The following is a 115,343-nucleotide window of genomic DNA, read 5'->3' on the forward strand; positions in this document are numbered from 1 at the left end:
AGTTATCTCAGCCGGGTGTATTGTGTGGGCAGATGGGGGAGTGTATCCGTTCCGGCCGCTGTTGAAACCAGGAAACTGGGATGAGATGAAAAGGTGGTTTCCCGGTTTCAAAGGCGAACGCCAGGTCTCCTCCACGGCTACACTCCCCTGGTGCAGGGAAGTCCTTGAATTAATCGCCGGCACAGGGATGGTGACACCCGACAGAAAACCTCTGACAGCTGTTTAGAGAGTGTGAGGGCGGGGATGGGGGAGTAAACTCGTTCCGGTCGCTGTTGAAACCAGGATAATCATAAAATTTTACAAATTCTATTGACACTGTTTATATACACACTATATACTGTGTATAAAGATATACACAGTGAGCACAGTAATCACACTAAGCACAGTGAGATCAGACTGCGATAATAAAACGAAATGAATACATGAAGGAATGAAAGGGTGAGACGCATTGCAACAGGTTATCCATAATGCGATGAAGATCGTAAAGAAAGACTTCGCAAGCGATAAGCTCCAAATCATATGGAACATACTGTTCATGCTGTACATGGGGTTCGCCACGAGCGTCGTCATAAACGTTCAGTTCGAGCATCTAGACGAATACAATAACCCGTTTGTCGATTTTATCATGGTGCTTTTTGCTCCTTTTGTAGGATTTTTATTTAACCGGAAGTCCTTCAAATATTTGAACGAGGATTCATACACCCGAATGCTGTACTTCTACCGGAGCATACCGGTGCCGGCTTCCGCGATTTTTGTTAGTCGGATCATTAATTCCCTGATCGCTTTTGCCATCAACAGCATCGTGTTTTACGGAATCATCTATGCTATCGGGAATCACCTTAGAGGCGTGATGGATATTCCAAGCTATATCGCCTTTATGCTGACATGGGTCGGGGTTGGATTTTTATTAACGGGACCTTATATCTACTGGGAAAATATGTGCAGCGGCAAGGTGTATCTAAGGAATACCGTTCTTATGAGTCTGCTCCTTTCGGGATTGATCGCTGTACTGAGCCTGCTGGGTTACAGCATATTCGAATTCGCAGCGAACGCCGCCATGAAATGGAGCCTGTTATCTCCGGTGATGTGGGGTTCGCTGATTGCGGGATTGGCGTCCATGCTGCTTATGAGCAAGTTAACCTACACGCGGCAGCAGACCAGGGATTTATCATGAAGGACCTAAAGATGAATCCGTACGGTATGCATTGGCACGGGCTTATGCACAAAAGAAAAGCGAGGTGGTAAAAGGTGCGACTTCTGATACAGATCAATGAAAATAGCGCAGAGCCTTTATATCACCAGATTGAAACACAGCTGCGCTCGCTCATTATTAGCGGTCAAATCGAGGAGGGAACGTTATTGCCATCCATTAGGGAATTTGCCGGAGATCTGAAGTGTAGCGTCATTACGGTGCGCAGGGTGTATCAGGATCTTGAGAATGAAGGATTGCTGCGAACGAGGCAAGGCACGGGAACCTTTGTTGCCGGCGTCGGCGACCAAGCCCGAGAACAATATAAACGCGATGCGGTCATTGAGGCATTAAGGGATGCCGTAGATAAAGGGCTTGCCGTTCAATTCAATGAAGATGAGATGAAAGAGATGTTCATGGAAGTTGTCCGGGAAAAATATGACGCCAAAGGAGGTCGCTAACATTCCATGGAACCGCATGTTATTGAGTTTCGTAATGTCATTAAACGGCGAAGAACGAAAACCATCGGCCCGATCCAATTATCGATTCCCCAAGGATATATCGTTGCCCTGGTGGGACCTAACGGCTCGGGAAAAAGCACGCTGCTGAACATGATGATGCAGACCGTGTTTCCGGACGAAGGCGAAATCACCTGGTTCGGCGAGTCTTACCGGGGAGAGCTTCCGGTCTCGATCCGTAAACAGATGGGCTTCGTTCCTGAACAGCTAAGCATAGAAGAACAGCATATGACGGTGGATGAAGCGGCCAGCTTCCGCGCATCCTGGTATGACGATTGGGACGGTTATTTTTTTGATGAGCTTTTATCCCGGTTCGATGTCCCGCGGGGCGTCAAACTGCGCAAGATGTCCAAGGGGGAACGCCGCAAGTTCGAGATCGCCGCTGCGCTGGCGCCAAGGCCCAAGTTCCTGCTGCTGGATGAACCTTCCTCGGGCCTGGATCCATTCGCTTGGAAGCTGATGATCGATCAGCTGCACAAAGTGATGAAGTCCATGGATACGACCATCGTGCTCTCCACCCATGTGGTGGATGAAATCCGGCGTCTGGCGGACTATGTCATTCTCATCCATCACGGGAAGATGCTCGGCATGGTGGAGAAGGATTCACTGCTGGACAACTGGAGGGAATGCTGGATTCAGGGAGATGCCTCCATTGTAAAGGAGCTGCCGGGTATTCTGAGCTTCAAGCAAGAGACAGCGAGCACGATATCTTTTATAACGACGGAATGCTTGGAAGTGGAGAAGATCCTGCAGTCTGCAGGCATCCCATTTATTCAGACCCGTTCCTTGGAGCTGGATGAAGTGCTTCGATTATGGATTGACGGAAACATGCCTGCCAATGTGCAGAACTAGGATAGAGAGGGGTTTTTAGGAGATGCAACGATTGCAATTAGACAATGTAGTTAAGATTTATGCAGACAAAACGGCAGTAAACCGGATTTCGCTTCAGGTTGAGGAAGGTGAAATCTACGGGCTGCTCGGGGCGAACGGCGCCGGCAAAACAACCACCATGCGGATGGTGCTTGGACTGATCTACCCGGATGACGGAACGATCCTGTACAACGGAAAGCCGTACAACAAGGAACTGCGTCACATTATGGGTTACTTGCCGGAAGAGCGCGGGTTATACCCGAAAGTGAAGGTCAGCGAGCAAATTTCCTACTTGGCTCAGCTGCGGGGCATGTCCGCGAAAGACGCGGATAAGAGTTTGAAATACTGGCTGGAACGGTTTGAAGTTCCCGACTATTACGACAAGAAGATCGAAGAGCTGTCCAAGGGCAATCAGCAAAAAATGGGCTTTATCGCAGCGGTTGTCCATGACCCGCAGATTCTCATTCTCGACGAAGCCTTCAGCGGACTGGATCCGGTTAACGTCGAACTTCTGAAATCAACGGTAAAAGAACTCCGAGACAAAGGAACGAGCATTCTGTTCTCCACTCACCGGATGGAACACGTTGAGGAACTGTGCAAAAACATTACGATTCTCCATCGCTCCAATACGGTGGTAAAAGGGAATTTGAAGGATATCAAATCCAAGTATCCTCGTGAAGAGGTGGTGCTCGGTACGTCCGGTGAAGTTCGGGGTCTTGAAGCCCTGCCTGGCGTAACGGCGGTGGAGCGGACAGAGGACGGTTACTCCATCCGAATCAGTCAGGTTGATGCAGCGCAGAACATTTTGAATACGGCCATGTCGCAAAGCACGATCCATCGGTTTGAAGTGAAGGAACCGACACTCAATCAAATCTTCATAAAGGCGGTAGGTGAATCCAATGAATAATATGTGGACCGTTATCCGATTTACGTTCATGAATAAAGTAAGAACGAAGTCGTTTCTCGTTTCTACCTTGATATTTGCACTCATTATTACGATCGGGATCAATCTTCCTTTTCTGATCCAAATGTTTACGGGGGATAAGGCGGGATCCGACGAGACCACCCGCATCGGGCTGGTATATGGACAAGAACAAACGCTTGCCGAACAATTGGAGACCACTTGGAGCAGCTTACCGGCCAATTCCTACGAATTCGTCAAATACGAAACGGCAGATGAAGCTGCCCTGAATCAAGACATTAAAGACGGCGTAATCGAAGGCTATTTGAAATTTGAAGCACAAGATGGCAATACGTTCCCAACCGTGGTCTACAGCTCCGAAGACGAGGCCATGAGCCCGGAACTGCAATCCAATCTGCAAGCAGCGCTGCAGGTGGCGAAGACGCGCAGCATCGTAGAAGGACTCAATTTGTCCGATGCCCAGATCAATGAACTGAATATGCCGGTTCAGATTGACGCACGCAGCATAAGCACGAATCCGTCTGGCAATGCAGACGGGGCTTCGGATGAGAAGGAAGGGGCTTCCGAAGTTATTAACTACATTGTGGTGTACGCTCTGATTATTCTGTTCTTCTTCACCTTGATGGGTACGGGGAACATGATCGCCTCCGAAGTGACGACAGAGAAGAGCTCCCGTATTATGGAGATCTTGATTACAAGCGTATCTCCGCTGAGCCAAATGTTTGGCAAGGTCATCGGCATGTTCCTGTTGGGTCTGTCGCAGATCGCCGCATTCGGCATCGTGGCCGCCGTGAACCTGATGCTTCCGCACAACCTGGATACATTGAAGGACATGAATCTCGACCTGAGCGCGATCGACCCGATGCTGCTGGTGTTCGGTTTAATCTTCTACATCCTTGGCTATTTCTTGTATGCGATGCTTTATGCGGCCATTGGTTCGATCGTCAGCCGTACCGAGGATTTAGGGCAGGCGGTCATGCCGATTACGATGCTGTCGCTGGTGGCGTTCTATATCGCGATTTTTAGCCTGAGCGCTCCAAACTCGATGCTGATGAAGGTGTCCTCGTACATTCCGTTCATCTCGCCGACCACGATTCTGGTACGGATCGGACTAGGCGACATTACCGTATGGGAGATTCTTCTCTCGCTGGCGATCCTGATCGCGGCCATTCTCGTCTTCGGCTGGCTGGCTGCGAAAATCTATCGCACCGGTGTCCTGATGTACGGTAAACGCCCTACGTTCAAAGAGCTCAGAAAAGCAATGAAGGCTTATAAGATGTAAAGCGGTGGAAGTAGTGTTAGGGCTGCCGGAACAAAAAGTAGAGTTAAAGGGGGGCGCCATACCGACATCGGTATGGCGGACATAACCCCATAAAATAAGTAGAGTACAGCACGGTTATTCTTTGCCGCATAAGACCACACCAACATAAAGGAGCTTACATACATGAAAAATTGGAAACGCATGCTCTTGTCTCTCACGATTTCGGCGGGATTGCTCGCCACGTCAGTGCCTGCCATGGCAGCGCCGCAGCAGCCGGCTGTGAAAGTGAATAACCAAGTTGTCGAATATTCGCTTGGCACACCGGTTATAGAAAAAGGCACGACGCTTGTTCCGCTTAGAAGCACGCTCCAGGCTTTGGACGTGAAACTGACGGGAGCTGCAGATGACACCATTACTGCGGCGGTGGACGGTAAGACCATTACCCTGAAAGGCAAACTGAAACGAATCAATGGCGTAACCTATGCACCCATTCGGGTTGTCGGGGACGCAGCCGGCTATGAGGTCAAATGGAATGCAGCAACCCGTACCGTTCTGCTGGTTTCCAAGGCGACGGAAACCGCACAGACCGGCGGCCGCGGGTTTATGTGGGAAGTAGAGAGCAATGGGAATACTGTGTATCTGGTGGGCTCCATGCATATCGCGGATGACAGCTTCTACCCGCTGCGTCCGGAATTTGAGGAAGCCTTTGCCGAAGCAGATTATCTCGGCGTCGAGGTTGATGTCAGCAAAGCAGCTGACGAAGCGCAGCAGCAGCTGATCATGGATATGGGCATGTATAAGGATGGAACAGCGCTCAAGGATCATGTGTCCGGCGAGACGTACGCCAAGCTAGGCAAAATCTTGACGGAGAGCGGCATGAAGCCGAATGCCTTGGATGCATTCAAGCCATGGGTAGTGGAAACCACGATCAGCAGCTTGAAAGCGGTGAAGGCTGGCTACGAAGCCGCTGCTGGAATCGATCTGTATTTCGTCCAGAAAGCGATCGAGCGCAAAATTCCGGTAATCGAGCTAGAATCCTATGAATTGCAGCTCGGCATGTTTAATGGCTTCTCCAAAGAGCTGCAAGAAAAGAATCTCAACATCGCCTTGGATAATTTCGACGTGCTGGATGACGGTGTGGAGCAATTGGCTGAAATGTGGAAGACGGGTAATGATGAGGCGCTGCTGGAGTTCACCAACAGCATGGCCGTTGATGAGGAATACAACAAAGCGATGCTGATTGACCGCAACATCGGCATGGCCGAGAAAATCGACGGATACCTGAAGAACGGCAAAAAAGAAGAGTACTTCATCGTGGTTGGCGCAGCCCACTATCTGGGTGAGCATGGCATCGTGAAGCTGCTTGAGGATAAAGGCTATACCGTCGTTCGTAAATAGATAAAAGCCATCGCTTGCGAATTATGACTCGATTCTAACATTCAAAAAGCGAAAACCTTCCAATGATCGAATGACGATCATTGGAAGGTTTTTTGTTGTTTCCGTATTTTATTATTAAATAACTAGAAGCTGTTCGAACAGCCCTTACAGCAGCAATATGGCAGCGCCGATCATCGGGGTAAGGACCATGCAGGTTTTCAGCCAGACAACGGGTACGCGCTTCGTAAATTTTGCTCCGACGTACGAGCCGGACATCGTCCCGACCACAACGGCGGCGAGCAGTTGAACATCCAAGTATCCGATCGAGAAGTATCCGGCGCCTCCGGCCAGCGCAATCGGCATGATGACCAGCATGGTCGTGCCGGCGGCAAAGCGCATCGACATGCCGAGGACAAGCATGAGCCCGATCTGGATGAACGGAGTGGAGCCGATTCCGAACAAACCCGATAAGGCACCGGTGATCAGTCCGATGAGCAGCGCCTGCAGCCAGTATCGGAAACCCTGGACAACCGGTGGAGCCGAGACCTCGGAAGCCTTGGACCGCCGTGAGACGTACATCATCCTGAACCATAAGGCCAGTCCGGAGGCGAAGAGCATCCCGGATGTCATAAAGCCCAGTTGATCCTCGGGAATCAGCGAGGACCAGCCTGAGCTGACCCACGCCCCTGCCGCACCGGCTAAGCCGACGACGGCACCCGTTCTCAGCACCATATTCCCTTCCCGATAATGGCTGACCGAACCGGAAAGCGACGAGAAGAACATCGCCGCCAGTGCGGTACCCAGCGCGGTATGGATGGGATAACCGAATACAACCGTCAGGATGGAGATGATAAAACCCGATCCGCCTGCGCCCACGAAACCGAGGAGTAGTCCGAGCAGCACCATAACGAGGGCGATCTGGATCAACAACATCAGGCCATCCTCCAAACCTGATGGGGCACGCCGATTCCGGCGGGAACTGGCAGGTCCTCTCGAACGCAGCTGTTTTGGTCCAGTACCATGGTGGGGTGCCCGCTCCCATAGACGGGCCAAGCCGGCAACGCACGAATATTCGGCTCTCCGCTTTGTACGAATGCGACCCATGCTTCCCGCATGGCGCGTGCCAGCGCATAGCTCTCGGCGGCTACGGAATAGGGATCCTCATTGGAGTGCCATTCAGCGGGCATCACATTTCGGTTGAATGCTGCGCCGATGAGACTGCCTTCATACCCGTGTATCGCGCCGAGCGAGCCGCCGCATTGGAGCCGATACATCCATACAGGAGTTCCTGACGATGCCACGGCTTCTGCAAACTGCATCGCTCCGATCGTATAGAGATGTTCGGTCAATGTTTTGCTCCACGCTTCACCCGAAGCCATCGATTGCTCATAACAAGCATAAGCATTCCACGCCACAGCGGCATTCTCTCCGAAGAAACGTACGAGCGTCTCGAAAGCCGGGCACTGAAGCGCCGGATCGTTATGGATAAAAATAGCCGCTTCATTCTCATTCGTGCCGATCAGCAGCGGCGGGAGGCCGGTGTTCCCGGCCAGACTCGCCAGTGGATCCAACGGAATGACATGGCCGTCGGCAACCGGGCCGAACATATGCAGGCTGCGCGAGGTGTCGGAGCCGATCGCCGACTGCGCTTCGATGATTCTCTCCGCAGGAAGTTCAAGCAGCTGATGCGCCTGTGCTTGCGGTAACCCCAGCTCTTCAAGCAGCCTAAGAGTCGTGACATTGGCGGTTTGGCAATCCCGTATCGACTGCGTTGCGCCGCTTTGGGCAATGGCCCGGTGAAATAAGCCCTGTGCCGCTTCCATCACGTAGAGGGTGGCGGTACATTTGGCCCCGGCAGAATTGCCGATGACGGTTACCCGCGACGGGTCGCCGCCAAAAGCGGCAATATTCAACCGAACCCACCGGAGGGCAGCCGCGATATCAAGCATGCCATGGTTTCCGGAGGTTTCATACCCGTTGCCGAGCAGGTCTCCCAAATACAAAAAACCTAACGTGCCCAGCCGATAATTGATCGATACGTAGACGATCCCATCCTCTGCTGCGTAACGGGATCCATCGCACTCCGCTCCGTTCCCCGACACGAACCCGCCGCCATGGATATAAACCATGACCGGTTTTAATTTCTCACTGACGCCCGTTGTCCACACATTTAAGTTTAGGCAATCCTCGGACTGTGCAAGCCCGGGCACGTTCCCGTTCGGCTGATGCTGCTGGGGGGCGATCGGCCCGAATTGCTTGCACGGCCTTACGCCCATCCAAGCGAGCGGAGGGGCCGGAGGCTTGAATCTGCGATTGCCTACAGGTGCGGCAGCATAGGGGATGCCCCGGAATACATGCACGCCGTTTAAATCGGCGCCTTCCACTGTGCCTGATAATGTTTGCACGATCAAGTTGACCGTCTCCTATCCTTACAAGATGAGATTATTATATCTTGTTTCTATGATGAGCCCTAATATATATTAGATTATATAAATGATAACTGATGAGTTATGTATCAAAGAAAGTTGGAATGAGATGGAACTGTTGCAATTAAAATATTTTCAGACTGCTGCCCGAATGCAGCACATGACGAAAGCAGCCCATAGCCTTCATATATCGCAGCCGGCATTAAGCAAAATGATCGCATCGCTAGAAACCGAGCTGGGAACCAAGCTGTTCGAGCGGGAACGCAAATCCATACGTCTGAACGAGCATGGCAAGCTGTTTCTCCATCAAGTGGATATTGCGCTGCAGGCGCTGGAGGACGGAAAGCTGCAGCTGCAGGATGCCAGAGGCAGCACCTCCGCCGCCATCACGCTCGATGTGCGAGTCTCCTCGCATTTGCTGCCGGATCTATTGGCCGATTTTCGCAAAGAATGCCCGAATGCCGAGTTCCAATTGCAGCAGCACGTTTTGTCATCCGTAGGGATGCCGAGCTTCGATTTATGCCTGTCCGATGGCGCAGAGCCGCCGAAGGGAACGACCTCGGTGTGCTTGCTCGAAGAGGAGATCGTGGTTGCGGTACCCGCCGACCATCCGCTTGCGGATCGAGATCGGGTCAGCTTGCGGGAGCTTAAGGAAGAGAGCTTCATTACGCTGCCTCCGGGCAAATCGCTGCGCGAAACGACCGATGCGTTCTGCCGTCTTGCCGGCTTTACCCCCCGCATCCGATTCGAGAGCGACGACCCCGCCACCGTCCGCGGTCTCATTCGAGCGGGTCAGGGCGTCGCCTTCCTGCCGGTCGTGACATGGGGCGGATCAACCGGGCCCGATGTCGTCCAGCTGAGGCTCGAAGAAAGCTGGTGCAAGCGCTCGATTTCCTTGTCTTGGCCCAAGGACCGATACCTGATGCAGACGGCGGTGCTGTTCCGGGATTTCGCCATTCGGTACTTTGCTCGGCTGGCCGAATCGCACCGGCAGAACATGGCTCGGGGAGAGCTCTAGCCGGTACCGACCTGACCGTCTCCGGCGTGAGAGTTTAGTGAATTCGAAAAGCGAAAAGGAGCGTCGCAAGTGGAAACCAAACAGCCTCCCAGGCTAACCAATGAGGATTACCGATTGCAGCCTCGCGCGCCTGTTCAAGTATTTCACGGCATTCATCCGGGGACGATTCCGCTGCATTGGCATGAATTTTACGAGCTGAGTTATGTAGTTGGGGGAGAAGGCGAGCATAGGCTCAACGGCTCCGCGTATCCGCTGTCTTCCGGAATCCTCTTCCTGCTGACGCCGGCCGACTTCCATGAGCTGGTGTCCGTGGAAGACAAGCCTCTTGAAATATACAATGTCATTTTTACCGAGGCCATGATGGACGATAACCTGTATCACTGGTTGTTCGGAGGCAAGCTGGTGCTGCATGCACAGCTCGAGGAGATGCAGCACCGGCAGATATTCGCCGATTATGAACGGATGAGGGAAGAAACCGGAGCTTGGCGCGAAGGCAGCGAGATCGCGATTCGGGCTACGCTTCAGCGGCTGTTGGTGGATCTGCATCGGGGCAGTACCGCAAACCGCGCGTTGCCCACGAACGGGCCCGGGAATCGGCAGCTTAACGTAAACCTGCAAAGGGCCTTGATCTACATTCACCACCACTTCCGGGAAGATTTGAGATTGGATGATGCCGCCGCACAGGCCCAATACTCGGCAACGTATTTCAGCGAGTGTTTCTCGAAGTCCGTGGGACAGTCCTTTCAGCGTTACCTGCAAAATGTCAGAATGCAATTTGCCGAATCGCTGCTTCGGGCTTCCTCGCTGCCCGTCACCGAAATTTGTTACGCCTCCGGCTTCAATACGTTAGGGCATTTTGAGAGGGTGTTTCGTCAGCGAAAAGGGATGTCCCCCAGGCAGTACCGCCATCATGCAGGGATAGCCGAAGATATGCAGTATTTTTCCTAACGAATGCGCAGTATAGTGTCACCGTCCGGGATATAATGGCCTCAGTTCGTGAAATCCTTACTTGACTGGAGGTTATGATGATGACAACGCAAGCGCTTTCGAAGCAGGAAGTCGAGTTTTATAAGGAGAACGGGTATTACCTATACCGGAAACCGCTCTTTAGCGCCGAAAAAATGCAGGTACTGACCTCAATCTTTGAAGAACAGCTGGAGGAGAAGGGCAGCAAGCTATCGGACGAACTGGATACGCCGCATTTCCGTGACGAAAGGCTGCTGGATTTCCTATTGGCCGATGAGGTGCTTGATCTGGTCGAACCGATCATCGGGCCGAATATCGGGCTGTGGTCGAGCCATTTTATCTGCAAAGATCCGCATGTCGGACGCGCAACGCCTTGGCATGAGGATTCGGCGTACTGGAACGGAAGATTAAGCAGCTTCGATAAGATTATCACCGTATGGCTGGCGATCGACCGCAGCTGGAAGGAGAATGGATGCATGCGCGTCATTCCGGGCACGCATCATAGCGGGTTCTCGGACTATGAGGAGGTGGACGGGACAAAGAATTTGTTCGACACCCAAATCAAGAGCGGCTCGGTTGATGAGTCCCGGGCGGTTTATTTCGAACTAGAGCCAGGGGAATGCTCGCTTCACGATTCGCGCATCATTCATGGCGCGGCGCCGAATACAAGCCCGTACCGGCGCTGCGGGTACACCATGCGGTATTTCTCGACGGACGCGCTGGTTTATCCGGATAAGAATCCCGGTTTTAAGGTGTGGCTGGCCCGCGGAAAGAACATCGCCGGAACGAAATTCGTCAACGAATAACCCGGAGGGGATAAAGGAGCGTGCATGAATTGAACATTCAGCTGTATAAGGCTCTGTGGGGCATGGAGGGAAGCTGCAGGGAGCAATTGACGAGGGCTGCACAAGCCGGTTACGCCGGGATTGAAGCTCCGCTGCCGGCAGCGAATCGGGAAGCCGAATTTAAGGATTTGCTGGAGGAATTTCAGCTCCATTACATTGCCCAAGTGACTACATCCGTCCCCCATCAAGAAACCTTTGCCGAGCAGGCGCGCCGGGCCGCAGCCTTCGGTCCGAAGCTGATCGTGTCCCATAGCGCCCGGGATGGCATGAAGATCGAGGAGCAATTGCGTTTTTTCGAGGCAGCGCTGATGATCGAGCAGGAGGTCGGCATCACCATCGCGCACGAAACCCACCGGTCGCGGGCGATGTTCACGCCGTGGACGACGCGCACCTTGCTGGAGGAGTTCCCGGAGCTGAGCATTACGGCCGATTTCAGCCACTGGTGCTGCGTGACCGAGTCCTTGCTGGAGGACTATGCGGAAGACATGGAAGCCGCCATACGGCGGACCGTCCATATTCACGCGCGCGTAGGCTACGCTCAGGGCCCGCAGGTTCCCCATCCCGGAGCGCCTGAATACAGCCGGGAGCTGACAGTCTTTGAAGCCTGGTGGTCACGCATTGTCCAATACCGAAGAGAGCAAGGGCTCAGTCACACCAGCATAACGCCTGAATTTGGTCCGCCCGGGTACATGCACACCCTCCCTTTCACAGGGGCTCCCGTCGCGGATCTCTGGGACGTAAACGAGTGGATGGCCAAACGCATTTCGGAACGGTTGGCGCCATAAATAAGAAACGAGAACAAGCCGGACCATATAAAGGGGTTCCGGCTTGTTATTCGTTTCTTTGGGAAAGCCATCCCTGTCGAATCACTCATACACCCGCAGCCAGCCATCCAAGCATGCCCCAGCACGCACCAGGCCCGAATGGAGGGACCCGTGCGCACGATGCACAAGAGAACCATACTGGGATGCCGTTGGAGCACCATCTGAAGCTTCCCGCTTCACCGTCAAGCGTTAGAATAAAACGATGCCGGCAGCGCCGGCCACAAGGAGAATCAGCAACGGGTGGAGTTTGTATTTGAGCAGGAGAAATAAACAAGCTCCGCAAATCAGCAGCGTGGGAATGAGTCCTCTTAAAGCCCCGTCGCCCTCATCGGGATAACCAAAATGAATGGCCGCATAGACGATGAGTCCGGTCGTAACCGGACGCAAGCCGTATAACGAAGATTTCACCCATGGATTCCCCCGCATGCGGTAGAAGAAGGCAGAGAGCATCACGATGACGACCAGCGACGGCAGGATGATGCCGACGGTCGAGACGACGGCCCCGGCATAGCCGGCGGTCTGATAGCCGATCAGCGTGGCGGCATTGGTGGCGATCGACCCGGGCGCCATGCCGGCCAGCGCCACGGTTTGCTGGAATTCCGCTGCGGTCAGCAGCCCTTTTTCCGTGATCTCCTTCTGAATGACCGGGATCACCGCATATCCGCCGCCAAAAGACACAAGGCCTACACCAATGAATATCATGAACAAGTCCCAATACATTTCCTTCGCCCCGATTCGTTTCGCTCAAATGTAATATTCCAATTCCGGGCAGCTGTCGGCCGCAGCCTTCTTCTCTGTATCCGCTCGAAGTCCCAGCCGTATCTTGATCTGGATGACGGCCATGCCGCCGAGCAGGCTAAGCGCAATCAGATAGAGGGGATGGACGCCGGTGAACAGCATCACGGATACGGTGGCAAGGGCGGTGATCGTTGTGGTGGCATCAAAGACGGCATATTTGGCCATCCGGTAAGCAGCCACCGCGATCAGCGCGATGATGGCGCCGTGCATCCCCTTTAAAGCCGCTTCAACCTTGGGCTGATCCCGGAAAAACACCGCAGCCGTGCTGATCAGGAGCACGATGATAAATGTGGGACATGTCACGCCCAGCACGGCCGAAACAGCCCCGGCCATGCCGGCTTGGCGGTGCCCGATCATGGCGGCGGCATTCACGCCGACGCCGCCGGGAGCGGAACCGGCAAGCGAGATCAGCTCGCCGATTTCCTCCTCGCTCACCCATTTTTGCTTGCTCACCACTTCGCGCTCAATCATGGGCAGCATCGCGTATCCGCCTCCGAAGGTGGAAGGCCCGATGCGAAAGAAGGTCCAGAATAGCCGGGTAAGCAGCATGAACCGTTCCTTCGCCCGGCTCAAGTACGCGTTTAGCTTTTCCATTAGGCGTGATGGATTCTCGGCATCGGCATCGGCTCCTTGCCAAGCTCGGCCCAGATATATTTAAGCAGCAGCTCCGCCTTCAGCTGCTCATATCCCGGTTCGTCCCACAAATTGTGCAGTTCTCCGGGATCTGCTTCAAGGTCAAACAATTCGCCGTAGGTTTGATTGTAATAAACGGTGATTTTATAACGCTGCTCGATGTACGTTTTTTGATGAATCGTTGAGGGTTCATGCCGGAATTCGCAGAGGGCGTGCTGCCTGGCGGTATCGACAGCCCCGAGCCACACGTCCTTTTGGTCGATGCCCGTCATCGCGTGCGGGACGGGTATGCCGCAGAAGGATAGGAAGGTCGGGGCCAGATCGACCAGAGACTGTATCGCATTCGACCTTTTCCCGGCGGGCACCCGTCCCGGATAACGCACAATGAACGGAAGCTTGATCAAATCCTCGTAATGGAACCCGCCCTTGGCTTGAAGGCCGTGCTGGCCGAAGAAATGTCCGTGATCGGTGGTGAAGACAACGATCGTATCCTCCGACAGTCCCAGTTCGTCCAGTCTATCGAGTATTTTGCCGATATATTTATCCATCATGCTGATCATGCCGTAATACACGGCGACCAGCTTTTTCTTGTCGTATTCCGTTAACCTGGATTTCGAGCCGTATTCGTAATAGTGATGGGAACGGTAACCGTGAATGCCGAACCCGGTCTCAGCGAGATGCGAAAAATCGGGCTCCTCTTCCTGCGTCAATCCGAAATGCGGCGGATTGCGGTCATGCTCTCCGGGCGTCAGGGACGGGATCGTGAGTTTCTCCGGATCATACATCGAATCCCAAGGCTCGGGCACCAAATATTCCGGGTGCGGGTCGAAGAAGCTTGCCCACAAGAAGAATGGCTCTTCCGCCTTCTTGTATTGGTCCAAAAGCGAATGGGTCCGCTCGGCGATCCAGGTATTGTAGTGGTATTTTTCCTGGATGGGCCATGTGTACGTTTGGGTAGGGTCCATGGTTCCCGTAGGCGGCAGGAAGTAATCGCGCCAATTGGCGCATCCTTGCTCCTCCAGCCATAGGGCATAATGTTGTCCGACATGGGCCTCGTTCGTATGGTTGCGCGCCAGCTCGACGTGATCGAAGCCGTAAAAAGGACCGTGAAAATTTCGCCAATACGCCAAATCCTGAAGGATCGGGTAAGCTTCGACGGACGGGTAGTCTTCCGTGGATGTTAACGGCTGAAAATGTGCCTTTCCCACCAGCGCGGTCCGGTATCCGGCTTCTTGGAAGCTTTCGCCGACGGTATGGCGGTCTTCCAGCAGCTTGGTCCCCAAGGTCCAGGCTCCGTGCTGACTCGGATACTGCCCCGTAATGATGGAAGCCCGGCTCGGCGTGCAGGTCGGATTGGGACAGTATGCCCGATCGAACGTCGTCCCTTGGCGCGCGAGGCGGTCCAGGTTCGGCGTAGAGATTTCAGGCTGAAACGCGCCGATCGTATTCCAATGCTGCTGATCGCTAGTGATTAGCAAAATGTTAGGTCTTCTCGACAAGTGTAATCCCCTCCTAGTATGATGATATTGAAAAATAGAGGTTATCAAAATAGCACCGTGTTATATTTTTGTTGTCATTTTGTTATTCTTGATGAAAAAATGAAGGGAAGAGGGGAAGTCGAGTTGCAGGAGTACGAATACGAGTATGCCGAGTTTATCTACTATACGCCGGGATATTTGGATAAAGAGGCACAGATCTGGCCCGTCCGGGCGGGGCGAAGTTTAGCCAAGCCCAATTACAGGGTCGGGCCGAAACGGATCGAGTGTTACAGTCTGCACTTCGTGCATGAGGGAACGGTGCGGCTGGAGTTCGACGGCAAACGAGTGGATCTGCAGAAGAATGATCTGTTCTGCCTGTTTCCGGGCCGGACTTATTACTATCACCTGATTCCCTCGGATGCACCGCTTCGGATGAGCTGGCTGGCATTGGACGGAAACAGGGTAAGGCCGCTGCTCGAGCTGGCCGGCTTGGTGCCGGAAAGCCCGTTTGGCAGACAAATGATCTCCTCCCGGGTCGAAAAGTCCGCCGAATGCGTGATTGATGCCTTGGCCGGCGTCGAGCGCTGGAAGCCGTCGGTATCGCTCGAGCTGCACGGTTTGGTTTATGGTCTGCTCGCCGGCATGGTTCCCGACACGGCTTCCGCAGAGCCGACGGAGCTTGCGGGATGGATTCACGAGTGTTTGGATTACATGGAATTGCATGCTACCGAGGGGATATCCGTTCAGCAGGTTGCCGAATTCGCGGGTGTGCACCGCTCGTACTTCTCCAATATGTTCACGAGCCAGGTAGGAATGCCCCCGCTGAAATATCTTCAGCGCATCCGAATGGACAAGGCCAAACGGTTACTAACGGAAACGGACGCCACGATTACCGAGATTGCCCTGTCCCTGGGTTATCCCAATTTGTATTCATTCACCCGGGCGTTCAAGATTTATTTCAAGGTCCCTCCCATAACGATGCGTGAAAATCCATGCTGATTCCAGGAAGCATTATATACTTTTGAAAACGGTTACGGGCCGGTTCTACTGAACCTAAAAAAGGAGACACTCGCCATGAAGCTCTCTACGATTCAAAGATGGCTATCGCCCAGACGAAGCATTCAAGGGAAAATATTCATTGCGTTCAGTGCGGTGACGCTCCTGTCCATCGTCTCCATTACGGTCATCGTGTATATGAGCATGCGCGAGACGATCATGCAAAATGCCGTCACCTCGGTTTCGGACAGCATCCGGCAGGCGGATGAATCGCTGAATATGATGCTGGAGGAAATCGACCGGCTGAACACCGTCGTGGTGACCAACAAAAACACGGTGATCGACACGCTGCTGAGCCCCCATGAAGAGATTAGTTATGAATGGTTTCAGGAACAGAAGCGGATCGACGAGTTTCTCTCCGTCCTGATCGATTACAAGCCCTATATTTCGCGGATTGCGGTGGTCGGTTTGAACGGGAAGGTGTATTTCTCGGGCGGTCCGTGGCTGGACAAGACGGTCTTGGGCAGCCCCATGATGGATTACATGCTCCACAACGGATCGCGCCATGCGTATTTCAAGCAGTCGGGCGTATCGGATGCCATCACGATCGGCCGGGAGATTCGATATAACCGCGAAACGATCGGAGTGGTCATGGTGGATTTGAATTATGATTTTATCCAAAAAACATACGGCGTGAAGCCGACCACCGATAGCATGATTTATGTGCTCGACAAGCAGGGTGGTTTCGTCTATGAAGCCGAATCGGCGCCAGCCTTTGCCCCTTCGTTCGATAAGATTCTCCGCATCCATCAGGACCTTGCAGGAAATGGGGATGCCATCAAGCAAAGCATAGACGGCAGAGATTATATCGTCGTGAGCCGTCAATCCGGGTATACGGGATGGAGCACCCTGGCTCTGATACCAATGGACTCGCTGCTGAGCGAATCGGCAAGGCTCCGCAAACTGTTGGCGGAGGTATCCATCATCGTGTTTATCGTTGTCCTGATCGCTTCGCTGCAGGTATCTTCCCGAATCACCCTCAACATCCGGCGATTGAAATCCCTGATGATGTTCGTGAAGGAAGGGAATCTGACGTTCCCGAAAAAGGAAATCAAAAGCGAGGACGAGACCGGACAGCTGTACCGTGTCTTCATCAGCATGGTGGAGGATTTGAAGCGGCTGCTGGAAGGGATCCGGGTCAGCGAGAAAGAGAAGCGGGAGGCCGAATTAACGGCGCTTCAGGCGCAGATTCATCCTCATTTTTTATACAATTCGCTGAATACCATCAAGTATTTGGCCAAGATGAACGGCGTGCCGAATATCGAAGAGGTGTCCGGATCGTTGATCGAGCTCATGCGCGGCGTTTTGGGCAATTCGAGCGAATTTTTGACGGTGCGGGAGGAACTGGATTATGTGGAACGCTATATCTCCATCGTGAAGTACAGGTATATGGAGCCGATCCGGATGGTCACCCAGGTGGAGGACGAAACTTTGCTGGAATGCCGGGTCCTGAAGCTGATGCTGCAGCCCCTTGTGGAAAATGCCATCATTCATGGCATCGGACCGCTGGAGCAGGAGGGACTCGTGCTGATCCGCGTATGTGAAGAGGGAGGCGACCTCAAGATTGAAGTGATCGACAATGGCAAGGGGATGACGGCGGGGCAGCAGGCGCAGCTTCTGGGGGAGACGGGCAAGAACGGAAATACATCCCGTTTCAGCGGCATGGGGGTACGCAATGTGCATGAGCGGATCGTTCACATGTACGGAGATGGCTACGGCGTCAAATTGTACAGTGAGCCGGGTTTATACACGAAGGCCGAGATCCGGCTTCCGAACATAGTGGAGAATAAGGATAAATCCCGACAAGAGGTGATATAAAGCCATGTTTCAAGTGCTGCTTGTTGACGACGAACCGCTGGTACGGCATGATCTGCGAACGCTATTGGACTGGAATGAGCACGGATTCGAATTATGCGGCCAAGCCCATAACGGTATCATGGCGCTCGCGATGATCGAGCAGTCTCCTCCACATATCGCGATTATTGACGTGAATATGCCGGAAATGAACGGCGTGGAGCTCAATCGGGCGATTAAGGCGCGGTTTCCGTCCATTCAGACGATCATGCTCAGCAGCTTTGATGATTATGACTACGTGCGGGAGTGCCTGAAGAACGGCTCCATCGATTATTTATTGAAGCATCGGCTGGACGGTGCGACGCTTGCTGCCTTGCTTAACAAAGCGGTCCTTGAATTGCGCCGGGCGGATCGGCTGCTGGAAGAGAGCGAGGCCCGCAAGGTTAAGACCGAGCGGATAAATCCCGTGCAGATCCGCGACTACATCGCGCATCTGGTCAGGGGACGGAAGGAGGCAACCCTGGAGGTTGAGGCATTTTCGCGAGAAAACAGCCTGTACAGCGGTGCGTCAAGCTATGCGGCCGCGGCCCTGCAGATTGTTCCGTTCCTACTGCTGACGGAGTCATACAGCGACGTGCAGACGAATCGGCTGGTTCAGCAGGTAGTCGATATGATGCAGCAGAGCCTCGGCGATATCCGGGAGCGGACGGCAGCTTATGTGGAGGATGGACGGTTCATGATCGTGTTTGCGTTTAAGGAACGGAGCGAGCATGCCATAAAGAGCGAAATCGACGGACAGATGAGGAAGCTTCAGCATGCGCTTGAGCTGTTCCTCAATTTAAAATGCGTAAGCGCCGTCGGACATGTGTGCACCAGCCTGACCCAACTCGGAACAAGCTACGGCTCCGCCGAACGGTTACTCGATGCTTCCCGCTCGGAGCCGTCCGGCAGCAGCGCGGCCCCCAGGATGCCGGGCCGGGCCGGCGGGCTTGCCGATGAATACCACCAACGCGTGTCTCTAACGATCGAGGAACACAAACAGCTGCTGCTTTCGATTGAACGACTGGACATCGAAGGCGTGCACGGTTTAATCGACTCTGTTTTTGCTTCCATCCACCACCTGCCGATCCATTCGCATACGGTCCAGATGATGGTCAGCGAGCTCATGCAAACCGGGGACAAGGCACTGAAAACCTGGCTGCCAGGGACGGAAGACGCCAAGGAAAAGCTCCCTTCCCGAAGCGAGCTCGGAAGGATCGGCAGCGTCGGGGAGCTGGTGCAGTGGCTGCAATCCTTCTATGCAGGCTTGCTCGGACTGCTGAAGCAGCACCGGGCGGGAGGGCCGTATTCCCGGCATGTCACGCAGGCCATACACTTTATTCTGGAGCGGTACCCGGGTTACGTGACGCTGGAGCTTGCCGCGGGCGCCATCGGCCTGAATTCCTCCTATTTGAGCCGAATATTCAAGGAAGAGACGCAGCGGACGTTCTCGGAGTATCTGAATCGGGTTCGGATCGATGCGGGGCGCAAGCTGCTGGAAAGCGGCAAATACTCGATCAAGGAAATCAGCGGACAAGTGGGGTTTACGACCCATAATTATTTTTTCAAAGTATTCAAGGAAATGACGGGCCTGACCCCGCAGGAGTATTTGAACCGCCTGGGTAGAGGATAAGGATAAAACCAAGTATTCGGATCGGCAGGTAAACAAACTCGAAAGCCGCCTTGTTCTAAACCGTAAAATATGTGGAGTAAATGGTCAAATTTTTGTAACGGACCGTCAAGGCGGCTGAATTATAATAATCACACACACCAACGGTAAACGCTTACAAATAAGGTTGGTGAATAAGAAAATATGGGGGTAGCTGATACATGCGTAGACGCTGGGGAAGAAACGCGGTCATCTCCATGATCGTTTCCAGCTTGATGCTGGCCGGATGCAGTTCCGATGGAGGATCGAAGAAGGAAGCCGCACCCGAAGGTGCGGAGAATGTCGTACATACCACGGGGTTTCCGATCGTGGATCAAGCGGTGGAACTGAAAATGTTCACCCGGATTGCACCCGTGAACGGTCCGTTCAAGGAGATGCCGGTATTCCAGGATTACGAGAAATTGAGCAATGTGAAGGTTGAATTCATCGAGGCGCCGACGGACGGCTTCCAGGAGAAGAAAAACCTGCTGTTCGCTTCCAACGAGCTGCCTGACGCCTTGTTCCGTTCCGGGCTCTCGCCGCTTGAAGCCGTTCGCTACGGATCGGCAGGCCAATTGATTCCGCTGGAAGGCCTTATCGACGAATACGCGCCGAACCTGAAGAAATTGATGGAGGAATATCCCGAAATCCGTTCGGGCATCACGACGCCGGAGGGGCACATCTATGCGATTCCCGGCATTGTGACGCTGGGCGCGGCGCGTACGGATAAGAAATGGATCAACCAGATGTGGCTGGAGAAGCTGAATCTGAAGGTGCCGGAGACGACGGACGAACTGTATGAGGTGCTGCTGGCCTTCCGCGACGGAGACCCGAACGGCAACGGGAAGCAGGATGAGCTTCCGATGACGGCACGTGTCGGATTGTCGATCGTGGCCGCGATGAGCGGATCATTCGGACTGGATACGCAGCTCGGGTATAACATCAATATTGAAAATGACAAAGTGAGCATCTGGATGGGCAGCGACAAAAATAAAGAGATGTTGATGTATTTAAACAAGCTATACAAGGAAAAGCTTTTGGACCCTGAGATATTCTCCCACACGGAAGCTCAGTATTTGGCCAAGCAAGGGTCGGGAAATACGGGATTCTTCTTTGACCAGACCAACAATAACTTCTTGTCGATCCAGGATCAGTATACCGGAATCGCGCCGCCGGCAGGCCCGAACGGAGACCGGATGCAAAGCCAGGCCTTGCCGATTGCGCGGGACTTTGGAGCCTTTGCCATTACGTCCATCAACAAGTACCCGGAAGTCACGATGCGCTGGATCGATTATTTTTACAGCGATGAAGGATCTACTCTTCTGCGCTTCGGCAGAGAAGGAGAGCATTACGAACTCAAGGATGGGATCCCGTACTATACAGAGGATTTCCTGAAGGATATTACCAATCAGGCCAAAATCACGCCTTATGCGGGAGGAGGGGCCCCTCACATCATCAGCGAACAGGTTGCTTCGTTCATCAACCCGCCGCAGGTGCAGGAGGCGCAGCAGCAGCTGGATCCGTTCATGCCGAAGGTTCGTTACGCCGCCCCGATGTTTGACGAGCAAACCGCGCAGCAGGTCAACATTCTGCGCAACGACATCGACAAATACTACGAAGAGCAAAGCACGAAATTCATTGCGGGCGCGCTTAGCTTCGACAAGTGGGGGGAATTCCAATCCACGCTCCAAAAGATGAAGATCGGCGAACTGGAGAAATTGTATCAGGATGCTTATGACAAGATGGAGAAATAAAGCTGCCACATCATCGTGAAGGAGTGGATGCCCATGAAGAGCGCCAACGCCGATAAAGCGATGGTTCTGCCTCGAAGCGATTCGAGGCGGGGCCCCCGCCTCTTAAAGCAAATGGCCAAGCGGTATGATCTGTATCTCATGCTGCTACTGCCCATCGTCTGGTATTTGGTGTTTCACTACGGTCCGTTGTACGGGCTGCAGATTGCCTTTAAAAATTTCAATCCGGCCAAAGGCATTCTCGGCAGCAGCTGGGAGGGCTTCGGACACTTCGAACGCTTCTTCGACTCGTATTATTTCTGGCGGCTGCTGTGGAATACGCTGTCCATCAATTTGTTCTCGCTCTTGATTGCCTTTCCGATTCCGATCCTGCTGGCCTTAATCATCAGCGAAATACGCAGCAAGACCTTCAGCAAATGGCTGCAGAACATTACGTACATACCGCATTTTATATCGGTAGTTGTAATCGTCGGCATCCTGAATGTGTTCCTGTCGCCGACCAGCGGTCCCATCAATCTGTTGATCGAGGCACTCGGCGGCACGCCGATCCGCTTTCTGGAGGAAGCGGGCTGGTTCAAGACCATCTTTATCGGCTCTAACATATGGCAGAGCATGGGGTGGCAGTCCATTATCTACATTGCGGCGCTGAGCGGGGTGAACCCGCAGCTGTACGAGGCGGCGAAGATGGACGGGGCTTCAAGGCTGCGGCGCATTTGGCATATTTCCTTGCCGGGCATCGCGCCAGTCATCATTATTTTGCTTATTTTGGATATCGGCCATTTCATGAACGTGGGCTTCGAGAAAATATTATTGATGCAGAACAACTTGAATCTGGAATCAAGCGACGTCATCTCCACGTTTGTCTACACGACGGGCATTTTAAAAGGGGAATACAGTTATACGGCCGCGATCGGGCTGTTTAATTCCGTCATCAATCTGGTGCTGCTCCTGCTTGTGAACCGCATTGCGCGCAAGACGTCGGAGACGAGCTTATGGTAAAGGGGGGGACCGACATGTCCAAGCCATCGACAGTAAAGGAAGCCTCGAGTGAACGGCTATTCGACATCCTGATCTACGCGATCGCCGCTATCATTATCGTCATCGTGCTGTACCCGCTGTTGTTTATCGTCAGCGCTTCGTTCAGCGATCCGGCACGGGTATTGAACGGCGAAGTTTGGCTGCTGCCGAAGGGCGTGACGCTGGATGCCTATGAGAATATTTTGCACAACGACAAGATTTGGACGGGATATCGCAATACCATCCTTTATACGACCGTCGGCACGGCGATCAATATCATCATGACGATTTTGGCAGCATATCCGCTGTCGAGACCCGATCTTCCCGGACGCAACGGGATCATGGTACTGATCACGCTGACCATGTTCTTCAACGGCGGGCTGATTCCGACGTATCTGTTGGTCAAGGATCTGGGGATGGTCGACACGATGTGGGCGCTGATCATTCCCGGCGCAATCGCGACGTACAATCTGATCGTAATGAGGACGTATTTCCAATCGAGCATTCCCTGGGAGCTGCAGGAGGCGGCCCATATCGACGGGTGCTCCAATTGGAGGCTGCTGTTTAGCATCATCCTGCCCTTATCGAAGCCGATCCTGGCGGTCATGGTGTTGTTTTATGCGGTCGGCCACTGGAATTCGTTCTTTAACGCACTCATATACATCCGAAACGAAGATCTGCACCCGCTTCAGCTGGTGCTGCGCGAAATTTTGCTGATCAGCCAATCGGATGCCGTGGATGGCAGCGTGGGATTGGAAAAAAGCATCCTGCTGGCCGAAAGCATCAAATACGCGGTCATTATCGTATCCAGTTTGCCTGTACTGCTGATGTATCCTTTGGTGCAGCGGCATTTCGTGAAAGGCGTCATGATCGGCTCGATCAAGGGGTAACGCCGGTATGATCGCACGGCTCACCCTAAAATTCCATTGGAGGTTATATTCTTGAATACGAACGCAACGATTACCATTGATTGCAGCCGCAAGAGCGAGCATGAGATTAATCCGTATCTGTTCGGTCATTTTGTGGAGGATATCCGGGACCATATGGAGGCGATGCTCGCGTTTCCGCTGAAGGACATGGATTTTGAGAGCGAGGCAGAAACGATGACGCCGGTATCGGGAAGCTGGCGCGCGTATACGAACGGACGCAACACCCAGTACGCGATGGAAGCACCGGCGCCCCGGCATTCGGGAAGAGCCCAGCGCATCCGCATCCTGAGCGATGACGAAGCTTATGCCGGCATAACGCAGAAGGCGGCATTAAAGGGGCCGATGAACTATACGGTCCGGCTTGTCGCCCGCGCCTCCATTGAGCTTCAATACGTGATGGTGGAAGCTGTCGACCGGCGCACGGAAGAGACGCTTGGCCAGCTTCGCATGGAGCTTGGCAGCCATAACTGGCAGCACTACGAAGAGCAGCTGTCCATATCGCGCGAATGCACTGATGCCGAGATCCGGGTATATGTTCCTGCAGAACATCCAAGGTGGGTCGATCACGTGTCCACCGGCATGCTCTGGATCGATCACGTCTCCTTGCTGCCCGTCGACAGCATTGCCTTGGTCAAACGCGAAGTGGTCGAGATGACTAAAGATTTGAATGCGGGCATGATGAGACTCGCAGGCAATTACATCAGTGCTTACCATTGGGAGCATGGCGTCGGTCCCGTCCTGGAAAGGCCGGTCATGTACAATGAGGCCTGGGGAGGGTGGACCAGCAAATATTTCGGAACGGACGAATTCATCCGCTTTTGCCGAGAGCTGGAGGTGGAGCCCCTGATTTGCGTGAACGACGGATCGGGCACCCCTGAAGAAGCCGCGCAGTGGATCGAATACTGCAACGGGAGCGCGGATACGCCGATGGGGGCTTTACGTGCCCGGAACGGCTTCCCTGAGCCGTATAACGTCAAGTACTGGGAGATCGGCAACGAAGTGTGGGGCCAATGGCAGGTCGGAACTTGCACGGCAGAGCGGTTTGCGGAGCGGACGATATCGTTTGCCAAGGCCATGAAGGAGGCGGACCCCTCCATCGTGCTGCTGGCCTGCGGTCATTACGAGCAGAACTGGAATAAGGCCGTGCTGGACCTGGCCGGCGAGAGCATCGATTATTTGACGCTGCATTTGTATCACGGCTACGGCCCTTTCGGCATGAACCGGGATACGCCGGCGGAGGAACGCTATAAGGCGATTGCCTCTTATCCCGAGTGGACCCGGCACCATGTCCGGCAGACGACGGAGCTGATCCGGTCCCGCCCGGAGCACAGCCATGTCAAGCTGGCGATCACCGAATACAACACGATGTATTATCCGAATACGGTGCGAAAAGGGCTGCCGAACGAGCACACGCTGGGAGCCGCAGTGGCCAATGCCGCCAACCTGAATGAAATGATGCGCTGCAGCGACATGGTGCACATCGGCAGCTTCTCTGACCTGGTGAATGGCTGGCTGGGCGGCTGCATACGCGTCGGGGACTATTATGCGGACCAATACTGCGGCAAGCAGCCCGGCTGGAGCGGGCATCCCCTTACGATCTACGGGACGCCAACCTATGAAGTGCTGAAGCTTTACGCCAATCGGGACGTTCGGCGCGTCCTTCCCGTCCAAGCGGAATGCGGAACCTTCTCCGTGGCTTCGAGGAAGGAGACGTCTATGGCACTTGACGCGCTTCCAGACCTGGACATCGTGGCGGGGACGAATGACGACGGCAGCATCGTCACCGTGTTGATCGTAAATCGAAGCCTGGAGGCGGTTAGGGCCGTGCTGGATTTGAAGGCCTTCGAGGCTTCCGGGGAAACGACCCTTTACGAAATCACCGGCGATTCTTACGATGACATTAACTCCGTTTTCCAGCCGGAACGTATTATGTGCAAGGAAAGCAGGGTTCCGGCAGAGGCATGGAGCCAAGGCTACAACTTACGGCCTACATCCGTTTACGCGCTGGAATTCAGAGTGCAGGTGTGATGATATGAAGCTGTCCTTTTAAAATGAATGTTTTCGTGCGAAAAAGTCGGACTGCGCTTGCAGTTCCGGCTTTTTTTTGCGCAGGGAACGGTTCCGTTTCGGCCTGAATCCATACAGGAAGATCGTACGAATGGACACGAAATGTTACATGATTCATCGTTTAACTTATTTATGGGAAGTGTAATTAGAGACTAAATACAAGGATGGGGTGATTGAGATGGCAAACGGAACCGTTGTAAACCAGGAAGCGGTCGAAACCGTGAAGGAGATTATCAAGGATATCGAAACGGCCATGTTCTCCACGATATCGGAGGGCGGGATCAATGCCAGACCGATGCAGACGCAGGATATCGAATTCGACGGCGACTTGTGGTTCTTAACGAAGCGGGATACCAGCAAATACGAAGAAATCCTGGCGAATCCCAACGTGAATGTCGCTTATGTGGGCAAATCCTACGTATCGATCCGAGGCAAAGCCGAAGTCGTGGATGATCTGGAGAAGAAGAAGTCGCTCTGGAATGCGGCGTACGAAAAATTTCTGCAGACGTCCTACGACGATCCCAACATTATTCTGATCAAGGTGGACACGGACACCGCGGAGTATTGGGAAACCGGAAACAAAACGAAAACGGTGAAAGCCTTCTTCAAGAAAATGGTGGGCCAAGAGCCTAGGGGCGACTCGGAAATAAACAAAACCGTAGATCTCCATTGATAACGAGATTCGTTCATTAGCAGTGGCAGAACCGCAGGATCCAGCATCACGATCCTGCGGTTTTTTATGTTAGCCGAACCCGCGCGCATATCCTTCAAGACCGATCCCGTGTTGGTTATGAATGGATGAGCACCGGATGGGGTGGGCACTTTAATGCATAACAGGGCATATTTAGCACTAAGAAGGAATATACCTCATCAAACAAGTGAGAATTATGTGAATTCGTGCTGGAATTCGCCTACAAACCATAACGTGCAACTGGATGGTTTGATTACAGTCATGATATAATTTTTTTCATAAATATGAAAAATAGATTCCAGGAGAGGAGGTAGTACATTGGGAAGGCGTTATTGCAAATGGATCAAATTGCGGAATTAGGTTGTAATATTCTCTTCTGCGAACTACCTCTTTTTCATGGAAATATCGTATATAGAATGACCTGTTCAGATGCAAAAGCACATGGCCTTTAATTCAATCTGGAGGTGAATCCCTCTGAAGAGGGAAATCATTGGACATTATTACCATCACTAATTTAATCATACTTGCCATACTGATTGCGTTGACCGCTTTTTTCGTGGCGTCCGAGTTTGCCGTCGTTAAAATCCGCATGTCGCGGATCGATCAATTGATAACGGAAGGAAACAAGAAGGCGGTTGTTGCCAAAAAGGTAGCCGGCGATCTCGATTACTATCTCTCGGCCTGCCAGCTCGGCATTACGGTGACGGCGCTGGGGCTCGGGGCCATCGGCAAGCCGGCCGTTGAGCGTTTCATGTACCCGGTATTCGATTGGTTTGACGTATCGGCTTCAACGGCCTCGATTGCCTCTTACGCCATAGCGTTCATTCTCGTAACCTTTTTGCATGTCGTGGTGGGAGAGATGGCGCCCAAGACCTTGGCTATTCAATTCTCGGAAAAGACGACGCTGCTCCTTGCAGCCCCGCTGTATTGGTTCGGCAAGCTGATGTATCCGTTCATTTGGGCGTTGAATGGAGCCTCGCGCGTGCTGCTTCGTGCATTCGGCGTAAAACCTGCGCCGCATGAGCAGGCTTATACGGAGGAGGAACTGCGCATCGTCATGGCGCAGAGCTTTCAGGGCGGCGAGATCAATGGGACCAAGCTGGCTTACATGGAAAACGTGTTTTCGTTTGATGAGCGCGTGGCCAAAGACATCATGGTACCGAGAACGGATCTGATCACCCTGGATAAAAGCATGGAATACCCGGACATCGTCCGTATCCTGGATGAGCACAACTATACGCGGTACCCTGTCATCGAGGACGGCAGCAAGGATCGGGTGGTTGGCGTCGTCAACGTCAAGAAGATGCTGCCCCACATCGTGGCCGGACGAGACCGCAAGCTGGAAGAATTCGTTCGGGACCTCCCGGTCGTGCTTGAAATTACGCCGATCCAGGATGCCATGCTGAAGATGCAGCAGGAGCAGATGCATATGGCTTTGGTGATTGATGAATACGGCGGTACGGCGGGGATCCTGACCCTGGAGGATATTTTGGAAGAGATCGTAGGGGAAATTCGAGACGAATTCGATGAAGATGAAGTAGCGGATATCCGGAAGATCGGGGAACGCGAATACCTGATAAGCGGACGGGTTCTCTTGGAGGAGCTTGAGAAGCGCTTCGGCTTGATATTCGAGGATAACGAGGAGATGGATACGATCGGCGGCTGGATACAGTACCAGAAAGGCACGACGGCTCAAGACGGCGATGAGATCCAGCATGGCGAGCATATATGGGCCGTAGCGGAAACCGATAATTTTCAGATCAAACACGTCATTCTCAGACACGGATGATCTAGGGCATGGCATGATCCCGTGTACATTCAGACCATAACTTTTTTGGAGGTGAATCCCTCGCAAGAGGGAAATCATTGGACGGAATAATCGCGTTGAATTTATTTTTGGTAGCCGTGTTCATCGGACTGACTGCATTTTTCGTAGGAGCCGAATTCGCCATCTTGAAGGTGCGGCTGTCCCGGATCGATCAATTGATCGCCGAAGGGAATAAACGGGCGGTCACGGCCAGGAAGGTAGCCCATGAACTGGATTACTATTTGTCAGCCTGCCAGCTTGGAATCACTATTACGGCTCTCGTGCTGGGCGCGCTGGGCGAACCGACCGTCGAAAGGATGCTGCATCCGCTGTTTGAACGATTCGACGTGCCGGCGGCGGTGGCAACGGTACTCTCTTATGCCATTGCCCTCGGGATCATCACGTTCCTGCATGTCGTCATCGGGGAACTGGCGCCTAAAACATTGGCGATCCAATTTGCCGAGAAAATGACGCTGCTGCTGGCGTCTCCCTTGTATTGGTTCGGGAAGATCATGTATCCGTTCATCTATGCATTGAATGGAGCTTCGCGTCTCCTGCTTCGAGTATTCGGCGTAAAGCCGGCAGGGCATGAAACGGTCCATTCGGAGGAGGAACTGAAGTGGATCGTGGACCAGAGCTACGAGAGCGGCGAAATAAACCAGACCGAGATGGGATATTTGACCAATATATTTGCTTTTGAAGAGCGCACCTTGCGCGAAATCATGGTCCCGAGAGATCGGATCGTTACGGTAGAACGAGGGTGGCCGCTTGCCAATATCCTGGAGGTTCTGGGCGAGTACGACTATACCCGTTACCCGGTGACGGAATCGGGACGCGCGGAGGATTTTATCGGGTTTATCCATACGAAGGAGATGCTGACGGGTATAGCGGCGGGTAGAAACTGCAGCGTGAATGACTTTATTCACGACATGCCGCGTTTTCCGGAGTCGTCTTCGATCAAGGACGTCCTGATCAAGATGCAGCAAATCCGCGTGCATATGGCCGTCGTGACGGACGAATCCGGCACGGCGATCGGGCTGGTGACGATGGAGGACATTCTGGAGGAGATCGTAGGCGACATTCGGGACGAATCGGATCGCCGCGAGCTGCAGGGGGCGCACGCCTAAGCGATGGCGAACTAGCATCGGGCACGATTCATGAATAGGGCTAAACGTCCTTGTGCCCACTCCTCCGTGGTGAGAGGGCATGGAATTGCCGAAAACATAAAAAGAGCAGCTTCTACACGAAGCTGCTCTTTTTGCATGTGTCCTATCGAGTAGGTCAGCGTGCTAGCGTGCTGCCCCCATCGTAAAGCCGAAGCTGTACGTGCGGTTGGAAGGCAGCGTGAATTCTTCATGGATCGGCGCTCCCCAGCTGTCGTCGCCGCCGACGCCCATTTGCTTGTAATTGATGCGCAGGACGGTTTTATCGCTTGGCGGGAGCTTGTACGCATGGTCGCTGCCCTCCAGCTCCTCCGGCGTCCACGGCAGTGCGCATACCTCCATGAGGGAGGAACTCTCGAATTCCAGTCCGTCCCCTCCATTCTCCCCGGTTAGCAGTGCGAAGCGCACATCCGTTTTATTCCCGCACTCTTGAGGCCTTAGATAAGGGACGAACTGATCGGCGACCTTGCCCTCGTATCGGCCGATTTTGGCTCCTGTCTTCCGGTCCCAATAATTATCATGCGGTCCCCGCCCATACCAGCTGAGCGTATCGAGTCCATCATCAAGCAAGAACAGCATGCCGACTTCCGGAATGTCGGGCAGACCGGCGCCAGGGATCAAGGTTTCATGCATGCGGACAGTGCCGTCCGGATAGATTCGATATTCCAGCGTCAGGCTGGATGCGGGATTGGTCTCGATCCGATAGTGGCTGGATACCACGACGGCAGGGCCTTCCGCATGCCAGCGCAAAGTCAGCAGCTTTCTCCGATCATGGGCCGTTCTCCACACGCCGCTGCGTTCAGGGAGCCGGTTGCCCAGATCGTTGTCGGTGACGGCCCGCCAGAAATTCGGTCTTGCCGGCGCCAGCAGGCATTCCCTGCCGGACAGTGCGTAGGATGTCAGATCGCCGGTGCCAAGATGGAAACGCAACGAGACGGTAGAACCCCTGATGATAAGCTCTTCATCCGACTCGGCAGCTTCCAGAGCCTGCACGCTTGCAAGAGCGTCCGTTTCGGGCTGCTCGGCAATATACGGCGTCAGCACAAACTGCTCCCAAGCCTCCTCATGTCCCGCAGGCGCCCACTTGGTGCTCTCCTTCCGAACGAGGGAGACGGTGAGAATCGCTTCTTTTCCTTCGTCCTCCACGGGGGAGTACGGAACATGGATTTCCGTTTGCTCACCAGGCTGAAGCGAGAGCCCGAGCGTGCCGGATTGGCTGACTTTGCCGTTTAGCGTTACGTCCCATTGTACAAGATACGAATCGAGGCTGGTAAACAAGAAGCGGTTGCTGACCCGAATCCGGCTTGCGGCAGGATCCAGGCTTTCGAACTTGACGTTCTGGTAGCATTTTTTCACTTCGTCCAGCTTAGGGGTTTTGGTTCGGTCCGCGAAGATCAGGCCGTTCCCGCTGAAGTTGCCGTCATGCGGCGTTTCGTTGAAGTCCCCGCCGTACGCCAAATATGGTATTCCGTCCGCCGTTTGGGTGCGGATTGCTTGATCGATCCAATCCCATATAAAAGCCCCCTGCAAAATGTCGTACTTCTCAAACAGCTCCCAATACAGGTGAAGGCCGCCGCAGGAATTGCCCATCGCGTGACTGTACTCGCAAATGATATAAGGCTTGTCCGGATTGCTGTTGGCATACTTCTCCACATCCTGCGGCCTTGCATACATGGTGGATTCCATGTCGCTGGCCGCTTCGGATGCCCTGTAATGAAAGATTCCCTCGTAATGAACCAGCCGGGACGGGTCGGCTTCCTTCAGAAAATCGTGCATCGCAATGAAGTTGTCGCCTCCGAACGATTCGTTGCCAAGCGACCAGATGATGACCGAGGGGTGATTCTTGTCGCGTTGGAACATCGAATTGCAGCGGTCCAATACGTTGTCGCGCCACTCCAGCTTGCTGCCGGGCACCGTTTCTTCCAGCTCCTGCTGCCCATACGTCCAGGTTCCGTGCGTCTCCAAATTCGTTTCATCGATAACGTATAACCCGTATTCATCGCAGAGGTCATACCATACGGATTGATTCGGGTAATGGGAAGTCCGTACCGCATTAATGTTATGTGTCTTCATCAGCTCAATATCGGTGATCATGTCTTCACGGCTGAGGGCCCGCCCGGTATCCGGGGAGAATTCATGCCGGTTCACGCCTTTGAACAGAATGCGCTGACCGTTGATTCGCATGAGCCCGTCCTTCAGCTCGAAGCGGCGGAATCCCGTGCTGCAGCTTACGGCTCCGCGGCAAGCTCCGTCCGTATTCTTCAATGCCAGGACAACGGTGTACAAATAAGGCGATTCCGCGCTCCATTTCTCGGGTTCGGGGACGTTCATGCTCAGGGTAAAGCTGCCCTCGTCAATGATGTAATCCGCAATGGTGAGCGTTTGTTTCTGGACCAGCTGCCGGTCCTGATCGTAGAGAAGCGCCTCCAGCTGGAGCGTGTCCTTGTCGATGGTCTCGTTATAATAATTCGTGACGGCTGCATCGATTTGCAGCTCGGCATGCCGGTACTCGTCATCAAGAACCGGGCGCACGAAGAAATCGGAGATATGGACGGCAGGGACCGAATAGAGGTAGACCTCGCGGAAGATTCCGCTAAGCCTCCAAAAATCCTGATCCTCAAGCCAGCTGGCATCGCACCATCGGTATACCTCAACGGCTAATTTGTTCTTGCCCTCAATCAGATAAGGGGTAAGGTCGAACTCGGCCGGCGTAAACGTATCCTCGCTATACCCGACCATCTCGCCGTTCACCCATACATAGAAAGCGGATTCAACACCTTGGAAGCTAATATAAACGGGCTGTTCCTTCCATGCTTCAGGTACCGTGAATTCACGGATGTAGGAGCCCACGGGATTGTATCGGGTCGGTGCGAAGGGAGCTTTCAATTCAGGCTCCGATTCGGCCCAGGGGTATCTTACATTCGTATATTGAGGATAGTCATAGCCTTGAAGCTGCCAATGGGAAGGGACGGGAAGATCGGCCCAGCTCCCTGAATCGTAATCGGCCTCGTAGAAGTTTTGAATGCGCTCTTCAGGCGTTTTGGCGAAAGCGAATTTCCAGGTCCCGTTTAATGACTGGTACCAGGGGGACATGGCGTGGTCAAGGCTCAGCGCCTCGGACTCCGTCGGGAAATTCATCATGTAAGCATGGGCTCTGTGACGGTTCAACTGAAAAATATTCGGATTATTATTCCATTCGGGATAACCGTTTGCAGGTGCCTGGTAAATGAATTTGGTACGCAATGTGCTCAGCTCCTCCTAGATTATGGTTTCCTTCCTTCTACTGACAGTATAGAGGTTAATTCCGCCCAAGAGTATAAGGAAGTTGCGCTATTTCTATCAAACGATCAACAAAACAGCGATATTTCGATCACTTAGATGGTCATTTGCATATCTTGCTGCCAGGGAAGCCGTTGTTTATGTCCAGCGCCATCAACATGACCAATATTACATTTACATGGAATAATGTTTATGAAATAATGGTTAGTGAATGATCATTCACTAACGATGGGAGGAACGCGCATGGTAAGACCTCGCGAATTTCAAGACGAGGTGATCTTCCACGGCATCTACCGGGCACTATGCAAAAAAGGGTACGGCCAGTTGGCCTTAACCGACATCACGCATGAAATGAACATCTCGCCGGCAGCCTTAATGAAGCGATTCGGGTCGAAGAAGAATCTGCTCCTGGCCTACAGCGATTATGTCATTGAATTAACCAAACAAGCCTTCCACGATGCGGACTTGTCCGGCCAATCCAGAATCGAGGCGCTTAAAACGGTGTTCAGGGATGCCGTCTCGCATATGAAGGATCCTGTGGAATTGGCCAACCATACCTCCTTCTATCTGGAAGGGACGAATGATCCGGATTTGCTGGAGAAGACCCGGTACCGGCTGCAGCTGATCGATGAGTTTACCCGAAAGATGCTGGATCAGGCGATCACGAACAAAGAGATCGTGCCATGTGACGTGGCACGGGTCAGCCGGGTGCTGCAAGCCGCGATCAGCGGCGCCATGCTGATCTGGGTCAAAGAGTCGGACCGAAGCTTGGACGAACTGTTTGACGAGTGCTTTCAGGTCATATTCGCCTCGCTCGTTCAAGGCGGTACGGAATAATGCCCATTTTATTATGGAGAGGTGGAGGGCTATGCCGGTTTACAAAGGAAGGGAAGTCGAATTGTATTATGAAGTGAAGGGAGAAGGGAAGCCGCTGGTATTTACGCACGGAGCTTCCTGGAATCATAAACAGTGGCAGCCTCAAGTCGATGCCTTCTCCCGTCGGTATCAAACCGTGGTGTGGGATATCCGGGGGCATGGCTTCTCTTCCTTGCCGAATGGCAAGGTGGATTCGGAGGATTTCAGCAGGGATTTGGCGGATTTGCTAAGCGAACTCGGCATTGAACAAGCGACGCTTTGCGGGCTGTCCCTGGGCGGTCATATTTCGCTGCAGACTGCCGTTCGCTATCCGGAGAAGGTTGCGGCCCTGGTACTGATCGGCACGCCGTTCACGAATGCGTTTAATTGGTTCGAGCGCATGTTCGTGCCGGTAAACCGCTTAACAAGTTATCTGATGCCGATGTCCTTATCCGGAAAAATACAAGGCAGGATGTTATCCAAATTTAACAAGAGCAATCAAGCCTATATTGAGCAAGCTTTTGGCTCCATTGCTCATTCCGATTGGATTCGGATATGGGATGCGGTGACCCGAATGGACAGCACGCATGATCTGCACAAAATCCAGTGTCCGGTATTGCTGCTTCAAGGCGAAAGCGACACGATGATCCGAAGGCAGCAGGCATACATGCAGGAACAAATCGCGAACGCGCAGTTGAAAATCATTCGAAACGCTCATCACGCAACGAATTTGGATAACCCCGACGAGGTGAACGAGGCGATCGCTTCATTTCTGTCGGAGCACGCGATCTAGCGGTATCTGAGCTCTTTCATTGACACCCCAAAACAGGGTTGCTACAATTTTAGGCATATATCCATCGGAATACAAGGGTTATCAAGGAGGGGACGAACTTGAATCGATTCGGTTCCACAGATCCATTCATACGTAATGAACGCGAAGCGGTGATCGCGGCCCGGGCCGACAAGCTGGGAGCGATATTCGCGGAAAGAGCACCTCAGCACGATCTGGAGGGATCGTTTCCGTTCGAGAATTTCGATGATTTGAAGGAGTCCGGTTATTTGAAGCTGACCGTTCCGGCAGCCTTTGGAGGAGAAGAAGCCTCCGTATACGAAATGGTGCTTGCCCAGGAACGGCTCGCCCGAGGAGACGGGTCTACGGCGCTGGCCGTAGGCTGGCATATCGGGCAGATACTGCAGCTGCGCCTTTCCGGGGCTTGGCCGGAGCCGTTATTTGAGAGATTGTGCAGAGACGTTGTAGCAGAAGGCACGGTCATTAATGAACTGGCGAGCGAGCCTGCGACGGGGAGCCCCAGCCGGGGCGGAAGGCCGGAGACGACGGCACGGCGGGTGTCGGGCGGCTGGCGCATCGCCGGACGCAAAACCTTCAGCACGTTAAGCCCGATCTTGAAGCAATTCGTGGTTACGGCCGGAATCGAGCATAGCGAGAAGGTCGGCGCGTTCCTCGTTCGCAGCGGGCCCGGGGTCAAGGTTGAAGAGACCTGGAATACGATGGGCATGCGGGCAACGGGAAGCCATGACGTGATTCTGGAGGACGTATTCGTGCCGGACACGGAAGTCATTCGGGGACCCGATTATGAGAAGCCTGAGTTTCCCGTGCCTACGGAAGGCATTCTGCTCCATATCCCGGCATGTTATATGGGGATTGCTTATGCCGCGCGGAATTTTGCCATCGATTTTGCCCGTCGTCATCAACCGAACTCCTTGACGGTGCCCATTGCCGAATTGCCGAATGTCCAAAGGCAGATCGCCCAAATCGAAGTGGACCTGCTGACGGCCCGCAGTTACCTGTACCAAACCGCCGACCGCTGGGACAAGGAAGCGGAGAACCGCGCCGCGCTCAAACCCGAGCTTGGGCTTGCCAAGTACGTCGTGACCAATGCGGCGGTCCGGATTGTCGATCAGGCCATGCGGATCGTTGGGGGATTGAGTCTCTCCCGGAAGCTCCCGTTGGAGCGTATGTACCGGGATGTCCGGGCAGGTCTTCATAATCCGCCGATGGATGATGTCGTGCTGACGAATTTGGCCAAACGGGCCCTTTCGGAAGCGGAGGAGAAGGAAAATCAGGAGCCTTGATCTGATCGGACGAGAGAATAGGCCACTTAGCAGGAAATAAGGATAGAAACCGCGGGAGAGCTGGCTCCGGCGGTTTTTTGCGCTTCGCGCGCCGGACATTCCTTATTGCGGCTCCATTACATAATCGCGGCATCTTCTGCAGCCTCTGCTTCATATACATACACTTAGGTTAGGATGGCGGGCTAACGGGTATAAAACCTATCAGTACGTACTATACGAGTCGATCGAAATCCGCTCATGAGGAATTAGGATGACAGGAGGTATGTAACCATGGATTCTGTGCTGTATTTGGGCTTGGCCGCTATATATGCCGTGCTGTTTCTGTATGGGTGCGTGCTGATGAGGCGGGATGCGTCACCAGGGCTTCGGTACTTGCTGCTGATCGTAACGGCCGGATTGGTCTGGGATAACGGCGTGATCGGCATCGGAAAATACATGGGGGAAGGAGATCTGCTGGAGGGGCTTAACGTTGCGCGTTTCTGGGTGCATGCGTTGGCCACGCCGCTGCTTGTGCTCGTGTCGTTCGACCTGATACGCAAGGCCGGGAGCCCTTGGACCAGCAGGCCGGCCGCCGCATGGGGGGCCTGGCTTTTCACCGCAGCGCTGATCGTGCTCGAGGTGGTGACGGAGACCTTGCCGCTCAAGCTCCAACCATCCATGGAGTACGGAGCGCTGCGTTACGTTTCGTCCGAATCCGGGGGGCCGCCGCTCATGGTGATCCTGATTTTGATCCCGCTGCTGACGGCAGGCATTATCGTATGGCGGAGAAAAAAGACGCCGCTGCTGTTCATCGGCACGGTGCTGATGGCTGCCGGGAGCGCCATACCGATCCCGATCGAAAGCTCGGCTGCCACAAACGTATTCGAGCTGCTGCTCCTCTTGTCCTTGTGGCTGACGGTACGCAAGCTGGCCTCCTCCCGTACGTTGTCTTTTCGCTAGTTCCTGCTGACACCGCGCTCGCCATCCAGATGTGCGCGGTTTTTTGGCATGTCCCGCCTTCTTTCGCTTGTTTAGCTCCCGCACCCATTTCCGACTATCATCTGGATGTACCCGCAGCTTCATGATGTACGTAAGCCGATTGGCATCACCACATTCAGCAAACCTTCAGCTTAGCCTAAGCCTGGCATAACCTTCCCCTAAGACTGCTTTCAGATTCCGTCCCTATACTTCAAATAGCAAGACAAACCATGATCCTAGAAGGAGAGATGACGATGAATCCGATAAGCAAAAAAGTATTAGTAAGCAGTATGGCGGCAGCGATCGTGCTGGGGGGAGCCGGGTATCTTCAGAACAAAACCTTTGCCGCGGCGAGCACGGATACGGCAGCCTCGGCAGCTCAGGACGGTCAGACGGGAACGGACACAACGGCTTCGGATGCAGCGAAGAACCGGGAAGGGAAGTGGATGGGTCATAAGGCGGGCGGACCTCGGGGCGGCAGCATCGTGAAGGAAACGGCCGAAATCCTTGGGCTGACGGAGGCCGATATCCGGACGGCGCTTGAAGCGGGCAGCACGTTTGCCGAAATTGCCGAAGGTAAGGGAATGGCCCAATCCGCGTTCGTTCAGAAGCTGATCGAGCTGGAAACCGCCAAGATCGATGAGCGTCTGAGCGATGGCGGCATTACGGAAACCGAAGCAGCCGAGTGGAAAGAGGGTCTGAGCGACCGTCTTACCCAAATCGTAGAGAGCAGCGACGCCGGTTTGGGGAAAGGTCATGGCAAAGGAGGACGAGGGTTCGGCAAATTCGGCAATCCGGAGGAAATCGCGGCATTGCTCGGAGTGTCGGAGGACGAGCTGAAGGCCGGAATGGAAGAAGGACAATCGTTGGCCGAGATCGCGGCGGCGAAGGGAGTGACGGAGGATCAACTGATTCAGAAGCTGAAAGATCAAATGACCGAGCCCTTGAAGCAATGGGTGAACGAGAAGCATACGGACGCTGATAAGTCGACTGCGGCTGCGGGAGAAACGGATGAGGATACGGAATAACGATTGAATCGAGATTGGATTACTGAAGAGACTGGATGGTATTCTATTAAGAATACATTCAGTTTCTTTTTTTATATATAAGAAATTCATCATTTTTTTCTCACAAAGTGTTGACCTTAACGTTACGTAAAGGTGTACATTGAGTTTGTCAGGAGGTGAAACCATGGAATACACGGTGCAGAAGCTTGGGAAGTTGGCGGGAATAAGCACGCGAACCCTCCGTTATTACGATGAGATCGGGATTCTGAAGCCGGCCAGAATCAACTCGTCGGGGTATCGGATTTACGGGCAGGAGGAGGTTGACCAATTGCAGCAGATCTTGTTTTACCGGGAGCTTGGGCTGCAATTGGACGGTATCAAAGCGATTATGACCTCACCATCCTTCAATCGGACCAAGGCGCTCCAGGAACACCATGCGCAGCTCCTAGACAAGAGAAGGCAACTGGATTTGCTGATTACCAATGTGGAGAACACGATAGCCTCCGCCGAAGGGAGAAAAACGATGAGTGACCAAGAGAAATTCGAAGGATTCAAGCAGAAGCTGATTGATGATAATGAGAAGAAATACGGTAAGGAAATTCGCGAGAAGTATGGCGACGAAACTGTAAATCAATCCAATGCCAAGCTGAAAAATATGACGCAAGCGCAGCATGATGAAGTAACGCGTCTGGCGGAGGAGCTGTACGAAACGCTGGCCGAAGCGTTTAAGCAGGGCGATCCTGCCGGCGAGCTCGCCCAGAAGGCAGCCGATCTGCACAAGCGTTGGCTCACCTATTATTGGAATGATTACAGCAAAGAAGCCCATGCCGGCCTTGCCCAGATGTATGTTGACGATGAGCGGTTTACCGCCCATTATGACGAGAAGCAGCCTGGAACCGCCAAGTTCCTCCGCGATGCGATTCTGATTTACACGGGCACGAATCCTGCATCATTGTAAGCAAGCTGAGGCAAGCAGCCTTACGGATAAGACCCTTTCCTGCGCTCACCCGCGAGAGAGGGTCTTTTTTTATAGGGGATCCATTGAAGGAGCTGGATCTGTTCACCCTGCCTCCCCTTCCACAATTAACCTCTTGTCTCCACGTGGGGAGTAATGGTTAGATGTAACATGGGCTATTTTTCACAAACCTACACCATGGGTGATGACATTTATATAGTGAGGGTAGAGAATGGATCAAATTGTACAGCAGGTAGTTACTATCTTTAACGATTTTCTATGGTCTAAACTGCTTATCGTATTGCTGATAGCGTTTGGCCTGTATTTTACGGTGGGCACCAAGTTCCTGCAGTTTCGCCTGATCGGCGAGATGTTCCGGGTCATCCGCGAACCCAAGAGCAAAACGAAGGGCAGCATTTCCCCGTTTCAGGCGTTTGCCATCAGCATGGCGGCCCGCGTCGGGACCGGGAACATTACCGGCGTTGCCCTGGCTATCTCGCTTGGGGGGCCGGGGGCCGTATTTTGGATGTGGATCATTGCGATCATCGGATCGGCCTCCAGCTTTATTGAGAGCACATTGGCGCAGATTTATAAGGTAAAGGATGGAGCGGGCGGATTTCGCGGAGGTCCCGCCTATTACATGCAGCAAGGTTTAAAAAAGCGGTGGATGGGCGTGCTGTTTGCGATCCTGATCACCTTGTCCTTCGGTCTTGTGTTTAACGCGGTTCAATCCAACACGATTACGATTGCTTTCCAGAATTCCTTCGGCACGGATCGTTTAACCCTCGGAATCATCATGGCGGTTGTTTTTGCGGCCATCATCTTTGGCGGAGTGAAGCGAATTGCCAAAATGTCGGAGCTGATCGTCGTGATTCTGGCTGTGCTGTATGTCGGTGCCGCGTTGTTTATCGTATTGGCGAACATCACCAAGCTGCCGGAGGTTTTTGCGCTAATCGTCAAAAGCGCGTTCGGTTATGAGCAGGTGGTCGGCGGATCGATCGGTGCCGCGCTCATGAACGGGATCAAAAGAGGCTTGTTCTCCAACGAAGCCGGCATGGGGAGCGCACCGAACGCAGCGGCGACCGCAACGACAAGCCATCCGGCGAAGCAGGGACTGGTTCAGGCGCTGGGCGTCCTGATCGATACGCTGGTCATATGTACAAGCACGGCATTCATTATTCTGTTTACCGGCGCATACCAGCAGACCGGACTTGATGGAATCGCCCTGACGCAGGCTGCCCTGGCCATGGAGATGGGCGCGTGGGCATCCGACTTCCTGGCGGTCATGATTTTCCTGTTTGCGTTCAGTACCTTGATCGGCAACTATTACTACGGGGAAACCAACATCGAATTTTTGAAGTCGAATCGGGTTTGGGTATGGATCTATCGGGTTTCCGTGCTGGCCATGGTCATCTTCGGCTCGGTGACCAGCGTGAAGCTGGTGTGGGATTTGGCCGACCTCTTCATGGGATTGATGGTAATCGTGAATCTCATTGCCATCGCGCTGCTATCCCGAACGGCCTTTGCCGCACTGAATGACTACTTGAAGCAGAAGCGGGCAGGCCTCGATCCGGTCTTCACTAAAGACAGCATCAAGGGGCTTCAGGATGTGGAGTGCTGGGATGGACATGACAGCCCAACCACGAAAAGCGCCATAATCGAATAACGTGGACGGAATCGCTACGGTAGCTGTTGTTCTAGCTGCTGTAGCGATTTTTGATTTTACCGTAACCTTTGCGGAATCAAACCGTTGTCTAAGTGAGAAGGGGGAGAAAATACGAATGCTGCATGTTAATCGGATGACCTGGCGGACAAGGGCAAGGCTGCTCTTCAATGCTTTATTAGCTGCGTTGGCCGTGTTTCTTACTTATGTCATGTATTATATAGCCGTCCAAATTTATTATGAAAAAAATGACCTGAACGATAAATTTATAAGGTCTGTCATGACGACGGTTGAATTGCATGAGAGTGGACTTATGGTAGATAAACGCGGCTTGTCTCTGGTAGAAGTGACGCCCTTCCTCACACAGAAGAAATCGCTGAAAGTGTATAAGGATGTGGGGGAATGGCAGCTGATTGTCGGAGAGCTTCACGCGAAGAAGAGGTTATGGGGAGAACTGACCTATTCCGTTGAAGAACAGGGGCCTTACCTGAACCGCGAAGAAAGGGACCCTTATGTTCTGCATTCTGCGCTTCTGGATGGTGGGAAGATTACAGACTCCTCTCATCCGAATGGTGCAATGAACCAGTTAGAGAAACTGGAGGACGGCAACGTAGCGGAATTATTCTTCTCGCTTCGAACGTTGAAGTCACCGGAGCAGGTTTTGGAGCTCCTGTCGGATTATGATGTTAGAGCGACCAATATGGCTGTTTATGCTGGTGAACTGAGGGAAATCAAACTGGGTACTTATAGCTCTAGCGGCGCTGGTCACACGATCCCCCATCTTACATTGAGGCCCAGAATTATGTTTGACGATAACCATTTCCTTTCTGCATGGCATACTTTTTTCTCATTGGAGGCAGGAATATCGGACGATGTGCAGCAGCTGATCGTCGACGTTGAATGGATGACCAACAATATCAAATACAACGGTGTAGATGATGACAAACAACGGCTGGCCTACTTGAAGAAAAATGGAGTTCAAGTTTATGGGGCAACCGTCACGGGACCTGTGCGGGAGCTGGAGAAGCTGAAGGAGGAGTCGGAATTCTGGGGATTCCGTTTGGGCCGCATCGAGGTGTGGAATTGGAGCTAAGCCAGCTTGAGCTGTCATCCTTTGCATATGTCCCCAAATTTCTTCCATGCTTTGAACCATTCCGAGAAATTGGGAGCAACATTGGGAGGAACCATTCGTACACGGAGCGTCTCCTAACAGAAAAAGGGGTTCCCGTCAGATCTAAGATCTTTTGGGGCCCCCCTTTTGTTTAAGAATAAGTAATACTTGTCCATGCCGCTAAGCAGCTTATCTATATTACGTTAAATATTTATCCCGCAAAATATTCATATGATGAAGCTCATGCCCTGCAATGACATAGGCGGCCGCCCGGGCGGAGAGCGGGTAGTTGTTGAACGTGCCCTGACGCAGCAGCGCTTCCTCCGTCAAGCTTCCAACCAGCGTAATGGTGGACTGCCTGACGGCAGCGTAATCTTTAAGGGCTTCCCGCAGAGGAAGCTGGCCGAAGGGAGAATTCTGGACAAAAATCTCCCGGTCGTACCCTGAAAATTCACGGGCATCCCCGCGCGAAATGTAGAGAATGCGATAGCTCCATAAACGCTCTACATCGGCGATATGGCCGATCACCTGCTTGAGACTCCATTTTCCTTCCGCATAGCGGAAATTAGCTTGTTCTTCCGTCAGATCGCTCAGCGATCTTAACGTCTCGTCATGCTGCCGCTGCAAGATCTCGGCAATATGGCCTTCAGGGACAAGCGATACGTATTTTTCGCCGAGGGGCAAATATTCGTTAGCATTAGGCCTTGTGTTCATAACAAGTTCCTCCATATCCATGATTAAGAGCTCATATTAAAATTATGCCGCCAGGTCCAAATGAATGTATGTATGAACGGTCAGGTTGCTTGGGCCCAGATCAGATGGATGATGCCGTTCCAATAGCGTTCCGTCTTGACGATGTTCAGATCCGAGGCATTCACGATATCGATCATGTCCCGGTTATAATGGCACCCGGATATCCGCCGTGCCGCGGGGTTGACGAAATGCTGCACGGCGCCGAGCAGCCGGTTCGTGCTCATGCCGTGCTCCAGCAAATAAATGCGGCCGCCGGGTTTGGCCCAGCGGTTGATGTTGTTCAATGCCTTTACCGGATCTTCATAGCCGCATAGCGACAGGGTGGAAACCACGCAGTCGTAGGTACGTTCCGGCAGCTCCAAGGTCTCGATGTCCCGTTCCAGGAAAGTGCCCCGAATGCCAAGCTCGGATGCCATTTGGTGCGCCCGGGTTAACATCTCGGGACTGAAATCGACTGCCGTTACGTCCACCTTATCAGGATGATAGAAGGGGAAGTTGGCGCCGGCGCCGACAGCTACCTCGAGCACTTTGCCCTCCACTCCATGGAGCAGCCGCTGTCTCCATTCTCCGAGTTTGCGCTGTCTGGTGTTCCTTTCATATATAGGAGCTTGTTTATTGAACTTTCGGATGAGGGAATTCTTATTCACGCGGAATTCTCCGGGCAACCCCTGTCTTGACCGCTGCTTTCACGACAAGCTCACGAATGGCCTTTACGACGTTCTGGTTGAACACGCTCGGAATGATATACGACGGGTTGCGTTCCTCGTCCGATACGGCGGATGCAATGGCTTCGGCTGCGGCCAGCTTCATTTCCTCATTAATCGTAGTTGCTCTGCAGTCCAGGGCTGCGCGGAAAATACCCGGGAAGCAGAGGACGTTATTGATCTGGTTCGGATAATCCGAACGTCCGGTCGCAATAACGCCCACAATATCTTCGACCTCTTCGGGTCTGATCTCCGGCGTAGGGTTGGCCATTGCGAATACGATCGGTTGATCAGCCATGGCTTGTACGTCTTCGCGGCGAAGCAGGCCGCCTGCGGAAAGGCCGATGAACACGTCGGCACCTTGGATCACTTGGCGCAGGGAACCTTCGACTTTGTTCGGGTTCGTATGCTCTGCGTACCATTGCCACATACTATTGCTGTATTCTTTTCCAGCAACCAGCGCACCTTCGCGGTCGACGCCAATGATGTCCTTAACGCCGGCCGACAGGAGGATTTTACTGCATGCCACCCCGGCAGCCCCGATTCCGCACACAACGACCCGAACGTTATCGATGGATTTTCCGACGATTTTAAGGGCATTGATCAGCGCCGCGTACAGAACGACCGCCGTACCGTGCTGATCATCGTGGAATACGGGGATGTCCAGCTCGTCGCGCAGTCTCTGTTCAATCTCGAAGCAGCGCGGAGAGGAAATGTCCTCCAGGTTAATGCCGCCAAATGCCGGCGCCATCGCTTTGATGCAGGCTATAATCTCTTCCGTGTCCTGGGTGTCAAGGCAAATCGGGAAGGAGTCTACGCCGGCCAGCTGTTTGAAGAGCATCGACTTCCCTTCCATGACCGGCATGGCCGCATATGGGCCGATATTGCCCAAACCGAGCACGGCGCTTCCGTCCGAAATAACGGCCACCGTATTTCTTTTAATCGTGAGCGTGTAGGCTTTTTTCGGATCCTCCTGAATGGCCGAGCATACGCGGGCGACATCAGGCGTATAGACGCGAGATAGGTCATCGCGGTTTTGGATGGGGATTTTGGGCTGGGTTTCGATCTTGCCGCCGAGATGCAGCAGGAAGGTGCGGTCCGAAACATTGACGAGCCGAACGCCTTTTAAATGTTTTACTGTATTTGTAATTTTTTCGATATCGACGCTGTCGGTGACCGTAATGGTAATATCGCGTACGGTAATGTGGCCGCTGGCTTGAATGACGTCGATGGCAACCATGTCTCCCCCGGCTTCAAATATGGCGGATGCAACTTCACCGAATTTGATCTCTTGAGTATTCATTTCTAGTCTGAGGATAATGCTCTTTCCTCCGAGTCCGTTGTTTTCCATTGTTACCTCCAAATGTTTGATCGATTTCGTCATTCTCAGTGTATGTAGTTATGCAAAATGTTAACGTTATCATAGTTCGCTGAGCAGTGGTCAATTTCCTGTTTCACCGTAAAGAAACCGTGATATATATAAGAAGAATTTATTGGAAAAGGGGATTCCAAGGAAGTATAATCGAAAGCATCTTATTGCGAAGGAGAGAGCTGCCATGAATGCCAGAATCGAGGAGCTTGAAAAACGTTTGACCACCCAGCATCATAAGGATCTGTTCCTTCAAATGAAACATACGCTGCAGGCCGTCGACGATTTGGCCGAACAGCACCGGGTTTACCAGGCCGTTCAGGCACTTAGTGGCACACGCATCGTTGGAGCGGAGGAGAACGTGTATTTTGACACGTTGAATCAGGTCAAGGAACAGATTATTCATACCCTGGAGCTAACGATCGAGGATTTGGAGCATAAAGGGGATAAACATTACCAGAAGCATTTTAGGGACGGCGTGGAATAGAACTGCTGCGCGGTCTGAACGGATCGAACAGCATGGATGAAAGCATGATTCCCCCAAGGGAGGCATGCTTTTTTTTGCGATTTTTTTCTGCAAGTTCCGTGTGTTTTCATAACATTTTAGGTTACATATTTATCCAATTTCATTGAAATGTGTAACAAATCGTTGATTAGTGTTATGGGATACGACTTCCAGATGCTTTAAAATAATGATAGTACTGGTAAAGCTTGGACGATGATTGCGGAAGATTTCCAAGTTCAGTCAAGTTATCTGTAAGTTAAGAGGGCAACTACTGTATCAAAGAAGGGGAGGTGGCCTGAGCAGCCGGAGGTTGTGTAAACGCTTTATTTATTATCTTTTATATTAAAGGAGGATTAATTGTATGACTTTAAGTTTGCCGAACAAAGCTTGGCTCAAGAATTTGATCATTGCTGGTTCCACGATGTTGTTGATGACCTTGTTCATGGTATTATTTGCTGATAAAGCTTCTGCCCACGGATATGTCGATTCTCCAGGAAGCCGCGCCATTCTGTGTAAGCAGGGGCAAAACACCGATTGCGGTGCCATCGTGTATGAGCCGCAAAGCTTGGAAGCTCCTAAAGGCTGGCCGAACGCAGGTCCCGCCGATGGCAAAATCGCGAGTGCAGGCGGCGCGTTCCCTAAACTCGATGAGCAGTCCGCAACTCGCTGGAGCAAAGTAAGCATTTCCCCGGGAACCACGACGTTCCAATGGCATTTGACGGCCAACCATGCGACGGCAAGCTGGAAATACTACATTACGAAAGACGGCTGGGATCAAAACGCTCCGCTGAGCAGAGCTTCGTTCGATCTGACGCCTTTCTGCTCCATTAACTACGGCGGCGTAAAACCTCCGACAAACTATGCATCCACATGTAACGTTCCTGCCAAGTCCGGTTACCATGTCATTCTGGCGGTATGGGAAGTAGCTGACACGGCTAACGCTTTCTATAACGTCATCGATGTGGACTTCGGCGGTGGCGGAACTCCGAACCCAGGCGTTCCTGCACCGACGGGACTTACTTCCCCATCCCAAACAAGCAGCAGCGTATCCTTGGCATGGACAGCTTCCACCGGGGCTTCCAGTTATGAAATCTACCGTAACGGATCCCTTGTGGGTACATCGACTTCAACCTCTTATACCAACACGGGGCTAACCGCAGGAACGTCCTATACGTACACTGTGGTAGCCGTCAGCAGCTCAGGCAGTAAATCATCCGCATCGGCTCCGCTTACGGTTTCAACATCCGGAAGTTCCACGACCTATCCGGCATGGAGCGCAACAGCCGTTTATTTAGGCGGCAGCAAAGTCAGCCACAATGGCGTGAACTATGAAGCAAAATGGTGGACTCAAGGCGAAACACCTGGATCTGCCGAAGTTTGGAAGGTTATCCCTTAAATCGATCGTTTGACCGAATCCGGCGTCTAAAGACTGCCGGATTTTTCTTAGGCTTTAGCCAGTTGCGTGCGTGAACCGCGCGAAACAAAGAACCACCCGCTATGCGGATGGAGGGAATGAGAGAGTGGGCGGTGGTATATTTCCTTTTTTTTACTTCCACTAACAAGTACAGAGGAGATAGCTTCTAATAAGCGTAGAGGAGATAGCTTCCGTCGGCTGCGCATTGACCCTGATGGCTTGGAATTACCTATAGTAATATTGTGGGTCTGACTGTCGATGTTCTTCCTTCTGTATGATTTCATGGCTTTTGCCAACTTAAACGGACCCTAGTTCCGTTATTCAAGATCATAACCCGATTTTTCACAATGTACCGGACTCCAGATCCGCTATTATGAGAAATACGGGAGAAAATACCGATTAAAACAGCAAATAAGGTCCGCTGGGTTCGCTAAAGTTACTAAAAGGGTTGTTTTCTATGAAATAAGGTATTCTGAGTCCGTTAGGAAGTCCTTATACCAAAGAACAAGTAGATCGTGCGGCACTGCTCCCTGTGCTCCCTGTTCTCCCTGTGTGCACGGTGCGTGGTCCGGGGCATGCTTGGATTGGCTGTCGAGCGTTAAGTTTTGGACATATTGAATGACATGGCGATTTATTTATGGACATTCCGTGAATTTCTGCTTATTGCTCTTTTGGTCTAAGCAGGGATCGCGAAAAAAGCGAGTATGGATGGTAAACATAGCAGTGGAATATAAATGAGCAAGCCGCTTGCGAGTAGCAGCTTGAAAAAGGCACCCTTCGGGGTGCCTTTTGTGCATTCTGCAAGAAGTATGTTCAGGCATGCCAGGGTGCGCAAAGGTACGAAAGTATGCAAAGGCATGCCAAGGTACGCAAAGGTGCGAAGGTATGCAAAGGCATGCCAAGGTACGCAAAGGTACGAAGGTATGCAAAGGCATGCCAAGGTCCGCCAAGGTCCGCCAAGGTACGCAAAGGTGCCACGGTCCGCAAAGGTATGCAAAGTTTGCTAGCCTCAAACCCTGTAAACGGTGATGCCACGTTCCTGAAAAGGCTTGACATCCGAGTCGGAAGCCTCGCTGCCGGTAACGAGAGTATGAATGGCGCTGTTGGGAGCGACCGTATGCAGGGACAGCTTGCCGATCTTGCTGTGGTCGGTGACTACGACAATTTCGCCGGCGGCCTGAATCATGTTCTGCTTGGCAGGGACGAGCAGCGCCTCCGGATGCATGAGGCCATGCTGGGGATGCAGGGCAGGGGTGCCGATGAACGCTTTCTCAACATGCAGGGATTTCAGCACATGGTCGGTAAACATGCCGTTTAGCATATAGCTCGAGGGGTACAGCTCCCCGCCGGTCAGGATGACTTTGATGCCCGGAGCATCGCGAAGTTCGACGGCAACGTTCATATCGTTGGTTATGACGGTAATGTCCGAGCGGTGCACAAGATGCGTAGCAATATGAAGGGTGGTTGTCCCCGAATCGATGATGATATTTTCCCCGTCTTCCACGAGTGAAGCCGCGAGCTGGCCGATGCGTATTTTTTCGTCCCGATGAAAGTTCGTCCGTTCATTAAAGGATGGCTCGTTATGCGTCCATTGCTCCATGATGACCCCGCCATGCGTGCGCTTCAAAGCGCCTTCCTGCTCAATCTCCGCCAGATCGCGGCGAATGGTGGCCGTGTGGACGCCGAATTCGGATGCCAGGGCGGCAACCGTTGCCGTACGGTATTGCCTTACGTAATCAATGATCCTTTTCTTTCGTTCGTGTGCCAGCAATCGATAATTTCTCCCTTCCTAATTGGACAATGAGCAGCAGAGTGCGTTTGTACATACAATGCGCACTTTTGCTTTTTTATGCTTATGGGCTCCATATCTATCTAGTGTACTCCCGTTATGTTAATGCCATGTTAAATCCCTTGCTGCGAAGCGAATTTACACAATCCGTACGAAGGCCTAACACTCTCCTAATATTGCAGATCTACAATCGAATTAAATAAAAATGAACAAAAGTGATCATTACATGTGCATTTGATGCGTACTTATTATCAGGTGCATGTAAGGGATTTCATGTTATGGAATCGTTCATTTTTTCGCTTGTCATGACAGCATCATTACACATTGGTGAGGGGGATCGCTCTTGGCATCCATTGAATTTGTGAAAGTGAGCAAGTCGTTTGATCGTCAAACCGTCATACAGGACTTGGATCTTACCATCGAGGACGGAAAATTCACCGTGCTGGTCGGCCCTTCAGGGTGCGGGAAAACAACGCTCCTAAGGATGATTGCGGGCATAGACCCTCAAACCTCCGGTTCCGTTCTGATCGACGGCAAGGATGTCACGCGCATTGCACCGGGGAAGCGCGGCGTGGCCATGGTGTTTCAGAACTACGCCATTTACCCGACGATGTCGGTCCGCGAGAATATCGAATTCGGCCTCGTGAACAATAAGGTTCCCAAAGCCGAGCGTAAGCGACTGGTGGAAACCATAGGGGCAACCGTGGGACTGAACGATTATTTAGACCGCAAGCCCTCCACCTTGTCCGGCGGACAACGGCAGCGGGTGGCTTTAGCCCGGGCCATGGTTAAGGATCCGTCCGTCTTCCTGATGGATGAACCGTTGTCCAATCTGGACGCCAAGCTGAGGGTTCAGATGCGGATCGAGCTGATCGAGCTGCACAAGAAGCTCGGGACGACCTTTGTTTACGTGACCCATGACCAAATCGAGGCCATGTCGATGGCGGATACCATCGTGCTGATGAACAAAGGGGTCATTCAGCAGGAGGCGCCGCCCGAAGTGGTGTACCGCAAGCCCAGCAATCTGTTTGCGGCCCAGTTCATCGGGGTTCCTCCCATGAACATTGCGCCGCTGGGGGAGGATCGCGCGACGTTCGGGTTCCGTCCGGAAAGCGTTGTGATCGGCACGGAACCGGAATCGTTTCACTACACGGCCAAGGGCGAGATCATCACGCGAGAAATGCTGGGCTCCGAGACGATTTATCAGGTGAAGACGACCGATGGTCATGCATTCATGGTGAAATGTCCGGATGACAGATACCATGTCGATCAGCAGGTCTGTCTCGGCGTGCCGGCCGACCAATTGTTTTTCTTCGGTCCGGATGAGAACCGGGTGGACGAGAAGGACAACCGCCACAGGGAGTTCATGGAGCGGCTGAGAGGGCTGGCCCATGGATAAGAGGAGGATCTGGGAAGGGATCAGGCCCTATGTGCTGATCGCGCCAGCCATGGCGGGTATCCTGCTGTTCGTGATGTATCCGGTAGGTTATTTGATTTACTTAAGCTTGTTCAAATACAACCTGATGAATAAAGACAAGAGCAAATTTGTCGGATTGGACAATTTCACGCAGATTCTGGGGCGCGGGGATTTCTACAAAGCACTCTGGAACACCTCCGTCTATACGGCCGGGGTCGTCATTTTGACCATGCTGCTGTCCCTGCTGATCGCCGTATGGCTGAACAAGAAAGGCTGTTTCAATTCGATCGTCCAGGCCGGGATTTTCACGCCGCACGTCGTATCCATCGTATCGATCTCGCTGGTCTGGCTGTGGCTGATGGAGCCGAATCAAGGACTGCTCAATTATCTGCTCAAGCTGGTTGGACTCCCGCCGTCGGCATGGCTTCAAAGCTCCAAGACCGCGTTGATATCGGTCATTATCGTGTCGGTCTGGCAGGCCATCGGCTATTATACCCTGATTATCGTGGCAGCCTTGCAGAGCATATCGCCGAGCATTTATGAAGCGGCCGCGCTGGATAATGCGAGCAAGTTCAAGGTGTTTTACAAAATCACACTGCCGATGATCTCGCCGCAGCTGTTTTTTATTCTCATCATCATGACGATCGGCTCCTTCAAGGTATTCGATACCGTTCAGGTGATGACAGGCGGAGGACCAAACAATGCAACGACGACGCTTGTGTATTACATATACGGATTCCGAACGACCAATATCGGTTATTCGGCGGCGACAGGCGTTGTGCTCATGGCCATTATCGGATTGCTCACGTTCATCTATTTCCGGCTGTTATCCAAGAAGGTCCACTATCAATAAGGCTATAAGGCTTTGGCCACGAAGAAAGGAGGCACGGTTTGAAGACCTTTGACTTAAAAATCGTATGGACGGCGCTGGGCTATTTGCTGAAGGCTGCAGTGCTCATGATTTTCATCTTTCCGTTCCTGTGGATGATCTCCACATCGCTCCAGACATTCCGGGAGACGATGACGTTTCCGCCGACGTGGATTCCGGCTTCGCCGCAGTGGGGGAATTTCGCGGAAGCGATGAATGCGGGGCCTTTCCTGACCTATTTCAGGAACTCGGTTGTCGTCACCGGTTCCATCATCGTACTGCAGTTCCTGATCATGATTCCGGCCGCGTATGCTTTTGCCAAGTATAAATTCCCGGGAAAAACGCTGCTGTTCGGCATGATCCTGCTGGCCTTCATGATCCCGGGACAGGTTACGTTCATTCCGGTTTATCTGATGATGGCGGATTGGGGATTGGTCAAAACCCTGCTCCCGCAGATCATTCCGTTCGTTTCGAATGCCTTCGGCATCTTCCTGCTGCGGCAATACTTCATGCAGATTCCGGAGGAAATCATCGAAGCGGCCCGTCTGGATAACGCCAGCGAGTTCAAAATCATCCGGAAGATCATGATCCCCATGTCGAAGCCGGCACTCGCCACCATTGCGCTGTTCAGCTTCGTCAGTCATTGGAACGACTATTTCTGGCCGCTTGTCATGACCGATTCGGCAGCCGTCCGGCCGCTGACCTTGGGGATCGCCATGCTGCGGGAGACCGAGGGCATCAGCAACTGGCATATCATCATGGCCGGCAACGTGATTCTGGTGGTGCCCATCCTGCTTGTATATTTGTTCTGTTCGAAGCACATCGTGAAGGCTTTTGTTTATTCAGGCATTAAATAATTACAGGAAATGACAGGTTTCAGCCATTCATAATCGAATAATTAATGGAGGAATGAATCACATGAAATCCAAATGGTATACACGCCTATCCGTCATCCTGCTGTTCAGTTTGCTTGCCGCATGCGGTGGAGGAGGTTCGGCCGAGCCCGGCGAAGCACCGGGAAGCGGGGGAACCGAAGCCCCGTCCGGAGACAAGGGGAAAACCACGGTGCAGTTCTGGCACTCGCTGGGAGGCAAGAACGGGGAATACATGGATGCGCTCATTCAGCGCTTTAATGCATCCCATGAGGATATCGAAGTCGTAGGCACCTTCCAGGGCAGCTACGACGAAACGGTAACCAAGCTGCAGCAGGCGATTGCATCCGGCACCGGCCCGGATGTCAGCATGCTCGAGCGAGCCTACATCCAGATGTTCGCCGATTCGGAGGTCCTTGAGGATCTGACGCCTTTTCTTGAAGGCTCCGGCATCAGCGCAGACGACTTCACTGCCGGTTTAATGGGACACTCCACCTTCAATGATCAATTGGTGTCGCTGCCGCTGAACCGTTCCACCCCGATCCTGCACGTGAACAAAACCTTGCTGGATGAGCTCGGGCTTCAAATCCCGACGACATGGGAGGAAATGAAGGAGGTCGCGAACGCGCTGGTGGTCAAGGAAGGCAGCGAGTATAAGCGATACGGCGTTACGATGCCCTACGACACTTGGTATCCGATTGCCATGATTTCGCAAGCCGGCGGCACGTTCTTCAATAAGGACAATACGTCGATCGGCTTTTCGGATAACGGTGCCGGAGCCAAAATGTTCACTTACCTGAAAGACCTGCAAAGCACGGGCGCTTTGTATTATCCGCCCGCTCAGGATTCCGGCAACATCGTAAACAGCATGTTTGTGGAAGGCAAAGTCGGGATGATGTACCAATCCACGGGATCGATCGGCGGATTGTCCAGCGCGGTGGATTTCGAATACGTGACGGCATTCCTGCCTAAGGACGAAGTATATGCGAATCCGACCGGAGGCGCGAACGTGACGATGCTGTCTTCTTCCAAGAACAAGGAAGCGGCATGGGAGTTCATCCGGTGGATGGAGATGGAAGAGGAAGGCGCTCTTGAATTTATTTTGCAATCCGGTTACCTGCCTTTCACGAAGAAGATGGTGGAGTCGGAGAAGATCCAAGAACTGTGGGCCAAAGAACCGAACCGCAAAGTCGCCTATGATCAGCTGGAATTCGCTACGGATACCAATAAGGATGTGGCATGGCCTGAGATTATGCATGAGTTCTTCTCCGCCATGGAAGCGATCATGTATGACAGCAAGGATATCCCGGCGACGCTGGATACCTTCAAGAAAGAGACGGAACGGATTTTGGCCCAATAACAACAGGTAAAGGAGTGGCAGGACATATGATCGAACGACTACGGGAGCCATCCTCTATGATGGTGGCTGCTCATCGCGGATATAAATCGGCTTATCCGGAAAATACGCTGCTGGCCTTTCGCAAGGCACTGGAGTTAGGCGTTGACATGCTGGAGTTTGATCTTCGGCTGACGAAGGATAAGGAGGTGGTGGTTATCCATGATGCAACGGTTCAGCGTACGAGCAATGGCGCCGGCGAGGTAAGGGATTACACGCTTGCGGAGCTGAAGGCTTTGGATGCGGGCGGCTGGTTTGCCCGGGAATTCGAAGGCTTGAAGATCCCGACGCTTGCGGAGCTTTGCGAACTGCTTCGGGAATACCCCGAGGTTCTGTGCAACGTGGAGATTAAGCCCAGTCCCGATGCCCAAGAGGCCGCCGACCTGGCGATTGACATGCTGAACCGGTACGGGTACCTGCCGCGCTGCGTATTCACCTGCTTCGATGCTCAGGTTCTGACCTATATCCATGAAACGCATGGCCAGAAGACTCAGGGGTTTCCGGGCGAGAAAATGTCCGGCTTTGACTTCGGGGAGGAGGGCACCTACGCCAAAATGTGGGGGATCGGCGTGGAGATGTCACTGCTTACGCCGGAACTCGTTGCCCGGTTCCAGGCACAGGGGCTGCTGGTCTGGAGCTATTGCCCGGACGATGAGCAGGGCGTCCGGTATTCGCTGGAGTGCGGGGTTACCGGCATGACCTGCAATGACCCGCTGCCGGCGATGGCGGTAACCGGAAAGAAGGGTACGCGGATATGACCTCCATTTTATCGAATGCCCGGAGTCTAGCGGCGGATTTACCGGCCCATCAGCTTGCGAATCTGGACGAAGTAGAGCTGGTTCAGATCCAGCACGGAGCGTTAGACGAGGTGGCGGGCTACCTTGAGACGAAACGGTGGACCTCGGTGGTCATGGTCGTGGACGGTAATACCTATGACCAGGCGGGCCGGAGGCTTTCGAATCTCCTCGCGAAATCATCGATTGGGGTCCAGGTCACCCGGCTGCTTCCGGACCGGAAGGGAGATGTCATCGCGGATGAAGTATCCCTGGTCCAGGTCATATTGGATATCCAGCATAGCGGGGCGAAGGCGGTGCTGGCGGTAGGCGGAGGGACGATTCACGATATTAGCCGGTACGCCGCCTATACCGCGGGCGTTCCGTTCATCTCCGTACCTACGGCCGCATCGGTGGATGGATTTAATTCCAAGGGAGCGCCGATCATTATACGGGGCGAGAAGATAACGATTCCGGCCATCGGACCGAGCGCGATATTCGCGGACGTCGATATTCTCATGGCTGCTCCCTCCGAGTTAACCGCGGCCGGATTCGGGGATATGCTGGGCAAGTACACATCGCTGTTCGACTGGAGGTTTGGCAGTTTGGTGGCCGACGAGCCCTATTTGCAAATTTCGGCGGATATGACGAAATCCGCGCTCAGCCAGTGCGTGAACGCGGTGGAACAGATTGCGAAGCGGAGCGAGGAGGGCGTACGCATCTTGATGGGGGCGCTCGTCGAATCCGGACTGGCGATGCTGCTGTTCGGTCAATCCCATCCGGCTTCGGGTTCGGAGCATCACCTGTCCCATTATTGGGAGATGGAGTTTATCCGTCTGGGGAAGAAACAGCTGCTGCACGGTGCCAAAGTAGGAGCCGCTTGCGTGGAAATCTCGAAGCTGTATCATCGTATCGGAGAGCAGGGGATCGAGCTGAACGGAGGCTCCTCCCCGGGTGCGGAAGATATAGAACGGCGAATGGCGCTGCACTGGAACGACATCCGGTCGCATATTACGCATCTCCCGGAGCCGGAAGTGCTGGGCGATCTGATGCGCATGGTAGGCGGACCGGCCGGGGTGTCGGAGCTTCCGATCGGAGATGGGCTGCTGGAACGGAGCCTGGCTGAGGCCCACAAGGTTCGATACAGCCGCTACACGCTGCTCCATGCTTACAACGAACAAAGATCCTTATTTGTCCATTAAGGCAGGTTAAAGGTCGACGAGTGAAATAAGGCTGTCCCTCAAGCAGATCTTTCTGCTTCAATGGGGCAGCCTTTTTGGCTTTTCTGCAGCTGTGCTTTGATTCTGCCCGGCTTACGAAGACGGCCAGCGCCCCAAAGACTGAGGGGGGTGCCGCCGCTGCCGATCGCCAACAAGGTCTAAAGATATATGTAATTTATTTCATTTGAATAGGCATTTAGAACTATCGCCCATCTATTTTTACATAAACGACCTAAAAGTCGAATTATGTAAAAAGTTTCGCCAAACTCTCAAATATTGGACAAATGCTACCGATAACTTATAAAGCGGAGTCTTATCTCCCCATTTTACACCAACATTTTTCGACATTGCCTGTTCGTTTTGTATGTAGAGAGAAAGTCCTTACAGAAAAAAGAGCACTTGCAAAAATTTTGGACGAATGATCGGATAGGACCAAAGCGCTACTTATTGGGGGAGGATTTACAGCATGCTAAAGAGTCTTAAGCAAAAGATGATTACAATGATTTGTTTGCTCTTGCTAGTCAGTCTTGGATCCGTTTTTGCCGTAACTTACAGTCGGTCATCTGACTTGCTGCAGGAGAGCTTGGACAAGGAAGCTCAGCTTAGCGCGGAGAAGCTTGCGCTTCAGATCGACCAATTTCTTGATGTGGAGATTGCCAAGGTGGAAAGCATCGGGAAATTCATTACGGGTAACAAAGAGCAGGATCTGCAGCTGATTCAGGCTGCGCAGGAAGTGAACAAGGAATTTGAGACCTTCTTCTTCTCGTACGATTTGACGGGGAAGAACGTCATTAACTTTCTGGGCGAGGTGACCGACGTGTCCGACCGCGTCCATTATCAGGAAGCCGGGAAGGGCGAAGGCAAGCTGGTCGTGTCGGAGCCGGTGCTTTCCAAACGGACGGGCAATAACATCGTTACGATGATCATTCCGCTGATGAAGGATGGAAAACAGTACGGCTACATGGGCTCCACCCTTCCGATCAACGAAGTTCAGAAAACAGTATCGTCCCAAACGTTCGGAGACACCGGATATGCCTTTCTTCTGAGCAAATCGGGGACGTTCATGTGGTATCCGCAAGAGGAGCTTGTCCTTCAATCCAACGTGAAGGACGTTGACAGCGCCGGATTAACGAAGGCCTACGAAGAGGTCAGCCAGGGCAGACCAGGCGAGTTCGATTATGTATTGGAAGGTACCGAGTATTCGGCGGCTTATGCACCGTCCAACTTGAACTGGGGGGTCTTCGTGACGGCACCGACCCATGAGCTGAATGCTCCAATCAAGGAGATGTCGTTTACGTTAGTCATTATCTCGGTTGCGGCCCTGGTCGTATCCGCCGCTGCAGCAATTTGGTTCACGGCCCAGATCGTCCGGCCGATCCGCAGGCTCAACACGGCTGTGAAGGAAGTCGCAGCAGGCGATTTGACCAAGACCATTCAGGTTAGCGGCAAGGATGAGGTGGCCGTTCTTTCCAGCGATTTCAACCAGACGGTATCGCATCTGAAGCATCTGGTCCTCGGCGTGAACGATTCCTCCCGCCAGGTCATGTCGGTGACGGAAACCGTCTCGAGCGGGGTCGATACGGCCATGGACAGCGTGGACCGAATCGGATCCTCCATTCGCCAAATTGCCAGCGGAGCGCAAGCTCACGCCTCAAGCTCCAACGAAATCGCTACGTCCATGAGCGACATGGCCAGCGGGATCGTCAAAATCGCCGAGACGTCCTCTATGGTGTCCGAAGCCGCGCAGGAAGCTGCCAGCCAAGCGGAGACCGGATCGGTTGTCGTTGAGCAAGCCGTGAAACAGATCGGCAACATCGGCGAGGGTACATCCAAAGTCGGCACGGCGATCGAGCGTTTGAATGAGCGTTCCTCGGAAATCGAGCAAATTTTGAGCTTTATCACGGAAGTCACCTCCCGGATTCGACTGCTGTCCCTGAACGCCTCCATCGAGGCTGCCAGAGCGGGCGAGCATGGACGCGGCTTTGCGGTCGTGGCTGAAGAAGTCAAGAAGCTGGCGGGACAGTCCGAGGTTTCGACCGATCAGATAGCGAAGCTGATTACGGAAATTCGCGAGGACACAATCAACGCCGTACAGGTCATGGACGTCAGCCGTAAGGATGTACAGGACGGCATTGCGTTGATTGAAGATGTGCGCGAGAAATTCGATAACATTCTGAATGCGACCCGCAACGTGGCGGATCACATTCTGGAAGTATCGGCGGCATCCGAAGAAATGTCCGCTGGATCGGAACAGGTCAGCGCTTCGGTTGAAGAGCTGAAATCCATTGCGGATCTGACTTCCAATGATGCACAGAACGTGACGGCTGCCATGGAAGATCAGATTGCAACCATCAAGGAGATTTCAAACTCCGTAAAACAACTGGAGACGGTCGCCCAGGAGCTCAGCAAAGAGCTCGGCAAATTCAGTCTCTAACATTCCCTGGATCTTACGGACCGCGCGTAACGGTACTTGAGAGGGGGGATGCCTGGAAGGAAAACGGCTCAAATCGCAAGCGTGCAAGGCAGTAAGTCAGAGGAAGTACCGGCAAGAAGAGGTTTGACGTTTCAAGGCAGATCGATGCCGCTGCCCACTAAGGGGCATCACGAAGTACAACTAGAAGAAAACTGGAGGAAACGAAATCATGGCTAAAAATTGGAAAAAGGTATTACTGGCAGGGGTAGTCAGCTTATCATTGGTAGCAACGGGCTTTGCGGCAAACGAGGTCCTCACATCACCGGAGGTATCGGCTAAATCCGCCTCGACCAATGCACCTGGTCAACTGAAGAAGCAAGCGGCTTCCCAGCTTGACGAAATTATAGAAAGAGGCTACATCCGGGTTGGTATGACAGGGGATTACAAACCGTTTACATATTTGAATCCTGCTACAAAAGAGTATGAAGGTTATGACGTTGACGCCATGGAAGAGCTCGGTAAAGACCTTGGCGTGGAAGTACGCTACGTCAACACGACTTGGTCCAACATGATGAAGGACTTGCAAGCTGATAAGTTCGACATCGCAGTGGGCGGCGTTACCCGCAACACGGCTAGACAAAAAACGGCTTATGTATCCCAAGGGTACATTTCCTTCGGTAAAGCCCCATTGATCCGTGCAGAAGACAAAGACAAATACCTGACGGTTGAAGACATCAATAAACCTTCGGTTCGCATCGGCGTAAATCCGGGCGGAACGAACGAAGTATTCGTGCGCGAGCACTTGACCAAAGCGAATGTGACGGTTGTTCCGAACAACCTGGATATCCCGCATTTGGTAGCGGACGGTACGTATGACGTGATGATCACCGATACAATCGAAGCGATCACTTATGCGAAGGCGGATTCCAGACTGTATGCCGCTTTGACGGACAAGCCGTTCACGAACAGCGAAAAAGGCTACATGATTCCTCGCGGCGACTTTGAATATGCAAGCTATCTGGAAATGTGGATCGACGAAATGAAGCTGCAAGGCAAGTTTGCGGACATTCATAAAAAATGGCTGGAGTAGGTTGGATCAGGCTATAAACAGATAGCCAATCCCTGCCAGCAGATCAGGTTGAAGAACCTGATCTGCTGGCTTTTTTGTTGTGTCCAATAAGGTGAAGAGAGCGCCGCCTCGGCGTCCGGGAGGTTTACCAACCAAGCAAATAGGGTAGTAAATTAACATGGACATCGACCATATAACATCAGGATAGGAAACGGGGGGCAGACCATGAAGCTAGCTAAATGGATCGCGGCGTGTTTGATGACCGTATGGATGCTGACCGCTTGCGGCGCTCAAGAGGAGTCAGGACGCGTGCAGATTGAGTTTTTTCAGAACAAGCCTGAAGCGAAAGGCTCCTTTGATGCACTCATTGAGAAATTTAACGAGTCCCAGTCCGAGATCAAGGTGGTTCAGGTAAATCCGCCGGATGCGGAGACGGTGCTCAAGACAAGAGTCGTCAAGAATGACATTCCTGACATTATCGGCATGGGTGCAACCGATACGTATTCATTGCTGGCCCAAAGCGGCATATTTACGGATTTGACGGATAACCCGCTGCTGAGCCGGGTGGATGAGACTTATGTCCAGATGCTGAAGGACGTAGCGGGCATGGACGAGGTTACGGGCATTCCCTATTCCACTAACGCTAACGGCGTCATGTACAATAAGGAAATTTTCAAGGAGCTGGGGCTCAGCGTTCCCAAGACCTGGGACGAGCTGCTGGCTACGGCGCAGAAGGCCAAGGATGCGGGGAGAATCCCGTTTTATTTCACATATAAAGACGATTGGCAGACGGTGCTGCCGTTTAACGCATTGGCTTCCAACCTGGAAGGCATTGAATTTTACATGGATCGGCGGGAAGGCACCGTAACGTTTGCCGAGAAATACCGGGAGATTGCGGAGAAACAGCTCGCGCTGATGGATTATGGCCATGGGGACAACTTCGGCAAAAACTATGCGGACGGGAACCGGGATTTCGCAAGGGGAGAATCCGCCATGTATATCCAAGGAACCTGGGCCATACCGGAAATCCGGAAGGCGAATCCGGATGCGCCGATCGGCTTCTTTCCGCTGCCGACCGGCGATCGTCCGGAGGAGAATAAACTGATTTCGGGCGTAGATACCTTACTGGCTATTTCCGAGGATTCGAAGCATAAAGAGGAGGCTCAGCGTTTCATTCAATTTTTGCTGGAGCCTGAGAATAGCAAGCAATATATAACGGAGCAAACGCTGTTCTCCACCGTGGAGGGCGTGAAGCAGGAGGATCCCGCCGTCGCAGAGCTGCTGCCTTACCTGGAGCGGGGCCAGGTCATCGATTTTGCCGACCACTACATTCCCGCGGCGGTGCAACTGAACTCGGTGATCCAATCCTTCCTCCAGAACCGGGATATCGACGGGTATCTGAAGAAGCTGGACACCGAATGGGACAAGGTAGCTGACAGGCGTTAACGGGCGGAAGGCGGTATTTTCTTCACACGATATCCAAGAAGCATTGAGGAGGACCCAACATGAACAAGCGGCTTATGCCTTATTACTTGATGACCGTGCCGGCGGTCGTGCTGTTCTTCGTATTTCTGACGCTGCCGGCTTTGCAGGGGGTGTATTACTCCTTCACGAACTGGAACGGATTCGGCGATAACTTCGACTTCATCGGTTTCAAGAATTACGTCAATCTGTTTAAGGATGGCAACGTGGGCAATGCGTACTGGTTCACATTCAAATTCGCGGTCGTGGTCACCATCCTCATCAACATCTTCAGTCTGCTGATTGCCATGGGACTGAACGCCAGAATCAAGGCGAGGAATTTCTTTCGGGGCATCTATTTTCTTCCGAATATTCTGAGCGTTCTGATTGTAGGTTACATATTCAACTATCTGTTCTCGAATGTGTTCACCATTTGGGGACAGAACCTGGGGATCGGGTGGCTGTCGACCAATATCCTGGGCAGTGAACAGCATGCTTGGATCGGCATCGTGGTGGTCGCGGTATGGCAGGGCATTGCCTACAACACGATTCTGTATCTTGCCGGACTCCAGACCATTCCCGGTACGCTTTACGAGGCTTCCAACCTCGATGGAGCGAACCGCTGGCAGGAGTTCTGGAAAATAACGTTTCCTCTGATCGCGCCGTTCTTTACGATCAATATGGTGCTGGCGATGAAGAATTCCCTGATGGTCTTTGATCAGATCGTAGCCCTCACCAACGGCGGCCCGGGGCGGGCAACGCAGTCCATCTCCCACCTGATTTATACCGGCGGCTTCGAGGGAGGCGAGTTTGCTTACCAATCGGCTAACTCCGTGATCTACTTCATCCTGATTGCCACGATATCGATTGTGCAGATTCGGTTCCTGCAGAGAAGAGAGGGGGACATGTAATGCGGACGAAAACCAACTGGACGGTGATGATTCTCATCACATTGGGTACGATATTGATCCTGTTTCCGCTGTATATGACGATCACGATTGCGCTCAAAACGCCGGAGGACATGCTGGCATCGGTGTTCGGCCTGCCGAAAGACCTGCATTTCGAGAATTTCGCCAACGCCATAAAAATGACGAATTTCTTCCATGCGCTGGGCAACAGCGCCATGGTGACAACGGCAACGGTGGTGCTGACCCTGTTGACGAATTCGCTCGTCGCTTATGCCATTGCCCGCAATATGAACCGGAAGTTCTTCAAAGGCTTGTACTTCTATTTCATCAGCGCGATGTTTATTCCGTTCCCGATCATTATGCTGCCGCTGGTCAAGCTGACGGCCGGGTTCCATATGACGAATCTGGTCGGGCTCACCATCCTGCATACCGTCTATGCCTTGGCGTTTAACGTATTTGTGTACGTAGGTTATATCAAATCCATCCCGGTTGCGCTGGAGGAAGCAGCCCGAGTGGACGGCACGTCGACTTGGGGAACATTCTGGAGAATCATATTCCCGATTATGGCACCGATCAATGCGACGGTAGGCATTCTGATCTGCCTCTCGACCTACAATGACTTCCTGCTGCCGCTCATCATCATCAGCGATACGAATTCCTACACGCTGCCGCTGGTGCAGTATATATTCCAAGGGCAGTTCAACACGGACTTCAATCTGGCCTTTGCCTCTTACCTGATGGCGATGCTGCCGATGATCATCATCTATCTATTCGCGCAAAAGTGGATCATCAACGGCATTACGCAGGGGGCTGTAAAATAAGGCGGCTACGCATTTCCTAGGAGCACTTAGTCCTCTCAGCCCTTCGCTGCAGCAGGGGGCTGCGGAGCCCGCAATCAGCAGCATGTCCTTGTGCGACCCATCATAACGAAAAGCTGTATTCCGGCATGATGTCATGCCTGGAATACAGCTTTTTTGCTGCCGCCAGGGTTCCAATCGGCGAAGGATCCCCTGGTTTATGGCGTGTCCTTATTATAATTTCAGCATGTTCCGCTTCTCCGCATCCGGGTCCTCGATGATCCTGCTGTCGTTGTTGAATATCATCGTTGAACGCAAAGCCGGATCATAAGCTGGCCACGGCAGCGCCTCGGTATCCGGCGAGCCGTTCCGCGCAAATGCAATCCAGGCATCCTGGATCCGGTCCGACAGGGCTTGCGTAGCCGCATCGACTTGAACGCCGATGTTCTCAAACAGCGCCAGCGTGTTGAATACAAACGGGATTTCCAGGGCATGCATCGCTTTGCCGAGCACCGGATGGTCCGGCAAGGTCCAATCGAACCGGTACATCCATACCGGCGCGTGTTTGCTCTGTGCGGAAGCGAATTGCAGGGCCGAGCGCCAGAAGTACAGATCGGTCATAATCTGGGCATGTCCGTCGATGCTGTACGGGTATTCCTTGGTGATGGGGGCGGCATTCTCAATGCCGGTCATCATCTCCACGGTGCGGACTAGAACGTCTTCCTTCACAAGCGGCATGTCCGGCCGGAAGAACAAAGCCCCTTCATCGAGATTCGTCCCGATCAGGATCGGCACGTCCTTGGCCCATCCCGATTGGATGGCCTGCAGCGGATCATGCGGCAAAGTGCCCGGATCCAGAACCGGCTGAAAGATCATGTTGACGCCGGGTCCGATCTGCTTCTTCAGCCGTTCCCCGGCTTCGAATATCGACTCGCCTGTCAGGGAATCCAGCTGATGGATGTTGTCAGGCGTAATGTCCAGCTCCTTAAGCAGGCCGGCCGTTATCATCCGTGCCTGTTCCGGAACCATGACCTGGGCAGCGCCGCTCTCCATGATCGCCCGGTGGAACAGTCCCTTGGCTGCAGGCATCGCCAGTAACGCCGCAATGCTCATGCTGCCCGCTGATTCCCCGAATACCGTAATCTGCTCCGGATCGCCGCCGAAGGCCGCGATATTGTCCCGCACCCATTCCAGGGCAGCGATCTGGTCCAATAAACCGGTATTGGAGGAATAGGCTTCGCCGTATGGAGAGAGATGGAGAAAGCCGAGGGGGCCCAGCCGGTAATTGAGGGTAACCACGATCACGTCTCCTCGGAGAACGAAGGGCGCGCCGTTATAGCTTGGCAAGCTGCCCGAGCCTGTGACAAAAGCGCCCCCGTGAATCCATACCATGACGGGCAGCGGCTCCGCCGGCATGTTCCGGGGTGCCCACACATTGAGATATAGGCAATCCTCGGATACCGTCTTGGTCACGCCGCCGCCAAGCATGCTGGATGTGGATTCAAGCGGCTGAAGGCACATGGGACTGAAAGCGGTGGTTTCTCTAATCCCGTCCCATGAATCGGGGGGCACAGGAGAACGGAACCGCAGCGGGCCAACCGGTGGCTTCGCATAGGGAATTCCCTTCCATACGCGCACTCCGTTTTCCGTAAGGCCTTGAATGCGCCCGTCTTTCGTTTGTACGACAAGTTCTGACATGTTCTCGCTACACCCTTTCTCTCTGCTCTATATATACACTTTACCAAGTTAGCGGCATAAGTTCAAAAAAGCACGAATCCTGAGGAATACAGGCAGGAATGTCATGTTACATGAAGAATGTAACAGGGTGGGCGGTATCGCGGACGTCGGATACGGCATCACCTGATGATCCATGTCATTATAGGCATACTGGAGGGATAAGCATGAACATAGCGATATTGGGCTGCGGCACGATGGGGACGGCCTATGCGCACAATTTGGCGAAAATGCCGGGAGTAACGGTGACGGGCGTGGTCGATATAAACGCCGAACGAGCGGAGCGCGCTGCAGCTTTGACCGGGGCGAAGGCATACACGGATGTAGAGTCGCTGTTTGAACAAAAAGATTTGGAAACGGTTGCGGTGTGTCTGCCCACCTATCTCCACAAACCGTTTGTACTGAAACTGGCCGAAAAAGGGCTGCACGTCATCTGCGAAAAGCCGGCAGCATTAACGCTGGAGGATGCGCAGGAGATGAAGGCGGCCTGCGAGAAGCACGGAGTCCGGTTGTTTATCGGACATGTCGTCCGGTTCTTCCCGAACTATCACGATGCCTATCGGCAGGCCCGCTCGGGGAATATCGGAACGCCGAAGATGGCTCACTTTAAGCGGTACGGTTCCTACCCGCAGGGAATGGATGGATGGTACAACGACCCTGGCAAGAGCGGCGGCGTCATCATGGATCTGATGATTCATGACATCGATTTTGCCTGCTGGCTGTTCGGGGAAGTGGAGTCGGTATATGCTTCCACCGTAAAGCGGGCCGAGCCGCAGATGGAGTACGCCCAGCTTACGCTTCATTTTAAAAATAGCGCCATCGCGAGTCTAACCGGATATTGGGGGTATCCCGGTCCATTTACGACGCAGTTCGAGATCTCGGGAGACCAAGGCATCGTACGATTCGACAGCAATCAGGTACAGTCCCTGGACTTGAAATTGGCTAGCGCCGAGGCCGGGGAGGGAGCTGCTGTGCAGGTTCCTTCCAGTCCGAGCCTCCATGACCCTTATTATAACGAGGTGCAGCATTTTATCGAGTGCATCCGAAACGGCAGCGAGCCGCTCGTCAGCATCAAGGATGCTTGCTACGCCGTTGAAATCGCTCAGGCAGCGGAGCAATCGGCACAAACTGGACAGCCCGTGATGATCGGAGGGACGGTTTCATGAAAAAGGTGAAAGTAGGGTTTATCAGCTTTGCCCATATGCATGCGGCAAGCTATCTCTTCGGCATGCTGAAGCGGGATGACGTCGAGGTGATCGGAATCGCGGACGAAGACGCGGAGCGCGTTCGCCCTTACTCCGTGGATCGGGGGATTCCGTATTATGCCGACTATAATGAATTGCTGGCACAAGAACTGGATGCCGTAGTCATCTGTTCGGAGAACGCGCGTCATGCGGAAATTACCAAACGCGCCGCTGCGGCGGGCAAGCATGTGCTGTGCGAGAAGCCGCTGGGCCTATCGGAAGCCGAGATGCTGGAGATGATTCAGGTATGCAAGGATAACGGCGTTCAGCTCATGACCGCTTTTCCTTGCCGATTTATTTCGTCCGTACGCCAGGCGAAGGAAGCGATTGACGCAGGGCAGATCGGTGACATTTTGGCTATGAAGGGAACCAACCGGGGAACCATGCCGGGCGGCTGGTTTATTGAACGGGAGAAATCGGGCGGCGGCGCCGTATTGGATCATACCGTCCATGTGATGGACCTGATGCACTGGTTTACCGGCAGCAAGGCCGAGGAAGTGTACGCCCATGCGGAAACGCTGTTCAACGATACCGAGATTGACGACGCCGGCATGGTCCACGTCAAATTCGCGAACGGCGTCGTGGCCGTGCTGGACCCAAGCTGGTCCCGCAACCGCACCTTCCCGACATGGGGGGACGTAACGCTTGAGATCATCGGCACCAAAGGCGTGCTGAACATTGATTCTTTTGCCCAGAAGAACGATGTATACAGCGATGTGACCGGTAAAGCGTCGTGGAGCTTCTGGGGCGATGATATGGACGAAGGCCTCGTCAACAGCTTTGTCGAAAGCATCCGCGACGGCAAGCCGGTCGAAATTACCGGGGAAGACGGCTACCTCTCCGCCCGGGTTGCCATTGCAGCGTACGAGTCTGCAAGCACCAAGCGCACCGTTCAGCTGAAGCCGCAGGGATAGTGCGGTTTTGCCGATAAAGCCGGGGAGCGGGAAATTCCCGTTATGTAATGTGAGCGTGCAGGGATTCGTCCTTGAAGAATAAGCAGCAGCGCAATCGTCTTTAGGATGACACTTCTGCCTACGGCCGGAAGCGCCGATGCCTGTGAAGTACGGGGCTATGCCTTTGTTAGAGGCGCAGTCTGGCCCCTTTAGGATATGAATTCATTCCATCTAGAGGATGGATTGATGGCAGAGAACCTTGCAATTTAAGCCCCTTCGATTTTCGAAATCGAGGGGGCTTTTTTATATGAGAACAATGGGACTTCAAGGGACTTCAAAGGATGAGCGTCCCTGAATCGCAAGCAGAGGGTCTCCGCTATCTCCGCAATTTTCCGGCAAGACCTCCGAGAATATGCGCGGACCAACGGTTTTCTTAAATTGGCAAAAAAGATCAAAAACGCTTTGCTCCCTTTTGGTATCCTTAATAACAAAGGAGGGCCTGACCTTGAGTACCCAGCGTATTATCCAAAAGAGCATCGCGTACATGGAGCAGCATCTGGAGGAGCGGCTGACCCTCGCGGATATTGCATCCTATGCCGGTTTTTCGCCGTATCATTTCCACCGATTGTTTCGGAGGGAGGTCGGCATGAACATCGCGGATTACCTTAGAAAACGAAGGCTCTGTTATGCGGCGCAGCTCCTGCTGCACACCGAGGCTGCGATTATCGACATTTCCCTGCACTGTCACTTCGAGAGCCAAGAGTCGTTTACGAGAGCATTCAAAAAATTGTACGGCATGCCGCCGGGGCGTTACCGCAAAATCTTTGCGGTTCATGCCCATCATTCACATTATCCAAAAGGAGAGGATCACATGCAGCAGCAAGCTCAATCCCCATTAAAAGGCTGGTTCCTAAGCGGAAGCCACCCTCAAGATTATGAGATCGGCGTCGATCGGACCACCGTCCACCAGGGAAGTACTTCGGGTTACTTAAGAGCCCTTACGCCGATGGAGGATGGCGCTTTTGCAACCATGATGCAGCAGTTCAAAGCCGGCAAGTATGCGGGCAAGCGGATGCGCTTCTCCGGATTCGTTAAAACCGACAACGTGAAGGACTATTGCGGACTGTGGATGCGCGTCGACAATCGTGCCGAAGACGTGCTCCAGTTCGATAATATGAACAATCGGGGCATCGTCGGCAGCACGCACTGGAATCACTATGCCATCGTGCTGGACGTGCCTGAAGATAGCGCCACGATCTCGATCGGCGTCCTGCTTATGGGGACAGGCAAAGTGTGGGTGGACAGCTTCCGTTTTGAAGAGGTAGATCTCAGCGTACCGACGACGAACCTTGACGTTCACTATGAGCTGCTTGAGGAGCCCGCCAATTTATCGTTTGAAGAGTGAAGCATGCGGGGATGCGCCGTCTACGGAAATGATTGATCTTGGCTCGTCGCTGGATAGGGGATTCCCCATACAACCATTAGGCAGAAGTCTCTCCATACCGGAGGGCTTCTGTTTGTTGCCTTGGACGATGGCTTGCATCATGATATTCCTGGGGGGATGTTTGACCGCTGGATACTGGCCAGATCGAGAACCATTTAAAGCATGAATATAGCGAAAAGGAGGGTGTGCCATGCAGGTGATTACACTATGCGGCTCCACCAAGTTTAAAGCGCAATTTCGAGAAGCCGAAGCTTCGCTTACGCTTAGCGGACATATCGTCCTTAGCGTCGGTTTTTTTGAGCAGAGCGACGGGATCGAGATCACGGAAGAGCAGGAGCGCAGGCTCAAGGAGCTGCACTTCCGCAAAATCGATATGTCCGACGAAATCTTTGTGATCGATGTGAACGGGTATATCGGCGAGAGCACGCGGGCTGAGATCGAATACGCCAATGGGCATGGTAAACAGGTGCGGTATTATTCTAAGGAGCGGTTAGGTGCAGCGACCCTGTAATCGTGCAGGCAGTGCAACCGATATTGCGCACTAGGCCGGTATCTTATAGGCGCTGCAAAAGCGATACAACTTCTGGTTACGCGGTCAGTTTGAAGATTGTTGCACGCTTCATCGGTCTAAGGCGCCAATACATGCCGATATGATGCGCGTGCTGCCTTCGGTCACGGTGCGAGGATCGTGATCTTCTGCAGGAGAATGGATTAATAGTTGATAGGCTATCTAATTAGCTGAGTCGTTGAAATTACCTAACGAAAGAAATGTACGATGAATCATGGACTAACCAAATAACCGGATGAATTGACTCATTATGTATCAGAGTAACTGAATTTATAATCTGGAATATAGAGTAACTGAACTTGTTATCGTGGAGTATTGAAGTAACTGGATCTTAGCTCATCAGGTACAAATAAGGGAAATAAAAATGGAGTATAACCTTAAAGTAACTGAATAATCGATGGTTTGTACTTTAAAGTAACCGTATTTTTGATCATAACGTACCAAAATAGCGGAATATCTCACATTGCGCATCGCTAGCGGACACAGCGGACCTTATTTGATGAGAAATAAGGGGATTCGTAAATGTTTCGGACATGAGATCCGTTATTCTCTGAAAACAGGCGGATATCGAACCGGAATTCGTAACATAACGGATCTGGTGTCCGCTTATATTGAAATTCAGGCGAATTATTGAAAATAGCGGATCTCTGGTCCGGATCAGCCGCATCATGCGCACTGCTCCCTGGCCCACAGTGCGTGGTCCCGGGCATGCTGCTTGGACGTCTGTCGTCCGGCCGCTCGCCTGACACCATCCGTTTTCACTCCTTCGTCGTTAACCCCGCCCAAAACAGTTGAGATACCCGCATCCGTGTCAACAGGCTGTTCCGCTATGCCACCGTGGCAAACCCAATCGGCCTGTGCGGTCATGCCACCATGGCAAAACCAATCGGCCTGTGCGGCCATGCTGCCGTAGACCAAACCAATCGGCCTGTGCGGCCATGCTGCCGTAGACTAAACCAATCGGCCTGTGCGGCCATGCTGCCGTAGACTAAACCAATCGGCCTGTGCGGTCATGCCGCCGTAGACTAAACCAATCGGCTCCGGGTCGAAACCACAGCAGGTGTCACGACTAATAACGAGCGTGCAGCAACGCCGATAACAAAAGGCAGGTCAAGATATGAAATCTTGACCTGCCTTTTTTACCCCAAACACAGCTGCTATTATGAAGTGCCGCTCAGCTCGAAGCAGCGGAGCGTCTCCCAAACTCTAATGGTGCTATAGGCTGAGCTACTAATTACAGATAAAGCACCAACGCAATAATGGCAGCGAGCACGATCCGATAGATCGCAAACGGCACCAGCTTGATCCGGTTGATCAGCTTCAGGAAGAAGCGGATGGAGATCAAAGCGAAGACGAAAGCCGCCACGAATCCGGCGATGAAGAACGGAAGAGCCTCCAGCGTGAAGTATTCCCAGTTCTTCAGCAGCGACAGGAAGCTGGCCCCGAACATGATCGGCACGGCCATGATGAACGTAAAGTCCGCCGCCGCGCGGTGGCTCATGCCCAGCATAACGCCTCCGGAGATGGTGGAGCCGGAGCGGGAGAAGCCTGGCCAGAGCGACAGGCACTGAATCAGCCCGACGCTGAATGCCTGCCTGTACGTAATTTGATCGACAGACACCACTTTCGGCTCTTTTTTCGAGCTGACCTTGTCGGCAACGATCATGAAGATGGCTCCGATCACAAGACCGATCAGCACCGTTTCGGTGGAAAATAAATGCTCGTCAATGAGGTCCTCGAACAAGACGCCCAGAACGCCGGCCGGAATCAAACCGACGATCACCTGGCTGAGTCTCAGTCTGCCCGTACCGGCCGGTACGCCGGCTTCGGGCTTTTTGCGCTTGAGTCCCAAGAGATCCAGGAAGCGGTCCTTGAACACCACGATGACGGCGAGAATGGAGCCGAGCTGAATCACGACCTTGAACGTGTTGGCTACGTATTTCGTCAGAAACTCCTCGGATTTCAGCCACATGTCATCCACGATGATCATATGGCCGGTAGAGGATACAGGAGCGAACTCGGTCAGTCCCTCGACGATTCCCAGAATAATTGCTTTGAGGATGGTTAAAAAATCCATGACCTGCGGTCTCTCCCTTACTTAAAAATGTAAAATGTAATGATATGAATGATGCATGGCATGAAATGCGTGGTTCCAGCTTAAGCCGATTTTCTCCGCTTGCGGAAGAAGAAGAACAGGAATGCGATCACGGCCACGGCTATTACAGCATAAGCGATATTGGAATAGACGTCCATGAAGGCGACGATATTTTCCCATGAATCGCCGACGGCGGCTCCGACGGACACCAGAATGACGTTCCAGATCAAGGTACCGATGGTCGTAAAGAGCAGGAACATGCCGAACTTCATGTTGGACATCCCCGCCGGGATGGAGATCAGGCTCCGGATCAGCGGAATCATGCGGCAGAACAGCACGGTCCAGTAGCCGTATTTATCGAACCAGGCATCCGCTTTGCGGATGTCATCTTTTTTGACGCGGAGGATATGCCCCCAACGGTCCACGATTTTCTCCAGCCGTTCGACATCGAGCAGGCGTCCGATCCCGTACAGGATGACGGCACCGACCACGGAGCCGATGGTAGCTGCGATAATGACGCCGGGCACCGTCAGTTTCGTGTAGGTTGTCATGAATCCGCCGAAGGTCAGAATGACCTCGGAGGGAATCGGCGGGAACACGTTTTCCAGGGCAATCATCAGCAGGATGCCGACATAGCCGAACTTCTCCATAATGTCCGTAATCCAGTTTTCCAAAAGTTACACCTCTTTCAAAAGATAAGGAGGCCTTTGCCATCCTTTATATAAGGGTCTGCTTCAGCTTGCGCAGATATTGGCTGCGGATGAAGAAAAAGTACAGGACCTGCATCATCAGGAAGCTGATCAGCACGATGCCCATTTCAGCCGCAATGGATAAATAGAAATAGCTTTGCAGCGCGATGAAGGCAAAGATGCTGTGCACGATCGCAAGTCCGATCGGTACAAAAAACAGCAGCGCGAGCTGTCCGGTAACGATCCGCCTGAACTCCCTGTCCGTCATGCCGAGCCGGGATATCGTGGCATAATGCCTGCGGTCAAAATCCAGATCGGCATAGAGGCGGAAGTACAGGAAACTTCCAGCCGCGATAAAAAACACCGTGCCCACAAGCAAGGCCGCGAAGAGCAGCATGTTGTACAGGCTGTCCCGAAGGGCGAACAGCGTACCGCTGACCGCCAGCGCAAAGGTCCGGTCCATCTCATAGCGCACGGCACCGCCCGGAGCCAAATGGGGAACGATCCCCTCCGTCTCCGTAAAATCGTCCACGTAGAAGCCGGTGTACCGTTCCTGACGGACCGGATCCGTGACGGCGGCAAAGATGTCATCGCTGACGACAAGACCGCCGAAACGGGAATCGTCATCCATCTCCGGCAGCAAGTATTCCGGCACGCCGACATGATCGGAATAACCGATTTCACGCAGCCGGATGCCGGAATCCCGAAGCCGGTAAGAAGCGTAATCCCGGTTGCGGGTATAAGCTCTGTCGTTTTGCGAAGCAATGAGGACAAGGGCCTCCTCGCCGCTCGGCGGCTGTTCGTCAAACGGCAGTCCCGCCATCACGACGGCCGCCTTATAGTCGGAGAACGCGATCAGCGTCAACGGAATCTCCGATGGACCGGCCTGTGCGGATGCCGGTTCGGCATCCGTATATTTAACGCGAAACGATAGCGTTTCAAACGGTATTTTCCTCGACTCCAGCTCCTGCCGGATTTCGTTCAAATGCTGCTCTTCGGAGGTATCTCCCGTTTTGGCAAGATAACCGATGGCGGCCGGGAAGTCCTCGTTGAACTGCTTCGTGAGCACCGGAATGGAGGCGAATACGCCTACCGAGCAAAAAGACACGGCCAGCACGATCGTAACCATCGAAAACATCTGGGCATGATCCTTCAACCGGTACTGCAGGCTGGATAGCGAGATCAGCTTGGTTCTTCTCCAGGTGAAACGGCGGCTTTCTTTCAGCCTGCGGACGAGAGCAACCCCTAACTGCGAATAAATCAGATAAGTGCCGATCATCGTCATCAAGGTAACCGGGAACATGCGCAGCGCGAGTGTCGATGCGCTTGTCGTGGCTGCCAGGCCGTAGCTGACAAGCAGCAGGACAGCCGCCAATATGGATAACCACGGCGATGTTCTGGGCGCGGTTTTCGGCCGCTGTCCGGACTGGAACAAGTCGATGAGCGCTTTGGGCCGCAGCAGCCAGGACGTGCACAGCGAGATGATGAGAAATAGCAGCGCGTAACTCGCGATCGTCAGCCCGAGCGCGCGCAGACTCAGCCGAAACGGCAGGGGCGGGACTCCGAGAAAGGCCGAGCCTGCCATCAGGAACAGCTTGCCTGTAATGATGCCGAACAGGATGCCCGTGGCGATCGCGCTTACGCCGATGATCATATTTTCAAGAAACACCATCTTGTTAAACTGGCGGTCCGTCATGCCGTGCATGAACAGAATGCCGAACTCGCGCTTGCGGGTCTTCAAGAAAGCCCCGACGGAATACAGCACGAAGAAAAACGAGAATACGTACATAATCAGCTCTGCGCCAACCATCGCCTGGATCACGACCGGATAGAACATCTCGTCCGTGATGGAGGGGTGAAACAGGAACAGCGCGCACACAAAGAAAATCATGACGGAGAATGCGCTGCTTAAGAAATAGGCCGCGTAGGTCCGCTTGTTCCTCAGGACATTCCTAAAAGCGAATTGTCGAAAGGTCATGACTTCCTCCTCCCAGCAGCGCCAGCATGTCGATGATTTTCTGGAAAAAGGCTTGGCGGTTGTCACCGCAATACATTTCATTATATAGTTGACCGTCCTTGATGAACAAGACGCGGTCACAGTAGCTGGCTGCCACCGGATCGTGAGTGACCATGAGAATCGTTGCGGAAGCTTCTTTGCTCGAAGCGGAAAGCGTCTGCATCACTTCTTTGGAGGCTCTGGAGTCCAGGTTCCCCGTCGGCTCGTCAGCCAAAATCAGGGAGGGCTCCTGAATGAGCGCCCTCGCGATGGCGGTGCGCTGCATCTGCCCGCCGGAAATCTCATAGGTGTGCTTGTGCAGAATGGACCCGATCCCGAGCCGGTCTGCGATCCGGTTCAGCCGGATGCCCATTTCGTCCAGCGGCATGCCCTCCAGCGTCAGCGGCAGGACGATGTTTTCCTCAACGGTCAGCGTATCCAGCAGATTGAAATGCTGGAAGACGAAGCCCAGCTCCCTGCGCCGAAACAGAGCCGTATCGCTCCTGCCGAGCAGATGGGGATTGCGTCCGCCTATGATCACTTCCCCGGCCGTGGGCTGATCAATGGTCGCAATCAGATTGAGGAGCGTCGTTTTTCCGCTGCCGGAAGGTCCCATAATACCGACGAATTCGCCTTTGGAGACGTTGAAGTGAATATTGTTCAGCGCTTGGAACGCCACTTTGCCCTCGTAGATTTTGGATAGATGCTTGACGCTCAGGATGGGCATATCTTCACTCCTCTATAACGATGTTATCATTGTAAAAGATTCGTTTGCGTCCATGCCATATTCGTAACTTACAGTTACCTTACAACCTTGTAAGGTTTCTTTTGCCCGCGTAAGCAGATCGGGAATAAGCCGCAGCGGACTTAAATAGCTTGTACTGCCGAACCCTGCCATCTGCCGGTGGAATTCATTGTGCGATATGGCCTGCAGCATCCGCAAAAATGATGCGGACCGTCGTTCCTTCATCGACCTTGGACTCGATTTCGAAGGCATGTCCAAGCTTGTCGCATATTTGTTTGACCAGAAACAGGCCCATGCCTGTCGATTCCTGGAATCGGCGCCCGTTCTCTCCGGTGAAATAAGGATCGAACACCCGCGGGAGATCGCTTTGGGGAATGCCGATGCCTTCGTCCCTTATCTCAAGCACGACTTGATTCTCCCGGGTGTAGCCGTTGAAAAAGAGGGTGCCTTGTTCCTTCAGCGTATATCGAACCGCGTTGGTCAGCAGCTGCGTCAGCACAAAAGAGAGCCATTTCTCGTCCGTGGCCACCGTTAATCCGGAATCGATCCGGATGGACGGGTACATTCTCCGCCGGATAAACAGCCGCTTTTGCTCGGACGTGACATTTCGGACGATTCGCTGAAGCGGCAGGTTTTCCACATGGAAATCGCGCTCGAACGTATCGAGCCTGGCGGTATACAGCACGAGATCGAGCCCTTTTTTGAGGCGGTCCAGCTCGTCGCCGATCGCGGCAAAACGGGGGTCGTCATCATCCTGGAGAATCAGGTGAATGACCGAAATCGGCGTTTTCATCTGGTGGGCCCATTGGTTGATGAACTGCAGATGGCCTTCAATTTTATGCTTATAGTTATGCAGATCCGTGGTGTAATGCCGGAACTGGGTTTTCAGCAGCTGATGAAGCGCTTCGGCGAGCGGGGTGTGGGAGGATTCTGCCGAGGATTCGCCTGTGAGGGATTCTCCCGGAAGCGGCTGCTCCAACCGTTTATAGAAGGAACGGTTGGCAATGAAACGGAAGGCGAGATAGCCGACGAGCAGCAGCAAGCTGATGATGCCCGCGTACAGGCTGACCGTCAAATTGCGATAACCGTCCAGCCTATAGATCAGGGTAACGACAAGAAGCTGGGCGATGTAGACAATCATTAAGGGACGCTGTTCTTGCAAAAATAGTCTCATGCTTCGTCCCTCCAGCTCGGTACCAGTCGGTAGCCGCGCCCGCGCACGGTTTGAAGGCCATCCTCGATTCCGAGGGCGGCGAGTTTCTTACGGACGCGGGTGATGTACACATTCAGCGTATTATCGTCCACAAAGGCCTGATCATCCCATATTTTCTCCAGAAGCCGGTCCCTGCTGACGATCTGCTCGGGCTTTTTCATTAATTCGTCCAATATTTTGGCTTCGGTATGGCTGAGCTCCGCTTGGGTCGGTCCGAGCGAAACGGAGAGACGCTCAACGTCAAGCGTGAGTCCGGCGATGCTGAGGACCCGCTCATTCTGACCGGCAGCATAGGACCCGTAGGCCCGCCGGAGCTGGCTCTTGATTTTGGCCATGACGATCTCGTAGTCAAAGGGTTTGGTTATATAATCATCGGCACCGTTCTCCAGCGCCATCACCTGATCCATTTTCCCGTCGCGGGCCGAGATGAAGATGATCGGGCAGGTGGAGAGGCTGCGGAACTGCCGGCACCAATAATAGCCGTCGAATTTAGGCAGATTGATATCCAGAAGCACAAGATGAGGGTCATACGATTCAAATTGATCGCGCACCGTCTCGAAATCATGAACGGACTGCGTCGCATAACCGAATTTATGAAGATATTCTTTCAGCAGGCCGACCAGCCCGGCATCGTCTTCGACAATGAAAATTTTGAACATATCGATCATAGTCCCTTCATTTGACATTCTCGTACCGTCTGTATTGTACCAAATTGTCAGGATATAAGGAAAAATTGCGTGAGCGAAGACAGCGGGGCTTAGGAAAGCTCGGGAGCGAATGTCTCGCTTTGTTAAGCGATCCCTCCGAAAAATAATCTTGACGCTTGTGCCATCAGCTGATAATATACTTGATAATTCCAATCGAATAACTATGATAAATAAATTTGAATCGACCAGTCTGCTGGAGATCATGAGCATCCTTCATGATCTCCTTTTTGTCGTACGGACCTCGATTTACTATCAACCAAGGAGCGGGGGGATCAACGATTGCGTGCACAGGATGAATTGAAACTGACGGCGGATGTCCTCGTCATTGGCGGCGGTCCCGCAGGGGCTTGGGCAGCCTGGAGCGCGGCGTCCCAAGGTGCCAAAGTCATATTGGCCGATAAAGGGTTTCTGGGCTCCAGCGGGGCAACGGCACCCGGAGGAACCAATCTGCTATATTTGCCCCCTGACCATAAGCTGCGCGATGAAGCCGTGGCCCAGCGGATGAAGGAGGGCGGTTATTTATCGGAACCGGATTGGATCCATCGCGTGCTGGATCAGGTATACATCAACCTGGAACGCGTGGAGGCATGGGGATACCCGTTTCGCCGCGATGAGAACGGGGTCCCCATGCGAGACCATTTGCAGGGCCCGGAATATATGAAGCTGATGCGAAGCGCGGTCAACCGGGCGGGCGTACGGATCATGGATCAGTCCCCGGCGCTCGAGCTGCTTGCCGACGAGCATGGGGTCGGAGGAGCACGAGGCATATGCAGGCAGAAGAACAAGAATTGGGAGGTACGGGCACAGTCGGTTGTCATAGCTACCGGCGGCTGCGCCTTTCTGAGCAAGGGCCTTGGCTGCAACGTGCTCACAGGCGAAGGACTGCTCATGGCGGCGGAGCTTGGCGCCGAGCTATCCGGTATGGAATTCAGCCGCCAATATGCGCCGAGCGCGGCGTTTGGCACGGTGACCCGGGGGCGGCTTCTCAACTGGGCGACGTATTATGACGAAGACGGGAATACGCTGTACAGCCCCGGAGGGCCCAGGCCGCATGATTTTCTGCCGACGATGCTCCGCAAAGGACCGGTATACGCCATTCTGAATCATGCCGACACGGAAGAGAAACGGCGCATTTTAAGGCAATCGCACGCCATCTTCTTTGTTCCGTATGATCGGGCGGGAATCGATCCCTTTAAGGAGCGTTTTCCCTTGACCCTCCGCTATGAAGGGACGGTCCGCGGAACCGGAGGCATCCGGATCACCGGCGAAGATTGCGCGACGACGGTACCGGGTCTGTACGCCGCCGGCGATGCCGCAACCCGGGAGCGGGTGACCGGTGCCAAGTCGGGCGGAGGGGCTTTTAATGCCTCTTGGGCGATTTGCTCGGGAACGTGGGCTGGCGAATCGGCGGCGAAGCATGCGCTGAGTACGCGTTCTTCTGCGGACGGCCGTCGCCTGCAAGGTGCGGGGCGGGCCGGAATGTCCCATCCATCCGCAGCACATGGGCAGGGAATGGATGCATCCGGCCTGATTCAATCGGTACAGCGGGAGGTGTTTCCGCTGGATATCAATTATTTTCGCAGCGAACCGGTCCTGCAGCAATCGCTCGAACGGCTGAACGGGCTATGGCCGGAAGTGTACGCGAAGGTAACCGGGGGTTCGCGCGAGCGGATCAAGGCAAGGGAAGCGGCGGCCATGGCGGCAACGGCAAGATGGATGTATGCGGCTGCGCTGACCCGGCGAGAAACCAGAGGGATGCATACCCTTCTGGAATACCCGGATCTCAATCCGGACCAGCAGCATCGTCTGACCGTAAGGGGGATCGATCATATCCAGGTATATCCTGAGGGGCGGCCGCCCCGGCAGGCAAGCCGAGGTACCATGGACGCTTGCCGACACTATGGTGGTTCAAGAAATAGGAGCAGTGAAGCCGTGGGGGCTGCTGCCTGGATCGCGGCAGCGGCCGGGGAGGTGGAAGGCTCATGATCGAGGTTGTCAGTCAGCAGCGGTGCATCGAGTGCGGCCTGTGCGTCAAGGTCTGTCCGACCAATGTATTCGACCGGACGGAGACGGGGCTTCCGGTCATTGCCCGTCAGGAGGATTGCCAGACCTGCTTTATATGCGAGGCTTATTGTCCTGCCGATGCTCTGTATGTTTCTCCCTTTGCGGATATGGAGCAGAAGGTGACGGAAGAAGAACTGATCGCGGTAGGGATCATCGGAAGCTGGAGGGAGACGGTCGGCTGGGGACGCGGGCGGACCCGGCTGGCCGAGATCGACGAGACCCCGTTCATCGATCGGATTCTCCCCCGGCGAAGTTAAAGCAGGAACTAAACCAATAGCATTCATACTGTCAACCATTCTAATGGAGACATTCCTTCGGTATTTCGAAGAATGTCTTCTTTTGTATTCGAGGAGAGAGGTGCGCTTATGAAACGGGTTTGGCTGATGTTCAGGTTAGATGATGAAAGATTTGCGTTTCCCGAGCCGGAGCGTGATCGCAATGAGTGACCATGCACGATTGTACCGGCACGACCCTCCGGCTCCGGTCCACGGCAGCGAGTCGCTGGTACCGGAGCCCGCCGCCGGGCAGCGGCAGAGGCTCTCCCCGGGCGAAGCAGGTGCCGGGATATGGAGGAAGTCGCTGGGCACCTTTGCTGCGGGCGCGGTTCTTCCCGTGTCGCTGCTGGTTTTATGGCAGGTGCTCGGCGACCTTGGTTACATCTCGGAGCTGCTCTTCCCGACGCCGCTTCGCATTGCGGAGGCTTTTGTCCACTTGGCGGGCTCGGGTGACCTTGGCGGTCATGTGCGGATCAGTTTGGTTCGTGCCGCGGCGGGTTTCGCCCTTGGAGGGGCTCTCGGCCTAGCCTTCGGTATTCTGGTCGGGGTATTCCGCATATCCGAGCGGGTGCTCGATCCATCCATCCAGATGGTCCGCATGATTCCGCATTTAGCGGTTGCGCCGCTGTTCGTGCTTTGGTTCGGAATCGGGGAGTCGTCCAAAATACTGCTGATCGCCAAAGGGGCTTTCTTTCCGCTCTATATCCAAACCTATCTGGGCATCCGCGGCGTGGATAACAAATGGTTCGAAGTAACAAGGGTTCTGGGTTTCACGCGTATCCAGCAAATCTTCAAGCTGGTCATTCCGTCCTCCCTGCCGCATATCTTCCTCGGGATCCGGCTGTCCCTCGGGCTGGCCTGGCTCGGGCTGGTCGTTGCCGAGATCATGGGCTCCACGTCCGGCATCGGCTATTTGATGACGGATGCCAGACAGTTCAGCAAAACCGCAACCGTGTTCGTGTGCATCGTCCTGTTTGCCGTCATCGGCAAAGCAGCAGACGCCGCGGTTAGGCTGATGGAGCGCAGGCTGCTGAAATGGAACGACAGCTATGAGGGCTAAAGCACGGCTTCTGATTCCAAGAGAGAGGAGGAGACACGATGAATAACGCGAACGAACTTGCGCTGCCTGCGGCGGGGCAGCCACCCGCTGTATCGCAGCCGCCCGATCCTGCTGCCGCGCGTTCCAATCGCCGGCGTGCATCCTTACTACGGGCCATTGCGCTCGGATCGGCCCTTCCGGTTCTGGTGCTGGCCATATGGCAGCTGGCAGGCAAACTTGGCTGGATCGATGCGTTCTTTCTGCCGACGCCGGCGGCGATTTTCGAATCCCTCTGGAATCTGATCGCCTCGGGCAAGATGGCGACCCATCTGGGCATAAGCATCGGCCGCGCCGCTGCGGGCTTCGCCCTGGGAGGCAGCCTGGGCTTGATATTCGGCCTGCTGACGGGCTTCTCGCGCAAGTCGGAAATATTCCTGGATCCGACGGTGCAGATGCTGCGGATGATCCCGCATTTGGCGATCGCCCCGCTTATTATTTTGTGGTTCGGATTCGGAGAAACGTCGAAGGTGCTGATCATTGCGAAGGGAGCTTTTTTTCCGCTGTACGTCAATACGTTTCTCGGCATCCGGAGCGTCGACAAAAAGCTGTTCGAGGTATCGAGGGTGCTGCAGTACAGTCGGGTTCAGCAGATCATCAAGCTGATCATCCCGTCTTCGCTGCCTAACCTGTTAATGGGACTCCGCTTATCGCTGGCGGTATCCTGGCTCGGGCTCGTCGTTGCGGAGCTGATCGGTTCGCAGTCGGGGGTCGGGTTTCTCATCAATCTTGCCAAGCAATCCTCGTTAACGGAGCAAATTTTTGTGGGTGTATTGGTTTTTGCCGTCGTCGGCATGATGGTGGATCTGTTCGTCCGTTCTCTGGAACGCCGCTTGCTGAAGTGGCGGGATAGCTACAAGGGATGATCCGGCTTCGTGAATGAGAGAACAGAGGGACAATGATGATTAGGAGGGGAACATGCATGAGTTCACGTATTCAAGGCAGCATGCTTCAGTTGGAAACGGATGTGCTGGTCATTGGCGGTGGCCCGGCCGGAGCCTGGGCGGCTTTAACGGCCGCGGCGAAAGGCAGCAATGTCGTGCTGGCGGATAAGGGCTTCTGCGGATCAAGCGGGGCAACGGCGCCGTCGGGCACGGGCGTATGGTACGTGGAGCCTGAAGGGCGGCAGCGCCAGGAAGCGAAGATGAGCCGGTATTTTATGGGCGGACGCTTAGCCGAGAATGAGTGGATGGATCGGGTCCTGGATCAAACCTACGAGAATATGAACCGCCTTGGCGGCTGGGGGTATTCGTTCCCGGTCGATCCGGATGGCGGCATATTCCGGCGCGGCTTGCAGGGACCGGAGTATATGCGTCTCATGCGCAAGTTGGTGAAAAGAGCCGGCGTCAAAATACTCGACCACAGCCCTGCGCTGGAACTTCTGGCGGATGAACACGGAGTGGGGGGCGCCGCTGGCGTAAGCACGCAGGGCGGCGATCCCTGGAGAGTCACGGCGGGTGCCGTAGTTATCGCAACCGGCGGCTGCGCCTTTCTGAGCAAAGCGCTGGGATGCAACGTGTTGACCGGTGACGGCTATCTGATGGCGGCCGAGGCCGGGGCCGAAATGTCGGGCATGGAGTTCTCCAACGCCTACGCCATATCGCCAACGTTCTCCTCGGTGACCAAAACGGCGTATTACCGTTATGCAAGCTTTTACTACGAGGACGGCACGGTGGTAGAGGGAGCGGGCTCGACCAAAGGACGTTCCGTCATTGCCAAAAAACTGCTGGAGAACCGACAGGTATATGCCCGATTGGATCAGGCGCCCGCCGATCTGCAGCCGCTGCTCCGGGTGGGGCAGACGAATTTTTTCCTGCCGTTTGACCGCATGGGCATCGACCCGTTCAAGGATATGTTCCCGGTAACGCTTCGGCTCGAAGGGACGGTGCGCGGGACCGGTGGCATTCATATCGTGGACGAAACGTGCGCCACGAAGGTCCCCGGCTTGTATGCCGCCGGAGACGCCGCAACGCGGGAGCTGATCTGCGGCGGATTCACCGGAGGCGGCAGCCACAATGCCGCCTGGGCGATGTCTTCCGGCAGCTTTGCGGGCGAAGGCGCGGCGGACTATGCCAAATCGCTGGGACGGCATGCCGCTAGACGCGAGGTGCACGGATTGTCTTCGGCTCCGCTCGTGTCATCCGGTACCTACGGATCGCTGCAGGAAAAGCCGCCGATTGCCGCGGAGGAATACATTCGGGCGGTGCAGGAAGAGGTCATGCCTTATGACCGGAACCTGTTCCGTACGGATGAGGGACTTCGGGATTCGTTGCAACGGCTCGACGGGGTATGGAAATCGATCCGGCAGGAACCCATCCATCTTGATTATCAGGCGGTGAAGAAACGCGAGGCAGCGGCCATGGCTGCAACGGCCCGCTGGATGTACCGCTCGGCGCAGGCCAGGACGGAAACGCGGGGAATGCATAAACGGGTTGATTATCCGGAGCTGGACGAGACGCAGCATTACCGCCTGATTACATCCGGGTTGGATGAAATCAGCGTCCGGGCGCAGCGCGCGAGCGAGGAGGCGGTTTCCCTTTGATTGAGCTGATCAGCGATGCCAGATGCGTGCAGTGCAATCTGTGCGTCTCCGTATGTCCGACCAACGTATTTGATAAAGTCGATAACGATGTGCCTGTCATTGCGCGCCAGAACGATTGCCAAACCTGTTTTATGTGCGAGCTCTATTGTCCGGCGGACGCGATGTACGTCGCGCCTCATCCGGACCGGCTCAGCGGGCTAAGCGAGGCGGAGCTGGAGCAGGCCGAGCTGTTGGGGGGCTACCGCGAGAAGGTGGGATGGGGACCCGGCCGAACGTCCATATCCAGCCATGCGTTTCTGGCTCAGCTCGCGAAGCGTTCTGTTCCTTGATCGTCAGTCTCCCCCCTTTTTCAGGCAGCTCCACTCTTCCCGTCTGCATGGGAAGCACGATCTGCGGGCTCATTGATGCCAGGGTTTGCCGGGGATTCCATGAAGCCCCGTAAGAAGCAAGAGGCGTAAGAAGCGAAAGCGAGGCAATGTCATATCGAGATGGGATCTGTGAGGGGAGAGAAATCGAATGGAGAATCGAAACGTTAAAAAACACAAGCGAAAGCGATACGCGATTTTATTGACGCTGGTGGCGGCGGCGCTTGCTTTTTCACAGGGCTGCGGGACCAAAGATCAAATAACGGAGGCATCAAGCTCCGGCGTGCCGAAGACGCTCAATTACGGATATATAGGAACCAATGCCCTGAATGTGCCTGGAGGCGCCGAGGGCTGGGGGTTCCATAAGGGCATTATTCAGGAAGAGCTCAAGAAGCACGGGATTGAAACGGTAAACCTGACCGCCTTTCCGAACGGTCCGGATTTGAGCGAATCGCTGATCAGCGGTCGCCTGGACTTTGGCAGCTTGGGCGATACGCCGGCCATCCTGTCACGCTCAACGGGAGCGAAGACCAAGGTGATTACCCAAGGCTCGACCGACAGCATCGGGTACCTCGTGGCGAAGAAGGGAGGCCCGGCTTCCCTGGAGGAGTTAAAGGGAAAAACGGTAGCCACTCAAAAAGGTTCCTTCCACCACCGATACTTGGCCGGTCTTTTGAAGAAAGAGGGGCTGGCTGAGGATGTGAAGGTCATCCACCTGCTTCGCGTGGATGCGGAGGCTGCCCTGGCCCGCGGGGAAATCGACGCGATGACCAATACCGGCGTCTATACGCTCAAACAAATCGATGAAGGCTATACGCTGCTGGACGATGCCACCAAGCATCCCGAGCTGTATGGGACCAGCGTAACCGTAGTGTCGGAGGATTATCTGGCGAAATATCCGGATTTCGCCAAGGCGTGGAATGAAGCCCGTTCCAAGGCGCTAGAGGATTTAAAGCAGCATGAGGAAGAGTACTATGCGTTTCTGGCCGAATTGCAGAGCGCGAAGGTGGAGTACGTGAAGAAGGTTAGCCCGATCGAGCTGATCAAAGAGGTTCCTTTTACCGAACAAGGGCTGCAGCTGCTGGAAGGAACGAAGGCCTTTCTGATCGAAGAGAAGCTGGCGGAAACCGATTTTGCATTGGACGATTGGCTGATCAAGCCTTAAACCAAGCCTTAGACCAAGCCGTATTACAATAACCCGCAAAGGGTAAGGAGAGATGATCGTATGACCAGACCTGATCCAACCGTAATCGTATCAGCCCTGTCGAAGAAGACGGTGGCGGAACAAACGCGCCGTCCCGAATATCCGGTGCATGCCCACTTTGTGAATCGATGGTCTTCGAGGGCCTTTGACTCCCGTCCGGTCGATGCGGATGTGCTGTATACCGTCTTGGAGGCGGCCCGGTGGGCACCCTCCTCGGGCAACGGGCAGCCGTGGCGGTTTATCGTTGCCCGAACAGAGGAGGAGCGGGAGCGATTCCGGTCTTTTATCCGTCCCGGAAACCGCGTGTGGAGCGATCGTGCGCCGGCGCTTGTCCTCCTCGTTTCCTACACGCTGAATGCCAATGGGGAACCGAGCGGCAGCCACGCGTTTGATGCGGGGGCTGCTTGGGGAACAATCGCTTCGCAGGCTGCTTTGCTTGGGCTGAATACCCGCGCGATTGGCGGCTTCGACCATGAGCTTGCCCGCGAAGCCCTGCATATTCCGGAAGAATATGATCTGCATGCGGTCATAACGCTTGGATACCGCGGGGATAAATCGGCGCCGCCGGAGACGCTGCAGGAACGGGAGGTCCCTACGGACCGACGATCCTTGAATGAACTGGTGCATGAAGGAGTATTTCAGGCTAAGGAATGATGCCCGGCCACTCTGCACGAAAAACCGTTCCTTGGTTAACCGTGCTGTCCACGCTCATTTGGCCGCCATGCGCGTTCATGATGGACTGGGTGATGGACAGTCCAAGACCTGCACCGCCGTGCTGCCGGGTCCGGGATTCATCGATGCGGTAGAACCGCTCGAACAGATGGGGCAGATGCTCCTTCGAAATCCCGGCTCCATTGTCGCTGACCAGCAGTACGGCATGGTCATTGGTTTTATCCACCGCAACGGTAATCCGCCCTGTGTCGGAATCGGTATGCTGTACCGCATTATGAAACAGGTTGTAGATGACCTGCTTGATCTTGTCGGAGTCACACCGGCACAGCACGGCTGCCGCTTGAATCGTTACGTTTCTGCCTTGAGCGAGCATCCTGAGATGAGGCTCCATCTCAAGCAGCAGCCGATCCAGCCGGGTATCCTGCAGATGAAGCTCCGGCTTACGGTCAAGTTTGGCCAACAGAAGCAAATCCTCGACCAATTTCTTCATTCGCTTCGATTCGCCGTGCATGCTGGACAGTGCTGCATGGAGCTGCTCCTTGTTGTCGGCGGCGCCGCGGCCGAGCACCTCCAGAAAGCCGTGAATCGAAGTAAGCGGCGTGCGCAGCTCATGGGAAGCATCGGCAATAAACCTCCGCATCTGCTCTTTCGCCTCGCGTTCCGCTTCAAACGCTCCCTCAAGCCTTTTCAGCATGCCGTTAAACGATTGGGCCAAACGGTCAATCTCCTGCTGACCCTGCATGGCCGGAAATCGCTCCGCCAAGTTTCCGGCATCCGTTCGTTCCACTGTTTCGACCATTCGGCTCAGCGGGTTAAGCGTCCTGCGCAGCAATGGCAGGTACAATGCGATCCCGCCAGCCATGGCAAGCAAAGCCAGCACGGCAAATATCAGCAGCTGCCGCAGCAGAACGGCATGGAGCGGCTGCGTATCCATTCCAAGCTGCAGTATACCGGAAGGGCTGTTAGGGCTGCCGTAAGGGCGAAAGACAACGATCTGCTCGGTGCCTTGGGCATCGTCAGTCACTTCGTACGGAACGGGCATACGCTCTTTGAATTGCTCCAGAATCGAGGTATAAGCCTCTGCTGCCAGCTGCGGAGCGGACAGACCGTTGTCACTGGCCAGGTCGGTGTAGCTTCCGTTCGTTGCGATCTTGGCAAGCGACATATTCGGCAGAAAGAGCAAAGGTCTATTCTCCTGGCGGGGCATGCCCGCATGGGCGTCGTTATTCGGAACAGAAGGCCGGTTATTATGTTGCACGCGATCAGGCTCCCACATCTCCACGGGGATAGAGCGGACCTGAAGCGAAAGCGCCTCGGCCTGATTGCGGAACAGGGCGTTTTTCATCAATACATATTGCAGCGCCCCGATCAGCACGAGCAGAAGCGCCAAGACGAGAAGGGAACGCGACAGGAGCTGCGTGCGCAGAGACGTTGGCCGAGATGCGCGTATGCGGTTTCGGAAACTCATGGCAAATCCACCCGGTAGCCGGCTCCGCGAAGCGTGCGAATGACCCGATGCTCCTTGTCTCCGAGCTTCTCTCGCAGGGATCGGATATAGACCTCCACGATGTTATCCTCTCCCCCAAAATCATAATCCCACACAATATTCAATATGTTCGATTTGCTCAGAACGCTGCCGTGTTTGGTCACAAGCAGTTTGAGCAATTTATATTCCGTAGGGGAAAGCTCCAAGGCTTCCCCCAGGTATGAAATTTCTTTCTTGCGGTCATCGATGGTGAATGGCCCAAGCCGGATTTCGCCCAGCAGGCTCGGGAACTGATTGCGGAGCCGAGCTTGAATGCGGGCCAGCAGCTCTTCGAAACTGAAGGGTTTGGCCATGTAGTCGTCCGCTCCGGTCATAAGGCCCGTTACACGGTCATCGATCTCATCCTTCGCGGTAAGCATAATGACCGCAACATCCCTGCCTTCCTCCTTCAAGCGTCTGCACACCGCAAGACCGTCCATTCCCGGCATCATCACATCCAGAACGATGACATGCGGCTCGAAGCTGGCTGCTTCCCTTAACGCACATTCCCCATCGGAGGCCGTGCGCACCTCAAACCCTTCATTTTGGAGACCAAGCTCCAGAAATTGCAGTATGTGCGGCTCGTCATCCACAAGCAAAACGCGAATACGATGCATGGATCCCATGACACAAAACTCCTCTTCTTTCATTCCTTCAACTTTATCATACGTGCCGTAGCTGAATGAAATCTGAACGCGAACTGAAAATAAACTGAAAAATGATTCGCAAATATGCATTCTCAAATCAGGGAATTAAAGGATGTTGATATCTGTTCGGTTATCGTTGATACTATCTTAAAGCCAAGATAATCAATGCAGCACCTGTTCAAGATCCATCATGGATGGGTGAAAGGAGGAGACTGGACATGATAGGAAATGTATATCCACCCGAGAATCAGGGCAAGGGCTCACTCGATGGAGGAAGGATAACGGAGTTGAAGCCGATCGGTTTCTCCGGGGAAGGGTCAGCCGTGACCCGGGTAGGGCCGCTTTTCTATTGGTCCTGGTTTCGTTCGCCCGTCGAAGGCTATATCGCGCCTCATCCCCATCAGGGTTTTGAAATCGTGACTTATATGATTCAGGGAAAGTGCGACCATGAGGATTCGCATGGTACGCACAGCATAATAGGGCCAGGAGGCCTGCAATTGATGAGGGCCGGTTCCGGACTTACGCATGAGGAACTTCTGACCGGGCCGGATGCAGAAGGATTCCAAATTTGGTTTGAGCCGTATCTTCGCGATTCATTGAAGCAAAACCCTGCCTGTCGTCAGTATCGTCCGGACTCCTATCCGGTAACCCGTATCCAGGGGGGATTGGTCAAAACGATGATCGGCGGTTCCGCGCCAACCGATCTGTCCGTGGACGTGAGGATGCTGGATATTCAAATTCTGGCCGGGCACGAAGCACGATATGAACTGAAAACCGGCAGGCGTGCGGCTGCGCTTGCCGTAAGGGGAGCCGGCAGCTTTAGCACGGAAGAGGATAGCCTCCTGTTTCAACATCGGGACTTTATGGTAATCGATACGGTGCTCGGTGAGACGATAAGCCTTAAGGCGCAAGAGAATGTCAGGGTCATCCTGATTGACGTACCGGAAAACCCTGGATATCCGCTCTATTCCAAGCGGCCATAGGGTCAAAAGTTTACAATATTGTAGTGGAATGAAATTTAGAAGGTACGATAAACTAGAGTCTGTCAGATGGGGTATCCGTCTGTACAGGCTTTTTTTAAAAAGCGTGGCAGGGAACCAAAGGTCATCTTTCATGCAGCAATTGCAAGGAAAAATACATATATATGGTAAGCAGAAAGACCCAACAAAGAAATCCGGACTTCTTTAGGCCGGACCGGTTGGGTTATTTTGGCATGTTTTTTTGCTATAATAATCTATTTATACTAAATTCAAGTATAATAAGAGACTAAAGTCCTCCTCTTTACCAATAGTTGGCATGTGTTTTTGTGAGGATGGTAGCATGCGTCCCGAGACACAGCCTGTCTATAATGATTGCGGGATCACGAAAATGACATTTTCGTCATTCCACAATCAAACGAGATGGGGGAGATCGTTATTTTCTCGAAAAAAAGATTTAAACAATTGATGGCCGGAGCACTGTTATCAGCAGCGGTTCTTGGTTCTTACGGATATGGGTCTGTGAATGAAGTGTCTGCTGCCAGCGTGCAGTCTGTAACCAAAGGTGTAGCAAGCTCGAATGTGTACATGCGCAATAAGCCTTCGACTTCGGGTAAAGTCGTTGACCGCGTGCATAAGGGTGAGCGCGTTCAAATTCTGGGCAAGAGCTCAAGCTGGTATAAGATCAAGACTTCGGACGGCAAGCAAGGATATGCTTCGTCTAAATATATTAACCAAAGCAGCGGATCTTCTAACACTTCCGGCAATTCGGGAAGCACGGCGCCTTCTGCGAGCGCAAGCGTTGAAAAAGTAATCAGTGCTGGCATGAAGTATCTGGGCACGCCGTACGAATTCGGTTCTAACCGCAATTCAACGAGCACCTTTGACTGCTCGGCATTTGTCCGCCGCGCATTCATGGACGGTGCTAACATTACGCTGCCAAGCGATTCCCGGAAGCAAGGGCAGTACGTCAAAGATAAAGGAACGGCTGTATACAACGTCAATCAATTAAAGCGCGGGGATCTGGTATTCTTCATGAGTTACCGAGGTTCATCGGCATCCGCTTATGCCGGATTGGACAAGTCCAAACAGCGGATTACGCACGTAGCGATCTATCTGGGAGACAACAAGCTGCTGCATACGTACTCGAAACAATCGGGCGGCGTCCTCGTAGGTAACTTCGGCGATTCTTGGAAACACCGCTTCATGCACGGCGGAAGCGTACTATAAAACATCGTTCCATGTATAAGATTCATCCATGGTTAGAATAAAAACAGAAGGACTGTCCGGTTGGGAGATCTGAACGATCTTTGACGGGCAGTCCTTTGTGTTATGCGATTTGCATTTCGCTCTCGATTTCAGTAAGGTGGACAGTAGGAACGGGATAACAGCATGAAGACAGGAAACAGGAGGGACGATGATGAACGGTGGGCAGCGTTCCAATATCAAACCGGGGCTTGAGGTTGATATCGTACTGAAGCAGGACCAGAGAACGGGCAAATTAACCCGCGGCGTGGTCAAAGATATTTTGACCAATTCGCCCAACCATCCGCACGGCATTAAAGTACGTCTTCAGGACGGCCAAGTGGGACGGGTAAAGAACATTTACGAGACATAACATTCGATGCAGTCCGAGACTGCGGCCATAGGCTGCGGGATATAGCAAACCAAAAGCCGCATCCAAAACTTCGCAAATCTGAGGAGTTTTGGATGCGGCTTTTTTGCATTTCTATGCAACATTGCTCCCAATCCATCCGTCTGGAGGTTGAGGTGAACAAAAAAGATGAGAAGATACCTTTATATGGGGTTTATCTTGATGTTGATGTTAACGGGCTGCGCGAAGCAGGAGATGCAGGGGGCAGATCCGACTGGACCTTCATTGAATAAAGCTGCCAGGGGAAATCAGGCGGAAATTACCGACGGGGACTTCGTGTATCGACTCGTTAGCGAGAAAGAAGAGTATGAACAGGGAGATCAAGTTCAAGTATACGGGGAGCTGGAGTATATCGGCGAAGAGGATGAGATTACGATCGGCCATGCGGCCTCCGCTTTTTATTTCCCGATGAAAGAGCTCACAAGAGACTACAACATCAGTTATGCCATGAACGAGCCCTATATTACAACCAAGCTGAAAAAGGGCGAGCCGCTGCGCGAATATTACAAAATCGGCGGTGGATACGACAGCAGGGACGACAAGACATTCAAAGATTTCATCCGTTCGCTGAAGGATGGTTTTCCGGGCGGGCGCTACGTCGTCTACGGATCCGCGGATTTCGTGATTGATTCCATGTCGCAGGGCGCGAGTCAGAGCGGTTCGAACGGGGAAGAGCCAAAGCGCTATAAGATACAAGCCGAGATCGAATTCAGCGTAAACGAAGAGAAGGAATAAAGCAATAGAGGGGGTAACCCGCAGATTCTAGGAACCTGCGGGTTACCCCTTTTAGCATGCTTATTGGAAGCCTTGGCCCTGATGTGTGTTAGGAAAACCTTGTTGGCCGTATGAAGGCTGAATATGCTGTGTTTGGTTGTGGGCTTGTACGGAATACTCCACTTGTTTAACGATCTGGGAGATTTGCTGATACTGCTGCATCGCCTGTTGATGGCCTTGAAGGGCCGTTTGGATCATCTGCGCCGCTTGACGCTCACGCTGAGCGAGTTCCTCGAGTCGGGCCGCATTTTGCTGCTCTTGCTGCATCAGCTGCTGGTACATAGCCGAGCCCTGCTGCGTTTGCTGGGTCAGCTGCTGAAGAATTTGCTCGCACTGACGAATTTGCTGCGAAATTTGCGAGTTGTTGTTATTCATTGGATACATGGTTGTGTATTCCTCCTAAGAATTGTGGTTTCAATCCTTGGTTAGTGTACGGAAGAATACGTCAAATCATCCTGAATTATAATGTGAGCTGGCCTTCCAATATATGGACGAATTCCTCCAAAAAGGCTTGATCCTCTTGATCGAAACGGTTCTTGAGCGGACTGTCGATATCCAGAACGCCATATAATGCGCCATCCACCATCATGGGCACCACAATCTCGCTGTTCGAAGCCGCATCGCAGGCAATGTGCCCCGGGAACTCATGTACGTCGGCTACAAGCAGTGTCTGCTGTTTAGCCGCAGCGGTTCCGCAAACTCCGCGATTCATCGGAATCCGGATGCAAGCGGGCAGTCCTTGGAATGGCCCGAGCACCAGCTCTTTGCCATCATAAAGATAGAAGCCGACCCAATTCGTATCGGACAGGAACTGATTGAGCAGCGCAGATGCATTGGACAAGTTGGCAATGGCATTCGGCTCGTCGTGGATAAGTGCTTTCAACTGATTCAGGACCTGGGCGTATTGCTCGCTCCTAGTGCCTTCATAGGGTGTGTTTTGAAACATTGGATATCCGCCCTTCCTTCATTTGCGTTGATTCATTCACATTAGTATAAGTATATGATATTCGTCAAGGGACAAGCCATGGGAAGAAAGGCTCCGGCGAATCCGGCTGATTCCTGACCATGTCGCAGGGGTAATGTATGACATGACCAGGTATCAATTCAATCAGGTGGAGGGAGAGAAGATCGAATGCGCGCAGACGTTCAAAATTTGTTTATCGGTATTCATATGCTCTATCACGCCCATGAGCGGGACCTTACGATCAGCGAGATGCAGCCCGAGTTGGAGCGTCATGGATATAAGGTCGGCGACCGGGAGGTTAAGCATGAACTCGAACGCTTGACCGAGGAGAACTTCCTAACGGCGCACGGTGAGGGATACAGCCTCACGGGAGCCGGGATCGAGGAGTTCAAGGAAATCCAGATCAGGCTTAAGGAGCTTTGCGATGAAGTGCTTAAACCGGTGAACCCGAAAAAGGCCGATTCCATGGCGTAGGGCAGATAACAGCATAACAATTGAAAAAAGCCCCCGACTCACGCAGAACCAGCGTGCAGTGCGGGGGCTTTTTGAGCCGCCGTCCTATACTGTCTCAAGGGATCCGTCCAGCTCCAGTTGGAAGGTGCTTTGGGCTGGCGCTGCTTCCGGCTGCGCTGCACGGGCAGCTTCCGGCAGCGGTGCCTGGACGGGTTGATCTATATGTTCACGAAGGAAAGAGTGCACGCCTTCCCGATATTGCTCGGGATCCACATGATAAGCGTTCGCATGGATAGCGCCTTCGATAAGAAGAAGTTTTTTCGGGTCCGGTTTGGCTTCGTACATCTCGATGCTCATTCGGGTAGGCACGTAATTATCCTTGGTGCCATGGATGAACATAACCGGAAGCGTGCTGTTCCGAACAGCACGGATCGGGCTGACCTGATCGAGGCTGAACCCGGCTTTACGCCGAATTCTGGCGTTCACCCAGGACAGGAACGGCACGGAAGGGATTTTGTTGATGCGCGTGAGCTGATGCCGCATTAAATCCGTCAAATCGGAATACGGGCAATCCGCGATGACAAGCTTGACCTGCGGATCGGCGATGGATAAATACTCCAGCACGGTTCCGCCTCCCAGCGATTGTCCATGAAGCCCGATCGCCGCATCCTCGCCGTATTTGCGGGTAATCCAGCGCACCCACGCCTGCACGTCGTGTTTCTCATAATAACCGTAGGTGGTATAGCGTCCTTCGCTTCGTCCATGCCGGCGCTGATCGATCAGGAGCACGTTGTACCCCTCTTCCGTAAACAAATCAATGAATTGGGTGGATACGGCTCGCGAACCGGTATAGCCGTGGGCAAGAAGCATCCAGTGCTTGGAGCCGGGATTGTTTAGAATGGCTGCGCCGCACAGCTTCAACCCGTCAAAGCTCTTGATCGCCACTTCGTTCTTTTGAAGCGATTCATATTTCTCTCTGCTGTACAGTCCGGCTTTTTCCAGCACCGTGAACAGCTTGAGGTCATTTTTTACGCGCATCCGCGTAATCTGCAGATATCCGATTTGCGTAATGGCAGCGGCAATGACAACGACGGTGAACAGCAAGACAATCGCGATATACATACTCAGATGACTTCCTCCTTCTTCCGCACTGTACAAGGGAGCCGTGACAAGCATATTGACGGAAGCCTCCCGAATCCATCAATATATATACATCCAGCTCTAAGATGTTGATGGGGACCAGGATACGGATTGATTTTCGCTATACTCTTTTATACACGCACATAGTATCACCGGAAACAGCCGATGCAAGTCAGTTTTTTTGCGAGAGGGTGGAATACCATGTACAGATGCGAAGGAATCGTTCCGGGAATGAAGGGGCGGCGGATCCGGCTGCGAAGGATGGAGAGGGAGGATGCGGAAGCGATGCTGGGCTGTTGGTCCGATCCCGCCGTAGCCGCCTTTCTGGATATGCCCGTCATGGATTCGGCCGAGGACGCAAAGGCACTGATTGAGTGGCTGCAACGGCTTGCCGAGCAGGACGAAGCCATTCGCTGGGGCATCGAGATCACCGAAACAGGCCAATTGATCGGCAGCTGCGGATTTAATATTTGGCAGCTGGAGGGCGCGTTCAAGGGCGAGTTTGGGTGTGAGCTGGCAAGCCGTTATTGGGGGAAGGGCTATATGACCGAGGCGGCCGAGCTGGTTGCGGCTTTCGGGTACGCGTCCATGGGACTAAACCGAATCGAGGCTTTCGTCGATTCAAGAAATGAGCGTGCATGCCGATGGTTCGCGAAGCACGGTTATATGCGCGAAGGAGTGCTTCGCGATTATCGCCATACGTCCGGCGGTTATGTCGATGCCGTCGTTTTTTCGCGATTGAGAAAAGATTGGAACACGCTATAAGAGAGGCAGTTGGTGGAATATGCTGATTCAATATGAGAAGGGCGGCACGCTTCTTCATCGATATGATCCTTTGAGCAAGCTGGTGATCCTGTTCTGTACAGCGGTAATCGCCATGCTGCTCGACCAAGCCTGGCAGCAGGCGTTGTTTCTCCTGTTATGCATCGGCCAAGCCCGATTCGCCGGCCGGGTGTCTTGCAAGCGTCTGCTGGGAGGGATCCGGCTCATTGCAATCGTTGCGGTACCCTACTTCATTCTGACCAGCTTGACGGTCCAAGGGGACACCGTATGGCTGCAGTGGGGGCCCATCGCCCTGACGGTTGAGGCTCTGAACGCCGCGGGTGCCATGTCGCTCCGGATGTTTACGTTGTTTCTGACCTCGATGGCGTATATCTTGACGACGGATCCGAGAGAACTGGTTGCCGAGCTGACCAGACGTCTTCGAATCCCTTACCGGTTTGCGTTTGGCGTATCCGCTGCCCTGACCTTCATTCCGCTGTTGGAGGAGGAGGGTGCCCATATTCTGGCTGCCCAGCAGGTAAGGGGCCATCGACCGCCCAAGGGACTCGGAAGCCGCATCGGCTACGGATTGAAGTTTGTTTCGGCTGTCCTGCTTAATGCGCTGCGTCGTGTTCAGCAAACGGCGGGCGCAATGGAATCCAAAGGATTTGGCGCATATCCGGACCGAACCTATCGCACGGAGGTTAACATTCCTTCATGGGCGGTCGCATCGGCAGTTATGTATGTACTGGCAACGGTTTTCGTCTGGTGGATTGCCTGAATTGTTAACCTTAATCAACAAAAAATGGGTTGACGTTAAGAGCGGAAGTGTGCAAAATATGAAAAGAAGCGTTGACGAACGCTAGCACAGCCGCCGACGGCGGCTGGTATGAAGGAGGACTACCTTTGAATTCATCATCACAGAAAAAATGGTTTGCTTTTACGACGCAGGAGATTATCCTGATGGCGATGCTTGCTGCCGTTAATGCCGTTCTCACCGTATACATAGGGCCGGTTAACAAGCTGTTGAACAGTCTGGGCGGACCCATCGCCACTTCGACGACGACGGGAATCTACATGGTTTATGGACTCTTGGCTTACTACATCATTCGTAAACCGGGAACGGCGGTTGTCACGTTTGCGATCGGCGGCACGATTCAGGCTCTGACCGGTACGGTATACGGCATTGCTTCGTGTTTTGTGGCCGCGGGCTGCTACATGATCGTGGCGGAGACGATTTTCGCGATCTACCGATACAAAAAGTGGAGCGCCGGCGCTCTCATGCTGGTTGGCGGGGCGATGGTACCGCTCTGGTTCCTGTTCGCGGCCAACATGTTCGGGTATACGTCCTGGCCGATCGAAGTGCTTGGCATTGCGCTGGCGGTGCGTATTCTGAGCGGCGTTCTCCTCTGCGGCCTGTTAACTAAGGTTTTAGGCGAAGCGTTAGTGAAGACGGGCCTGCTCCGCCGGTTCGCCGTCGCCGTTAAGGGATAGCCCGATGTCGGGAACAAGGGTGTCATGCCGGGGACTGGGATTCCTCTATGACGGAGAGGAACGTCCGGTTATCCACGATATGAATCTGGACATAGCGGAGAGCGATTGGGTCGCGATTCTTGGTGCCAGCGGCAGCGGGAAGTCGACGCTGTGCCAGCTGTTATGCGGCCTTCTTCCGCGGAGCGGCGGAGGCGCAAGAACGGGGGAAGTGCTGCTGGACGGCATGGATCCTGCAGCGGCGCCGATAGCCGACGTAGCGGATGCGGTCGGGGTGCTGTTTCAGGATCCGGATGCCCAGCTCGTTCAGGGGATCGTAGAGGACGAAGCGGCCTTCGGTCCTGAAAATATGCGGGTTCCGCCCGCGGAAATCGAGGAGCGGGTGGTGCAGTCCCTTGCGGCGGTCGGGCTGCTTCACCGGCGGACCGATCCGGTGCGCAGCCTGTCCGGCGGACAGCGGCAGCGCACGGCCTTGGCCGCGGTGCTGGCGCTGCGCCCGCGGCTCTTCGTCTTCGACGACGCCTGCGCCAGCCTGGATGCCGCGGCGCAGGCGAATTTCCTGCAGCTGTGCCATAAGCTGCAGGCGGAGGGCCGGACGCTGATCACCGCGTCCGGCCGCTTTGACGATGTCGCGCGCGCCGCGGGGCGCGTCATCGTCTTGGACGGCGGCACCGTCGTGCAGGACGGGCCGCCGGAGGAGCTGCTGCACCGCTGCGGGGAGCAGCTGGTGCAGCTGGGCTTGCTGCCTCGGCCCGCAGGCGAGGCAGCGAGTGCCGCCGCCGGGGACAAGCCTGTCCCGGCAACAACTCCCCCGCATCCGGCAGTGCGCCATGCGGAATTGCCGGTCCCCGCAGGTTCCGCGAGTGCGGCGGTATCCCATGCGGGCAAGCCAGTTCCTGCAGGTTCCGTAACTGCGGCGGAATCCCATGCAGAAGGCGCCAGGCTGTCTGCCGTTTCCCCGCTGCTCCGGATCGATTCGCTGACGTTTGCGTATCCCGGCGGCCGGGAGGCGCTGCGCGACATCGATGCGAAGATTGATCCCGGCGACTGGGTGCTGCTGACGGGGGAGAACGGATCGGGCAAAACGACGCTCAGCCGCCTGATCATGGGCCTGCTGCCGGCTCCGGGAGGCAGCATACGCTGGCAAGGGGAAGATACGAAGGGAATGGCCGTCTACCGCAGGGCCGAGTCGATCGGCTACGTGTTCCAGCAGCCGGAATATATGTTTACGGCCCCGAATGTTTGGGAGGAGCTGATCTACAGCCTCCATGGCGGGATGTCCGTGAAGAAGCGTCCGGAGCTGACGGCCGGCCAGCAGCAGCGGGCGAGGTTTCTGTTAGAGATGGCGGGACTTACGGATCGTCTTCAAATGTCTCCTTATTTGCTTAGTCAGGGCGAGAAGCGACTCTTAAGCATCATCAGCCAATTGATGCTGGAAAGACCGCTGTATATCCTGGACGAGCCGACCTCGGGAATGGACTATGCCGCCATCGATAAAGTAACCGAGCTGTGCCGTTATGTCATCGGGGAAGGCTCGGCCGTCCTGATGATCACGCACGATCCCGAGCTCATGAAGCGGCACGCCACTTCCTTTATTCATCTGCGGAACGGGAAAATGTCTGTGCAACCTTCGCGGTAACCTTTATAATAGAAACGTTACATGATGTGAAAGCGCTCCTGGTATCGGGAGGCGCTTTTATGCTGTTGGCCCCGGTTTTGTCCTAATAGGATCGGCAGGGACAGGAGTCATGCCGGGGCCGTCTAGAGTAAAGGGGACGAAGGAACGTGGGTGTATTAAGACAAGACAAACGCAGTTATATCCTGGTCGGTATTCTGTTATCCACCTTTATGGCTGCGATCGAAGGAACGGTTGTCGGTCCGGCGGGTCCGGCCATTATCAGCAGCTTCGGCAGCGTAAGCCTGATGAGCTGGATTTTTACGGCCTATCTGCTGACGATGGCCGTTACGACGCCGATTTTCGGTAAAATAAGCGATTTATATGGACGCAAGCCCGTATTTTTATACGGCTCGCTGATCTTTCTCGTAGGCTCATTGCTGTGCGGGCTGTCGCAGAACATGACGCAGCTGATCATTTTCAGGGCAATCCAAGGGATCGGAGCCGGTGCGGTTATACCGGTGACATTCACGATTGTCGGAGACATTTACAATCTGGAGGAACGAGGGAAGATTCAAGGGATGATCAGCTCCGTTTGGGGAATTTCATCGCTGATCGGACCGCTGCTTGGCGGGTATTTCGTGGATTACTTGTCCTGGCACTGGATCTTTGTTTTTAATGTTCCGTTCGGGCTGTTATCGATAGGGCTGATTTTCCGTTATTTCAAAGAGGAGCGCAACGCCCGCGAAGTATCGATCGATTACGGGGGGGCGGCCCTGTTTACCGTGGGAATGACCGCGCTGCTGTTTGCGCTCGCGGTCGGCGGCGGGGAGAGCTATTCCTGGAATTCTCCGTTCATGCTCGGTCTGATGATCGGTTCCGTGGTGCTGCTCGCTGCGTTCCTGGTGGTGGAGAGCAGGGTGAAGGAGCCGATGCTGCCGCTCCATCTGTTCAAGATCCGGGATATTACGGTATCGACGATAGCCAATATTCTGGTAAGTGCGCTTATCATCGGGTTGACCACGTATTTGCCGCTGTGGATTCAAGGCGTTCGTGGCGGCAACGCCACCTTGTCGGGTCTGACGCTGGCCCCGATGTCGATCGGATGGCTGATCGGCTCGATCATCAGCGGTCGCCTGATCGTTAAATCCGGCTCACGGAATACGGCGCTGATCGGCGTCGTGCTTCTAATCATCGGAGCGGTGGGATTGGCGTTCATGCATAAGGATACGGCGCTGGGCGTGCTGCTGGTCTTTACGTTCATTTATGGCGTCGGCTTCGGTTATATCTCCACCTTGTTTCAGATCATTGCGCAATCCTCGGTCGGCTATGAGGTTCGCGGAGCTTCCACGGCGCTGAACTCCTTCATCCGGACGTTCGGTCAGACCGTGGGCGTAGCGGTGTTCGGATTATGGGTCAATGCGGGAATCGCGGGCAGGCTTGCCGCTGAGCCGGATGCGGCCGGCATTACGAGCGACGACATTAACAAATTGCTCTCCCCGCATGGAATGGCCGAACTGCCGGAAGGGTCAGGCAGCCTGTTGAGCGGAATACTGGAGGGAAGCCTTAATTCCCTGTTCGTGGTGATGGCCGTGATGGCGGTGATCTGTATGTTGATCGTGGCCGCCTTCCGCAATGCGCCCCCTGAACCGGAGGCGGGAGAGGAACAACCGTCAGGCCATTGATCGATGGACGCATGTAAGGCATATATTTCATAATAAAAATGTAACAGGACCCCGGTCTCTTTGAGGCCGTGATCCTGTTTTTTTGTTGGATGCGCTCTTTGGGGGCTGCGCAAACGTCCATGTCGTAACAATCCCTTCGAAAGTGCCCGAAATCTTGCTTTTATGCCCTACACGGCACAGGGCGAACTCCGATATAATAAACATATTTCGCTATAAATGACTTCTCACACTACATAAACCAAGGGGCTGCCGATGTATGTCCAAATTTAATCTGTTCCGAAAAATCGTCCTGTTCATTTTTCTGATGTTGATTCCGATTGTCGGCCTCTATTTCTATTCGAACCAAACCACGACGAACGTGCTCAGCAAGGAGCTCAGCCAATCGAATACGAACCAGCTTGTTTTTTTTCAGAATCAGGTGAATACCAATATCGATATTTTGGCATCATGGCCGAATTTGCTCCTGCATGACCCGGACATCTCAAGCTTTCGGGATATATATTTGGAGGATAAGTATCTGAACCTGGACGCGATTAATCTGGTGAAGCAAATTCAGACGAAGCTGAGCATACAGGAGAGCTCTTCGAACTGGCGGAGCCATCTGGCCATTTATTCCCCATCCCTCGGGCGGGTGGTCACCGAAAGCGATGCCGGGTTTTATTCGCCCGAGGAGCTCGCGGAGGACGTGAAGCCGGGGTGGCAGGTCACTCCTTATTACGAGGGGAGCGACCGGCGTTTCCTGTTTGTCTGGTATTCGGTGGCACCGTATTCCACCCAGCATCATACGGGCAAGTCGAATACCGTGATCAAGGTTGAATTCGACAGCACCAACATCCAGGATATGCTGGACCGCTTTAAGAGCGACGGAAGGAGCGATCCGTTCTACTATAAACCGGATTCGGGCGTTATCTACAACCGTACCGCGGACCAGGAACTGATTAACCATATGATGGCGGAGCTGGATCGGGAGCCGCTCGAAGACGTGGAGAACCGCGTGAAGGAAGTGGGCGGCAAAACCTATTCGGTCAGCATCGTATTATCGGAAACGACCGGATGGTATTTGATAGACTATATTCCGCTATCGGACATTATGAAGCCGATCCATACGTCGAACAGGCTCTTTTATATTTCGATCGCAGCATTGCTCCTGATGAGCTGCCTCGCCGCATATCTGCTGTACTCCCAGGTTCAGGTTCCGATCAAGCAGCTGGTTTATGTGTTCCGAAGGCTCCAAGCCGGGGATTACGGGGTGAGGATGAAGGTAGCGGGCCGTAACGAGTTCAGTTTTCTGGCCACGAGATTTAACTCGATGGTGGAGCAGATTCAGGAGCTGTTCGAGCATGTATACATGGAGAAGATCCATGTCAGGGAAGCGAAGCTGAAGCAGCTGCAGTCCCAGATCAATCCCCATTTCTTCTACAATTGCTTCTCGTTTATTACCAGCATGGCGAAGCTTCGGAAATACGAAGCCGTCGTGGCGATGTCGCACAGCTTGTCCCGGTATTTCCGATATACCACGCGTCAGGAACGGGAGCTGGTTCCCTTGTCGGACGAGGTGGAGTTCGTTACGCATTATCTGGAAATCCAGCAGATGCGGATGAGGCGTCTCCAATATCATCTTGATTTGACGGAGGAAGCGGAAGGCATGGAGATCCCGCCGCTGGTCATTCAGCCCTTGGTGGAGAATGCCGTGCTGCATGGCATTGAACCTCACTCGGGCGACGGTGAAATCAGGGTAACCTTCCGGATTGTGAACGGTCTGGCCTGCATTCAAGTGGATGATAACGGAATCGGCATGAACGGGGAGAAGCTGGCCGAGCTGGAGGCCCGGCTGAACAGGCCGATGGATCAGGAGATGGGCTGCGGCGTCTGGAATGTTCACCAGCGCATGCGGCTGCGTTATGGCGAAGAAGCCGGCCTGCGGTTTGCGGCATCTCCGCAAGGCGGCGTACGGGCTGTACTCTACTGGCCATTGCCGGAACGCTTGGGAAGAATCAATCAAAGTCAGGGCAGGGGGCAAAGAGTCGATGAATATCTTATTGGTTGATGACGAGAGTTATGTTACGGAAAGCTTATATCAGACGATACCATGGCGTGAGCTGGATATTGAAGAAGTGTATCAGGCTTCTTCCGCCCTGGAGGCGATCGACCTGCTGGAGGAGCAGGACATCGATGTGGTGGTTACGGATGTTCGGATGCCGGTGATGACCGGCCTGGAGCTGATGGAGACCATAACCGAGCGTTGGACGCATATCCGCTGCATTTTACTTACGGGTTATTCGGATTTTGAATATGCCAAGCAGGCGATTCGGCTGCAGGCATCCGATTACATTTTGAAGCCGGTGGACGATGGTGAATTCATGCGGAGCGTGAGCTCCGCCTTGGCGTCGATCCAGGAGGAGCGGAAGGAGCTTGGGCACTACCATCAGCTGATGTACAGCCGCAAATCGGATCTCGGCATTCTGCGAAACAGCCTCATGCATGATCTCTTGCTGGGACGCGAGATGCCGCGTCATTCGCTTGATCACAAGCTTCATGAATATGAAATTCCGCTCCGAACAGACCAGCGGACGATCATGCTGCTGATCCAGCTAGGGCAGAGGTTTACGGGAATGGACGACTATTCGGTGGGACTGATGGAATATGCCATCGGCAACATTGCCGAGGAGGTATTTGCCGAGCTGCTCCATGTGTGGTCCTGTAAAACGCCGCATCATTGTTTGATTCTATTGGCTCAGCCCAAGAGAGTGCCGAACGCTGGAGATATGGAAACATTCGCGGATTCCCGCGAATTGAAACGGTATATAACCCAGTTTCAACAGGATGTGGGCAGCTATTTAAAGGGAAGCATTTCGGTTTTCGTGTCAGACTCCTTTGATTTTCCGGGGGAACTGGGATCCGTTTACCGGTCGGGACTAAGCTCGCTTTACCTCTGGGGAAACGGAGATCATGAAGCTATCCGATTCGCGGAAGACCATGATGACCGGCTGCATGAGCCTGTATGGGACGTTACCCAGGCGTTTGCAAAGCCGCCCAGCCTGCTGCATCTGCTGGAAACAAGGCAGTGGGATGCCGCCCGGGACAAAATAGAACAAGTTTTTGCAGAAGTTGAAACCGCATTCATCGGGCAGACGGCGTTGTATGAAATATTTTTATCGGTTGCGAATGCCTATATGTACATTGCTCACAAGCAGGGGCATTACATTCATCAGCTGGACCAGGCCGGCTGGGACCCCTTATATATTCAGCAGGTGGTTCAGTCGGCTGCCAAGCTGCGCTCCTGGTCGCTTGATATGCTGAATAAACTTCATGATATCTCGTCCGAACAGGAGACAACGAGCAAGAGCCATATCATCAAGCAGGTCCAGGAGATGGTGACTGCCGATTCGGGTCACGACCTGTCCGTCAAGACGATTGCGGACCGGGTATTTCTGCATCCGGTATATTTATCCAAGATTTATAAGAGCGAAACCGGAGAGGGACTCGGCGATTATATCATCCGCAAGCGAATGGAGCGGGCGTTATATCTGCTGAAGCATACGAACAAGAAGATTTATGAAATTACCGCTGAGCTCGGATACCAGAATCCGCAGTATTTCAGCAAGATGTTCCGGAAGCACTACGGAATGACCCCGAACGAATACAGAGACCAAGGATGTTGCTAAAGGTGCAGAAATCTTCGATTCGTGACATAGGATGCGGCTGCCGGCCCCTCTATAATTAAACATGTAATCCATAAGGTGGTAGAAGGGGGATTTAACGATGACCGCTAGAAGAAAGAAATGGTTCCCGATCCTGGCCGCGTCCTTGCTCCTGGCCGGATCCTTGGCCGGATGCTCCGGCGGCGAGCCGAAACCGGAAGCGGCGCAGCAGCCGGCCGAATCCAAAACTGAAAACGTCTACAAAGAGAAATACGATCCGGAAGTTACGATTACGACGGTGTGGGGCGTCGATCCGACGCTTCAATTCAAGAATGGGGAAACGATCGAGAACAACGTGGCTACGAAGTGGGCCAAGGAGAAGTTTGGCATCAACATCAAATCGTTGTGGTCCATTACGGATACCAACGGCGCTTTTGCAACCAAGCTGCGGCTGGCCATGTCCTCCGGACAGGAAATGCCGGATATCGTCACGCTCGGCACCGAAAATCAGCAGCTGGCCCAGGATTTGATCGATTCCGGCATGTTTGCCGAGGTCGGCACGCTGTTTGACCAGTATGCATCGGAAACGTGGAAGAACGCGATGAATCTGGATCCCAACGTGTGGAATCAGTACAGCCGGGACGGTAAGCGAATGGGGCTTCCGGTTCTGGATTTTGCCTATAATCACGACTATGTATTATGGATCCGGCAGGATTGGCTGGACAAGCTGGGGATGAGCGCACCGAAAACGATGGATGAGCTTGAGCAGGTGATGGATGCTTTCAAGAATCAGAACCCGTCCGGTCTTGCTCCGGATAAAGTCACGCCGCTGAGCATCGGCTTCAAAACGTCCATGAGCACCTGGATGGGCGATCCGTCATGGATATTCGGCGCTTACGGAACGCTGCCGCAGCAGTGGAACGTGGCTGAGGACGGAAGCCTGGAATACGGCTCGGTCCATGCGGGCATGAAGCAGGGCTTGGTGAAGCTGAACGAGTGGATGAATAAAGGATACATTCCGAAGGAAGCCGCATTGTGGGATGAGAACAAAACGGCGGAGCCGGCTGTAGCCGGAACGGCCGGCATCATTCCGGGGCCTTACTGGATGAGCGGCTGGCCGCTGATCGATACCGTGAAGAATGCGCCGGAAGCCGTCTGGAAGCCTGTCCAGATTCCGGCTGGCCCTGACGGCATTGCGATGCGCCATGGAACGCAGTATACGAACGGCGTTACCCTGATCCATAAAGATATGGAGCATCCTGAGGCCTTCTTCACGTATCAAAACTACTTGTTCGATAACTTTGCCGTATCCAAGGAAGGCGGCGAATTTGCCAACGGGCTGTTCGAGGGCTACGACTTCGAGCTCGATGCCAATGGCGAAATGGTGCCCAACGATCAGATCCAAGGCGGTTACGTGAATGTCGTCCGTTACTTGCTGGTCCGCGACGGTGCCCGCATTCCGGACGAGCAGATGAAAGCGCTGCTGAAGCTGGCGAAAGGCGGGAAGCCGGAGAGCCGCCTCGAAAAGGACGTTGCGGTCAACTATGGCAAGGATACCCCTGCCGCTGCGGAAGTGCTGCTCTCCCAAGAGGAGATCTCCAAGAAGAACATGTTTACGGGACCGGTAACCGCCACCATGAAATCGAAGTGGGATTATCTCCTGAAGATCGAGAACCAAACCCTGAACGAGATCATTTACGGCAAACAGCCCGTTGAATCGTTTGATACGTTTGTGGAAACGTGGAAAGCCGGAGGCGGGGAACAGATCACCAAAGAGGTTAACGAATGGTATCAAAGCGTGAAGTAGTTGTGGTTACCGAGTAATGAAGGGCGGCCTGCCTAGGCCGTCTTTTTTGTTCCATGAGAGACGCTGCAAATTGATTGCTATCGTGCCATGAATATTGGTTTTGTGGGCTACTGCGCCCCGTGGGACGGGTCCTATAATCAAGAGGTAGATTGATTTAACGGGAGGATCTTGGATGAAGAGGATGAAAAAAACATGGCCTTTCCACGTCATGCTGCTGCCGGCCCTTATCTGTCTGTTCTTGTTCAGTTATTTGCCGATGGGCGGCATCATTATGGCTTTTCAGGACTATAAGCCGTGGGAGGGCGTTGGCGGCTCCGCATGGGTGGGCTTGGACAATTTCCGATACTTGTTTGAAAGGCAGGACAGCATGCAGGTCATATGGAACACCTTTGTCATCGCGGTGATGAAAATCGTGTTCAATCTGCTGATTCCGTTCGTGTTTGCCATTCTGCTGAATGAAATCCGAAAAACGGCGCTTCAGCGGAGCATCCAAACGATGGTGTATTTGCCCCACTTTTTGTCCTGGGTCATCCTGGGCGGAATTTTGATCGAAATGCTCGCCGTCGACGGCTTTGTTAATCGAATTCTGGCCGCTGTCGGCATCGATCCGATCTTTTTTCTCGGAGACAATAACTGGTTCCGGTTCACGGTGATCGTATCCGACGTTTGGAAGGAGTTTGGCTACAATACGATTGTATTCCTGGCTGCGCTGGCCGGCGTTAGCCCGACCCTGTACGAAGCCGCGGAAATCGATGGAGCGGGACGCCTGAAACAAACGCTTCATATCACGATCCCTTCCATGATTCCCATCACGATCGTTGTCGGGACCTTGGCGCTCGGCAACATCCTGAATGCCGGGTTTGACCAAATCTTCAACCTGTACAATCCGCTGGTATACGAGAAAGGCGATATCATCGATACCTTTGTATACCGGACAGCGATCCTGAATGGCGAGATGGGGTTCGGAACGGCTATCGGCTTGTTCAAATCCGTGATCAGCATGGTCCTTATTCTCGTATCCTATCGGCTGGCCTACAAGTGGGCGGGCTACCGTATATTCTAGCAGAGCGAAAGAGGGAGAGCCATGTACCATAAAACGATGGAATACCGCATATTTAACGTGTTTAATACCTGCTTGCTTGTCGCGCTGGCCATTCTCTGCATCATTCCGCTGCTTCATGTGCTGGCGATTTCGTTCAGCTCCAAAGCCGCTGCCGACGCCAGTCTGGTGGGATTATGGCCGGTCGATTTTTCGCTGGAAGCTTACAAGAAAACGATCAATAACCCGGCATTTCTACACTCGATCTGGATCTCGATTGCACGTACCGTACTGGGAACGGCTTTGACCCTTGCCGTGACGTTTCTGGCCGCATATCCGCTGTCCAAAGAGAACCGCGTCTTCCGCAGCCGCAGTGTTTATTCCTGGCTGTTTGTGTTCAGCATGGTGTTCAATGGAGGCCTGGTGCCGTTCTATATCGTGATTCAGAAGCTGGGCCTGATCAACTCCTTCTGGGTGCTGGTGATCCCCGGCACCGTGAACACCTTTTTGGTGATCCTGATGCTGAACTTCTTCAGGGGAATTCCGAAAGAACTGGAGGAAGCGGCTTTCATCGATGGAGCCGGCCATTTCAAAACGCTGTTTAAGATTTATTTGCCGATCTCGCTGCCCTCGATTGCCACGATTGCGCTGTTCAGCATGGTGTTCCACTGGAACTCGTGGTTTGACGGGCTGCTGTATCTGAACAATGCCAAGGATTTCCCGCTGGCGACCTTCCTGCAGACGGTCATTATCCAGCGGGACATGAGCTCGATGAGCATGAGCCCGAAGGAGATGGAGCTGTTGTCCCAGACGACGGTGAATGCCGCACAGATCTTTATCGGCGCGGCGCCCATCCTGCTGGTTTATCCTTTTTTGCAGCGTTTTTTCGTTAAAGGGATGACGCTGGGTTCTGTCAAAGAATAAGAGATGCGATCCTATCAGGAAACAGGAGGTTTAACTTACTATGAAACGAACGTTTAATCCGATTAGCTCAAGCGTTCCGCACATGCTGCATGGCGCCGATTATAATCCGGAGCAATGGCTCCGTTATCCCGAAGTGCTCGAAGAGGATATCCGGCTGATGAAGCTGGCGAATTGCAACGTGATGTCCGTCGGCATATTTTCATGGGTTTCATTGGAGCCCGAGGAAGGGGTATTCACGTTTGATTGGCTTGACGGCGTATTGGACCGCTTTGCCGCCAATGGAATTTATGCTTTTCTGGCAACGCCAAGCGGCGCAAGACCGGCCTGGATGTCGGAGAAGTATCCCGAGGTGCTGCGCGTAAGCGAGAGGCGCGTTCGTAACCTGCACGGCTTCCGGCATAATCACTGTTATACTTCGCCGGTCTATCGGGAGAAGGTCCATACGATCAACAGGAAGCTTGCGGAGCGGTACGGCAACCATCCGGCCGTGATCGGCTGGCATATCTCGAATGAGTTTGGCGGCGATTGCCACTGCGACTACTGTCAGGACGCATTCCGGTCTTGGCTGCAGGCGAAGTACGCCACGCTGGATGACCTCAACCATGCCTGGTGGACCGCATTCTGGAGCCATACGATTACGGATTGGAGCCAGGTTGAATCTCCGTCGCCGCACGGGGAGACGCAGGTACATGGAATGAACCTGGATTGGAGACGGTTCGTAACCGATCAGACGGCGGATTTCATCCGGCACGAAACGGAACCCCTCCGCAGGGTCAATCCATCCCTTCCGGTGACGACCAACCTGATGGAATATTTTGAAGGACTGAATTACTGGAAGTTTGCCGATTTGCTGGACGTGGTATCCTGGGACAGCTATCCGACCTGGCATGATCAGGGCGGGGATGAGGCCGCGCAGGCAGCCCGCGTTGCCATGATGCACGATATCGTCCGCTCGATCAAAGGCGGGCAGCCGTGGATGCTGATGGAGAGCACCCCAAGTTTGACGAACTGGCAGCCGGTGAGCAAGCTGAAGCGTCCGGGTATGCATTTGCTGTCTTCCCTGCAAGCCGTTGCCCATGGTTCGGATACGGTGCAATATTTTCAATGGCGCAAGAGCAGGGGATCGAGCGAGAAGCTGCACGGCGCCGTCGTCGATCATGTCGGTCATGAACACACGCGGGTGTTCGGCGACGTGGCTGAGGTCGGGGACTATCTCAACAAGATGGATGCCGTTGTAGGAACGGGCATTCCGGCGGAAGCGGCGGTCATTTTTGACTGGGAGAACCGCTGGGCCATCAACGATGCGCAAGGGCCGCGGAATAAGGGAGTCAAGTATGAGGAGACCGTGCAGGAGCATTACCGGGCTTTATGGAAGCAGGGAGTCCCGATGGATGTCATCGATATGGAGCAGGATTTCTCCGGATATAAACTGGTGGTCGCCCCCATGCTGTACATGGTGCGCCCAGGCGTGGGCGAACGGATTCAACAATTTGTGGAAGCGGGCGGCACATTTGTTGCGACGTATTGGTCGGGAATCGTCGACGAGTTTGACCTTTGCTTCCTTGGCGGATTTCCGGGTCCCCTTCGTAAGACGCTCGGCATATGGTCGGAGGAAATCGATGCTCTCCATGATCACGATGTCAATGGGATCGTAACGAATGACGGAGGGGGGCTTGGCTTGGCCGAGGCCTATGAAGCCGTTGAGCTGTGCGACCTCATTCATCTGGAGACGGCGGAGGCGCTGGCCGTTTACCGGTCCGATTTCTATGCGGGACGGCCAGCATTGACGGTCAATCAGCTTGGGAAGGGCCGGGCCTATTATATCGCCTCCCGGAACAAGGAGCCTTTTCATTCCGATTTTTACAGGAAGCTCGTTGAACAGACAGGCGTCCGCCGGGCGCTGCCGGTGGAGCTGCCTTCGGGCGTAAGCTCATCCATTCGTACGGATGGAGAGTCGGATTACATTTTTGTGATGAACTTCTCTGGCGAAGCGAAGCGGGTCACGCTGGACGGAGCCGATTACCGTGATTTTATCTCGTGCGAAGCCCTAGGGGCAGAGCTAGAGTTGGCGCCTTACGGAGTGAAGGTGATCAAAAAAGGAGCGAGAGCGTAAGCCGGCTCAGCCTTCCAATGTTCCGATTCGTTTCAAAACATGCCTCTTCCAGGGACAGTTGCCTTCGTGCGAAGCCTGTCCCTTCATCATGCACCGCGCCGCTCATTTGCCTATTCCATGTGATCGTCCTTTCCGCACCGGATCTGACATTCCGGCCCCTTGCGCCGGGTTCATTTTGCTTGGAAAAGGACCGGATAAGTTGGCATTATGCCCTGTTGCTCCATATGGAAAACGCTTACAATTAGAGTGTCGCTTGCGCAGTGAACGAAAAACCAAGGAGGTATCGTAATGACTGGAGTCGCGAAAGGAGTTTGGTTCAGGATGTTTCTTTGCATGTCAATGCTTGCATTAACGTTCGGCTTTTCGGGTAACGGCGCCGCCGAGGCGGCACCTGCCTTTGCAAAAGGTGCGGACATCAGCTGGGTTCCAGGTATGGAAGCTCAAGGGTATAAGTGGAAGGACAAGACAGGGGTTCAGCGCGATATTCTGGACATTCTGAAGAACGATTACCAGATCAATTCGGCAAGGATCCGTGTCTGGGTCAATCCCAACATGAATGATTACATGAACGGTTATCTGAATGCGGAAAAAGCCGCCGAGCTGGCCCAGCGTGCCAAGAATAAAGGCATGAGCATTATGCTTACGCTGCATTACAGCGATTCCTGGGCGGATCCGGGACAGCAGAACAAGCCCTATGCTTGGCGTAATTTTACTTTTCAGCAGCTGATGGATGCGGTCTATTCCCATACCGTCTATGTGATGAACACCATGAAGAACAAGGGCGTGACTCCGGATTGGGTACAGGTCGGCAACGAAACCAACAACGGAATGTTGTGGGAGGACGGCAAGGCCTCAGCGAACATGAAGAATTACGCATGGCTCGTCAATACGGGGCATAACGCGGTGAAGTCCGTCAGCGGCCAGACCAAGACGATCGTTCATTTATCGAATGGCTACGACAATGAATTGTTCAAGTGGAATATTGGCGGCTTGATCAGCAACGGCGCGAACTTCGATATTATCGGCATGTCGCTGTACCCGGAAGCGGGCGATTGGTCATCGAAGGTCGATCAGACGATAGCCAATGCCAAAGACATGACCGCCAGATATGGAAAAAGCATCATGATCAGCGAAATCGGCATGGATTACAATCAGCCGGCGGCAGCCAAGAGCTTTATCCAGAGCATCAAGACCAAGGTGAGAGGCTTAGCGGGAGGTACCGGGCTGGGCGTGTTCTACTGGGAGCCTGAAGCTACGCCGGGATACAATGCGGGATACAACAAGGGAGCCTGGCAGGCGGACGGGAAGCCGACCATTGCCTTGGAAGGCTTTAAAGACTGAGCGTTTCTAACCGGTACATTGAGCAAGAAGAACCCTGTTTCCGAGAAGGAGGAAGGGTTCTTCTCTTTGCTTTTTCAGCCCTGCTGGCGCACGATCTGCACCTGTTCCGCATGTTTTCCCATTTTGCCCAGCAGTCCGATCAGCTGGCGCTTCTCTTCCTCGTCCAATCCTCCCAAGGCATGCTGGATGTGTTGTTCATGCAGCGGGTACAGCTTCTGCATCAATTGCTCTCCGGATAGAGTCAGCTCGGCATAGATCACTCGTCTGTCCTCGGGGCAGGGTCTGCGGCGCACGTAGCCTTTTTCAACCAGCTTATCGACCACGTAAGTTACGTTTCCGCTCTGCAGGAGCAGCTGTGCCCCGATCTGCTGGATGGGCTGGCGGCCTTTATAGAACAGTACTTCCATTACGGCAAAAGAGGTTGGATTAAAGCCTTCGATTTTACTGCCATTCACGACATGTTCGTTGACGCTCTTGAATGACTTGGCAAACACCCGATACAGGTGCATCGCAAGCTGTGTATCGCGTTCATGTGACACCTTCATACATTCTCCCGCCTTTGGTATGGACTCATGTCCTGAATTACTTCAAATCTAAGATTACGCTGAAATGTACAAATGCAACATGTGATTTGTCACAATGCGGACGAAACATTTTTCATCCTACGGCTCCGGCAGCCACGATGCCTCCAGCCCGATACGCCCTCCGCGCGCCGATCCTATAATGAAATTCAAATGGGAAGAAAAGGGTGGGGGACATGAAGCAAGCACAAACCGCAGAATACGCGGGGCTCAAACCGCTGCTGCTGTGCAAAGGCAGAATCGACAGGAAAGATGTTGCCGCTGCAGCAGGGAAAGGTGTCCATCTGGTCCCTGAAACGACTACGATATAATGCAAGAATGTTTCGCTAAATGCAACTAATCCTTGCCCTGATGCGTAATACTGGGAATAGAGACAACGGATGGGGTGTTAGGATGCATAAGATTCAAGAGAATGGACTTGGGCCTGAACCGGTGCTGAAGGTGGATATTCAGGAGGCAGGATACGAACCAAGCCGCCCGCGCATACGGGATATATCGTTTCAAGTGGTGCCCGGCGAGCTTCTGGGTTTGATTGGACCGAACGGAGCGGGGAAAAGCACGACCATTAAGGCGGTGCTGGGGCTTCTTAAAGATAGCAAGGCCGACGTCTATATTGCGGGCAACCCTCCGCGATATGCTTACGTTCCCGAGCAGCCCGTGTTTTACGAGGACTTGACGCTGTGGGAGCATTTGGATCTGGCAGCCGCTGCTTTTGGAATGGACGATCAGCATTTCGAGGAGCAGGCCGCCCAGCTGCTTCGGCAGTTCGGCATGGAGTCGGTACGCCATGAACTGCCGGGAGGCTTCTCCAAAGGAATGAAGCAGAAGATGATGCTGATGATCGGCTTTCTCTCCAAACCCGACGTTTATATCGTGGACGAGCCGTTTATCGGTTTGGATCCCCGGGCAACCCGCGACTTCCTGAATTTGCTGCTTGAGGAGAGGCGCCGCGGCGCAGGTGTATTGATGTCTACCCATGTGCTGGACACCGCGGAGAAAATTTGCGATCGATTTGTGCTCATATCCGGAGGGCGGATTGCCTCGGAGGGCACGCTGGACCAAATCCGGCAGTCCGCTGAACTTCCCGGCGCATCGTTGTTTGACTGCTTCGATGCGCTGACATGAGGGGGATGATGGATATGGAACGATCACATCACTTCAGACATCCGGGCTCCCTCTTATGGCGAAGGGTGACCGCTCATTGGAAGAATCAGCGCGACAATCTGGCGACCGTGGTCGACTGGGTCGTGATGCTCTACATTATTGTCCCCGGCCTTCTCTTGGGAGGCGGGTTATACCGCGAGTTATGGACTAGCCCGCTTCCCGGATGGGTACAATTCCTGCCGCTGCAAGCGGTGGTAGCGATCCTGCTCTTCATGTTTTCCGGCAGAGTGCTGTTATTCTTTGAAGAGGCCGACACGTTGTTTCTTCGCCAGCAGCGGGAATGGATGAAGGGATTAATGATCGGAGGCATGGCGTACAGTCATGCGGTTTCAACGATCAAGGGTTTGTTTATTTCGGTGCTGGCGCTGCCGATTCTCGTCAGGGAACATGAAATTACCGGAACTGCCCTGGTCACATTGCTGGCGGTTACAGCCGTATGCGCATGGTGCGCCAATCTATGGACGGCCATGATTCGTTCCCGTTATAAAGGCTGGCGGAAGCATCTGATGACGTATGTTGTACGCTGGCTATCATTCGGACTGCTGACGCTGCTTGTTACGTTTTGGCTTCAGTCCGATGTTGTGATATGGGCGGCCGTCTTGCTTCTGCTCATGCTGCTTTTTTTTCTCAGCCGAAAGCGTCTTGCCATGCAGGGGACCTTCCTGGCCGATGCGCGCGAGGATGCAAAGACTCGGGTCCAGCTGACGGAGAAGCTGTTGGTTCAAGCCGTCGGGAAACCGCCCAGCATACGAAGCAAAACCTGGTTTATGCGGAAGTCCGGCCGATTGTTCAAAGGCACGGCGGAGAAAAGGCTCGCCGACGCGGGGCTTAAAGCGATTTTGCGCCAACCTGAGAGCTTGTTATTGTACGTTCAGATTACGCTGGTCGGCATTCCGGCCGTCTGGCTGCCGCCGCTGATCATCAAAATCATCGTTTATGCCGCCCTTGTCTTGATGATGTCGTATTGGCTGAACACAAGATGGGCATTGTTTGCCAAAGCCGAATTCATGCATGTGCTTCCGTTTACGAATCAGCAGCATCAAGCCGCCGGCATTGTTGCGGTACGAGCTTTGCTCGCCGTCCCCGCATTTCTTTATTCGCTCGTGGCAGGGTTAACGCTTTTTCAGGGCGTAATGGGATGGCTCGCCGTGCTTGCATTGACCGTGCTTGCTCTCATGGTCGCGCCATCGCTCATGTCTTGGCCGGTATACAAGGAGGAGAAACGCCAACCTCAGGAATAATCAAAGCGCGCCGGAATGCTCCCGTCTACAGGGCATTCCGGCGCGCTTTTTTAATCGGCTATGTGCGATACGGACTCGGCGGCATGCTTGCCTGCCGTATATCCGGTCGCAAAGGCGGCCGTGATGTTGTAGCCGCCGGTGTATCCATGTATATCCATAATCTCGCCGCAGAAGAAGAGGCCGGGCATCAGCTTCGATTCCATGCTTTTGGGCTGGATTTCCTTGAGGCTGACGCCGCCGCCCGTCACGAAGGCCTCCTTCAGCGAACGGGTGCCTGAAGCGCGGAACGTAAACTTTTTAAGAACGGAGGCCAGGTTTTCCTGCGCGGCTTTGGATATGCCGCTGCAGATCATGTCGCTATCGATGGACGATTTGGATAACAGCAGCGGGATCATCCGCTCCGGCAGCATGCCCTTAAGCACGTTCTTGATGCTCTTTCGCGGCTCATCCTCCAATCGCCCTTTGAGCTCGGCCGCAAGCTCCGTTTGAGAGCGCTCGGGGAACATGTCGATGGCCATGTCCACGTTGACGACATCGAATTTCCGCTGCACCTGGCGGATGAACTGACTGCAGCGAAGCGCGATCGGTCCGGACACCCCGAAATGGGTAAACAGCATATCTCCCCGGTGGGCAATCACTTTTTTTCCTTTCGGATTCCAGACGGACAGCTCCACCTCCCGCAGTGACAAGCCCTGCAGCTCTTTAGAGGCAATAAAAGGCTCGGTAGACACGATAGGCACCTCGGTCGGATATAGCTCCGTTATCGTATGGCCTGCGGCTTCAGCCCATGGATAACCGTCTCCCGTCGAACCGGTCTGGGGCACGGATTGCCCGCCGGTGGCAATGATCACGCAGGAAGAGTGGATCACTTCCCCGGATTTCAGCTCGACCCCGGCCGTCCGGCCGTTCTCATAGAGAACGCGGTTCACCGGGCTATTCGTCCGGATATCGGTACCGAGCTCCTTCACTTTGCCGATCAGGGCATTCACCACGCTGGAGGCTTTGTCCGTAACAGGGAACATGCGCCCGTTGTCTTCCTCCTTCAGCCGAATGCCAAGACCCTCGAAGAAGGTCATGATGTCCCTGTTGTTCCAATGCTGAAAAGCGCTGTATAAAAAGCGTCCGTTCCCCGGAATGTTGGCAATCAATTCATCCTGTTCTTTGGCATTCGTGACATTGCATCTTCCGCCGCCCGAGATGCCAAGCTTACGGCCTAGCTTGTCCCCTTTGTCGATCAAGAGGACAGAAGCTCCTCTTTCCCCTGCAGCCACGCAGGACATCAATCCGGAAGGTCCGCCTCCGACGACGATAATATCATAATCAAGCATGTTTGCTCATAGCTCCTTTGGGGGTATATCAATTAATAGATGGATCTTATTATATAGGATATTCACGAATTATCCCAAACCTCATGAATAGGACATAAGACGCGGGACTCCGTCGCCGCTGCAGGAATTTACAAGATATTGTAATATGATGTCGCCTGTGCTTTAATCAGAAATATTAGATGCGTTGTCCAATTGAGGTGATGGATCACTGTGCTGAGCCTATGGAAAGATATTTTGCTGCAAGTTTTGCTGTCTGGTACACTCATCTTTCATCTGCCGCTTCTCCTCGACAGACATCTAAAGTGCCTGAACAAGAAGAACCCGGATGATCTGCTTCGATTTCGCAAGCATATTGTCATTGCCAGCGGAATCAGCACCGTATTGTGCGTCTTGATTTCTGCAATGAGCGATTATTACGTTCCGATCCATCTTGGCGTGATCCCGTTATTTTTAGGCATATTATATGGAAGCAGGAGTTCAGGGCTATGTCTTGCAGTAATTTATGCCACAAGCCATGGGCTGATTAACGGCTGGTCAACGACCGGCCTCGTTCTGAATTTGCTTGTCTTGGGATACTCGCTATTACCCAGGGTATCCTCCAATTTCAAGCAAGGCTCCATGACCGAAAAGATTTATTGGCTCTGGAGCGCGCTCGTTCCGGCTATGCTGATTATTGTAGCCTGCCACGCGATGGAAGGAAAGGCTAGGAATGACGATCTGAATCCGGACACGATTCTGGTGACCATTCTGTATATGCTGATCGGCATTTTTTATTCGGGCGTGATCGTGTATTGGATCGAATTAACCTCTGGGCGTCTGGCTTCGGGCCAGTACGACGTGAAGGGCGGAGAGATTGCTTCATTAACGAAAATGATGGAGATGATTCCTTTAGGGATGGTTGCGGTGGATCGCAGCGGCAATATCATCGCCTTTAATCAACCGCTTATCCGCAGCTTTCGAAGCGTGTTTCCCAATCTGACCACCAAGGATGTCATCGGCAGGCCGTTGTTCGACTTGTTGGAGGGCATGATTCAAAAGGAACATTTGCGCAGCCGATTTCAGAGAGCCATAAACGGTGTCGAAAGCACCGGGGAAATTATGCGCAGCGCTACTAGAGTGTATTCTACCGGCATTTATCCGCTTATACATAATGGGAACGGCGACATCATGGGTGCGGTAGGCATTATGGAAGACATTACGGAGCTTGAGAAGCTCCGCACGGAATTTATTAATGTAGAACGGTTAAGCTTGGTCGGCCAAATGGCGGCAAGCATCACCCACGAGATTCGCAACCCGATGGCTGTCGTGCGCGGATTTCTGCAGCTTATGAAAGAGAAGAGTCCGGATACGCTGGATCATTATTACCGGATCGTCATGGAAGAGCTCGATCGGGCCAATGGCATCATCAGCGACTTTTTGTCCCTGGCCCAGAACCGGGCAGCCGAGAAAGAAGAGTGCCACCTTCATGACATTATCCATGAGCTCAGCCCGCTCTTGTGGGCGGACGCCAATTTGCGCGGACAGAACATCGAGCTGAAACTGGGAACCGGCATTCCCGAACTGTATCTGAATGCCAAGGAGATGAAACAGCTCATTCTGAACTTGTGCCGCAATGGGATGGAGGCCATGGATGACAAGGGGACGTTGACGATCGAAACCCGGCTGGAAGGAGACCTCGCCCAGTTGTATGTGGCGGATACCGGAATCGGCATACCGGAGAATGAGCTGGAGCGCTTGTTTGAACCTTTCTTTACCACGAAGAGCAAGGGGACGGGGCTTGGACTCGCCCTGTGCATGAGCATTGTACAGCGTCATCATGGAACGATAGACGTAAAATCGCACCTAGGTGAGGGCACGGTGTTCATCATTTCTTTTCCTGTCCGCTCGTACCCGCACGGCCTGACGGAATCCCAGAGCGCTGCCGCTTCCGAATAAACGGTCTGTTAATTACGCATCATAAGGCAGAGCTCAGGGTAAAGGAGGGATTCGGATGAGTAAGAACGATTCCAAGCAACAGGAGCAGCAGGAGCGTGAAAACAAAGATCGCCGTGGCGAGCCCATCGTTGACAAGAAAAAGGACGGGGTAAACTATCCTGCTACCTAGTATGATGATTGAAGCAAGAAGACGGGCGGTATCCCATTTTGTGATGCTGCTCGTTTTGTATTTTCTTGCTTTCACTCTTTAGGATTGTATAATATAGATATCGATGAGCTGTTATAATTCGAACAATCTTGTTTATATAAGGAGTGAAGCAGTTATGGGTATGTCTTTTGACCGATATATGCGCGATATGGTTCAACCGATGCGGGATGAACTGACCAGTTTGGGAATCAAGGAGCTCACAACACCTGAAGAGGTGGAAGAAGTGCTTCCGGAGGCGAAAGGCACAACGCTGGTCGTTGTAAACTCCGTATGCGGATGCGCAGCAGGGCAAGCACGTCCTGGTGTAGCCATTGCGCTTGAGAACCAGGTGAAGCCGGATCATTTGTATACCGTGTTCGCCGGACAGGATAAGGAAGCAACGGCGAAAGCCCGTGAGTATTTTGCTCCGTATCCTCCGTCCTCCCCATCGATTGCGCTGCTGAAGGACGGGGAATTGGTACACTTTATTGAGCGTCATCAAGTGGAGAACCGTTCCGCCGAGGAAATCGCCGCAGATTTGACCGACGCATTCAATCGCTACTGCCAGTAATTCGGCAGTTACATAGGCCCCGAAGCATTCGGCATATTCCGAAGCCGCGGGGCTTTTGTTGTATGAATGAAGTACTTAAGTTAGAGAGAACATACTGAAAGGAGTCATCTATCATGAGCCTGCAAGAACAAATTATCGCTGAACTGGGTGTCAAGCCTACGATTAACGTGGAGGAAGAGGTACGCAAGCGCGTGGATTTCCTGAAAAACTACGTGAAGAACTCCGGCACTTCCGGACTGCTGATCGCCATTAGCGGCGGGATCGATTCGGCCGTGGCCGCCGGCCTGTGCAAGCGGGCTACAGACGAGCTCACGGAGGAGAACGGCAAGGAATACAAGACGCTCGGGGTGTTCCAGCCATACGGCGAACAGGCCGATATTTCCGACAGCTACGCAACGGCGAAGGCCTTCGATTTGAAATATACCGTCGAGACCAATATCGAGGAGGCGGTGAACGAGGTTGCTTTGGAAGTGGAGCATGGCCTGAAGAATATCGGCGTCCATCAACATATGAGTATCCCCGGCAAAGGCAACGTGAAGGCCAGAGTGCGTATGGTGGTACAATATGCGCTGGCATTCGAGCAGAATTTGATCGTTGTCGGCACGGACCATGCATCCGAGGCGATTACCGGCTTCTATACCAAGTGGGGGGACGGCGCAGTGGACATTACGCCGCTGAGTTCCCTGAACAAGCGTCAGGTTCGCATGCTTGCATCCTATTTGGGGGTACCGCAATCGATTCTGGACAAAGCGCCTTCTGCCGGACTTTGGGAAGGACAGACGGACGAGAAAGAGCTCGGAATCAGCTATGATGATAACAGCGACTATCTGGAAGGCAAAACGATCAATCCCGAGGTTCAGCAGAAGCTTGAGAGCTATTACGTCAAAACGGCGCACAAGCGCAATACGATTCCAGGCATCTAACATAACCATATCCCAAGCGCAACAAGCCTTTCGGAGGATCATCCCATCCCCCGGAAGGCTTTATATTTTTTATAGAGACTAGGTATATATGATGTTGTAGGTCGGTTTGAGAACGCCGTTGGCATATTGCTTCATATCGATCAAATCGAACTTCAACCTGGGTTTGACACTGCCGAATAACGGAACACCGTCACCAACCATCACTGGATTAATTTTTAAAACAAGCTGATCGATTAGTTTATGCTGGAGCAGGCTTCCTGCCAATTCTCCGCCGCCGCACAGCCACAGCTTGCCGTCTGCCTGTTCTTTGAGATGACGGATGAAGGGGATGGCGTCCTCCTTGATCAATTCAACCTCATCGTTGGATTCGAATTCTAACGAACGTGAGAATATATAATGCTTAAGACCTTTGTAACCTGGCTCCCCCGGCTTAGCCCCCATCTTAAAACCAAACGCATACGTTTTTCCGCCCATGAGGACCGCCTCATAGTCCTGGATTTCCGCTAGAAAGTCCGGAACATGTTCCCCATCGAATAAAAAAAGGGTCTGATCGATTCTTCCCTCCATCATGGCCTGATC

General features: G+C 53.5%; 102 protein-coding genes (1 of these 102 running past the window's edge). 77 read left to right on the forward strand and 25 right to left on the reverse strand.

The genetic code is table 11. The features are described 5' to 3' along the window. The 7 genes from RB297_RS26755 to RB297_RS26785 form a co-directional block, all read left to right on the forward strand. Window positions 1–226, forward strand: a 226-nt coding sequence (locus RB297_RS26755; protein WP_375121836.1) for a hypothetical protein, incomplete at its 5' end; no start/stop codon positions are given. Window positions 227–448: 222 nt separating this feature from the next. Next, window positions 449–1,174, forward strand: coding sequence for a hypothetical protein (locus tag RB297_RS26760; RefSeq protein WP_096777087.1), 726 nt, complete (start codon window positions 449–451; stop codon window positions 1,172–1,174). Between the two features lie 74 nt (window positions 1,175–1,248). After that, window positions 1,249–1,650 carry a GntR family transcriptional regulator gene (locus tag RB297_RS26765; RefSeq protein WP_036664513.1) on the forward strand — a complete coding sequence of 134 codons (402 nt, stop codon included), beginning with the start codon at window positions 1,249–1,251 and terminating at the stop codon, window positions 1,648–1,650. Between the two features lie 6 nt (window positions 1,651–1,656). Next, window positions 1,657–2,559, forward strand: a complete 903-nt coding sequence (locus tag RB297_RS26770; RefSeq protein WP_012818918.1) for an ABC transporter ATP-binding protein — start codon at window positions 1,657–1,659, stop codon at window positions 2,557–2,559. A gap of 22 nt (window positions 2,560–2,581) precedes the next feature. After that, window positions 2,582–3,484, forward strand: a complete 903-nt coding sequence (locus RB297_RS26775) for an ABC transporter ATP-binding protein (RefSeq protein WP_041621923.1) — start codon at window positions 2,582–2,584, stop codon at window positions 3,482–3,484. Next, entirely contained in the window at window positions 3,477–4,781 is a 1,305-nt protein-coding gene (locus tag RB297_RS26780; protein ID WP_096777086.1) for an ABC transporter permease, read from the forward strand. The genes RB297_RS26775 and RB297_RS26780 overlap by 8 nt, the downstream gene beginning before the upstream one ends. Before the next feature lie 162 nt (window positions 4,782–4,943). Then, the gene (locus tag RB297_RS26785) at window positions 4,944–6,158 is read left to right on the forward strand and encodes a TraB/GumN family protein (RefSeq protein ID WP_096777085.1); all 1,215 of its coding nucleotides are present in this window, start codon (window positions 4,944–4,946) and stop codon (window positions 6,156–6,158) included. Between the two features lie 144 nt (window positions 6,159–6,302). Here the strand turns inward: RB297_RS26785 and RB297_RS26790 are convergent, their stop codons facing one another. Together RB297_RS26790 and RB297_RS26795 are read right to left on the reverse strand one after the other, a co-directional pair. Beyond that, window positions 6,303–7,070 carry a sulfite exporter TauE/SafE family protein gene (locus tag RB297_RS26790; RefSeq protein ID WP_012818922.1) on the reverse strand — a complete coding sequence of 256 codons (768 nt, stop codon included), beginning with the start codon at window positions 7,068–7,070 and terminating at the stop codon, window positions 6,303–6,305. After that, window positions 7,070–8,542 (reverse strand): carboxylesterase/lipase family protein, encoded by a 1,473-nt coding sequence (locus tag RB297_RS26795; protein WP_375121898.1) that lies wholly within the window; start codon window positions 8,540–8,542, stop codon window positions 7,070–7,072. Before RB297_RS26795 ends, RB297_RS26790 begins: the two co-directional genes overlap by 1 nt. A gap of 130 nt (window positions 8,543–8,672) precedes the next feature. On the opposite strand from RB297_RS26795, the gene RB297_RS26800 reads away from it, so the two are divergent. The 4 genes from RB297_RS26800 (at window position 8,673) to RB297_RS26815 (ending at window position 12,177) form a co-directional block, all read left to right on the forward strand. Beyond that, a complete protein-coding gene (locus RB297_RS26800) occupies window positions 8,673–9,581 on the forward strand; it encodes a LysR family transcriptional regulator (protein ID WP_375121837.1) in 909 nt (302 codons plus the stop codon). A 69-nt stretch (window positions 9,582–9,650) separates the two neighbouring features. Further along, the gene (locus RB297_RS26805) at window positions 9,651–10,529 is read left to right on the forward strand and encodes a helix-turn-helix transcriptional regulator (RefSeq protein WP_375121838.1); all 879 of its coding nucleotides are present in this window, start codon (window positions 9,651–9,653) and stop codon (window positions 10,527–10,529) included. Window positions 10,530–10,606: 77 nt separating this feature from the next. Then, entirely contained in the window at window positions 10,607–11,353 is a 747-nt protein-coding gene (locus tag RB297_RS26810; RefSeq protein WP_012818926.1) for a phytanoyl-CoA dioxygenase family protein, read from the forward strand. 20 nt (window positions 11,354–11,373) lie between these two features. Beyond that, entirely contained in the window at window positions 11,374–12,177 is an 804-nt protein-coding gene (locus tag RB297_RS26815; protein WP_375121839.1) for a sugar phosphate isomerase/epimerase family protein, read from the forward strand. Window positions 12,178–12,405: 228 nt separating this feature from the next. Here RB297_RS26815 and RB297_RS26820 read toward each other — a convergent pair whose 3' ends face one another. The 3 genes from RB297_RS26820 to RB297_RS26830 are packed head-to-tail and all read right to left on the reverse strand — an operon-like array spanning window position 12,406 to window position 15,146. Continuing rightward, window positions 12,406–12,936: a chromate transporter gene (locus tag RB297_RS26820; RefSeq protein WP_096777081.1), complete on the reverse strand. Its 531-nt coding sequence runs from the start codon at window positions 12,934–12,936 to the stop codon at window positions 12,406–12,408. Window positions 12,937–12,960: 24 nt separating this feature from the next. Beyond that, window positions 12,961–13,608: a chromate transporter gene (locus tag RB297_RS26825; protein ID WP_375121840.1), complete on the reverse strand. Its 648-nt coding sequence runs from the start codon at window positions 13,606–13,608 to the stop codon at window positions 12,961–12,963. Beyond that, on the reverse strand, window positions 13,608–15,146 hold the full coding sequence (locus RB297_RS26830) for a sulfatase family protein (protein WP_096777079.1): 1,539 nt from the start codon (window positions 15,144–15,146) through the stop codon (window positions 13,608–13,610). Before RB297_RS26830 ends, RB297_RS26825 begins: the two co-directional genes overlap by 1 nt. Window positions 15,147–15,269: 123 nt before the next feature. Here RB297_RS26830 and RB297_RS26835 point away from each other — a divergent pair, with 123 nt between their 5' ends. The 10 genes from RB297_RS26835 to RB297_RS26880 all read left to right on the forward strand — a co-directional run bounded on the left by RB297_RS26835 (window position 15,270) and on the right by RB297_RS26880 (window position 29,051). Then, window positions 15,270–16,124: an AraC family transcriptional regulator gene (locus tag RB297_RS26835; RefSeq protein ID WP_277747798.1), complete on the forward strand. Its 855-nt coding sequence runs from the start codon at window positions 15,270–15,272 to the stop codon at window positions 16,122–16,124. Between the two features lie 75 nt (window positions 16,125–16,199). Further along, window positions 16,200–17,999, forward strand: a complete 1,800-nt coding sequence (locus tag RB297_RS26840; protein WP_213580169.1) for a sensor histidine kinase — start codon at window positions 16,200–16,202, stop codon at window positions 17,997–17,999. 4 nt (window positions 18,000–18,003) lie between these two features. Then, complete coding sequence (locus tag RB297_RS26845) at window positions 18,004–19,647, forward strand: response regulator (protein ID WP_096777076.1); 1,644 nt, start codon at window positions 18,004–18,006, stop codon at window positions 19,645–19,647. Window positions 19,648–19,844: 197 nt separating this feature from the next. Further along, window positions 19,845–21,416 (forward strand): extracellular solute-binding protein, encoded by a 1,572-nt coding sequence (locus tag RB297_RS26850; protein ID WP_096777075.1) that lies wholly within the window; start codon window positions 19,845–19,847, stop codon window positions 21,414–21,416. Between the two features lie 33 nt (window positions 21,417–21,449). Further along, window positions 21,450–22,412, forward strand: coding sequence for an ABC transporter permease (locus RB297_RS26855; protein ID WP_192569786.1), 963 nt, complete (start codon window positions 21,450–21,452; stop codon window positions 22,410–22,412). Between the two features lie 14 nt (window positions 22,413–22,426). After that, the gene (locus RB297_RS26860; protein ID WP_096777073.1) at window positions 22,427–23,320 is read left to right on the forward strand and encodes a carbohydrate ABC transporter permease; all 894 of its coding nucleotides are present in this window, start codon (window positions 22,427–22,429) and stop codon (window positions 23,318–23,320) included. Window positions 23,321–23,371: 51 nt separating this feature from the next. Beyond that, window positions 23,372–25,387, forward strand: coding sequence for an alpha-L-arabinofuranosidase C-terminal domain-containing protein (locus tag RB297_RS26865; RefSeq protein ID WP_375121841.1), 2,016 nt, complete (start codon window positions 23,372–23,374; stop codon window positions 25,385–25,387). A gap of 217 nt (window positions 25,388–25,604) precedes the next feature. Then, a complete protein-coding gene (locus RB297_RS26870) occupies window positions 25,605–26,099 on the forward strand; it encodes a pyridoxamine 5'-phosphate oxidase family protein (protein WP_213580173.1) in 495 nt (164 codons plus the stop codon). A gap of 508 nt (window positions 26,100–26,607) precedes the next feature. Beyond that, window positions 26,608–27,906: a hemolysin family protein gene (locus RB297_RS26875; RefSeq protein WP_375121842.1), complete on the forward strand. Its 1,299-nt coding sequence runs from the start codon at window positions 26,608–26,610 to the stop codon at window positions 27,904–27,906. Window positions 27,907–27,983: 77 nt separating this feature from the next. Continuing rightward, the gene (locus tag RB297_RS26880; RefSeq protein ID WP_009590516.1) at window positions 27,984–29,051 is read left to right on the forward strand and encodes a hemolysin family protein; all 1,068 of its coding nucleotides are present in this window, start codon (window positions 27,984–27,986) and stop codon (window positions 29,049–29,051) included. Between the two features lie 162 nt (window positions 29,052–29,213). Here RB297_RS26880 and lacZ read toward each other — a convergent pair whose 3' ends face one another. Further along, a complete protein-coding gene (lacZ, locus tag RB297_RS26885; protein WP_375121843.1) occupies window positions 29,214–32,330 on the reverse strand; it encodes a beta-galactosidase, LacZ type in 3,117 nt (1,038 codons plus the stop codon). A 279-nt stretch (window positions 32,331–32,609) separates the two neighbouring features. On the opposite strand from lacZ, the gene RB297_RS26890 reads away from it, so the two are divergent. The 8 genes from RB297_RS26890 (at window position 32,610) to RB297_RS26925 (ending at window position 40,990) form a co-directional block, all read left to right on the forward strand. Beyond that, window positions 32,610–33,203 carry a TetR/AcrR family transcriptional regulator gene (locus RB297_RS26890; protein WP_375121844.1) on the forward strand — a complete coding sequence of 198 codons (594 nt, stop codon included), beginning with the start codon at window positions 32,610–32,612 and terminating at the stop codon, window positions 33,201–33,203. Window positions 33,204–33,234: 31 nt separating this feature from the next. Next, on the forward strand, window positions 33,235–34,014 hold the full coding sequence (locus tag RB297_RS26895) for an alpha/beta fold hydrolase (protein ID WP_375121845.1): 780 nt from the start codon (window positions 33,235–33,237) through the stop codon (window positions 34,012–34,014). A 98-nt stretch (window positions 34,015–34,112) separates the two neighbouring features. Next, a complete protein-coding gene (locus RB297_RS26900) occupies window positions 34,113–35,315 on the forward strand; it encodes an acyl-CoA dehydrogenase family protein (RefSeq protein ID WP_375121846.1) in 1,203 nt (400 codons plus the stop codon). Between the two features lie 270 nt (window positions 35,316–35,585). Beyond that, window positions 35,586–36,254 (forward strand): hypothetical protein, encoded by a 669-nt coding sequence (locus RB297_RS26905; RefSeq protein WP_096777065.1) that lies wholly within the window; start codon window positions 35,586–35,588, stop codon window positions 36,252–36,254. Between the two features lie 272 nt (window positions 36,255–36,526). After that, complete coding sequence (locus tag RB297_RS26910; protein WP_375121847.1) at window positions 36,527–37,300, forward strand: hypothetical protein; 774 nt, start codon at window positions 36,527–36,529, stop codon at window positions 37,298–37,300. Between the two features lie 163 nt (window positions 37,301–37,463). After that, window positions 37,464–38,237 carry a MerR family transcriptional regulator gene (locus RB297_RS26915; RefSeq protein ID WP_213580178.1) on the forward strand — a complete coding sequence of 258 codons (774 nt, stop codon included), beginning with the start codon at window positions 37,464–37,466 and terminating at the stop codon, window positions 38,235–38,237. A gap of 229 nt (window positions 38,238–38,466) precedes the next feature. Next, complete coding sequence (locus tag RB297_RS26920; protein WP_096777062.1) at window positions 38,467–39,900, forward strand: alanine/glycine:cation symporter family protein; 1,434 nt, start codon at window positions 38,467–38,469, stop codon at window positions 39,898–39,900. Window positions 39,901–40,015: 115 nt separating this feature from the next. Beyond that, window positions 40,016–40,990 (forward strand): anti sigma factor C-terminal domain-containing protein, encoded by a 975-nt coding sequence (locus RB297_RS26925; protein WP_375121848.1) that lies wholly within the window; start codon window positions 40,016–40,018, stop codon window positions 40,988–40,990. A 216-nt stretch (window positions 40,991–41,206) separates the two neighbouring features. Here RB297_RS26925 and RB297_RS26930 read toward each other — a convergent pair whose 3' ends face one another. From RB297_RS26930 to RB297_RS26940, 3 genes are all read right to left on the reverse strand, one after another. Continuing rightward, window positions 41,207–41,722 (reverse strand): DinB family protein, encoded by a 516-nt coding sequence (locus RB297_RS26930; protein WP_096777061.1) that lies wholly within the window; start codon window positions 41,720–41,722, stop codon window positions 41,207–41,209. A gap of 80 nt (window positions 41,723–41,802) precedes the next feature. Continuing rightward, window positions 41,803–42,408: a class I SAM-dependent methyltransferase gene (locus RB297_RS26935; RefSeq protein ID WP_375121849.1), complete on the reverse strand. Its 606-nt coding sequence runs from the start codon at window positions 42,406–42,408 to the stop codon at window positions 41,803–41,805. Further along, window positions 42,401–43,816 (reverse strand): NAD-dependent malic enzyme, encoded by a 1,416-nt coding sequence (locus tag RB297_RS26940; protein WP_090912644.1) that lies wholly within the window; start codon window positions 43,814–43,816, stop codon window positions 42,401–42,403. Before RB297_RS26940 ends, RB297_RS26935 begins: the two co-directional genes overlap by 8 nt. Window positions 43,817–44,021: 205 nt before the next feature. On the opposite strand from RB297_RS26940, the gene RB297_RS26945 reads away from it, so the two are divergent. Together RB297_RS26945 and RB297_RS26950 are read left to right on the forward strand one after the other, a co-directional pair. Then, window positions 44,022–44,321, forward strand: a complete 300-nt coding sequence (locus RB297_RS26945; protein ID WP_096777059.1) for a hypothetical protein — start codon at window positions 44,022–44,024, stop codon at window positions 44,319–44,321. 379 nt (window positions 44,322–44,700) lie between these two features. Beyond that, window positions 44,701–45,735: a lytic polysaccharide monooxygenase gene (locus tag RB297_RS26950; RefSeq protein ID WP_096777058.1), complete on the forward strand. Its 1,035-nt coding sequence runs from the start codon at window positions 44,701–44,703 to the stop codon at window positions 45,733–45,735. 1,027 nt (window positions 45,736–46,762) lie between these two features. Here the strand turns inward: RB297_RS26950 and RB297_RS26955 are convergent. Then, window positions 46,763–47,524 carry a DeoR/GlpR family DNA-binding transcription regulator gene (locus tag RB297_RS26955; protein WP_090912648.1) on the reverse strand — a complete coding sequence of 254 codons (762 nt, stop codon included), beginning with the start codon at window positions 47,522–47,524 and terminating at the stop codon, window positions 46,763–46,765. A 361-nt stretch (window positions 47,525–47,885) separates the two neighbouring features. Between RB297_RS26955 and RB297_RS26960 the strand changes: the two genes are divergently transcribed. The 11 genes from RB297_RS26960 to RB297_RS27010 all read left to right on the forward strand — a co-directional run bounded on the left by RB297_RS26960 (window position 47,886) and on the right by RB297_RS27010 (window position 60,760). Further along, a complete protein-coding gene (locus RB297_RS26960) occupies window positions 47,886–48,941 on the forward strand; it encodes an ABC transporter ATP-binding protein (protein WP_375121850.1) in 1,056 nt (351 codons plus the stop codon). Beyond that, window positions 48,934–49,812 carry a carbohydrate ABC transporter permease gene (locus RB297_RS26965; RefSeq protein ID WP_375121851.1) on the forward strand — a complete coding sequence of 293 codons (879 nt, stop codon included), beginning with the start codon at window positions 48,934–48,936 and terminating at the stop codon, window positions 49,810–49,812. Before RB297_RS26960 ends, RB297_RS26965 begins: the two co-directional genes overlap by 8 nt. 38 nt (window positions 49,813–49,850) lie before the next feature. Further along, window positions 49,851–50,684 (forward strand): carbohydrate ABC transporter permease, encoded by an 834-nt coding sequence (locus tag RB297_RS26970; RefSeq protein ID WP_277747812.1) that lies wholly within the window; start codon window positions 49,851–49,853, stop codon window positions 50,682–50,684. Window positions 50,685–50,745: 61 nt separating this feature from the next. Further along, window positions 50,746–52,059: an ABC transporter substrate-binding protein gene (locus RB297_RS26975; protein ID WP_375121852.1), complete on the forward strand. Its 1,314-nt coding sequence runs from the start codon at window positions 50,746–50,748 to the stop codon at window positions 52,057–52,059. A 26-nt stretch (window positions 52,060–52,085) separates the two neighbouring features. Continuing rightward, window positions 52,086–52,853: a glycerophosphodiester phosphodiesterase family protein gene (locus tag RB297_RS26980; RefSeq protein ID WP_375121853.1), complete on the forward strand. Its 768-nt coding sequence runs from the start codon at window positions 52,086–52,088 to the stop codon at window positions 52,851–52,853. Beyond that, window positions 52,850–54,070 (forward strand): sn-glycerol-1-phosphate dehydrogenase, encoded by a 1,221-nt coding sequence (locus RB297_RS26985; RefSeq protein ID WP_375121854.1) that lies wholly within the window; start codon window positions 52,850–52,852, stop codon window positions 54,068–54,070. Before RB297_RS26980 ends, RB297_RS26985 begins: the two co-directional genes overlap by 4 nt. 484 nt (window positions 54,071–54,554) lie before the next feature. Then, the gene (locus RB297_RS26990; protein WP_096777050.1) at window positions 54,555–56,522 is read left to right on the forward strand and encodes a methyl-accepting chemotaxis protein; all 1,968 of its coding nucleotides are present in this window, start codon (window positions 54,555–54,557) and stop codon (window positions 56,520–56,522) included. Window positions 56,523–56,730: 208 nt separating this feature from the next. Further along, window positions 56,731–57,591, forward strand: a complete 861-nt coding sequence (locus RB297_RS26995) for a transporter substrate-binding domain-containing protein (protein WP_090912662.1) — start codon at window positions 56,731–56,733, stop codon at window positions 57,589–57,591. 204 nt (window positions 57,592–57,795) lie between these two features. Continuing rightward, window positions 57,796–59,016 carry an ABC transporter substrate-binding protein gene (locus RB297_RS27000; protein WP_375121855.1) on the forward strand — a complete coding sequence of 407 codons (1,221 nt, stop codon included), beginning with the start codon at window positions 57,796–57,798 and terminating at the stop codon, window positions 59,014–59,016. 59 nt (window positions 59,017–59,075) lie between these two features. After that, entirely contained in the window at window positions 59,076–59,942 is an 867-nt protein-coding gene (locus RB297_RS27005; protein ID WP_009590746.1) for a carbohydrate ABC transporter permease, read from the forward strand. Continuing rightward, window positions 59,942–60,760: a carbohydrate ABC transporter permease gene (locus RB297_RS27010; RefSeq protein ID WP_012818967.1), complete on the forward strand. Its 819-nt coding sequence runs from the start codon at window positions 59,942–59,944 to the stop codon at window positions 60,758–60,760. The genes RB297_RS27005 and RB297_RS27010 overlap by 1 nt, the downstream gene beginning before the upstream one ends. A 210-nt stretch (window positions 60,761–60,970) precedes the next feature. Here RB297_RS27010 and RB297_RS27015 read toward each other — a convergent pair whose 3' ends face one another. After that, a complete protein-coding gene (locus tag RB297_RS27015) occupies window positions 60,971–62,434 on the reverse strand; it encodes a carboxylesterase/lipase family protein (RefSeq protein WP_213580184.1) in 1,464 nt (487 codons plus the stop codon). Between the two features lie 203 nt (window positions 62,435–62,637). On the opposite strand from RB297_RS27015, the gene RB297_RS27020 reads away from it, so the two are divergent. From RB297_RS27020 to RB297_RS27035, 4 genes are all read left to right on the forward strand, one after another. Then, window positions 62,638–63,636 (forward strand): Gfo/Idh/MocA family protein, encoded by a 999-nt coding sequence (locus RB297_RS27020; RefSeq protein ID WP_375121856.1) that lies wholly within the window; start codon window positions 62,638–62,640, stop codon window positions 63,634–63,636. After that, a complete protein-coding gene (locus RB297_RS27025; RefSeq protein ID WP_375121857.1) occupies window positions 63,633–64,628 on the forward strand; it encodes a Gfo/Idh/MocA family protein in 996 nt (331 codons plus the stop codon). The genes RB297_RS27020 and RB297_RS27025 overlap by 4 nt, the downstream gene beginning before the upstream one ends. A 484-nt stretch (window positions 64,629–65,112) precedes the next feature. Continuing rightward, window positions 65,113–66,012, forward strand: coding sequence for a helix-turn-helix domain-containing protein (locus RB297_RS27030; RefSeq protein ID WP_375121858.1), 900 nt, complete (start codon window positions 65,113–65,115; stop codon window positions 66,010–66,012). 229 nt (window positions 66,013–66,241) lie between these two features. Next, window positions 66,242–66,562, forward strand: coding sequence for a hypothetical protein (locus RB297_RS27035; protein WP_012818972.1), 321 nt, complete (start codon window positions 66,242–66,244; stop codon window positions 66,560–66,562). 1,291 nt (window positions 66,563–67,853) lie between these two features. On the opposite strand, the gene RB297_RS27040 is transcribed toward RB297_RS27035, so the two are convergent. The 6 genes from RB297_RS27040 to RB297_RS27065 all read right to left on the reverse strand — a co-directional run bounded on the left by RB297_RS27040 (window position 67,854) and on the right by RB297_RS27065 (window position 74,016). Continuing rightward, window positions 67,854–68,696, reverse strand: a complete 843-nt coding sequence (locus tag RB297_RS27040; protein ID WP_036664481.1) for an undecaprenyl-diphosphate phosphatase — start codon at window positions 68,694–68,696, stop codon at window positions 67,854–67,856. Window positions 68,697–68,776: 80 nt separating this feature from the next. Continuing rightward, on the reverse strand, window positions 68,777–69,388 hold the full coding sequence (locus tag RB297_RS27045; RefSeq protein WP_375121859.1) for a DedA family protein: 612 nt from the start codon (window positions 69,386–69,388) through the stop codon (window positions 68,777–68,779). A gap of 43 nt (window positions 69,389–69,431) precedes the next feature. Continuing rightward, window positions 69,432–71,381: an ABC transporter permease gene (locus RB297_RS27050; protein ID WP_375121860.1), complete on the reverse strand. Its 1,950-nt coding sequence runs from the start codon at window positions 71,379–71,381 to the stop codon at window positions 69,432–69,434. Beyond that, window positions 71,356–72,126 (reverse strand): ABC transporter ATP-binding protein, encoded by a 771-nt coding sequence (locus RB297_RS27055; protein WP_192569763.1) that lies wholly within the window; start codon window positions 72,124–72,126, stop codon window positions 71,356–71,358. The genes RB297_RS27050 and RB297_RS27055 overlap by 26 nt, the downstream gene beginning before the upstream one ends. A 184-nt stretch (window positions 72,127–72,310) precedes the next feature. Further along, on the reverse strand, window positions 72,311–73,318 hold the full coding sequence (locus tag RB297_RS27060; protein WP_012818977.1) for a HAMP domain-containing histidine kinase: 1,008 nt from the start codon (window positions 73,316–73,318) through the stop codon (window positions 72,311–72,313). Continuing rightward, complete coding sequence (locus tag RB297_RS27065; RefSeq protein ID WP_036664555.1) at window positions 73,315–74,016, reverse strand: response regulator transcription factor; 702 nt, start codon at window positions 74,014–74,016, stop codon at window positions 73,315–73,317. The genes RB297_RS27060 and RB297_RS27065 overlap by 4 nt, the downstream gene beginning before the upstream one ends. A 327-nt stretch (window positions 74,017–74,343) precedes the next feature. Here RB297_RS27065 and RB297_RS27070 point away from each other — a divergent pair, with 327 nt between their 5' ends. From RB297_RS27070 to RB297_RS27105, 8 genes are all read left to right on the forward strand, one after another. Continuing rightward, complete coding sequence (locus RB297_RS27070) at window positions 74,344–76,050, forward strand: FAD-dependent oxidoreductase (RefSeq protein WP_375121861.1); 1,707 nt, start codon at window positions 74,344–74,346, stop codon at window positions 76,048–76,050. Beyond that, on the forward strand, window positions 76,047–76,385 hold the full coding sequence (locus tag RB297_RS27075; protein WP_012818980.1) for a 4Fe-4S dicluster domain-containing protein: 339 nt from the start codon (window positions 76,047–76,049) through the stop codon (window positions 76,383–76,385). The genes RB297_RS27070 and RB297_RS27075 overlap by 4 nt, the downstream gene beginning before the upstream one ends. A 181-nt stretch (window positions 76,386–76,566) precedes the next feature. Further along, on the forward strand, window positions 76,567–77,463 hold the full coding sequence (locus tag RB297_RS27080; RefSeq protein WP_096777041.1) for an ABC transporter permease: 897 nt from the start codon (window positions 76,567–76,569) through the stop codon (window positions 77,461–77,463). A gap of 38 nt (window positions 77,464–77,501) precedes the next feature. Then, window positions 77,502–78,365, forward strand: coding sequence for an ABC transporter permease (locus RB297_RS27085; RefSeq protein WP_375121862.1), 864 nt, complete (start codon window positions 77,502–77,504; stop codon window positions 78,363–78,365). Between the two features lie 56 nt (window positions 78,366–78,421). After that, complete coding sequence (locus RB297_RS27090) at window positions 78,422–80,041, forward strand: FAD-dependent oxidoreductase (protein WP_375121863.1); 1,620 nt, start codon at window positions 78,422–78,424, stop codon at window positions 80,039–80,041. Next, complete coding sequence (locus RB297_RS27095; RefSeq protein WP_009594932.1) at window positions 80,038–80,370, forward strand: 4Fe-4S binding protein; 333 nt, start codon at window positions 80,038–80,040, stop codon at window positions 80,368–80,370. Before RB297_RS27090 ends, RB297_RS27095 begins: the two co-directional genes overlap by 4 nt. A 187-nt stretch (window positions 80,371–80,557) precedes the next feature. Beyond that, window positions 80,558–81,571 (forward strand): ABC transporter substrate-binding protein, encoded by a 1,014-nt coding sequence (locus tag RB297_RS27100; RefSeq protein ID WP_375121864.1) that lies wholly within the window; start codon window positions 80,558–80,560, stop codon window positions 81,569–81,571. A gap of 60 nt (window positions 81,572–81,631) precedes the next feature. Next, on the forward strand, window positions 81,632–82,264 hold the full coding sequence (locus RB297_RS27105) for a nitroreductase family protein (RefSeq protein ID WP_375121865.1): 633 nt from the start codon (window positions 81,632–81,634) through the stop codon (window positions 82,262–82,264). Here the strand turns inward: RB297_RS27105 and RB297_RS27110 are convergent. Then, entirely contained in the window at window positions 82,254–83,750 is a 1,497-nt protein-coding gene (locus tag RB297_RS27110; protein ID WP_375121866.1) for a sensor histidine kinase, read from the reverse strand. The genes RB297_RS27105 and RB297_RS27110 overlap by 11 nt on opposite strands. Then, the gene (locus RB297_RS27115; protein ID WP_036664469.1) at window positions 83,747–84,433 is read right to left on the reverse strand and encodes a response regulator transcription factor; all 687 of its coding nucleotides are present in this window, start codon (window positions 84,431–84,433) and stop codon (window positions 83,747–83,749) included. Before RB297_RS27115 ends, RB297_RS27110 begins: the two co-directional genes overlap by 4 nt. A gap of 239 nt (window positions 84,434–84,672) precedes the next feature. On the opposite strand from RB297_RS27115, the gene RB297_RS27120 reads away from it, so the two are divergent. The 4 genes from RB297_RS27120 to RB297_RS27135 all read left to right on the forward strand — a co-directional run bounded on the left by RB297_RS27120 (window position 84,673) and on the right by RB297_RS27135 (window position 87,820). Further along, a complete protein-coding gene (locus RB297_RS27120) occupies window positions 84,673–85,437 on the forward strand; it encodes a pirin family protein (RefSeq protein WP_096777035.1) in 765 nt (254 codons plus the stop codon). A 417-nt stretch (window positions 85,438–85,854) separates the two neighbouring features. Further along, window positions 85,855–86,661, forward strand: coding sequence for a C40 family peptidase (locus tag RB297_RS27125; RefSeq protein ID WP_012818990.1), 807 nt, complete (start codon window positions 85,855–85,857; stop codon window positions 86,659–86,661). A 190-nt stretch (window positions 86,662–86,851) separates the two neighbouring features. After that, complete coding sequence (locus RB297_RS27130; RefSeq protein WP_036673676.1) at window positions 86,852–87,049, forward strand: YwbE family protein; 198 nt, start codon at window positions 86,852–86,854, stop codon at window positions 87,047–87,049. Window positions 87,050–87,247: 198 nt separating this feature from the next. After that, window positions 87,248–87,820, forward strand: coding sequence for a hypothetical protein (locus tag RB297_RS27135; RefSeq protein WP_249732845.1), 573 nt, complete (start codon window positions 87,248–87,250; stop codon window positions 87,818–87,820). A gap of 60 nt (window positions 87,821–87,880) precedes the next feature. Here RB297_RS27135 and RB297_RS27140 read toward each other — a convergent pair whose 3' ends face one another. Then, window positions 87,881–88,243, reverse strand: coding sequence for a hypothetical protein (locus RB297_RS27140; protein ID WP_012818992.1), 363 nt, complete (start codon window positions 88,241–88,243; stop codon window positions 87,881–87,883). Window positions 88,244–88,319: 76 nt separating this feature from the next. Then, entirely contained in the window at window positions 88,320–88,805 is a 486-nt protein-coding gene (locus RB297_RS27145) for a GAF domain-containing protein (RefSeq protein WP_192569754.1), read from the reverse strand. Window positions 88,806–88,991: 186 nt separating this feature from the next. On the opposite strand from RB297_RS27145, the gene RB297_RS27150 reads away from it, so the two are divergent. Further along, complete coding sequence (locus RB297_RS27150) at window positions 88,992–89,297, forward strand: hypothetical protein (protein ID WP_009594879.1); 306 nt, start codon at window positions 88,992–88,994, stop codon at window positions 89,295–89,297. 84 nt (window positions 89,298–89,381) lie between these two features. On the opposite strand, the gene RB297_RS27155 is transcribed toward RB297_RS27150, so the two are convergent. After that, window positions 89,382–90,452: an alpha/beta hydrolase gene (locus RB297_RS27155; RefSeq protein WP_375121867.1), complete on the reverse strand. Its 1,071-nt coding sequence runs from the start codon at window positions 90,450–90,452 to the stop codon at window positions 89,382–89,384. A 165-nt stretch (window positions 90,453–90,617) separates the two neighbouring features. On the opposite strand from RB297_RS27155, the gene RB297_RS27160 reads away from it, so the two are divergent. The 12 genes from RB297_RS27160 to RB297_RS27215 all read left to right on the forward strand — a co-directional run bounded on the left by RB297_RS27160 (window position 90,618) and on the right by RB297_RS27215 (window position 106,834). Beyond that, on the forward strand, window positions 90,618–91,181 hold the full coding sequence (locus RB297_RS27160; protein WP_213580195.1) for a GNAT family N-acetyltransferase: 564 nt from the start codon (window positions 90,618–90,620) through the stop codon (window positions 91,179–91,181). Window positions 91,182–91,200: 19 nt separating this feature from the next. Next, the gene (locus RB297_RS27165) at window positions 91,201–91,959 is read left to right on the forward strand and encodes an energy-coupling factor transporter transmembrane component T family protein (RefSeq protein ID WP_096777029.1); all 759 of its coding nucleotides are present in this window, start codon (window positions 91,201–91,203) and stop codon (window positions 91,957–91,959) included. A gap of 125 nt (window positions 91,960–92,084) precedes the next feature. After that, entirely contained in the window at window positions 92,085–92,672 is a 588-nt protein-coding gene (locus RB297_RS27170) for an ECF transporter S component (RefSeq protein WP_375121869.1), read from the forward strand. A 4-nt stretch (window positions 92,673–92,676) separates the two neighbouring features. Continuing rightward, window positions 92,677–94,308, forward strand: coding sequence for an ABC transporter ATP-binding protein (locus tag RB297_RS27175; protein ID WP_375121870.1), 1,632 nt, complete (start codon window positions 92,677–92,679; stop codon window positions 94,306–94,308). 146 nt (window positions 94,309–94,454) lie between these two features. Continuing rightward, the gene (locus tag RB297_RS27180; protein WP_096777026.1) at window positions 94,455–95,969 is read left to right on the forward strand and encodes an MDR family MFS transporter; all 1,515 of its coding nucleotides are present in this window, start codon (window positions 94,455–94,457) and stop codon (window positions 95,967–95,969) included. Between the two features lie 256 nt (window positions 95,970–96,225). Next, window positions 96,226–98,016: a sensor histidine kinase gene (locus tag RB297_RS27185; RefSeq protein WP_277747828.1), complete on the forward strand. Its 1,791-nt coding sequence runs from the start codon at window positions 96,226–96,228 to the stop codon at window positions 98,014–98,016. Continuing rightward, window positions 97,997–99,634: a response regulator gene (locus tag RB297_RS27190; protein ID WP_375121871.1), complete on the forward strand. Its 1,638-nt coding sequence runs from the start codon at window positions 97,997–97,999 to the stop codon at window positions 99,632–99,634. Before RB297_RS27185 ends, RB297_RS27190 begins: the two co-directional genes overlap by 20 nt. 97 nt (window positions 99,635–99,731) lie before the next feature. Then, a complete protein-coding gene (locus tag RB297_RS27195) occupies window positions 99,732–101,417 on the forward strand; it encodes a type 2 periplasmic-binding domain-containing protein (protein WP_213580199.1) in 1,686 nt (561 codons plus the stop codon). A 172-nt stretch (window positions 101,418–101,589) separates the two neighbouring features. Further along, the gene (locus RB297_RS27200; protein ID WP_036664449.1) at window positions 101,590–102,480 is read left to right on the forward strand and encodes an ABC transporter permease; all 891 of its coding nucleotides are present in this window, start codon (window positions 101,590–101,592) and stop codon (window positions 102,478–102,480) included. A gap of 21 nt (window positions 102,481–102,501) precedes the next feature. Continuing rightward, window positions 102,502–103,380 carry a carbohydrate ABC transporter permease gene (locus RB297_RS27205; protein ID WP_009594891.1) on the forward strand — a complete coding sequence of 293 codons (879 nt, stop codon included), beginning with the start codon at window positions 102,502–102,504 and terminating at the stop codon, window positions 103,378–103,380. 40 nt (window positions 103,381–103,420) lie between these two features. After that, window positions 103,421–105,493, forward strand: coding sequence for a beta-galactosidase (locus RB297_RS27210; protein ID WP_096777022.1), 2,073 nt, complete (start codon window positions 103,421–103,423; stop codon window positions 105,491–105,493). Between the two features lie 333 nt (window positions 105,494–105,826). After that, window positions 105,827–106,834 (forward strand): glycoside hydrolase family 53 protein, encoded by a 1,008-nt coding sequence (locus RB297_RS27215; protein WP_255250682.1) that lies wholly within the window; start codon window positions 105,827–105,829, stop codon window positions 106,832–106,834. Between the two features lie 74 nt (window positions 106,835–106,908). Here the strand turns inward: RB297_RS27215 and RB297_RS27220 are convergent, their stop codons facing one another. Next, window positions 106,909–107,379: a MarR family winged helix-turn-helix transcriptional regulator gene (locus tag RB297_RS27220; RefSeq protein ID WP_375121872.1), complete on the reverse strand. Its 471-nt coding sequence runs from the start codon at window positions 107,377–107,379 to the stop codon at window positions 106,909–106,911. Window positions 107,380–107,591: 212 nt separating this feature from the next. On the opposite strand from RB297_RS27220, the gene RB297_RS27225 reads away from it, so the two are divergent. The 3 genes from RB297_RS27225 to RB297_RS27235 all read left to right on the forward strand — a co-directional run bounded on the left by RB297_RS27225 (window position 107,592) and on the right by RB297_RS27235 (window position 109,820). After that, window positions 107,592–107,726, forward strand: coding sequence for a hypothetical protein (locus RB297_RS27225; RefSeq protein WP_255250681.1), 135 nt, complete (start codon window positions 107,592–107,594; stop codon window positions 107,724–107,726). 82 nt (window positions 107,727–107,808) lie between these two features. Further along, window positions 107,809–108,540, forward strand: a complete 732-nt coding sequence (locus tag RB297_RS27230; protein ID WP_375121873.1) for an ABC transporter ATP-binding protein — start codon at window positions 107,809–107,811, stop codon at window positions 108,538–108,540. 14 nt (window positions 108,541–108,554) lie between these two features. After that, window positions 108,555–109,820 carry an ABC transporter permease gene (locus RB297_RS27235; protein ID WP_375121874.1) on the forward strand — a complete coding sequence of 422 codons (1,266 nt, stop codon included), beginning with the start codon at window positions 108,555–108,557 and terminating at the stop codon, window positions 109,818–109,820. A gap of 50 nt (window positions 109,821–109,870) precedes the next feature. Here RB297_RS27235 and RB297_RS27240 read toward each other — a convergent pair whose 3' ends face one another. Beyond that, complete coding sequence (locus tag RB297_RS27240) at window positions 109,871–111,148, reverse strand: BaiN/RdsA family NAD(P)/FAD-dependent oxidoreductase (protein WP_192569742.1); 1,278 nt, start codon at window positions 111,146–111,148, stop codon at window positions 109,871–109,873. A gap of 210 nt (window positions 111,149–111,358) precedes the next feature. Between RB297_RS27240 and RB297_RS27245 the strand changes: the two genes are divergently transcribed. The 3 genes from RB297_RS27245 to nadE all read left to right on the forward strand — a co-directional run bounded on the left by RB297_RS27245 (window position 111,359) and on the right by nadE (window position 114,764). Beyond that, window positions 111,359–113,083 (forward strand): two-component system sensor histidine kinase NtrB, encoded by a 1,725-nt coding sequence (locus RB297_RS27245; protein ID WP_213580205.1) that lies wholly within the window; start codon window positions 111,359–111,361, stop codon window positions 113,081–113,083. A gap of 323 nt (window positions 113,084–113,406) precedes the next feature. Continuing rightward, window positions 113,407–113,841, forward strand: a complete 435-nt coding sequence (locus tag RB297_RS27250) for a BrxA/BrxB family bacilliredoxin (RefSeq protein ID WP_009594942.1) — start codon at window positions 113,407–113,409, stop codon at window positions 113,839–113,841. Window positions 113,842–113,954: 113 nt separating this feature from the next. Further along, window positions 113,955–114,764 (forward strand): ammonia-dependent NAD(+) synthetase, encoded by an 810-nt coding sequence (gene nadE, locus RB297_RS27255; protein ID WP_009594931.1) that lies wholly within the window; start codon window positions 113,955–113,957, stop codon window positions 114,762–114,764. Between the two features lie 78 nt (window positions 114,765–114,842). Here the strand turns inward: nadE and RB297_RS27260 are convergent, their stop codons facing one another. Then, window positions 114,843–115,343, reverse strand: the 3' portion of a protein-coding gene (locus RB297_RS27260; RefSeq protein WP_096777016.1) for a dihydrofolate reductase family protein. It continues 51 nt past the right edge of the window; the window shows 501 of its 552 coding nt (coding positions 52–552); its start codon lies off the right edge, out of view — the gene reads right to left on this strand; it ends in the stop codon at window positions 114,843–114,845.

Origin of the sequence: Paenibacillus sp. CR_12 (assembly GCF_041953985.1) — a bacterium.
Classification (GTDB): Bacteria; Bacillota; Bacilli; order Paenibacillales; family Paenibacillaceae; genus Paenibacillus_AQ; species Paenibacillus_AQ lautus_A.

Coding starts and splice junctions, on each gene's coding strand:
- RB297_RS27105 (WP_375121865.1), top strand. CDS start 81,632: ATGACCAGACCTGATCCAACCGTAATCGTATCAGCCCTGTCGAAGAAG.
- RB297_RS27015 (WP_213580184.1), bottom strand. CDS start 62,434: ATGTCAGAACTTGTCGTACAAACGAAAGACGGGCGCATTCAAGGCCTT.
- RB297_RS26930 (WP_096777061.1), bottom strand. CDS start 41,722: ATGAACACAAGGCCTAATGCTAACGAATATTTGCCCCTCGGCGAAAAA.
- RB297_RS27145 (WP_192569754.1), bottom strand. CDS start 88,805: ATGTTTCAAAACACACCCTATGAAGGCACTAGGAGCGAGCAATACGCC.
- RB297_RS26790 (WP_012818922.1), bottom strand. CDS start 7,070: ATGTTGTTGATCCAGATCGCCCTCGTTATGGTGCTGCTCGGACTACTC.
- RB297_RS27100 (WP_375121864.1), top strand. CDS start 80,558: ATGGAGAATCGAAACGTTAAAAAACACAAGCGAAAGCGATACGCGATT.
- RB297_RS26850 (WP_096777075.1), top strand. CDS start 19,845: ATGCGTAGACGCTGGGGAAGAAACGCGGTCATCTCCATGATCGTTTCC.
- RB297_RS27200 (WP_036664449.1), top strand. CDS start 101,590: ATGAAGAGGATGAAAAAAACATGGCCTTTCCACGTCATGCTGCTGCCG.
- RB297_RS27160 (WP_213580195.1), top strand. CDS start 90,618: ATGTACAGATGCGAAGGAATCGTTCCGGGAATGAAGGGGCGGCGGATC.
- RB297_RS26980 (WP_375121853.1), top strand. CDS start 52,086: ATGATCGAACGACTACGGGAGCCATCCTCTATGATGGTGGCTGCTCAT.
- RB297_RS26870 (WP_213580173.1), top strand. CDS start 25,605: ATGGCAAACGGAACCGTTGTAAACCAGGAAGCGGTCGAAACCGTGAAG.
- RB297_RS26940 (WP_090912644.1), bottom strand. CDS start 43,816: ATGGAAAACAACGGACTCGGAGGAAAGAGCATTATCCTCAGACTAGAA.
- RB297_RS27190 (WP_375121871.1), top strand. CDS start 97,997: ATGAATATCTTATTGGTTGATGACGAGAGTTATGTTACGGAAAGCTTA.
- RB297_RS27060 (WP_012818977.1), bottom strand. CDS start 73,318: ATGAGACTATTTTTGCAAGAACAGCGTCCCTTAATGATTGTCTACATC.
- RB297_RS27225 (WP_255250681.1), top strand. CDS start 107,592: ATGAAGCAAGCACAAACCGCAGAATACGCGGGGCTCAAACCGCTGCTG.
- RB297_RS27235 (WP_375121874.1), top strand. CDS start 108,555: ATGGAACGATCACATCACTTCAGACATCCGGGCTCCCTCTTATGGCGA.
- RB297_RS27135 (WP_249732845.1), top strand. CDS start 87,248: ATGTTGATGTTAACGGGCTGCGCGAAGCAGGAGATGCAGGGGGCAGAT.
- RB297_RS27195 (WP_213580199.1), top strand. CDS start 99,732: ATGACCGCTAGAAGAAAGAAATGGTTCCCGATCCTGGCCGCGTCCTTG.
- RB297_RS27075 (WP_012818980.1), top strand. CDS start 76,047: ATGATCGAGGTTGTCAGTCAGCAGCGGTGCATCGAGTGCGGCCTGTGC.
- RB297_RS27165 (WP_096777029.1), top strand. CDS start 91,201: ATGCTGATTCAATATGAGAAGGGCGGCACGCTTCTTCATCGATATGAT.
- RB297_RS27040 (WP_036664481.1), bottom strand. CDS start 68,696: ATGGATTTTTTAACCATCCTCAAAGCAATTATTCTGGGAATCGTCGAG.
- RB297_RS27085 (WP_375121862.1), top strand. CDS start 77,502: ATGAATAACGCGAACGAACTTGCGCTGCCTGCGGCGGGGCAGCCACCC.
- RB297_RS26945 (WP_096777059.1), top strand. CDS start 44,022: ATGAATGCCAGAATCGAGGAGCTTGAAAAACGTTTGACCACCCAGCAT.
- RB297_RS27050 (WP_375121860.1), bottom strand. CDS start 71,381: ATGACCTTTCGACAATTCGCTTTTAGGAATGTCCTGAGGAACAAGCGG.
- RB297_RS26810 (WP_012818926.1), top strand. CDS start 10,607: ATGATGACAACGCAAGCGCTTTCGAAGCAGGAAGTCGAGTTTTATAAG.
- RB297_RS27250 (WP_009594942.1), top strand. CDS start 113,407: ATGGGTATGTCTTTTGACCGATATATGCGCGATATGGTTCAACCGATG.
- RB297_RS26995 (WP_090912662.1), top strand. CDS start 56,731: ATGGCTAAAAATTGGAAAAAGGTATTACTGGCAGGGGTAGTCAGCTTA.
- RB297_RS26950 (WP_096777058.1), top strand. CDS start 44,701: ATGACTTTAAGTTTGCCGAACAAAGCTTGGCTCAAGAATTTGATCATT.
- RB297_RS26920 (WP_096777062.1), top strand. CDS start 38,467: ATGGATCAAATTGTACAGCAGGTAGTTACTATCTTTAACGATTTTCTA.
- RB297_RS27125 (WP_012818990.1), top strand. CDS start 85,855: ATGGGGGAGATCGTTATTTTCTCGAAAAAAAGATTTAAACAATTGATG.
- RB297_RS27115 (WP_036664469.1), bottom strand. CDS start 84,433: ATGGGATCCATGCATCGTATTCGCGTTTTGCTTGTGGATGACGAGCCG.
- RB297_RS27065 (WP_036664555.1), bottom strand. CDS start 74,016: ATGTTCAAAATTTTCATTGTCGAAGACGATGCCGGGCTGGTCGGCCTG.
- RB297_RS26915 (WP_213580178.1), top strand. CDS start 37,464: ATGGAATACACGGTGCAGAAGCTTGGGAAGTTGGCGGGAATAAGCACG.
- RB297_RS26845 (WP_096777076.1), top strand. CDS start 18,004: ATGTTTCAAGTGCTGCTTGTTGACGACGAACCGCTGGTACGGCATGAT.
- RB297_RS27140 (WP_012818992.1), bottom strand. CDS start 88,243: ATGTATCCAATGAATAACAACAACTCGCAAATTTCGCAGCAAATTCGT.
- RB297_RS27110 (WP_375121866.1), bottom strand. CDS start 83,750: ATGAGTTTCCGAAACCGCATACGCGCATCTCGGCCAACGTCTCTGCGC.
- RB297_RS26785 (WP_096777085.1), top strand. CDS start 4,944: ATGAAAAATTGGAAACGCATGCTCTTGTCTCTCACGATTTCGGCGGGA.
- RB297_RS27210 (WP_096777022.1), top strand. CDS start 103,421: ATGAAACGAACGTTTAATCCGATTAGCTCAAGCGTTCCGCACATGCTG.
- RB297_RS26990 (WP_096777050.1), top strand. CDS start 54,555: ATGCTAAAGAGTCTTAAGCAAAAGATGATTACAATGATTTGTTTGCTC.
- RB297_RS26890 (WP_375121844.1), top strand. CDS start 32,610: ATGGTAAGACCTCGCGAATTTCAAGACGAGGTGATCTTCCACGGCATC.
- RB297_RS26965 (WP_375121851.1), top strand. CDS start 48,934: ATGGATAAGAGGAGGATCTGGGAAGGGATCAGGCCCTATGTGCTGATC.
- RB297_RS26855 (WP_192569786.1), top strand. CDS start 21,450: ATGAAGAGCGCCAACGCCGATAAAGCGATGGTTCTGCCTCGAAGCGAT.
- RB297_RS26840 (WP_213580169.1), top strand. CDS start 16,200: ATGAAGCTCTCTACGATTCAAAGATGGCTATCGCCCAGACGAAGCATT.
- RB297_RS26910 (WP_375121847.1), top strand. CDS start 36,527: ATGAATCCGATAAGCAAAAAAGTATTAGTAAGCAGTATGGCGGCAGCG.
- RB297_RS27220 (WP_375121872.1), bottom strand. CDS start 107,379: ATGAAGGTGTCACATGAACGCGATACACAGCTTGCGATGCACCTGTAT.
- RB297_RS27090 (WP_375121863.1), top strand. CDS start 78,422: ATGAGTTCACGTATTCAAGGCAGCATGCTTCAGTTGGAAACGGATGTG.
- RB297_RS26895 (WP_375121845.1), top strand. CDS start 33,235: ATGCCGGTTTACAAAGGAAGGGAAGTCGAATTGTATTATGAAGTGAAG.
- RB297_RS27185 (WP_277747828.1), top strand. CDS start 96,226: ATGTCCAAATTTAATCTGTTCCGAAAAATCGTCCTGTTCATTTTTCTG.
- RB297_RS26975 (WP_375121852.1), top strand. CDS start 50,746: ATGAAATCCAAATGGTATACACGCCTATCCGTCATCCTGCTGTTCAGT.
- nadE (WP_009594931.1), top strand. CDS start 113,955: ATGAGCCTGCAAGAACAAATTATCGCTGAACTGGGTGTCAAGCCTACG.
- RB297_RS27055 (WP_192569763.1), bottom strand. CDS start 72,126: ATGCCCATCCTGAGCGTCAAGCATCTATCCAAAATCTACGAGGGCAAA.
- RB297_RS26825 (WP_375121840.1), bottom strand. CDS start 13,608: ATGGAAAAGCTAAACGCGTACTTGAGCCGGGCGAAGGAACGGTTCATG.
- RB297_RS26985 (WP_375121854.1), top strand. CDS start 52,850: ATGACCTCCATTTTATCGAATGCCCGGAGTCTAGCGGCGGATTTACCG.
- RB297_RS27215 (WP_255250682.1), top strand. CDS start 105,827: ATGTCAATGCTTGCATTAACGTTCGGCTTTTCGGGTAACGGCGCCGCC.
- RB297_RS27230 (WP_375121873.1), top strand. CDS start 107,809: ATGCATAAGATTCAAGAGAATGGACTTGGGCCTGAACCGGTGCTGAAG.
- RB297_RS27020 (WP_375121856.1), top strand. CDS start 62,638: ATGAACATAGCGATATTGGGCTGCGGCACGATGGGGACGGCCTATGCG.
- RB297_RS27150 (WP_009594879.1), top strand. CDS start 88,992: ATGCGCGCAGACGTTCAAAATTTGTTTATCGGTATTCATATGCTCTAT.
- RB297_RS27080 (WP_096777041.1), top strand. CDS start 76,567: ATGAGTGACCATGCACGATTGTACCGGCACGACCCTCCGGCTCCGGTC.
- RB297_RS27240 (WP_192569742.1), bottom strand. CDS start 111,148: ATGCTTGATTATGATATTATCGTCGTCGGAGGCGGACCTTCCGGATTG.
- RB297_RS26780 (WP_096777086.1), top strand. CDS start 3,477: ATGAATAATATGTGGACCGTTATCCGATTTACGTTCATGAATAAAGTA.
- RB297_RS26775 (WP_041621923.1), top strand. CDS start 2,582: ATGCAACGATTGCAATTAGACAATGTAGTTAAGATTTATGCAGACAAA.
- RB297_RS26800 (WP_375121837.1), top strand. CDS start 8,673: ATGGAACTGTTGCAATTAAAATATTTTCAGACTGCTGCCCGAATGCAG.
- RB297_RS27155 (WP_375121867.1), bottom strand. CDS start 90,452: ATGCTTGTCACGGCTCCCTTGTACAGTGCGGAAGAAGGAGGAAGTCAT.
- RB297_RS26925 (WP_375121848.1), top strand. CDS start 40,016: ATGCTGCATGTTAATCGGATGACCTGGCGGACAAGGGCAAGGCTGCTC.
- RB297_RS26820 (WP_096777081.1), bottom strand. CDS start 12,936: ATGTATTGGGACTTGTTCATGATATTCATTGGTGTAGGCCTTGTGTCT.
- RB297_RS26770 (WP_012818918.1), top strand. CDS start 1,657: ATGGAACCGCATGTTATTGAGTTTCGTAATGTCATTAAACGGCGAAGA.
- RB297_RS26860 (WP_096777073.1), top strand. CDS start 22,427: ATGTCCAAGCCATCGACAGTAAAGGAAGCCTCGAGTGAACGGCTATTC.
- RB297_RS26905 (WP_096777065.1), top strand. CDS start 35,586: ATGGATTCTGTGCTGTATTTGGGCTTGGCCGCTATATATGCCGTGCTG.
- RB297_RS27205 (WP_009594891.1), top strand. CDS start 102,502: ATGTACCATAAAACGATGGAATACCGCATATTTAACGTGTTTAATACC.
- RB297_RS27035 (WP_012818972.1), top strand. CDS start 66,242: ATGCAGGTGATTACACTATGCGGCTCCACCAAGTTTAAAGCGCAATTT.
- RB297_RS27025 (WP_375121857.1), top strand. CDS start 63,633: ATGAAAAAGGTGAAAGTAGGGTTTATCAGCTTTGCCCATATGCATGCG.
- RB297_RS27120 (WP_096777035.1), top strand. CDS start 84,673: ATGATAGGAAATGTATATCCACCCGAGAATCAGGGCAAGGGCTCACTC.
- RB297_RS27000 (WP_375121855.1), top strand. CDS start 57,796: ATGAAGCTAGCTAAATGGATCGCGGCGTGTTTGATGACCGTATGGATG.
- RB297_RS27005 (WP_009590746.1), top strand. CDS start 59,076: ATGAACAAGCGGCTTATGCCTTATTACTTGATGACCGTGCCGGCGGTC.
- RB297_RS27010 (WP_012818967.1), top strand. CDS start 59,942: ATGCGGACGAAAACCAACTGGACGGTGATGATTCTCATCACATTGGGT.
- RB297_RS27175 (WP_375121870.1), top strand. CDS start 92,677: ATGTCGGGAACAAGGGTGTCATGCCGGGGACTGGGATTCCTCTATGAC.
- RB297_RS27130 (WP_036673676.1), top strand. CDS start 86,852: ATGAACGGTGGGCAGCGTTCCAATATCAAACCGGGGCTTGAGGTTGAT.